This window comes from Bacillus sp. AFS023182, assembly GCF_002560575.1.
In the GTDB taxonomy this organism is placed as follows: Bacteria; Bacillota; Bacilli; order Bacillales; family Bacillaceae_G; genus Bacillus_A; species Bacillus_A arachidis.
On sequence record NZ_NTRO01000022.1, the window covers coordinates 115,344 to 230,686 of the forward strand.

At 36.8% G+C, this 115,343-nt stretch carries 111 protein-coding genes, 2 pseudogenes and 5 other annotated features (2 of these 118 cut by a window edge); of the genes and pseudogenes, 90 read left to right on the forward strand and 23 right to left on the reverse strand.

Annotation, left to right across the window (positions count from 1 at the left end; all coding sequences use genetic code 11):
• On the forward strand, window positions 1–17 hold the 3' end of the coding sequence (locus CN288_RS11660) for a hypothetical protein (RefSeq protein WP_026593653.1). The gene continues 190 nt to the left of window position 1, outside the view; the window shows 17 of its 207 coding nt (coding positions 191–207); its start codon lies beyond the left edge, outside the window; it ends in the stop codon at window positions 15–17.
• Window positions 18–29: 12 nt separating this feature from the next.
• Here CN288_RS11660 and CN288_RS11665 read toward each other — a convergent pair whose 3' ends face one another.
• Window positions 30–863 carry a DUF2785 domain-containing protein gene (locus CN288_RS11665; protein WP_026593652.1) on the reverse strand — a complete coding sequence of 278 codons (834 nt, stop codon included), beginning with the start codon at window positions 861–863 and terminating at the stop codon, window positions 30–32.
• An 18-nt stretch (window positions 864–881) separates the two neighbouring features.
• On the opposite strand from CN288_RS11665, the gene CN288_RS29550 reads away from it, so the two are divergent.
• Window positions 882–1,139 carry a DUF3221 domain-containing protein gene (locus tag CN288_RS29550; RefSeq protein ID WP_141527955.1) on the forward strand — a complete coding sequence of 86 codons (258 nt, stop codon included), beginning with the start codon at window positions 882–884 and terminating at the stop codon, window positions 1,137–1,139.
• A 153-nt stretch (window positions 1,140–1,292) separates the two neighbouring features.
• Here the strand turns inward: CN288_RS29550 and pepQ are convergent, their stop codons facing one another.
• Complete coding sequence (gene pepQ / locus CN288_RS11675) at window positions 1,293–2,390, reverse strand: Xaa-Pro dipeptidase (protein ID WP_026593651.1); 1,098 nt, start codon at window positions 2,388–2,390, stop codon at window positions 1,293–1,295.
• Window positions 2,391–2,538: 148 nt separating this feature from the next.
• Between pepQ and CN288_RS11680 the strand changes: the two genes are divergently transcribed.
• Entirely contained in the window at window positions 2,539–3,222 is a 684-nt protein-coding gene (locus CN288_RS11680) for a metal-dependent hydrolase (RefSeq protein WP_026593650.1), read from the forward strand.
• Between the two features lie 40 nt (window positions 3,223–3,262).
• Here CN288_RS11680 and CN288_RS28740 read toward each other — a convergent pair whose 3' ends face one another.
• Window positions 3,263–3,427 (reverse strand): hypothetical protein, encoded by a 165-nt coding sequence (locus CN288_RS28740; RefSeq protein ID WP_176527663.1) that lies wholly within the window; start codon window positions 3,425–3,427, stop codon window positions 3,263–3,265.
• Window positions 3,428–3,668: 241 nt separating this feature from the next.
• On the opposite strand from CN288_RS28740, the gene CN288_RS11690 reads away from it, so the two are divergent.
• Together CN288_RS11690 and CN288_RS11695 are read left to right on the forward strand one after the other, a co-directional pair.
• Entirely contained in the window at window positions 3,669–4,982 is a 1,314-nt protein-coding gene (locus tag CN288_RS11690; protein ID WP_026593649.1) for a DRTGG domain-containing protein, read from the forward strand.
• 406 nt (window positions 4,983–5,388) lie between these two features.
• Window positions 5,389–5,649 (forward strand): DUF3949 domain-containing protein, encoded by a 261-nt coding sequence (locus CN288_RS11695; RefSeq protein WP_026593648.1) that lies wholly within the window; start codon window positions 5,389–5,391, stop codon window positions 5,647–5,649.
• Window positions 5,650–5,663: 14 nt separating this feature from the next.
• Here the strand turns inward: CN288_RS11695 and CN288_RS11700 are convergent, their stop codons facing one another.
• Window positions 5,664–5,969, reverse strand: coding sequence for a YtpI family protein (locus CN288_RS11700; RefSeq protein ID WP_026593647.1), 306 nt, complete (start codon window positions 5,967–5,969; stop codon window positions 5,664–5,666).
• 445 nt (window positions 5,970–6,414) lie between these two features.
• Between CN288_RS11700 and CN288_RS11705 the strand changes: the two genes are divergently transcribed.
• On the forward strand, window positions 6,415–7,347 hold the full coding sequence (locus CN288_RS11705) for a DHH family phosphoesterase (protein WP_026593646.1): 933 nt from the start codon (window positions 6,415–6,417) through the stop codon (window positions 7,345–7,347).
• Window positions 7,348–7,391: 44 nt separating this feature from the next.
• Here the strand turns inward: CN288_RS11705 and ytrI are convergent, their stop codons facing one another.
• Both ytrI and CN288_RS11715 read right to left on the reverse strand, forming a co-directional pair.
• On the reverse strand, window positions 7,392–7,895 hold the full coding sequence (gene ytrI / locus CN288_RS11710) for a sporulation membrane protein YtrI (protein ID WP_026593645.1): 504 nt from the start codon (window positions 7,893–7,895) through the stop codon (window positions 7,392–7,394).
• Window positions 7,892–8,230 (reverse strand): YtrH family sporulation protein, encoded by a 339-nt coding sequence (locus CN288_RS11715; protein ID WP_026593644.1) that lies wholly within the window; start codon window positions 8,228–8,230, stop codon window positions 7,892–7,894. The genes ytrI and CN288_RS11715 overlap by 4 nt, the downstream gene beginning before the upstream one ends.
• Before the next feature lie 117 nt (window positions 8,231–8,347).
• On the opposite strand from CN288_RS11715, the gene dnaE reads away from it, so the two are divergent.
• The 8 genes from dnaE to CN288_RS11755 all read left to right on the forward strand — a co-directional run bounded on the left by dnaE (window position 8,348) and on the right by CN288_RS11755 (window position 19,352).
• Window positions 8,348–11,677, forward strand: coding sequence for a DNA polymerase III subunit alpha (gene dnaE, locus CN288_RS11720; protein WP_098302307.1), 3,330 nt, complete (start codon window positions 8,348–8,350; stop codon window positions 11,675–11,677).
• Between the two features lie 133 nt (window positions 11,678–11,810).
• Window positions 11,811–13,019: an NAD(P)-dependent malic enzyme gene (locus tag CN288_RS11725; RefSeq protein WP_176527668.1), complete on the forward strand. Its 1,209-nt coding sequence runs from the start codon at window positions 11,811–11,813 to the stop codon at window positions 13,017–13,019.
• Between the two features lie 14 nt (window positions 13,020–13,033).
• Window positions 13,034–13,678 carry a FadR/GntR family transcriptional regulator gene (locus CN288_RS11730; RefSeq protein WP_026593641.1) on the forward strand — a complete coding sequence of 215 codons (645 nt, stop codon included), beginning with the start codon at window positions 13,034–13,036 and terminating at the stop codon, window positions 13,676–13,678.
• A gap of 239 nt (window positions 13,679–13,917) precedes the next feature.
• A complete protein-coding gene (gene accD / locus CN288_RS11735; RefSeq protein WP_026593640.1) occupies window positions 13,918–14,787 on the forward strand; it encodes an acetyl-CoA carboxylase, carboxyltransferase subunit beta in 870 nt (289 codons plus the stop codon).
• Entirely contained in the window at window positions 14,775–15,749 is a 975-nt protein-coding gene (gene accA / locus CN288_RS11740; RefSeq protein WP_026593639.1) for an acetyl-CoA carboxylase carboxyl transferase subunit alpha, read from the forward strand. The genes accD and accA overlap by 13 nt, the downstream gene beginning before the upstream one ends.
• A 128-nt stretch (window positions 15,750–15,877) precedes the next feature.
• Window positions 15,878–16,837 (forward strand): 6-phosphofructokinase, encoded by a 960-nt coding sequence (gene pfkA, locus CN288_RS11745; RefSeq protein ID WP_026593638.1) that lies wholly within the window; start codon window positions 15,878–15,880, stop codon window positions 16,835–16,837.
• 53 nt (window positions 16,838–16,890) lie between these two features.
• Entirely contained in the window at window positions 16,891–18,648 is a 1,758-nt protein-coding gene (gene pyk, locus CN288_RS11750) for a pyruvate kinase (RefSeq protein ID WP_026593637.1), read from the forward strand.
• A 314-nt stretch (window positions 18,649–18,962) separates the two neighbouring features.
• Window positions 18,963–19,352, forward strand: coding sequence for an FxsA family protein (locus CN288_RS11755; RefSeq protein WP_026593636.1), 390 nt, complete (start codon window positions 18,963–18,965; stop codon window positions 19,350–19,352).
• A 293-nt stretch (window positions 19,353–19,645) separates the two neighbouring features.
• Here CN288_RS11755 and ytvI read toward each other — a convergent pair whose 3' ends face one another.
• Window positions 19,646–20,764, reverse strand: coding sequence for a sporulation integral membrane protein YtvI (gene ytvI, locus CN288_RS11760; protein WP_026593635.1), 1,119 nt, complete (start codon window positions 20,762–20,764; stop codon window positions 19,646–19,648).
• Between the two features lie 378 nt (window positions 20,765–21,142).
• On the opposite strand from ytvI, the gene CN288_RS11765 reads away from it, so the two are divergent.
• The 5 genes from CN288_RS11765 to CN288_RS11785 all read left to right on the forward strand — a co-directional run bounded on the left by CN288_RS11765 (window position 21,143) and on the right by CN288_RS11785 (window position 26,242).
• Entirely contained in the window at window positions 21,143–21,604 is a 462-nt protein-coding gene (locus CN288_RS11765; protein WP_026593634.1) for a DUF441 domain-containing protein, read from the forward strand.
• A 387-nt stretch (window positions 21,605–21,991) separates the two neighbouring features.
• The gene (gene citZ, locus CN288_RS11770; RefSeq protein ID WP_026593633.1) at window positions 21,992–23,140 is read left to right on the forward strand and encodes a citrate synthase; all 1,149 of its coding nucleotides are present in this window, start codon (window positions 21,992–21,994) and stop codon (window positions 23,138–23,140) included.
• A 161-nt stretch (window positions 23,141–23,301) separates the two neighbouring features.
• Window positions 23,302–24,594, forward strand: coding sequence for an NADP-dependent isocitrate dehydrogenase (gene icd, locus CN288_RS11775; protein WP_026593632.1), 1,293 nt, complete (start codon window positions 23,302–23,304; stop codon window positions 24,592–24,594).
• Between the two features lie 20 nt (window positions 24,595–24,614).
• Window positions 24,615–25,553: a malate dehydrogenase gene (mdh, locus tag CN288_RS11780; protein WP_026593631.1), complete on the forward strand. Its 939-nt coding sequence runs from the start codon at window positions 24,615–24,617 to the stop codon at window positions 25,551–25,553.
• A 215-nt stretch (window positions 25,554–25,768) separates the two neighbouring features.
• Window positions 25,769–26,242 (forward strand): MaoC/PaaZ C-terminal domain-containing protein, encoded by a 474-nt coding sequence (locus tag CN288_RS11785; protein ID WP_098302308.1) that lies wholly within the window; start codon window positions 25,769–25,771, stop codon window positions 26,240–26,242.
• Window positions 26,243–26,314: 72 nt separating this feature from the next.
• Here CN288_RS11785 and CN288_RS28745 read toward each other — a convergent pair whose 3' ends face one another.
• A complete protein-coding gene (locus CN288_RS28745; RefSeq protein WP_176527664.1) occupies window positions 26,315–26,455 on the reverse strand; it encodes a hypothetical protein in 141 nt (46 codons plus the stop codon).
• A 97-nt stretch (window positions 26,456–26,552) separates the two neighbouring features.
• Window positions 26,553–26,876 (reverse strand): YnfA family protein, encoded by a 324-nt coding sequence (locus tag CN288_RS11790; protein WP_090687844.1) that lies wholly within the window; start codon window positions 26,874–26,876, stop codon window positions 26,553–26,555.
• Between the two features lie 171 nt (window positions 26,877–27,047).
• Between CN288_RS11790 and CN288_RS11795 the strand changes: the two genes are divergently transcribed.
• From CN288_RS11795 to CN288_RS11885, 18 genes are all read left to right on the forward strand, one after another.
• The gene (locus tag CN288_RS11795; RefSeq protein ID WP_026593628.1) at window positions 27,048–27,764 is read left to right on the forward strand and encodes a response regulator transcription factor; all 717 of its coding nucleotides are present in this window, start codon (window positions 27,048–27,050) and stop codon (window positions 27,762–27,764) included.
• Window positions 27,757–29,520, forward strand: coding sequence for a two-component system histidine kinase PnpS (gene pnpS / locus CN288_RS11800; protein WP_026593627.1), 1,764 nt, complete (start codon window positions 27,757–27,759; stop codon window positions 29,518–29,520). The genes CN288_RS11795 and pnpS overlap by 8 nt, the downstream gene beginning before the upstream one ends.
• Before the next feature lie 381 nt (window positions 29,521–29,901).
• Window positions 29,902–32,535, forward strand: a complete 2,634-nt coding sequence (polA, locus tag CN288_RS11805; RefSeq protein WP_098302309.1) for a DNA polymerase I — start codon at window positions 29,902–29,904, stop codon at window positions 32,533–32,535.
• 12 nt (window positions 32,536–32,547) lie between these two features.
• Window positions 32,548–33,378 carry a DNA-formamidopyrimidine glycosylase gene (mutM, locus tag CN288_RS11810; protein WP_026593625.1) on the forward strand — a complete coding sequence of 277 codons (831 nt, stop codon included), beginning with the start codon at window positions 32,548–32,550 and terminating at the stop codon, window positions 33,376–33,378.
• Window positions 33,379–33,461: 83 nt separating this feature from the next.
• Window positions 33,462–34,094, forward strand: a complete 633-nt coding sequence (ytaF, locus tag CN288_RS11815) for a sporulation membrane protein YtaF (RefSeq protein WP_090687837.1) — start codon at window positions 33,462–33,464, stop codon at window positions 34,092–34,094.
• Window positions 34,095–34,145: 51 nt separating this feature from the next.
• The gene (gene coaE / locus CN288_RS11820; protein WP_090687834.1) at window positions 34,146–34,748 is read left to right on the forward strand and encodes a dephospho-CoA kinase; all 603 of its coding nucleotides are present in this window, start codon (window positions 34,146–34,148) and stop codon (window positions 34,746–34,748) included.
• A gap of 109 nt (window positions 34,749–34,857) precedes the next feature.
• Window positions 34,858–35,886, forward strand: coding sequence for a glyceraldehyde-3-phosphate dehydrogenase (locus CN288_RS11825; protein ID WP_026593622.1), 1,029 nt, complete (start codon window positions 34,858–34,860; stop codon window positions 35,884–35,886).
• Window positions 35,887–36,273: 387 nt separating this feature from the next.
• The gene (gene speD, locus CN288_RS11835) at window positions 36,274–36,657 is read left to right on the forward strand and encodes an adenosylmethionine decarboxylase (RefSeq protein ID WP_006096185.1); all 384 of its coding nucleotides are present in this window, start codon (window positions 36,274–36,276) and stop codon (window positions 36,655–36,657) included.
• 306 nt (window positions 36,658–36,963) lie between these two features.
• Window positions 36,964–37,425 (forward strand): transcriptional regulator NrdR, encoded by a 462-nt coding sequence (gene nrdR / locus CN288_RS11840; protein ID WP_012095725.1) that lies wholly within the window; start codon window positions 36,964–36,966, stop codon window positions 37,423–37,425.
• A gap of 114 nt (window positions 37,426–37,539) precedes the next feature.
• Entirely contained in the window at window positions 37,540–38,946 is a 1,407-nt protein-coding gene (locus tag CN288_RS11845; RefSeq protein ID WP_026593621.1) for a replication initiation and membrane attachment family protein, read from the forward strand.
• A gap of 33 nt (window positions 38,947–38,979) precedes the next feature.
• Complete coding sequence (gene dnaI / locus CN288_RS11850) at window positions 38,980–39,915, forward strand: primosomal protein DnaI (protein WP_026593620.1); 936 nt, start codon at window positions 38,980–38,982, stop codon at window positions 39,913–39,915.
• A gap of 234 nt (window positions 39,916–40,149) precedes the next feature.
• Window positions 40,150–41,031 carry a putative sporulation protein YtxC gene (ytxC, locus tag CN288_RS11855; RefSeq protein WP_026593619.1) on the forward strand — a complete coding sequence of 294 codons (882 nt, stop codon included), beginning with the start codon at window positions 40,150–40,152 and terminating at the stop codon, window positions 41,029–41,031.
• 31 nt (window positions 41,032–41,062) lie between these two features.
• Window positions 41,063–41,290, forward strand: a binding site (T-box leader).
• Between the two features lie 47 nt (window positions 41,291–41,337).
• Window positions 41,338–43,269 (forward strand): threonine--tRNA ligase, encoded by a 1,932-nt coding sequence (gene thrS / locus CN288_RS11860; protein ID WP_026593618.1) that lies wholly within the window; start codon window positions 41,338–41,340, stop codon window positions 43,267–43,269.
• Between the two features lie 205 nt (window positions 43,270–43,474).
• Window positions 43,475–43,596, forward strand: a sequence feature (ribosomal protein L20 leader region).
• 61 nt (window positions 43,597–43,657) lie between these two features.
• On the forward strand, window positions 43,658–44,161 hold the full coding sequence (infC, locus tag CN288_RS11865; protein ID WP_000973214.1) for a translation initiation factor IF-3: 504 nt from the start codon (window positions 43,658–43,660) through the stop codon (window positions 44,159–44,161).
• Between the two features lie 21 nt (window positions 44,162–44,182).
• The gene (gene rpmI / locus CN288_RS11870; RefSeq protein ID WP_012095718.1) at window positions 44,183–44,383 is read left to right on the forward strand and encodes a 50S ribosomal protein L35; all 201 of its coding nucleotides are present in this window, start codon (window positions 44,183–44,185) and stop codon (window positions 44,381–44,383) included.
• A 38-nt stretch (window positions 44,384–44,421) separates the two neighbouring features.
• Window positions 44,422–44,778 (forward strand): 50S ribosomal protein L20, encoded by a 357-nt coding sequence (gene rplT, locus CN288_RS11875; RefSeq protein ID WP_017153952.1) that lies wholly within the window; start codon window positions 44,422–44,424, stop codon window positions 44,776–44,778.
• A gap of 502 nt (window positions 44,779–45,280) precedes the next feature.
• Window positions 45,281–45,772, forward strand: a complete 492-nt coding sequence (locus CN288_RS11880) for a dUTP diphosphatase (protein WP_026593616.1) — start codon at window positions 45,281–45,283, stop codon at window positions 45,770–45,772.
• A 70-nt stretch (window positions 45,773–45,842) separates the two neighbouring features.
• Window positions 45,843–46,928, forward strand: a complete 1,086-nt coding sequence (locus CN288_RS11885; protein ID WP_026593615.1) for a M42 family metallopeptidase — start codon at window positions 45,843–45,845, stop codon at window positions 46,926–46,928.
• Between the two features lie 30 nt (window positions 46,929–46,958).
• On the opposite strand, the gene CN288_RS11890 is transcribed toward CN288_RS11885, so the two are convergent.
• Window positions 46,959–47,582 carry a TetR/AcrR family transcriptional regulator gene (locus CN288_RS11890; RefSeq protein ID WP_026593614.1) on the reverse strand — a complete coding sequence of 208 codons (624 nt, stop codon included), beginning with the start codon at window positions 47,580–47,582 and terminating at the stop codon, window positions 46,959–46,961.
• Window positions 47,583–47,878: 296 nt separating this feature from the next.
• Between CN288_RS11890 and CN288_RS11895 the strand changes: the two genes are divergently transcribed.
• From CN288_RS11895 to CN288_RS11905, 3 genes are all read left to right on the forward strand, one after another.
• Entirely contained in the window at window positions 47,879–48,532 is a 654-nt protein-coding gene (locus CN288_RS11895; protein WP_026593613.1) for an HlyD family secretion protein, read from the forward strand.
• Window positions 48,533–48,546: 14 nt separating this feature from the next.
• Window positions 48,547–50,301: a DHA2 family efflux MFS transporter permease subunit gene (locus CN288_RS11900; RefSeq protein WP_026593612.1), complete on the forward strand. Its 1,755-nt coding sequence runs from the start codon at window positions 48,547–48,549 to the stop codon at window positions 50,299–50,301.
• 278 nt (window positions 50,302–50,579) lie between these two features.
• The gene (locus tag CN288_RS11905; protein ID WP_026593611.1) at window positions 50,580–51,431 is read left to right on the forward strand and encodes an AraC family transcriptional regulator; all 852 of its coding nucleotides are present in this window, start codon (window positions 50,580–50,582) and stop codon (window positions 51,429–51,431) included.
• 281 nt (window positions 51,432–51,712) lie between these two features.
• Here CN288_RS11905 and CN288_RS11910 read toward each other — a convergent pair whose 3' ends face one another.
• From CN288_RS11910 to sspI, 3 genes are all read right to left on the reverse strand, one after another.
• Window positions 51,713–52,426: a CPBP family intramembrane glutamic endopeptidase gene (locus CN288_RS11910; RefSeq protein ID WP_098302310.1), complete on the reverse strand. Its 714-nt coding sequence runs from the start codon at window positions 52,424–52,426 to the stop codon at window positions 51,713–51,715.
• Between the two features lie 245 nt (window positions 52,427–52,671).
• The gene (locus tag CN288_RS11915; RefSeq protein WP_026593609.1) at window positions 52,672–53,244 is read right to left on the reverse strand and encodes an HD domain-containing protein; all 573 of its coding nucleotides are present in this window, start codon (window positions 53,242–53,244) and stop codon (window positions 52,672–52,674) included.
• A 175-nt stretch (window positions 53,245–53,419) separates the two neighbouring features.
• Window positions 53,420–53,629 carry a small acid-soluble spore protein SspI gene (gene sspI, locus CN288_RS11920; RefSeq protein WP_017153966.1) on the reverse strand — a complete coding sequence of 70 codons (210 nt, stop codon included), beginning with the start codon at window positions 53,627–53,629 and terminating at the stop codon, window positions 53,420–53,422.
• A gap of 114 nt (window positions 53,630–53,743) precedes the next feature.
• Between sspI and CN288_RS11925 the strand changes: the two genes are divergently transcribed.
• The 9 genes and pseudogenes from CN288_RS11925 to CN288_RS11965 all read left to right on the forward strand — a co-directional run bounded on the left by CN288_RS11925 (window position 53,744) and on the right by CN288_RS11965 (window position 63,223).
• Window positions 53,744–54,508 carry a TrmH family RNA methyltransferase gene (locus CN288_RS11925; protein ID WP_026593608.1) on the forward strand — a complete coding sequence of 255 codons (765 nt, stop codon included), beginning with the start codon at window positions 53,744–53,746 and terminating at the stop codon, window positions 54,506–54,508.
• Window positions 54,509–54,570: 62 nt separating this feature from the next.
• Window positions 54,571–54,799: a binding site (T-box leader), on the forward strand.
• Window positions 54,800–54,842: 43 nt separating this feature from the next.
• Window positions 54,843–55,877 carry a phenylalanine--tRNA ligase subunit alpha gene (gene pheS / locus CN288_RS11930; protein WP_090687813.1) on the forward strand — a complete coding sequence of 345 codons (1,035 nt, stop codon included), beginning with the start codon at window positions 54,843–54,845 and terminating at the stop codon, window positions 55,875–55,877.
• Window positions 55,878–55,895: 18 nt separating this feature from the next.
• Entirely contained in the window at window positions 55,896–58,316 is a 2,421-nt protein-coding gene (gene pheT, locus CN288_RS11935; protein ID WP_098302311.1) for a phenylalanine--tRNA ligase subunit beta, read from the forward strand.
• A 97-nt stretch (window positions 58,317–58,413) separates the two neighbouring features.
• A pseudogene (locus CN288_RS11940) lies at window positions 58,414–58,686 on the forward strand (IS4 family transposase); the annotation flags it as partial.
• Between the two features lie 171 nt (window positions 58,687–58,857).
• The gene (locus tag CN288_RS11945; protein WP_026593605.1) at window positions 58,858–59,874 is read left to right on the forward strand and encodes a hypothetical protein; all 1,017 of its coding nucleotides are present in this window, start codon (window positions 58,858–58,860) and stop codon (window positions 59,872–59,874) included.
• 71 nt (window positions 59,875–59,945) lie between these two features.
• Window positions 59,946–60,161, forward strand: coding sequence for a hypothetical protein (locus CN288_RS11950; protein WP_098302312.1), 216 nt, complete (start codon window positions 59,946–59,948; stop codon window positions 60,159–60,161).
• A gap of 5 nt (window positions 60,162–60,166) precedes the next feature.
• Window positions 60,167–60,419, forward strand: a binding site (T-box leader).
• Window positions 60,420–60,471: 52 nt separating this feature from the next.
• Window positions 60,472–61,863 carry an asparagine--tRNA ligase gene (gene asnS / locus CN288_RS11955; RefSeq protein WP_090687810.1) on the forward strand — a complete coding sequence of 464 codons (1,392 nt, stop codon included), beginning with the start codon at window positions 60,472–60,474 and terminating at the stop codon, window positions 61,861–61,863.
• Between the two features lie 184 nt (window positions 61,864–62,047).
• Window positions 62,048–62,959 (forward strand): SDR family oxidoreductase, encoded by a 912-nt coding sequence (locus CN288_RS11960; protein WP_098302313.1) that lies wholly within the window; start codon window positions 62,048–62,050, stop codon window positions 62,957–62,959.
• Between the two features lie 129 nt (window positions 62,960–63,088).
• On the forward strand, window positions 63,089–63,223 hold the full coding sequence (locus CN288_RS11965; RefSeq protein ID WP_081811107.1) for a YuzL family protein: 135 nt from the start codon (window positions 63,089–63,091) through the stop codon (window positions 63,221–63,223).
• Window positions 63,224–63,317: 94 nt separating this feature from the next.
• Here CN288_RS11965 and rnhC read toward each other — a convergent pair whose 3' ends face one another.
• Entirely contained in the window at window positions 63,318–64,256 is a 939-nt protein-coding gene (rnhC, locus tag CN288_RS11970; RefSeq protein ID WP_098302314.1) for a ribonuclease HIII, read from the reverse strand.
• Between the two features lie 124 nt (window positions 64,257–64,380).
• On the opposite strand from rnhC, the gene zapA reads away from it, so the two are divergent.
• From zapA to CN288_RS12015, 8 genes are all read left to right on the forward strand, one after another.
• A complete protein-coding gene (gene zapA / locus CN288_RS11975; RefSeq protein ID WP_000082703.1) occupies window positions 64,381–64,650 on the forward strand; it encodes a cell division protein ZapA in 270 nt (89 codons plus the stop codon).
• A gap of 1 nt (window position 64,651) precedes the next feature.
• Window positions 64,652–65,191 (forward strand): CvpA family protein, encoded by a 540-nt coding sequence (locus CN288_RS11980; RefSeq protein ID WP_026593601.1) that lies wholly within the window; start codon window positions 64,652–64,654, stop codon window positions 65,189–65,191.
• A 56-nt stretch (window positions 65,192–65,247) separates the two neighbouring features.
• Window positions 65,248–66,966, forward strand: a complete 1,719-nt coding sequence (gene polX / locus CN288_RS11985; protein ID WP_026593600.1) for a DNA polymerase/3'-5' exonuclease PolX — start codon at window positions 65,248–65,250, stop codon at window positions 66,964–66,966.
• A 21-nt stretch (window positions 66,967–66,987) separates the two neighbouring features.
• A complete protein-coding gene (locus tag CN288_RS11990; protein ID WP_026593599.1) occupies window positions 66,988–69,348 on the forward strand; it encodes an endonuclease MutS2 in 2,361 nt (786 codons plus the stop codon).
• Window positions 69,349–69,556: 208 nt separating this feature from the next.
• The gene (locus tag CN288_RS12000; RefSeq protein ID WP_026593598.1) at window positions 69,557–70,246 is read left to right on the forward strand and encodes a 23S rRNA pseudouridine(2604) synthase RluF; all 690 of its coding nucleotides are present in this window, start codon (window positions 69,557–69,559) and stop codon (window positions 70,244–70,246) included.
• Between the two features lie 99 nt (window positions 70,247–70,345).
• Window positions 70,346–70,597, forward strand: a binding site (T-box leader).
• 118 nt (window positions 70,598–70,715) lie between these two features.
• On the forward strand, window positions 70,716–72,041 hold the full coding sequence (brnQ6, locus tag CN288_RS12005; protein ID WP_026593597.1) for a branched-chain amino acid transport system II carrier protein BrnQ6: 1,326 nt from the start codon (window positions 70,716–70,718) through the stop codon (window positions 72,039–72,041).
• A gap of 205 nt (window positions 72,042–72,246) precedes the next feature.
• Window positions 72,247–72,834 carry a prolyl hydroxylase family protein gene (locus tag CN288_RS12010; RefSeq protein ID WP_026593596.1) on the forward strand — a complete coding sequence of 196 codons (588 nt, stop codon included), beginning with the start codon at window positions 72,247–72,249 and terminating at the stop codon, window positions 72,832–72,834.
• Window positions 72,835–73,108: 274 nt separating this feature from the next.
• The gene (locus tag CN288_RS12015) at window positions 73,109–74,308 is read left to right on the forward strand and encodes a class I SAM-dependent rRNA methyltransferase (protein ID WP_026593595.1); all 1,200 of its coding nucleotides are present in this window, start codon (window positions 73,109–73,111) and stop codon (window positions 74,306–74,308) included.
• Between the two features lie 45 nt (window positions 74,309–74,353).
• Here the strand turns inward: CN288_RS12015 and CN288_RS12020 are convergent, their stop codons facing one another.
• On the reverse strand, window positions 74,354–74,545 hold the full coding sequence (locus CN288_RS12020; RefSeq protein WP_026593594.1) for a YwbE family protein: 192 nt from the start codon (window positions 74,543–74,545) through the stop codon (window positions 74,354–74,356).
• Window positions 74,546–74,719: a hypothetical protein gene (locus CN288_RS28750; RefSeq protein WP_090687793.1), complete on the reverse strand. Its 174-nt coding sequence runs from the start codon at window positions 74,717–74,719 to the stop codon at window positions 74,546–74,548.
• Between the two features lie 168 nt (window positions 74,720–74,887).
• Between CN288_RS28750 and CN288_RS12030 the strand changes: the two genes are divergently transcribed.
• The 7 genes and pseudogenes from CN288_RS12030 to CN288_RS12060 all read left to right on the forward strand — a co-directional run bounded on the left by CN288_RS12030 (window position 74,888) and on the right by CN288_RS12060 (window position 79,633).
• Window positions 74,888–75,580: a response regulator transcription factor gene (locus CN288_RS12030; RefSeq protein WP_026593593.1), complete on the forward strand. Its 693-nt coding sequence runs from the start codon at window positions 74,888–74,890 to the stop codon at window positions 75,578–75,580.
• 1 nt (window position 75,581) lies between these two features.
• Window positions 75,582–76,517 (forward strand): sensor histidine kinase, encoded by a 936-nt coding sequence (locus CN288_RS12035; RefSeq protein WP_090687786.1) that lies wholly within the window; start codon window positions 75,582–75,584, stop codon window positions 76,515–76,517.
• 124 nt (window positions 76,518–76,641) lie between these two features.
• Window positions 76,642–77,565, forward strand: coding sequence for an ABC transporter ATP-binding protein (locus tag CN288_RS12040; protein ID WP_026593591.1), 924 nt, complete (start codon window positions 76,642–76,644; stop codon window positions 77,563–77,565).
• Window positions 77,558–78,262: an ABC-2 transporter permease gene (locus CN288_RS12045; protein WP_098302315.1), complete on the forward strand. Its 705-nt coding sequence runs from the start codon at window positions 77,558–77,560 to the stop codon at window positions 78,260–78,262. The genes CN288_RS12040 and CN288_RS12045 overlap by 8 nt, the downstream gene beginning before the upstream one ends.
• 16 nt (window positions 78,263–78,278) lie before the next feature.
• Window positions 78,279–78,509 (forward strand): annotated as a pseudogene (locus CN288_RS12050) (DUF4097 family beta strand repeat-containing protein); the annotation flags it as partial.
• Window positions 78,510–78,532: 23 nt separating this feature from the next.
• Window positions 78,533–78,889: a hypothetical protein gene (locus CN288_RS12055; RefSeq protein ID WP_098302316.1), complete on the forward strand. Its 357-nt coding sequence runs from the start codon at window positions 78,533–78,535 to the stop codon at window positions 78,887–78,889.
• Between the two features lie 51 nt (window positions 78,890–78,940).
• On the forward strand, window positions 78,941–79,633 hold the full coding sequence (locus CN288_RS12060) for an ABC transporter permease (protein WP_026593587.1): 693 nt from the start codon (window positions 78,941–78,943) through the stop codon (window positions 79,631–79,633).
• 64 nt (window positions 79,634–79,697) lie between these two features.
• Here the strand turns inward: CN288_RS12060 and CN288_RS12065 are convergent, their stop codons facing one another.
• From CN288_RS12065 to CN288_RS12075, 3 genes are all read right to left on the reverse strand, one after another.
• The gene (locus CN288_RS12065) at window positions 79,698–80,201 is read right to left on the reverse strand and encodes a DinB family protein (RefSeq protein WP_026593586.1); all 504 of its coding nucleotides are present in this window, start codon (window positions 80,199–80,201) and stop codon (window positions 79,698–79,700) included.
• A 313-nt stretch (window positions 80,202–80,514) separates the two neighbouring features.
• The gene (gene fhuB / locus CN288_RS12070; protein ID WP_098302317.1) at window positions 80,515–82,551 is read right to left on the reverse strand and encodes a Fe(3+)-hydroxamate ABC transporter permease FhuB; all 2,037 of its coding nucleotides are present in this window, start codon (window positions 82,549–82,551) and stop codon (window positions 80,515–80,517) included.
• A gap of 7 nt (window positions 82,552–82,558) precedes the next feature.
• Window positions 82,559–83,533 (reverse strand): ABC transporter substrate-binding protein, encoded by a 975-nt coding sequence (locus CN288_RS12075; protein ID WP_026593584.1) that lies wholly within the window; start codon window positions 83,531–83,533, stop codon window positions 82,559–82,561.
• Between the two features lie 370 nt (window positions 83,534–83,903).
• Here CN288_RS12075 and CN288_RS12080 point away from each other — a divergent pair, with 370 nt between their 5' ends.
• The 15 genes from CN288_RS12080 (at window position 83,904) to uvrC (ending at window position 99,943) form a co-directional block, all read left to right on the forward strand.
• Window positions 83,904–85,589 (forward strand): long-chain-fatty-acid--CoA ligase, encoded by a 1,686-nt coding sequence (locus tag CN288_RS12080; protein ID WP_141527956.1) that lies wholly within the window; start codon window positions 83,904–83,906, stop codon window positions 85,587–85,589.
• A gap of 110 nt (window positions 85,590–85,699) precedes the next feature.
• A complete protein-coding gene (locus tag CN288_RS12085; protein ID WP_026593582.1) occupies window positions 85,700–86,287 on the forward strand; it encodes a TetR/AcrR family transcriptional regulator in 588 nt (195 codons plus the stop codon).
• Window positions 86,288–86,298: 11 nt separating this feature from the next.
• On the forward strand, window positions 86,299–87,075 hold the full coding sequence (locus CN288_RS12090) for an enoyl-CoA hydratase (protein WP_098302319.1): 777 nt from the start codon (window positions 86,299–86,301) through the stop codon (window positions 87,073–87,075).
• A gap of 78 nt (window positions 87,076–87,153) precedes the next feature.
• Window positions 87,154–87,927, forward strand: coding sequence for an electron transfer flavoprotein subunit beta (gene etfB, locus CN288_RS12095; protein WP_026593580.1), 774 nt, complete (start codon window positions 87,154–87,156; stop codon window positions 87,925–87,927).
• A gap of 36 nt (window positions 87,928–87,963) precedes the next feature.
• Window positions 87,964–88,941, forward strand: a complete 978-nt coding sequence (gene etfA / locus CN288_RS12100; RefSeq protein WP_026593579.1) for an electron transfer flavoprotein subunit alpha — start codon at window positions 87,964–87,966, stop codon at window positions 88,939–88,941.
• Window positions 88,942–89,150: 209 nt separating this feature from the next.
• A complete protein-coding gene (gene trxA, locus CN288_RS12105) occupies window positions 89,151–89,465 on the forward strand; it encodes a thioredoxin (protein ID WP_026593578.1) in 315 nt (104 codons plus the stop codon).
• Between the two features lie 169 nt (window positions 89,466–89,634).
• A complete protein-coding gene (locus CN288_RS12110; protein WP_026593577.1) occupies window positions 89,635–90,807 on the forward strand; it encodes a hypothetical protein in 1,173 nt (390 codons plus the stop codon).
• Window positions 90,808–90,893: 86 nt separating this feature from the next.
• Window positions 90,894–91,841: an SDR family NAD(P)-dependent oxidoreductase gene (locus tag CN288_RS12115; RefSeq protein ID WP_098302320.1), complete on the forward strand. Its 948-nt coding sequence runs from the start codon at window positions 90,894–90,896 to the stop codon at window positions 91,839–91,841.
• Between the two features lie 16 nt (window positions 91,842–91,857).
• Window positions 91,858–92,736: a lysylphosphatidylglycerol synthase transmembrane domain-containing protein gene (locus CN288_RS12120; RefSeq protein ID WP_081811106.1), complete on the forward strand. Its 879-nt coding sequence runs from the start codon at window positions 91,858–91,860 to the stop codon at window positions 92,734–92,736.
• Complete coding sequence (locus tag CN288_RS12125) at window positions 92,724–94,199, forward strand: alkaline phosphatase family protein (RefSeq protein WP_176527665.1); 1,476 nt, start codon at window positions 92,724–92,726, stop codon at window positions 94,197–94,199. The genes CN288_RS12120 and CN288_RS12125 overlap by 13 nt, the downstream gene beginning before the upstream one ends.
• Window positions 94,196–94,942, forward strand: coding sequence for a glycosyltransferase family 2 protein (locus CN288_RS12130; RefSeq protein WP_090687750.1), 747 nt, complete (start codon window positions 94,196–94,198; stop codon window positions 94,940–94,942). The genes CN288_RS12125 and CN288_RS12130 overlap by 4 nt, the downstream gene beginning before the upstream one ends.
• Window positions 94,943–95,005: 63 nt before the next feature.
• Window positions 95,006–95,761, forward strand: coding sequence for a hypothetical protein (locus CN288_RS12135; RefSeq protein ID WP_098302321.1), 756 nt, complete (start codon window positions 95,006–95,008; stop codon window positions 95,759–95,761).
• An 18-nt stretch (window positions 95,762–95,779) separates the two neighbouring features.
• Window positions 95,780–96,685: an FTR1 family iron permease gene (locus CN288_RS12140; RefSeq protein WP_026593571.1), complete on the forward strand. Its 906-nt coding sequence runs from the start codon at window positions 95,780–95,782 to the stop codon at window positions 96,683–96,685.
• Between the two features lie 48 nt (window positions 96,686–96,733).
• Window positions 96,734–98,143, forward strand: coding sequence for a hypothetical protein (locus CN288_RS12145; RefSeq protein ID WP_098302366.1), 1,410 nt, complete (start codon window positions 96,734–96,736; stop codon window positions 98,141–98,143).
• Between the two features lie 15 nt (window positions 98,144–98,158).
• Window positions 98,159–99,943, forward strand: a complete 1,785-nt coding sequence (uvrC, locus tag CN288_RS12150) for an excinuclease ABC subunit C (RefSeq protein WP_098302322.1) — start codon at window positions 98,159–98,161, stop codon at window positions 99,941–99,943.
• A gap of 123 nt (window positions 99,944–100,066) precedes the next feature.
• Here uvrC and CN288_RS12155 read toward each other — a convergent pair whose 3' ends face one another.
• On the reverse strand, window positions 100,067–100,516 hold the full coding sequence (locus CN288_RS12155) for a YslB family protein (protein WP_026593568.1): 450 nt from the start codon (window positions 100,514–100,516) through the stop codon (window positions 100,067–100,069).
• 311 nt (window positions 100,517–100,827) lie between these two features.
• On the opposite strand from CN288_RS12155, the gene sdhC reads away from it, so the two are divergent.
• The 4 genes from sdhC (at window position 100,828) to CN288_RS12175 (ending at window position 104,737) form a co-directional block, all read left to right on the forward strand.
• Window positions 100,828–101,454 carry a succinate dehydrogenase cytochrome B558 gene (gene sdhC / locus CN288_RS12160; protein ID WP_026593567.1) on the forward strand — a complete coding sequence of 209 codons (627 nt, stop codon included), beginning with the start codon at window positions 100,828–100,830 and terminating at the stop codon, window positions 101,452–101,454.
• A 13-nt stretch (window positions 101,455–101,467) separates the two neighbouring features.
• Window positions 101,468–103,261: a succinate dehydrogenase flavoprotein subunit gene (sdhA, locus tag CN288_RS12165; RefSeq protein WP_026593566.1), complete on the forward strand. Its 1,794-nt coding sequence runs from the start codon at window positions 101,468–101,470 to the stop codon at window positions 103,259–103,261.
• On the forward strand, window positions 103,254–104,015 hold the full coding sequence (gene sdhB, locus CN288_RS12170; RefSeq protein ID WP_090687734.1) for a succinate dehydrogenase iron-sulfur subunit: 762 nt from the start codon (window positions 103,254–103,256) through the stop codon (window positions 104,013–104,015). The genes sdhA and sdhB overlap by 8 nt, the downstream gene beginning before the upstream one ends.
• Before the next feature lie 275 nt (window positions 104,016–104,290).
• Window positions 104,291–104,737 carry an acyl-CoA thioesterase gene (locus CN288_RS12175; protein WP_090687732.1) on the forward strand — a complete coding sequence of 149 codons (447 nt, stop codon included), beginning with the start codon at window positions 104,291–104,293 and terminating at the stop codon, window positions 104,735–104,737.
• A 144-nt stretch (window positions 104,738–104,881) separates the two neighbouring features.
• Here CN288_RS12175 and CN288_RS12180 read toward each other — a convergent pair whose 3' ends face one another.
• Window positions 104,882–105,661 carry a M15 family metallopeptidase gene (locus CN288_RS12180; RefSeq protein ID WP_026593563.1) on the reverse strand — a complete coding sequence of 260 codons (780 nt, stop codon included), beginning with the start codon at window positions 105,659–105,661 and terminating at the stop codon, window positions 104,882–104,884.
• 373 nt (window positions 105,662–106,034) lie between these two features.
• The gene (locus CN288_RS12185) at window positions 106,035–106,862 is read right to left on the reverse strand and encodes a 5'-nucleotidase, lipoprotein e(P4) family (RefSeq protein WP_090687729.1); all 828 of its coding nucleotides are present in this window, start codon (window positions 106,860–106,862) and stop codon (window positions 106,035–106,037) included.
• Window positions 106,863–107,164: 302 nt separating this feature from the next.
• On the opposite strand from CN288_RS12185, the gene CN288_RS12190 reads away from it, so the two are divergent.
• The 3 genes from CN288_RS12190 (at window position 107,165) to CN288_RS12200 (ending at window position 109,821) form a co-directional block, all read left to right on the forward strand.
• A complete protein-coding gene (locus tag CN288_RS12190) occupies window positions 107,165–108,049 on the forward strand; it encodes an ABC transporter ATP-binding protein (RefSeq protein WP_026593561.1) in 885 nt (294 codons plus the stop codon).
• Window positions 108,050–108,051: 2 nt separating this feature from the next.
• Complete coding sequence (locus tag CN288_RS12195) at window positions 108,052–109,272, forward strand: ABC transporter permease (protein ID WP_090687724.1); 1,221 nt, start codon at window positions 108,052–108,054, stop codon at window positions 109,270–109,272.
• A 117-nt stretch (window positions 109,273–109,389) separates the two neighbouring features.
• Window positions 109,390–109,821, forward strand: coding sequence for an Rrf2 family transcriptional regulator (locus tag CN288_RS12200; protein WP_026593559.1), 432 nt, complete (start codon window positions 109,390–109,392; stop codon window positions 109,819–109,821).
• Window positions 109,822–109,878: 57 nt separating this feature from the next.
• Here the strand turns inward: CN288_RS12200 and CN288_RS12205 are convergent, their stop codons facing one another.
• Window positions 109,879–110,544, reverse strand: a complete 666-nt coding sequence (locus CN288_RS12205) for an aquaporin (protein ID WP_026593558.1) — start codon at window positions 110,542–110,544, stop codon at window positions 109,879–109,881.
• Window positions 110,545–110,934: 390 nt separating this feature from the next.
• On the opposite strand from CN288_RS12205, the gene CN288_RS12210 reads away from it, so the two are divergent.
• From CN288_RS12210 to CN288_RS12225, 4 genes are all read left to right on the forward strand, one after another.
• Window positions 110,935–112,629 (forward strand): sensor histidine kinase, encoded by a 1,695-nt coding sequence (locus CN288_RS12210; RefSeq protein WP_026593557.1) that lies wholly within the window; start codon window positions 110,935–110,937, stop codon window positions 112,627–112,629.
• A complete protein-coding gene (locus CN288_RS12215; RefSeq protein ID WP_098302323.1) occupies window positions 112,626–113,792 on the forward strand; it encodes a response regulator transcription factor in 1,167 nt (388 codons plus the stop codon). The genes CN288_RS12210 and CN288_RS12215 overlap by 4 nt, the downstream gene beginning before the upstream one ends.
• Before the next feature lie 186 nt (window positions 113,793–113,978).
• On the forward strand, window positions 113,979–115,229 hold the full coding sequence (locus tag CN288_RS12220; protein ID WP_098302367.1) for an ABC transporter substrate-binding protein: 1,251 nt from the start codon (window positions 113,979–113,981) through the stop codon (window positions 115,227–115,229).
• 22 nt (window positions 115,230–115,251) lie between these two features.
• On the forward strand, window positions 115,252–115,343 hold the beginning of the coding sequence (locus CN288_RS12225) for a carbohydrate ABC transporter permease (RefSeq protein ID WP_098302324.1). Its footprint extends 853 nt past the window's final position; 92 of the gene's 945 nt are visible here — the first part of the coding sequence; its start codon is at window positions 115,252–115,254; its stop codon lies beyond the right edge, outside the window.

The following is a 115,343-nucleotide window of genomic DNA, read 5'->3' on the forward strand; positions in this document are numbered from 1 at the left end:
AAGAAGGCACCTTTTGAGAGGCCTTCTTTTTAATTGTATTGACGAAATCTTTTTAATAAGTTTTCAATCTCGATTTCTGTTTCTTTACATATGGAATTTGTTCGTAATCGGAAGAATAAGCTTCGCAAAAATGATTTTATATTTCTGTATAACGCTTCATAAGGTGCGGTAGATAATTTTGTTTTTTGAACTTCCATTTGATTTATTAAGGAATGTAAGGATGAGATGAGTTCTTTTTTATTTAAACCGTTTTTAAGCATGGCGATGATAGGAGTGACAATTCTTTCATCTTCTTCATAGTTGTAATGAGTTGTATGTACACTTACTTTTTTTAATAGAGTTTGCATTATTTCTGGGTAATATGTGGTTTCAAGCTTTGGATTGTTGACAAGTTCATCGAATGTATCTGAAACATGAGCGATGCTATGAGCCCAACCTTGTTCACTAACATATCCGCGAAAATCATGTTCTTGGTTCATATATATAATTAATTTGTCTTTCACATCTAATATGTCAGACGGTGATAAGAAGTTATGTTTTGTATCGGCGTATATGATTAAAGCAATTAATAGTGTTGTAAATGATCGAGTGAATACTGCATCCTTATCATCTGTAGTGATTTTATAAAATAAATATTGTTCGTTTATACTTTGTGACAATAATTGCGATAATTGTGTGTGTGTAATATGATCATTTGTAATAAGATGGAAAAACGTTGTGTAGATTAATGTATCTCGTAAATAACTATCTGGGGTGCCGATATGCTGAAGCATTTTTGAAATTAGTTTATCGATATCTATCGTGGAATCTATGGTGTAATGATTAGCCTTTATTTCTTCTAATTGTTTTTGAAGTTGTTGCATGCAATCTCTCCTTTTTTTATGTGTTTAGAAAATTCTGTATTTAAATATTATAATAGAAATAGAGAATATACAAGAAATACATACTACAGTAAAAAGAAAGTTATTGGACTTTTCACGATAGTAATAGCATGTATACGTAATGAGAAAGTTGAGAATGAGCATGTGAATGTGCAACAACAAACAGAAAAAGGTGCTATGGAAGGATACGTTATGATGAGAAATGAGACTGTATATTTCATCATGAATAAAAAATCCGAAATGATAGAAGTTATATAAATCAACACCTACATATGGGAATCCAAACAGACGTGATTTTAAATTTTGACGATGAAGGTGTATATAAAGTTGAAATCAGGATAACTGTTAATAGGTTTGAGATAGTAGAGACATAGGATATAAAAAAAGGTAGCGCAGTCGCTACCTTTTTTCTTATTTAACAAACTGTAATTCTTTTGGGAATTTCGTTAAAATTTCTGATCCGTCTTTCGTGATGTAGAGATCATCTTCAATACGAACACCGCCTACGTTTGGTATGTAAATACCTGGTTCAATTGTGAAGACCATTCCTTCTTTTAATGGAGATGGATTTCCTTCTTTTACATCTGGATACTCGTGTACGCTAATTCCAAGTCCGTGGCCAAGGCGGTGCGGGAAGAAATCTCCATAACCTGCATCTGCGATAACAGAGCGAGCAGCACGGTCAATTTCGCCAAGTGTAACACCTGGTTTACAAGCTTCAACCGCTTGTAATTGGCCAGCTAGTACAGTGTTATAAATGCGTGTTTGTTCTTCTGAAATATCGCCAAATGCTACTGTACGTGTAATGTCAGAGCAGTAACCGTCAATGATGACACCTAGGTCAAATAGTACGAAGTCACCGCGCTTCATTTTGTTTGCTCCTGGAATGCCGTGTGGCAATGCGGAGTTTGCTCCTGTTAGTACCATTGTGTCAAAGGACATTTTATGAATGCCTTTTTTCTTCATTTCATGTTCGATGATTGCTAACACTTCTAATTCGCTACGATTTTCTTGAATCGCATTTACACCGATTTCAACAGCGTAGTCAGCCATGGAAGCTGCTTGGCGTAAAATAGAAAGTTCTTTTTCGTCTTTAATTAAACGAAGTTCGCGTACTTTTTCTTCGGCAGATTGGAAAGATGCTTTCGGGAATAATTTTCTTACTTCTTCATAGCGTTCTACATTTAAATGTTCTTTTTCAATTGCCACTTTATTTACATCGATGCCACGGTCTTGAATTGCTTTTGTAATCATATCCCACGGTTTGTCTGTATCAGTGAATCCGATAATTTCATGCGCCCAACCAGCGTTTCTAGCCTGACCTTCTTCCATTTTAGGGCAGATTAAAATTGGTTCTTTTTCTTGGAATACAAATAGACCGAGTAGTCTTTCGTGTGGTTCGCAATGGAAGTTTGTCATATAGAAGATGTTTGGTGTAGAAGTTAAAAATGCAGCTTCTACGTTCTGTTCTTGTAGCCATTGCATTAAGTTTTCTAATCTAGTATTCATAAATTCGCACCCCCGAGATTTTAATTACATATATAACTTTACATCGGATGGAAGCGTTATGACAAGCAAATCGATGTTTGAAAAGACAGGGAATTGTGAAATCATGTAGAATACAAGGTGTGAATGTAAACAAGGGAGGAATATAATCATGAAAGTATCTTATCATGGCCATTCAGTTGTAAAGATTGAAACGAATGGGAAGGTTATCTTAATTGATCCATTTTTAACAGGTAATCCCAAAACAGATTTAAAGGCCGAAGATGTTAAGGTAGACGCAATTATTTTATCGCATGGTCATGGTGATCATGTCGGCGATACAGTAGCGCTTGCGAAGAAAAATAATGCGGTTGTTGTGGCACCATTTGAACTCGCAACATTTTTAGGATGGCAAGGTGTGAATACGCACCCAATGCATATCGGTGGCTCGCATGTATTTGATTTTGGGAAAGTGAAATTTACACAAGCATTCCATGGTTCTAGTTATATTGATGAAGAAAATAAGACGATTACATATACGGGAATGCCGGCTGGAATTTTATTTACGGCAGAAGAGAAAACGATTTATCATGCAGGGGATACTGCATTATTTTCTGATATGAAGTTAATTGGGTCTCTGAACAAAATTGATATCGCATTTTTACCAATTGGTGATAATTTTACAATGGGACCAGAGGATGCAGTATTAGCTGCGGAATGGATTGGAGCAAAAACGGTTGTACCAATGCATTATAATACGTTCCCAGTTATTGAACAGGATCCGCATCTTTTTGTGCAAAAATTAACAAGTAGTACAGGTAAGGTATTAGAAGCTGGGGAAAGTATTACAATATAAAAAGAAGACCCTTCATTTGAAAAGACAAGTGAAGGTTTTTTTATGTGTGCAAAATAGGTTTGAAAGCCGATGCTTGTTTTGGTGTTTCTTTTACTTCTGGTGATGTTTGTTCTGGTGCTTCATTTAATTCCATTGCAACTTTTTTGCCATCAACGAAAGCTAAAAATATAGCACCTACAACTTCTAAAAATTTTTTCATTTTCATTCGCTCCTTCGTTTGACTTCTTGTCTTTATTGTATCTTGGAACGAGAAGACAAACTATCGAATGAGGTGACAGTAGCATTACACTGTTGTAAGAATGTGACTGATAGAATATAAGGGTCATTTTTGTTATAAAAAAAATAGTACAGATACATAAAAGTACAGTGTAACAGTTTCGGAAATATAGTATACTAAAAATACAACACATGAAGAATTTAGGGAAAAGAAAGTATGGTGAAACCATTTGGCTACCAAGCATAATCAAATTTTAGAACATATTAATAGCCTGCCGGTAGGGCATAAAATTTCTGTACGTCAAATTGCAAAAGATTTGAGTGTAAGTGAAGGAACAGCCTATCGTGCGATTAAAGATGCAGAGAATAAAGGATATGTCAGTACAATTGAACGTGTCGGAACGATCCGAATTGAACAAAAGAAAAAGGAAAATATTGAAAAACTAACATATGCCGAAGTGGTCAATATTGTCGATGGCCAAGTACTTGGTGGAAGAGAAGGATTACATAAAACATTAAATAAATTCGTGATTGGGGCCATGAAATTAGAGGCGATGATGCGCTATACAGAAGCTGGGAACTTGCTGATTATCGGTAACCGTACGAATGCCCATCAACTAGCGTTAGAAGCAGGCGCTGCAGTCTTAATTACAGGTGGATTTGATACAGAAGACCGTGTGAAAAAATTAGCGGATGAATTAAAGCTACCGATTATTTCAAGTAGCTATGATACGTTCACTGTGGCAACGTTAATTAACCGCGCCATTTATGATCAGCTTATCAAAAAGGAAATTGTACTTGTTGAAGATATTTTAACACCAATTGAAGAGACGCTATATTTAAAACCTAGTGATAGAGTAGAACAATGGCATGCGTATAATGAAGAAACGATGCATGGGCGTTATCCAATTGTGGATGAAAATAAAAAGGTATTAGGGATTGTTACTTCAAAAGATATGATTGGTATCGCGAAAGAAACACCAATTGAAAAAGTAATGACAAAGCAGCCGATTACAGTAAATGGGAAAATGTCTGTTGCAGCGGCAGCCCGCATGATGGTATGGGAAGGAATTGAACTTCTTCCTGTTGTTGATGAAAACAATCGCTTGCAAGGAATTATTAGTCGTCAAGACGTACTACAAGCGCTGCAAATGATTCAACGTCAACCGCAAGTTGGGGAGACGATTGAAGATATCGTTACAAATCAATTTGTGACACCGAAAGAAGCAAAGCACGAACACAGTTATCAATTTTCTGTGACGCCACAAATGACGAGTTCATTTGGAACATTATCATATGGAGTATTTACAACTGTTGTCACAGAAGCAACGAATCGTGCCATTCGTGCGCAGAAAAAAAGCGATTCGATTGTTGAGAATTTAACAATCTACTTTGTAAAGCCTGTTCAAATCGACAATGTTGTTTCTGTACATCCGCAGGTGTTAGAAATTGGGCGTAAATTTGGAAAGGTAGATGTAGAAGTGCGGCACGGAGGAGAAGTTGTTGGAAAAGCACTATTAATGGTGCAGCTCATTGATCGATAAACATGAAAAAGAGCTGAATGGAGAATCCCTTTTATGACAGGGATATTCATTCAGCTCTTTTTTGTAAAAGGGTATGAATACAGCTAATAGTAACGAAATAGTGGGAAGATTATATTCCATGAAGTAAAGGTGATAGGAGAATCGGGATAGTAATGTTTCGTATACCCAATTTCGTATAGAGCGTTTAGAATGAGTGTGATGATAGGAACTAAGAACATTTTCTTCATGATTACGGAAACACATAAACCTAAATCAATGACGATAAAAAGAACAATGAACAATTACATAAGAACCGGGTCAATTTGGTCAATCAATGAGATTGCGGCTCCTTTTGTTTGGCAGTTTATGGTATAATTGAATTATCAGATAATTGATATATATAAAGAAAAAAAGGATGGTGCTTGATATGTCATCAGAGTTACTCTTTTTTGGTGGTGTTGCATTGTTTTATTTTCTTATGATGATACCGATTCAGTATCTTTACATTAAAGGATTAAACGAGCAAAGACAACTAACAAAACTTTCACAACAAGAACTGTATAAAAATATGTCTTTTGAAGAAGAACAATTACATTTTCATGTGCAAGGCAATCCTTTTAATATTCCACCTGCTTTTGTTGCCTATCTAATTTTGAAAATAAAGAATCACAAAAAAGCATCAGCATGAATAGCTGATGCTTTTTACATTTTTTTATATGCTTCTGCTTCTTCGATTGCAAGAGGCGAGAAGTGTTTATACTGGCGGAATCCATTAAAAACGCTTGCACTGCCAAATAAGATAAATAAGACACCGACGATGATACGTGCAGTCGAGATGTCTAAGAAAAATTGATTTGCACCGAATAATGCAACGAATACACCAAGTGCCATCGCAGATTTTCCAGCAAGCCACCCTTTTTCCATCTGACGATTTGTACGAAAATATTTTGTTTTATAGAAGAGATACAACATAAATGAAATGATAATACAAAAGACTAATACTGGCATAATGTAATCCTCCATTATTTTGTATGTAGATAAATTAAAAACATGAAATATCAAGTCCCTCTTTTTTAGGTGGAAGAGAGGATCGAAGCGGTCAGTGCCTATTTTAGCCCCGTGCCGAGAGAAAACACAGGTAGGAAATGAGTAGAGAATCCTTTTTGTTTACAAAGTCGTGATTGATAGGGTGATAAAACCCTGGATAAATCTAAATAAAAAACCTGAAATAAAATCCTTTCTTTTAGGTGGAAGAGAGGATCCGCTCAAGCATAGAAGCGATTAGTGCCCATTTCATATTCATGCCAAAAGAAAACAAAAGACATTATCTAAACTTTCTAACTATTATTATAAAGCAATTGTCCACATGAATAAATTATTTTCAGTTATAATGAAGGATAAAGTAAGAAAATTGATGACAGAGGTAGAAATTAATAAAAAGGAGATTATACATATGCATGAACAAATTTTAGCGATGATTAAAGAGTTTGATACGATTATCATTCACCGTCATGTCCGTCCAGACCCAGATGCATTAGGTTCTCAGTGTGGTCTTGGGACAATTCTTCAAGAATCGTTTCCAGAGAAAAAGGTTTATATGGTCGGATACAATGAACCAACCTTATCTTATTTACGAGTAATGGATGAAATTGATGATGAGACTTATGCGAATGCACTTGTTATCGTTTGTGATACAGCGAATCAAGAACGCGTTTGTGATCAGCGTTATACAAAAGGAAAGATGCTCATTAAAATCGATCATCATCCAAATGAAGATCCATACGGAGACATTACGTGGGTGGACACGACATCAAGTTCTACAAGCGAGCTTATTTATGAATTGTATTCTTATGGAAAAGATAAAGGTCTAAAACTATCGAAAGAATCTGCACGTCTTATTCTAGCTGGTATTGTTGGAGATACAGGGCGTTTCTTATTCCCAAATACATCGGCAAGAACACTTCGCTATGCAGGTGAGCTTGTTGAAATGGGTGTAGATTTTCCAGAGTTATATAACGAAATGTATAAAACGAAAGAGAAAATCGCTCGTTTAAATGGATTCATTTTACAAAACTTTACGATGACAGAAGAGGGAGCGGCTTATATTAAGCTGACAAAAGAAGTGCTAGAAGAGTTCGATGTCCTTCCTTCTGAAGCATCTGGCGTTGTTGGAGCACTTGGTAATGTTGACGGACTAAAAGCTTGGGTTTTATTTTTAGAGGAAGAAGATGTAATTCGCGTTCGCCTTCGTTCAAAAGGACCGGTTATTAATAAGCTAGCGATGAAGTATAATGGCGGAGGTCATCCGATGGCTTCGGGTGCAAAAGCGTCTTCTTGGGAAGAAGCAGATCGTCTTTTTGCAGACTTGCGTGAGATTTGTAAATAAGAATACTCTTATATAAAACAAGAAAAAGTAGGGACGCTGCGTTCCTACTTTTCTTGTTTTATATTGATGTCAATTTCGAGCACGGTATCAAAAGAGAGTGAGGAAACTTTGAAGCGATAGGTTCGATCATAGTGTTTATATACTTTATTTTCAATTACTTTTTTTAGGAGTTCTTTATTTTTCGCAATGCTTTGTATATTTTTCGTTAAGAGATGCTGTAGGTCATTGTGAATGGATGTTGTCATGTTTTCGAGAGTAAGGTTGTCTAAGTCGTATTTATCATGGTTTGAAATTTTAATTTTAATTTCTTGAATAGTTAAGAGCTGCTTGTTTTCTTCATTTAGTTTATCGTGATCTTCAAGAAGAACATGAAGCTTTTCTTCTTGTTTCTTAATGATTTGTTTTTGTTTTTCGATTGTACTGGCTTGTTCTTGTTGAAAAACACCATATATGTACAAAAAAATAAACCAGCTAAAAATACCACCAACCGCAGCGCCACCCAAAAATAAATACCATCGTTTAGCGGTAGAATCGCTTGGTACTCTCATACATGATCCTGCGTAATCCATTTAATAATAATAAGACCGGTTTGCATGCCGCCTGTTGCGAAAAAGATAAGTAAAATTTGTTTCACAATGTCTCTCATATCTCCTTCGAAAAAACTTCTTTCAAAGCTATAAAATGTGTCAAAAGTCCCGCCGATTGCTGCGACGAGTGCCCAAATTCGTAAATTTTGTGCGAATTGATTAATGGAAGTAAGGGCAGGCTGTCCAATCAGAAATGCCCCAACTCCTCCAATTAAAGAACCACCAAGTATAACCCCAAAGGCAATAAAATAACTAATAATAAGAAGAGAGAAAAAAGTATATTGTCTTACATCCATCGTCATTCTCCTTTCTCTTTCATATATATGGACAAAGTATAAGAAGTATGTTTTGATTTCCGCTTTCCGCATCACCTATAATGAGAGTAGTCAAATAGGTAAAGAGAGGGTACAACAGTGAAGTTTGCGCATTTACAATGTCAAACCGTTTATAGTTTGTTAAAAAGTGCTTGTAAAATTGATGAACTCATCGTTCGGGCGAAAGAGCTTGGCTTTTCATCGCTTGCGATTACAGATGAAAATGTGATGTATGGAGTCATTCCGTTTTATAAAGCATGTAAGAAGAATGGTATACAGCCGATTATCGGATTAACAGCTTCTGTGTTTAGTGAGGAGGAGGAGCGAGCTTATCCACTTGTATTACTTGCAGAAAATGAAATAGGTTATCAAAACTTATTAAAAATTTCTAGTACGATCATGACTAAGTCTAAAGATGGGATCCCAAAAAAGTGGCTTTCTCATTATGCAAAAGGGTTGATTGCAATTTCACCAGGAAAAGACGGGGAAATTGAACAGCTATTGTTAGAAGGAAGAGACGAGATCGCTGAAGAAGTAGCTCGTTCGTATCAAAATATGTTTGGAAGCTTTTACATGAGTTTGCAGCATCATGCGATTCAAGATGAACTGTTTTTACAAGAGAAAATACCACAATTTATAAACGAGATGAATATTCCAGTCGTCGCGACAAATGATGTCCGTTATGTGAATCAAAGCGATGCACTTGTGCAGGAGTGCTTGCTATCAGTTCAGAGCGGAACAAAGATGACTGATCCAGATAGACCAAGACTCAAAACAGATCAGTATTATTTAAAATCAGCAGTTGAAATGCAGGCTTTATTTTCTCATGAAGAAGAAGCCGTTCAGAATACAGTTCATATAGCTGAGCGTTGCCGCGTAGAAATTCCTTTCCACGTTAATCAATTGCCGAAGTTTTCTGTTCCATCTAATGAAACATCAGATGCTTATTTGCGCCGTATTTGTAATGAGGGTCTAAAACAGCGATATAGAACGGTTCAAGATGTACATAGGAAACGTTTAGAACATGAACTTGAAGTTATCTCTCGCATGGGATTTAGTGATTATTTCCTCATTGTTTGGGATTTTATGAAATACGCACATGAACATGACATTTTAACAGGGCCGGGTCGTGGTTCAGCAGCAGGTTCACTTGTTTCTTATGTGTTAGAAATCACAGACATCGATCCAATTGAGTACGACTTGCTGTTTGAACGATTTCTAAATCCTGAACGTGTTACGCTGCCAGATATTGATATTGATTTTCCGGATATTAGACGTGATGAGATGATTCGTTATGTGAAAGATAAATATGGTCAGCTTCGTGTTGCTCAAATAGTTACGTTCGGAACGCTTGCTGCAAAAGCAGCGATTCGAGATATCGCCCGCGTAATGGGGCTTCCACCAAGGGATATCGATATATTTTCAAAACTTATTCCGTCAAAGCTTGGAATCACATTAAAAGAAGCGTATGAAGAATCTAGGTCTCTTCGTGAATTTGTACAAGGAAATCTCTTGCATGAGCGTGTTTTTGAAATTGCGAAGCGCGTCGAAGGTTTACCACGTCATACGTCTATTCATGCGGCGGGAGTCATAATGAGTCAGGAGCCGTTAACGGGGAGTGTTGCGATTCAAGAAGGGCATAACGATGTATATGTAACGCAATATCCCGCAGAAGTGTTAGAAGAACTGGGCCTGTTAAAAATGGACTTTTTAGGTTTACGTAATTTAACGTTACTCGAAAACATTCTTAATTTTATTGTGACTAAAACTGGTAAACAAATTGATATACGGAATTTACCACTTGAGGATGAAAAGACATTCCAGTTACTTGGAAAAGGAGATACAACAGGCGTGTTCCAGCTTGAATCCGGAGGAATGCGGAATGTATTACGTAGCTTAAAACCAAATGAGTTTGAAGATATTGTTGCTGTTAACGCATTATATCGCCCAGGACCAATGGAGCAAATTCCAACCTTTATTGAATCAAAGCACGGAAAGCGTCAAATTCATTATTTACATGCGGATTTAAAGCCGATTTTAAAAAGCACATATGGTGTCATTGTATACCAAGAACAAATTATGCAAATCGCCTCGCAGTTAGCAGGGTTTTCACTCGGGGAAGCTGATTTGCTTCGCCGTGCAGTGAGTAAGAAAAAACGTGAGATTTTAGATCAAGAAAGAATGCATTTTGTACAAGGGTGTTTACGAAATGGATACGATAAGACATCAGCAGAACAAATTTATGATTTAATTGTGAGATTTGCGAATTACGGTTTTAACCGAAGTCATGCTGTAGCCTACAGTATGATTGGATATCAGCTTGCTTATTTAAAAGCGAACTATCCTTTAGAGTTTATGACTGCGCTGTTATCTAGTGCGATAGGTAATGAAGATAAGATTGTGCAATATATACGCGAAACGAAGCGCAAAGGTTTTCGTGTTTTATCGCCGTCTCTTCATAGAAGTAGTTACAATTTCCAAATAGAAGGGAACGCAATCCGTTATAGCTTGCTGTCAATTCGAAATATAGGGATGGCTACAGTGAATGCGGTGATAGAGGAAAGAGAAAGAAATCCATTCCAAGATTTATTTGAATTTTGTCTTCGTATGCCAGCAAAGTTTGTTACGGAGCGTAATTTAGAGGCTTTTGTTTGGGCAGGCTGTTTCGATGATTTTCAAGTTTCGCGAACAACGTTGTTTAACAGTATTAAGGGGGCTCTAGAGTACGCAAGCCTTGCTCGTGAATTAGGGGAAGAAAGTGTCCCAAAATCAGTATATGTACAAGGAGAAGAGCTATCTTTTATTGAACAATTAAATAATGAAAAAGAAGCGCTTGGCTTTTATTTATCCAGTTATCCAACGGCGCAGTACGCAAAGCTTGTAAAAGAACTAGAAATTCCATCGCTTGCGCAAGCGATGAGGCAAAAGCGAAAAGTACAACGTGCAATTGTTTATGTAACAGGTGTAAAAGTCATTCGGACGAAAAAATTGCAAAAAATGGCGTTCGTCACTTTTTGTGATCAAAATGATGAAATGGAGGCAGTTGTTTTTCCTGAGACGTATATTCATTTTGCGGAGAGGTTACAAGAAGGTGCAATTGTTTTAGTGGAGGGGACGATTGAACAGCGAAATCATAAATTGCAATGGATTGTGAACGGTCTTTATCCATTGGAACAAATGGATGTTTACAATGAAATGAAAGAAGCATCGATTTATGTAAAACTACCCTCGCAGTATGAAAAGAGGCTGTTAAATCAAGTTACAAAAATATTGTTTCACTATTCAGGTTTTGTGAAAGTACTAATTTATTATGAAAAGGAACATAAAATGGTACAATTATCTCGTAGTTTATCAATTCATCCAAGTGAAGAATGTTTAGGAGCACTTCGTGAAATAGTCGGTGAGGAAAATGTCGTAGTGAAAATATAATGGACAATTTCCCTATAGTTCGATTATTATAGTAATTGTGTTCGTGGTCAGACCACTTGGAGAGAATAATATCAGCAAGAATAATTTGAGGAGAGTGGATAGTTTGTCAACACTTCGTGAAGAAGCACTTCACATGCATAAAGTGCATCAAGGAAAATTAGAAACTGTATCAAAAGTAAAAGTAGAAAATGCTAAAGATTTAAGTCTTGCGTATTCTCCAGGGGTTGCAGAACCTTGTAAAGAAATTTATGACGATAAAAGTAAGGTATATGAATATACGATGAAGGGAAACATGGTAGCAGTTGTGACGGATGGAACAGCTGTACTTGGCCTTGGTAATATCGGACCAGAAGCATCTCTTCCAGTAATGGAAGGTAAAGCAGTATTATTCAAGAGTTTTGCTGGCGTAGATGCATTCCCAATTGCTTTAAATACAAACGATGTAGATAAGATTATTGAAACTGTAAAATTAATGGAGCCAACATTTGGCGGTGTAAACTTAGAGGATATTGCAGCACCAAACTGCTTTATCATTGAAGAACGTCTGAAAAAAGAAACAAATATTCCTGTATTCCATGATGATCAACACGGTACAGCTATCGTAACAGTAGCGGGTCTTGTAAATGCACTTAAGCTAGTTGGAAAGAAAATGTCTGACATTAAAGTTGTAGCAAATGGTGCAGGTGCAGCAGGGATTGCAATCATTAAACTTTTATATCGCTATGGTGTACGCGACATTATTATGTGTGACCGAAAAGGCGCAATTTATGAAGGTCGCTCTGTTGGGATGAACCCAGTGAAAGATGAAGTTGCAAAATATACAAATAAAAATCGTGTAGAAGGTTCATTAGCAGATGTCCTGCAAGGTGCGGATGTATTTATCGGTGTATCTGTAGCGGGTGCGTTAACTGAGGAAATGGTTCGTACAATGAATGACGATGCAATTATTTTTGCAATGGCAAATCCGGTTCCAGAAATTATGCCGGAAATTGCAAAAGCAGCAGGCGCAGCTGTTGTTGGGACTGGTCGCTCTGACTTCCCGAACCAAGTAAATAATGTACTAGCATTCCCTGGTATTTTCCGTGGTGCACTTGATGTACATGCTACGCAAATTAATGAAGAAATGAAAATGGCAGCTGTACAAGCCATTGCAGAGCTTGTAACGGCAGATGAGTTAAATGCGGATTATATCATTCCGGCACCGTTTGACGCGCGTGTAGCGCCTCAGGTAGCGGCTTACGTTGCGAAAGCGGCGATGGAGACAGGAGTAGCTCGCCGTCAAGTAGATCCAAATGAAGTTGCTGAGAAAACAAAAAAATTAGCGCTGATTGGTAAAGAGTAAGCGAGGAATTTCCATTGACATCATCAAATACAAAAGTATATCTCGAAATTGTAAAGAAAATCCGTTCCATTATGGAAGAGGATGGTTTAGTAGCAGGTGATCGATTACCATCTGAGCGTGAGTTAAGTGCACGTTTAAATGCCGGGCGTTCATCTGTACGGGAAGCATTGCGAGCTTTAGAACTCGTAGGATTAATTGAAACAAGACGCGGAGAAGGGACGTTTATTCGAAACTTTTATGATAACGGTCTTGTTCAACTAATCGCACCATTTTTATTACAAGATGAGAAAACAATTCGTGATTTGTTACAGATGAAACGATTACTTGAAAAAGATATTCTTCGAATCGTATGTGATTTACCGAAAGAAACGTTTTCTAATGTATTAGGTATGTTGCGACAAGTTCTTAAAAAGGACGAAAGTTCAATCCAGGAGTTCCATCAAACGTTTTTTAAAACACTTATTGAACAAGTGGACAATTATTTACTGTATCGTGTTTGGAGAATTGTAAATGATTACGTTGCGACTCTTTCTTATGAAATTTCATTAGAATCTATAGAAACTTATAGAAAGCTTTATGAAGCGCTATACGAGAAAAAAGAAGAAGAGGCGCTAAAAATATATGATGAATTAATGGGAAACATGCAGTTTCACTCGTAATGTATAAAATTTGTCGAAATGACCATGACACGTTATGACAAACAATCTATCGCATAGCGGTTAAAGTTAAACGTAAAGAGAGAGGTTATGAGTGCGTGTTCAAAAAGGAGCGATCTTTACCGGACTTTTTGAACATCCTCTATTAGACAGATTGAGAAGACAAGGCTAACATCGAATTTTGGTGTTAGCCCAGTTTTCTTCTTACCCTAACCTTAGCTCTCAACAAAGGGGGTCAAATTGTGCTAAGAGATTTATTCGTAAAAAAGAAAAAGTATGCTGCAATTCCTTCAGAACAAGTACGAAGAGATGTGCCGGACGGTGTTATGACAAAATGTCCGAAATGTAAGAAAATCATGTATACAAAAGAGCTTCTGAAAAATTTAAAAGTATGTGTGAACTGTGGTTATCATCATCCGATGAATGCGTGGGAGCGCCTTGACAGTGTATTGGACGAAGGTTCATTTCGTGAGTACGACAAAGAGATGGTTTCGGTAAATCCACTTGGGTTCCCAAATTATGAAGAGAAGCTAGAGAGTGATCGCAAGAAAACAGAATTAAACGAAGCGGTTGTGACAGGTGAAGGAACAATTGATGAAATGCTTGTTGTGATTGCAGTAATGGATTCTCGTTTTCGAATGGGCAGCATGGGCTCTGTTGTAGGCGAAAAAATTGCACGTGCAGTTGAAAAAGCATACGAGTTACAAGTTCCATTTATTATCTTTACTGCATCGGGCGGCGCGCGCATGCAAGAAGGTATTTTAAGTTTAATGCAAATGGCAAAAACGAGCGTAGCTTTGAAAAAACATAGCAATGCTGGAGGATTATTTATTTCTGTTATGACTCATCCGACAACAGGCGGTGTTTCGGCAAGTTTTGCTTCACTTGGTGATTATAATCTTGCAGAGCCAGGTGCACTTATCGGCTTTGCTGGTAGACGTGTAATTGAACAAACGGTGCGTGAGAAACTGCCAGAAGACTTTCAAACGGCAGAATTTTTATTAGAGCACGGTCAATTGGATGCGGTTGTGCATCGCAATGATATGAGAGAATCGCTCCGTAAGATTTTAGAAGTTCATCAAGGAGGGGAAACGGCTGTATGGCAGAGTTAGAATTTGAAAAACCAGTTGTTGAGCTAAGAAATAAGATTCGTGAACTAAAAGACTATACGAACAACAGCCAGATGGACTTCAGTGAGGAGATTCGTATTTTGGAAGGGAAGCTAGAAAATCTAGAGGAAGAAATATACGGCAATATGAAAGTATGGGATCGCGTTCAAATTGCTCGTCATGCAGAACGACCGACAACGCTCGATTATATTGAGCACTTATTTACTGATTTTTTTGAATGTCATGGAGATCGTCTATATGGCGATGATGCAGCGATTGTCGGCGGCATTGCGAAATATGATGGGATGCCTGTAACGGTAATTGGGCACCAGCGCGGGAAAGATACGAAAGAAAATATTCGTCGTAATTTTGGAATGCCTCATCCAGAAGGATATCGAAAGGCGCTACGTTTAATGAAGCAAGCTGAGAAATTTAATCGCCCGATTATTTGCTTTATTGATACGAAAGGTGCGTATCCTGGTAAAGCTGCTGAAGAACGTGGTCAAAGTGAAGCGATTGCCCGTAATTTATTTGAAATGGCAGGGCTTACTGTACCAGTTATTTGTATCGTTATTGGTGAAGGTGGCAGCGGTGGTGCACTAGGTCTTGGAGTAGGGGATTACATTCATATGCTAGAAAATTCCACTTATTCTGTTATTACACCAGAGGGAGCGGCAGCGATTCTTTGGAAAGATGCAGGAAAAGCGAGGGAAGCTGCTGAAGCGATGAGAATTACGGCAGCGGATTTGAAAGAATTAGGTGTAATTGACGAAATTATTCCAGAAGCGCGTGGCGGTGCGCATCGTAACATTTTAAAACAATCAGAAAACATCGACCTAATGCTCAGAAAAACATTCCAGCAATTAAACGGTATCTCGAAAGAGGAATTAGTCGAAAAACGTTATGAAAAATATATGAAAATTGGGCAAGTTTCGTTTTCAAACGCTTCCATTTGGATAAAATAAGAAAAGCGTGCGTTCCACTTCGCGAATGCACGTTTTTATTGTGAAAAGACACATCTTCTCCATTGTATTTTTATATTTCTTCATGTTATTTTATTATAAGGCAAATAATCTTTATGAGGTGAGTACAAATGAAACGTATTGGTGTATTAACAAGTGGTGGAGATTCACCTGGTATGAATGCTGCCATTCGTGCAGTTGTTCGTAAAGCGATTTTCCATGATATAGAAGTATATGGTATTTACCATGGATACGCTGGATTAATTTCTGGTCATATTGAAAAATTAGAACTTGGTTCTGTAGGCGATATTATCCACCGCGGTGGTACAAAATTATATACAGCGAGATGTCCTGAGTTTAAAGACCCAGAAGTACGACTAAAAGGAATCGAGCAATTAAAGAAGTTTGGTATTGAAGGACTTGTTGTTATTGGTGGAGACGGTTCTTACCAAGGTGCTAAAAAATTAACAGAGCAAGGATTCCCATGTGTCGGCGTACCAGGTACAATCGATAATGATATTCCTGGAACAGATTTCACAATCGGTTTCGATACAGCGTTAAACACTGTTATTGATGCGATCGATAAAATTCGTGATACAGCTACATCTCATGAACGTACATATGTTATTGAAGTAATGGGGCGTCATGCTGGAGATATCGCATTATGGGCTGGTTTAGCTGATGGTGCAGAAACAATCTTAATTCCAGAAGAAGAGTATGACATGCAGGATGTAATTGCTCGTTTAAAACGTGGTAGTGAACGTGGAAAGAAACATAGTATTATCGTGGTAGCTGAAGGTGTTGGAAGTGCAATTGACATCGGTAAGCAAATCGAAGAAGAAACAAACTTTGATACTCGTGTAACTGTATTAGGTCACGTACAACGTGGTGGATCACCAAGTGCACAAGACCGTGTTTTAGCAAGCCGTCTTGGCGCGAGAGCAGTTGAACTGTTGATTGAAAACAAAGGTGGACGTTGCGTAGGTATTCAAAATAACCAACTTGTTGATCATGACATTATCGAAGCGTTAGCTCAAAAACATACGATTGATAAAGATATGTATCAGTTATCAAAAGAATTATCTATCTAATCGGCGTAATGTCAAATACTTGGGAACGGTTTCATAATTTTCGGAGGTGCAATATGCGTAAAACAAAAATTGTATGTACTATAGGTCCTGCTAGTGAAAGTATTGAAAAATTAGAGCAATTAATCGGAGCGGGTATGAACGTTGCTCGTTTAAACTTCTCTCATGGTAGCCATGAAGAGCATGGAGCGCGTATTAAAAACATTCGCGAAGCTTCAAAGAAAACTGGTAAAACAGTTGCAATCTTACTTGATACAAAAGGTCCAGAAATCCGTACACATGATTTCGTAGACGGACAAGCTGAACTAGTAACAGGTGCAGAAGTAGTTATCTCTACAGAGCAAGTATTAGGAACTGCAGAGAAGTTCTCTGTATCTTATGCTGGTCTTTATGATGATGTAGACCCAGGTTCTCGCATTCTAATTGATGACGGTCTTATCGAACTAGAAGTGATCGAGAAAGCTGCCGGAAACATCCGTACAAAAGTATTAAACAGCGGAACTGTAAAAAATAAAAAAGGTGTTAACGTACCAAACGTAAGCATTAAGCTTCCTGGTATCACTGAAAAAGACGTACAAGATATCATATTTGGTATCGAGCAAAAAGTTGATTTCATTGCAGCATCTTTCGTACGTAAAGCAGCTGACGTATTAGAAATCCGTGAATTATTAGAAGCACATAATGCAGGGTTCATCCAAATCGTACCAAAAATTGAGAACCAAGAAGGTATCGATAACATCGATTCAATCTTAGAAGTTTCTGACGGTTTAATGGTAGCTCGTGGTGATATGGGTGTGGAAATTCCGCCAGAAGAAGTACCATTAGTACAAAAGCGTCTAATCAAAAAATGTAACGTATTAGGTAAACCGGTTATTACAGCAACACAAATGTTAGATTCTATGCAACGTAACCCACGTCCAACTCGTGCGGAAGCGAGTGACGTAGCGAACGCAATCTTCGACGGTACAGATGCAATCATGCTTTCTGGTGAAACTGCAGCGGGTCAATATCCAGTAGAAGCAGTAACAATGATGGCGAACATCGCAGTACGTGTTGAAAAATCATTGCAATATGAAGATATGTTCAAAAAACGTATTAAAGAGTTCACTCCAACAATTACAGATGCGATTAGTCAATCTGTTGCACATACAGCGCTTGCTCTTGATGTAGCTGCAATTGTAGCTCCAACAGAAAGTGGATACACTGCAAAAATGATCTCTAAATATCGTCCGAAATCTCCAATCGTAGCTGTAACATCTGACGAGCAAGTGGGTCGTCGTCTTGCACTTGTTTGGGGTGTGCAAGCATTTATGGCTGGAAAACGTGCAGCATCTACTGATGAAATGTTAGATACTGCGATTCAAACGGTTATGGATGCAGGTCTAATCGAACTTGGAGATACTGTTGTAATTACTGCTGGTGTTCCAGTTGCTGAAACTGGTACAACAAACTTAATGAAAATCCATGTTGTTGGCGAAGAGATCGCTAAGGGACAAGGGATTGGTCGTAAAGCAGCAAAAGGTAAAGTAGTTGTAGCGAAAACAGCTGCAGAAGCTGTAGCGAACGTAACAGAAGGTGACATCCTTGTTACAACAAGTACGGATAAAGATATGATTCCTGCAATTGAAAAAGCGGCAGCTCTAGTTGTAGAAGAAGGCGGCTTAACAAGCCATGCAGCTGTTGTAGGTGTATCAATCGGCATTCCAGTTATCGTTGGTGTAAATGGTGTAACAGCAACTCTAAAAAATGGCCAAGAAGTAACAGTTGATGCAGCGCGCGGAATTGTTTATAATGGACATGCGGAAGTGCTATAAGAAGTAATATGGAGAGAAGGATAGGAGTCCTTCTCTTTTTTTTTACAATTTAAAGATAAAAATCATTCTGAAAAAGTGGGGCTTTCATTAGTCGAAAAGGATTACCCCTTAGATAGGTGTTGTTTGAAGTCTTAAAACCTTGTAAGAAGGAATTGTTTTGTGATTAGTAAGGGAAAGTCTAATGTACTTCTTGGAGGGAATTAAGGGCTATCTCGACGTTGTGAGCGCATTTTATTAGCTCAGTGCCTTGTTTTTATTTGAATGAAATGAGGGGTATTGTGCTTTAAATATAACGAAGGAAAAGGTGTGAGAGTATGAAGTGGCTTCTGTTTCTTTTTATTTTAATTCCTACAGTTGAAGTGACAGTGCTCATTGGTTCTAGTCATTTAATTGGCATGTGGCCAACTTTCGCTATGATTGTGTTTACGGCTGCCCTTGGTGCTTATTTAGCAAAACAACAAGGGTTTATGGTGCTAAGAGAAATTCAGTCAAGATTGAATAGAGGGGAAATGCCAGGTGATGCCGTATTAGATGGGATCTTTGTCTTTATAGGTGGAGTCCTTCTGTTAGTACCTGGATATGTAACGGATATAATAGGGTTTGTTTTTATATTTCCACTAACAAGAAAGCTATTTAAGCCTGTTGTAATGAAATGGTTAGAGTGGAAATTAAGAAGGAACACAACCGTTATCGTGCAAAAATAACACTTAGAACGCGATTTGTTCTAAGTGTTATTTTTTGTCGAATTACAAAATGTATAATTATTCATTTGTAGAAAAAGGAAGAAATACCAATAATAATTATGTGTAAAACAGAATAAAAATGTAAAACGGTGTTTAAAAGGGTGTTTTTATGCAAAAACAAGGGAATTACCCATAACATATGGATAATTCCCTTGTTCTATTTGTGAGTAGTAAGACCCCGTCTCAAGGTTCAGAGGGAAACGAGGAAGAGAAGGTGGGCTGATGAAGAAAACCCCACGGATTAAAGTTTTACTTTATTTTAATGGTGACCCTTTAATAAATTTCCATAAATCATGAAATACATGGGCCTTGTGCAATGTGTTTAATAGTACTAATGTAACTGGACCGATGATTAATCCTAAAAAACCATATAGTTTAAATCCGACGAACAATGCAATAAGCGTCGATAATGGATCGAGTCCGATGTTGGATGATAACACTTTTGGTTCCATGATTTGTCTTTGAACAATGACAACAATATATAAAATAAGTAGGCCGATTGCGAAGGCTGTATCTCCTGTGAAAAATACATAGATAACCCAAGGAACAAAGACTGCTCCTGTTCCTAAATAAGGAAGTAAGTCTACAATTCCTGTAATGATTGCAATTGTGATAGCATACGGTACACGTAAAATTAATAATCCGATTAGTACGATGACGGTTGTCATAGACACAAGTGTGAGTTGTGCCTTTACAAACCCAAATAGTGCTTTTCGTAAATCGACAAAAATAGTTTTTCCGTATCCGTGTAGGCGATTTGGCAGCAAGCGTTTTCCTTTATGAGCAAGTGCATGCCAATCAAAACTAATAAAGAAAGTTGCTAATAAGATAAAGACAAGAACTGTTAAAGTTGTTGGGAGTGCACTAATGAAGTTTGTTAATCCGCTTATAATAGCAGTCAACAAGTCCTTCATCTGCTTTGTTGCGTCCGTTCCTAGATTTTGAATGTTTTGTGTAATGGTATATTGTTGTGATTCACCAAGATGATTAAATTTAGAAATTAAATCATCATATAAAGGCATAATATTATTGAGTGCAAATTGCTGTGCATACTGTACAATTGCTGGAAACTTCTCTGTGACGATTTGTAGTAAGTAAGTTGTGGCGGAAATCGCTTCTGTTACAAGATACGTAACGAGTCCGACTAAGGCGCCAAACACGAGAACTAAGCTGACGAGTACCGCTAAGGCACGGGGAAATTGTAATTTTTGATTGAGAAAATTTACGACTGGATTAATCAAGTAAGCAAAAGCTAATGCGATGATAAAAGGGTATATAAGACCTGAAACATACAAAAGCGCATAAAACCCAATTATTGTTGCTAGAATGACAAATATAAGTCGCAATATCATATACAGTGAGTTTCGATTCAAAGGTGTTTACCTCCCATTCCAAATCGTATTTATGTTATAGTGGAATGATGGATTTATCCCGCTATTTACGGGCGGTGTAAAGCAATTTGCTCGTAAAAGCCTGACGGCGAGGGCTAATTGACAGTAAAAAATCCCCTATACTGATTGACAAGAGCCTCATTTAATCTACTTTTTATTTTACCTGTTTCTTATAAGAAAAGAAAGGAGAGTGCTTGTCTTTCTTGGTAAATGTAAACATCGTATTTAAGGGGTTGAAGGTCTGTATATATCATCTATATTGATTAATAAATATTTATCATTTATAGCATGTATAACGATGTGTTTAACAGAATTTTTTTTTGTAAACAGGTTCATTATTTTCAGAAAGGAAGTGTAATCATGATTAGTCAATCCACGTTATTTTTATTCATACTTCTTATTATTGGACTTATTGCTAAAAATCAATCACTCACTGTAGCAGTTGGTGTTTTATTTTTATTAAAGTGGACGTTTTTAGGAGATAAGATTCTACCATATCTACAAACAAAAGGAATTAATCTTGGTGTAACGGTAATTACGATTGCGGTTCTTGTTCCAATAGCTACGGGTGAAATCGGATTTAAGCAGTTGAGTGAAGCGGCTAAATCTTATTACGCATGGATTGCTTTAGCGTCAGGAATAGCGGTCGCTCTCTTGGCAAAAGGAGGAGTACAGTTATTAACGAGTGATCCTCATATTACAACTGCGCTCGTATTTGGAACAATTATAGCAGTTGCGTTGTTTAATGGAGTCGCTGTAGGACCATTAATTGGAGCGGGAATTGCGTATGCGGTGATGAACATTATACAAATGTTTAAGTGAAAAATTTTATTGTAATATAAATTTTTTGAATTCTTTCCATTCACAAAAGTCAGATAATTGTTTATAATGTAATTAGAAAACTTTTCAAAGGTTACATAGCAGCGAAGACTTACACCAGATAAAATAAAAACAACATAAAACAATTTTTACTGATGTTGTTTTATGTTGTTTTTATCATAAACTCTTCGAAACTAGTTTTCCTCACCATCTGTTGTTCTAAGCGTGAGGATTCGAGGAGAAACTCACGCTCATGCTTTACAACAAGCAATGGAACTACAAGATGGGAACATCACAGCAAATTTGCATGATCGTGCATTTTGCTTGCCTAAAGAGTGAACGGGCGTTCATAATTTATATGGGGAAGCAAACAAATATAAGGGAGCAAGGTTGGGAGAATTTTCAGAAAAAGGAGAGAGTGTAATGACTGTTATTCGAGGTTTAGAAGGGGTAGTAGCAACAACATCATCCGTGAGTTCTATTATTGACGATACATTAACGTATGTTGGGTATAATATTGATGATTTAGCGGAAAACGCTACGTTTGAAGAAGTGGTATACTTACTGTGGCATCGTAAACTTCCTAATGAAGAGGAATTAAATGAGTTAAAAGAATCTTTATCGGAATATTCTAAAGTTCCAAGTGAGATTTTATCATATTTAAAACAAGTAGATTTAAAGATTGCACATCCGATGTCAGTTTTACGAACAGCGATTTCCATGTTATCATTATACGATGAGAGTGCTGAATTAATGGATGAGAAGTCCAATTATTTGAAAGCGGTTAAATTACAGGCTCAAGTAGGTACTCTTGTTGCAGCATATGCAAGAATTCGTAAAGGTTTAGAAGTTGTTGAGCCACGAAAAGATCTATCATTAGCTGCAAACTTTATCTATATGTTAAATGACCGCGAACCAAATGAAGTAGAAATCGAAGCTTTTGATAAGGCGCTTGTGCTTCATGCGGATCATGAATTAAATGCTTCTACATTTACAGCACGTGTTTGTGTTGCGACGCTTTCAGATGTATATTCTGGAATTACAGCAGCAATTGGTGCTTTAAAAGGACCTCTTCATGGCGGTGCGAACGAAAATGTAATGAAGATGTTAAAAGAGATTGGTGAAGAAGAAAATGTAGAGTCCTATATTCATAACGCACTTCAAAATAAAGTTAAGATTATGGGATTTGGCCATCGCGTATATGAAAATGGTGACCCACGTGCGAAACATTTACGTGAAATGTCTAAGAGATTATGCGTGCTTTTAGGAGAAGAGAAATGGTATAATATGTCTATCAAAATCGAAGACATTGTCACAAAAGAAAAAGGTCTTCCACCAAATGTCGATTTCTATTCTGCTTCTGTTTACCATTGTTTAGGAATTGATCATGATTTATTTACACCAATCTTTGCGATTAGTCGTATGTCAGGTTGGTTAGCTCATATTTTAGAGCAATATGAAAACAACCGTTTAATCCGTCCGCGTGCTGATTATAATGGACCAACGCATCAACGTTATATCCCATTAGCGCAACGATAATTTAAAAACACTATTTTGATAGTGTAAATACACTTTCAAAAGTCTGATTTTTTTGCAAAGATGTAATGATTGGAATATTTTAATTTGACTAACGGTTTGAACTGAGGGTTTTATTCCCTCAGTTTCATACATATGAAATTTCAAACATGGGGGTTATCACAGTGACGACAGGAGAAAAAATTACTGTAACGAATGGTGTTATGAATGTACCGAACAATCCAATTATTCCTTTTATTGAAGGAGATGGAATTGGACCAGATATTTGGGCAGCAGCATCTCGTGTATTAGAAGCGGCTGTTGAAAAAGCTTATGATGGTGAGAAGAAAATCGTTTGGAAAGAAGTGCTTGCAGGGGAAAAAGCATTCAACCAAACAGGTGAATGGTTACCAGAAGAGACGTTAAATGAGATCCGTGAATACTTGATTGCAATTAAAGGCCCACTTACAACTCCTGTTGGTGGTGGTATCCGTTCTCTAAACGTAGCACTTCGTCAAGAATTAGATTTATACGTATGTTTACGTCCAGTTCGTTATTTTGAAGGTGTTCCTTCACCTGTAAAACGTCCGGAAGATACTGATATGGTAATTTTCCGTGAAAATACAGAAGACATTTATGCTGGTATTGAATATGCACAAGGATCTCCAGAAGCGCAAAAAGTGCTTGAGTTCTTAAAAGAAACAATGGGTGTAAATAAAATTCGCTTCCCAGAAACATCAGGAATTGGTATTAAACCAATTTCAGAAGAAGGGACAAAGCGTCTTGTTCGTGCTGCGATTCAATATGCAATTAACGAAAAACGCTCTTCTGTTACATTAGTTCATAAAGGAAACATTATGAAATTTACAGAAGGTGCTTTCAAAAACTGGGGTTATGAAGTAGCGGAACAAGAATTCAGTGATAAAGTATTTACTTGGGCTGAATATGACCGCATTGTTGAAAAAGATGGTAAAGATGCAGCGAATAAAGCGATGGCAGCAGCTGAAGAAGCTGGCAAAATCATCGTTAAAGATTCTATTGCAGATATCTTCTTACAACAAATTTTAACACGTCCACGTGAGTTCGATGTTGTTGCAACAATGAACTTAAATGGCGATTATATTTCTGATGCACTTGCAGCACAAGTAGGTGGCATTGGTATTGCACCTGGTGCAAACATTAACTATGTTACTGGGCATGCTATTTTTGAAGCTACACATGGTACAGCTCCAAAATATGCAGGTTTAGATAAAGTAAATCCATCTTCTGTCCTTCTTTCAGGAGTATTATTATTAGAGCATTTAGGATGGAATGAAGCTGCGAAATTAGTAACTGCTTCAGTAGAAAAAACAATTGCTTCAAAAGTGGTAACATATGACTTCGCACGTCTTATGGATGGTGCAACTGAAGTGAAATGTTCTGAATTTGCTGATGCCCTTATTAATAATATGGACTTAGCGGTAATCAAAAACGCATAATTTAAAGTGAGGGAGAAATTATGACAATCAAACGCAAAAAAGTATCAGTCATCGGTGCAGGATTTACAGGAGCAACAACAGCATTCTTATTAGGACAAAAAGAGCTTGCAGATGTTGTATTGGTGGACATTCCACAACTGGAAAATCCAACAAAAGGGAAAGCGTTAGATATGTTAGAAGCAAGCCCTATACAAGGTTTTGACGCTAACATTATCGGCACGTCTGATTACGCAGATACTGCTGATTCTGACGTTGTTGTTATTACAGCGGGTATTGCACGTAAACCAGGTATGAGCCGTGATGATTTAGTAGCGACAAACTCTAAAATTATGAAAAGTATTACACAAGATATCGTAAAACATTCACCAAACGCAATTATTGTTGTGTTAACAAATCCAGTTGACGCAATGACATATTCTGTATTTAAAGAAGCTGGATTCCCGAAAGAGCGCGTTATCGGTCAATCTGGTGTATTAGATACAGCTCGTTTTCGTACATTCATCGCACAAGAATTAAATCTTTCTGTTAAAGACATTACAGGATTCGTTCTTGGTGGTCACGGTGATGATATGGTACCTCTTGTACGTTATTCTTATGCAGGCGGTATTCCGTTAGAAACATTAATTCCAAAAGAGCGCTTAGATGCAATCGTAGAACGTACGCGTAAAGGCGGCGGTGAAATTGTAAGTTTACTAGGAAACGGTAGTGCATACTACGCACCAGCTGCTTCTTTAGTTGAAATGACTGAAGCGATCTTAAAAGATCAACGCCGCGTATTACCGGCTATCGCATACCTTGAAGGTGAATATGGATATAGTGACCTTTACCTAGGTGTACCAGTAATTCTAGGTGGTAACGGAATTGAAAAAATTATCGAATTAGAACTTCGTGAAGAAGAAAAAGAAGCGTTAGATCGTTCAGTAGAATCTGTACGTAACGTTATGAAAGTTCTTGTTTAATACAAAATATATGGTAGAAAAAGATTCGGACTCCGAATCTTTTTCTACTATTTAGAGTATTATTTTTTTAAAATAACATGAAAACGCTATCATTAATTGTATCCTACAATGGAAACATAGACTTATAATATACAGTGCCCTCATTATAGTAGCGCTTCGGATAATATATTGCTTTTGGTAGGATAATAAAATAAAACTTGGAGGGGGATTGTAACATGTTAAAGAAAAAAATTCAAATTGGTCGTCGAATGGATGAGATTACAGTAGGAGAAAAGTTATCTATCACTGAAAAAATTGAGGATAAAGATCTATTATTGTATTTAGGATTAACAAATGATTCCAATCCGTTATATATCCAGCATGATTATGCATCCCAAACTCCGTATGAAAAGCCAATTGTACCAAGCATTATGTTAACGGGTATAATTACAACGGCAGTTACAAAATATTTACCAGGTCCAGGTAGTCATGTTGTTAGGAAAGATCTAACTTTTGTGAAACCAGTTCATCATTATGAAACATTGCAAATTCATTTTGAAGTTGTAGCGGTTTCGGAGGAAGAACATACAATTGATATGCGTGTATTCGCTTATGATGAAAATGAAGAAGTAGTTGTAAAGGGTGTATTAACGGTAGCACCGCCTTACAAATCGGCTTCTATTTTAGAAAAAGCATTAGATAATTTTTAATAATGAGTTCGTGTGTAATAAAAAATCGTACTAATCTATCATATGATAGATTAGTACGATTTTAAGTATAACTTAACTGAAAAAACCTTCTACAAACCCTTCTGAGAAATCAACGATGCTAGTTTGTAATGTTCCCCAGTTTGAAAAGCAGACAGTAAAACCAACTACAAATAATAAAGTGAAGCCAAGTAGTACCCATTTTTTGCGATTCATTTTGAATTCCCCTCTTAATTTATGAATCTTTATGTCCGAATTTAATAATGTTAATTGTTACATTTTAAGGAGAGAGAAGTCAAGTGGGTATCTGTCTTTAACCACGTGGCCAAAGAATAATAAACACACCAATAAGGCAAACCGCTGCACCAGCCCAATCGAACAAATCAGGTGTTTTCTTATCAATCATCCATCCCCATAGTAAACTCATTACAATAAACACGCCGCCGTAAGCTGCGTATATACGGCCGAAACTAGAAAATACTTGGAATGTTGCAATTACGCCGTATAAGCATAAAATGATCCCGCCAATTAGGCCAAACCAAATGGAACCGCCTTCTCTTATCCATTTCCAGATGAGGTATCCACCACCAATTTCAGCTAGTCCGGCAAGAATGAAAATAACAGCTGCTTTAAACATGAATATGTACCATCGCTTTCTATTAGATATATTTTCCTGTATAACTATAGTACAATCAAACTTAGTGAATAGACAATTCTATTGAGAGGGGAATTGTTTTCTAGTATGATGAGAATAACGGGGAAATACTAGGATGAAGAAGGTTTCAAGTCTATAACTTGGAGGAAGAGAATGAGTAATAGAATTTTAGTTGTTGATGATGAGGAGTTTATTTTAACTTTAATTGAATTTAATTTGCAGCAAGCAGGATTTGAAGTCATAACAGCAATGGATGGCGAAGTGGCACTGCATAAAGCGACAACTGAACGTCCAGACCTGATCATATTAGATTTAATGCTTCCGAAAATGGATGGTATGGAAGTGTGTAAAGAATTACGTTTACAGCGTATTATGACACCTATTTTAATGTTAACAGCGAAAGATGATGAATTTGATAAGGTGTTAGGTCTTGAGCTTGGGGCAGATGATTATATGACAAAGCCGTTTAGTCCGAGGGAAGTTGTTGCTCGTGTGAAGGCAATTTTACGTCGTACGAAATTGCAAGAAGAACAAGTTCCAGAAGTGCAGGATGAAAATAGCATTATGATTACTGATTTAAAAATTTTACCTGAGTTTTACGAGGCGTATTTCCAGGGGGAAAAGCTAGAGCTAACGCCGAAAGAATTTGAGCTACTTGTATATTTAGCAAAAAATAAGGGCCGTGTGTTAACACGTGATCAGTTACTAAGTGCTGTATGGAACTATGATTTTGCTGGAGATACAAGAATCGTCGATGTTCATATTAGTCATTTACGAGATAAAATTGAAAAGAATACGAAAAAGCCAGCATACATTAAAACAATTCGTGGATTAGGTTATAAATTAGAGGAGCCAAAGGGGGATGAATAAATTCCGCTCGAGGCTTCTCTTTACATTTGTTTCTCTGATTATTCTTATTTTAGTTGGACTAGGGGTACTGCTCGAAACGGTGTTTGAGAACTACTATATTGATCACGCGAAAGAAAGAACAGTAAAAGAGACAAGATATGTTGCTTCATTGGTAGAGGTAGAAGGCATTGATCGCGTTTTAAAAAAGCCAAACATATTTGAGCAATTTGAAGAGCAAGTTCCTGTTTCAATTATATTTGTTGATGAAGAGAAGAAGGTCAAATATAGTAACAGCAAAGAATCTGTATTTAGTCAAGCAACAATTGAGGAACTTTCCTCTGAAACAGCAAAACAAAAAAATAGAGTGATTACGAAGGAAACAAGTGATAACAATGTATTTTATCATGCAGTGTTTGTTCAAGATACAGAGGGGAAACAAGGGTATATCATTATAAAGAGTACAATAGCTCCTTTGCAAGATGTTCACCAAAAAACGTGGGGATTATTAATTATAGGATTTGTGATTGCTTGTCTTGTTGTTGTTTTTCTTGGTGTGAAAATTACAGGTCAATATATTCGTCCGATAGAGTCTGTTACGAAAGTAGCGATTGAATTAGCGAAGGGGAATTATAAGGCACGTGCTTATGAAAGTCATTCAGATGAAACTGGGATGTTAAGTAAGGCAATTAATATTTTAGCGCGTAATTTACAAGAAATGACGTTAGAGCAAGAAATGCAACAAGATCGTTTACATACACTGATTGAAAATATGGGAAGCGGTATGATTTTAATTGATAGCCGCGGCTATATAAGTCTTGTGAACCGCTCGTATAAAGAGATTTTTCATGTAACGGATGAAGAATATTTAGATCGCTTATACTATGAAGCGTTTCTTCATGCAGAAATCATTGAACTTGTGGAAGAAATTTTTATGACAGAAGTAAAAGTGCGGAAGCAAATGCTGCTGCCACTTAGTATTGAAAGAAAACATTTTGAAGTATATGGCGCGCCGATTATCGGGACGAATCATGAGTGGAAAGGGATTGTTCTTGTATTCCACGATATAACAGAACTAAAGAAACTAGAGCAAATGCGAAAAGACTTTTTAGCGAATGTTTCCCATGAACTAAAAACGCCAATTACTTCTATTAAAGGATTTTCTGAAACACTACTTGATGGAGCGATGGAAAATCAACAGTTTTGTGAGCATTTTTTACACATTATTTTAAAGGAAAGCGAACGTATGCAAGGCTTAATCGAAGACTTGTTGGATCTATCAAAGATTGAACAACAAGGCTTTAAGCTAAATATGGGTACCGTTGATATAAAAGGATTACTGGAAGAAATTCAAATGGTACTAGATAAAAAGTCACAAGATAAAGATATTATTTTACAAGTGGACATTAACAAGTCAGTTTTTGTTATTGGGGATTCTAGTCGGTTGAAGCAAATCTTTATCAATTTAATTAACAATGCAATTCTGTATACACCTTCTGGAGGTACTGTATCTGTTAAGTTGTTTGAAGATGATCATAGTGTATATATCAAAGTGTCTGATACAGGAATTGGGATTAGTAAAGAGGAAATTCCACGTATTTTTGAACGTTTTTATCGGGTAGATAAAGCAAGAAGTCGAAACACAGGCGGGACAGGGCTTGGATTATCGATTGTAAAACATTTAGTAGAAGCGCATCATGGGACAGTTACTGTAGAGAGTGAAGTAGGAGAAGGAACAACATTTACAGTAACCTTGCAAAAAGTCGCTTTAGGGAAATGAGTTTCACATTCCCTTAGATGATGGACATTTACATTATATTAACAATAGCTTCATTAAACATTAATAAAGTCCTGTTAATATAATAGATGAAAACCCCTTCATCCAAGGAGTAATTTTGGACGAGAATAGGTGCTCTATTCTCGTCACTTCCCTTTTTGTGAAATTGCTTTATGTAACTTTTGTCAAAGTGTTATACGAATAGGATACGGAGATTTCATTCATGAGATATTGTGAAAACATCTCCATTGTATATTAAATATATGTAGTAGGAAGAACCGTTGTTTTTCTTCTCTCTGTTAGTCGTGTTAATATAGAGAGAAGGAAAAGACGGTTTTTTCTATATAAAAACTCGTTGAAAATTTGTATGAGGAGGTTTTCGATTTGGAAAAAAAGGTTGTATTAGTCGATGGAAATAATATCGCGTATCGTGCTTTCTTTGCACTGCCGCTTTTAAATAATGACAAAGGTATACATACGAACGCAATTTATGGTTTTACGATGATGTTAATGAGAATATTAGAAGAGGAAAAACCAACGCATATGCTTGTTGCGTTTGATGCGGGGAAAACAACATTTCGCCACAAAACATTTAGTGAATATAAAGGAGGGCGTCAAAAAACGCCGCCTGAATTGTCAGAGCAATTCCCATTTATTCGTGAGCTACTAGACGCGTTTCATGTGCCACGTTATGAGTTAGAGAACTATGAAGCAGATGACATTATGGGTACACTGGCAAAAGAAGCGAGTGAACAAGGTGCCCACGTAAAAGTTATTTCTGGAGATAAAGATTTACTGCAGCTTGTTTCTGATAACACGCTTGTATGTATTCCGCGTAAAGGAATTACAGAAGTAGATGAATATACGAAAGAAGCTTTATTTGAAAAATATAGTTTATCACCACAGCAAATTATCGATATGAAGGGTCTCATGGGAGATCAATCTGATAATATTCCAGGTGTGCCAGGTGTTGGTGAGAAGACGGCAATTAAATTGTTAACGCAATTTGAAACAGTAGAAGCCGTATATGAGAACATAGACAAAGTAAGCGGAAAGAAACTAAAAGAAAAATTAGAAGCAAATAAAGAGCAAGCGCTCATGAGTAAAGAACTTGCGACGATTATTACGGATGCTCCGATTACAGTACATGTGGATGATATCGAATATAAAGGATATGAAGCGAGTGACGTCATTCCGATGTTCGAGAATTTAGGCTTTACTTCCTTATTAAATAAGCTTGGTGCGTCTTCTGAAGAAACGGCGCCAGCTGAATTAGATGATATTTTGTTTGATATTGTAGAAGAAGTAACAGAAGAGATGCTACAGCAAGATAGTGCGATTATTGTGGAAGTACAAGAAGATAATTACCATAGAGCCGACATTCAAGGGTTTGGTATTCAAAATGAAAATGGTTGCTATTTCATTCCGAGTGATATTGCGCTCAAATCTGAAGCTTTTATGAAGTGGCTTGCAGATGATGAAATGAAAAAGTATACGTTTGATGCGAAACGTGCCATTGTTGCACTTAAGTGGAAAGGTGTAGAAATTAGAGGGGTCGATTTTGACTTGCTAATTGCCGCTTATTTACTTGATCCAGCTGATACAGATAAAGATTTCCGTGCCGTAGCGAAAATGAAAGAAACACATGCTGTTCAATCTGATGAAGAGGTATATGGAAAAGGTGCAAAACGTACGGTTCCTGAGCAAGAGGTAGTGGCAGAACACGTAGCTCGAAAAGTACATGTACTATACGATGTGCACAAAACATTTGTAGAAGAACTACAGAACAATGAACAATATGAACTGTTTACGGAGCTAGAAATGCCGCTTGCCCGTGTGTTAGCTGAAATGGAAGTAAAAGGCGTCAAGGTTGATACAGAGCGCTTACGTAATATGGGAGTTGAGCTTGCTGGAAGGCTTAAGGAAATGGAACGAGAAATTTATGAGCTTGCTGGAACAGAGTTTAACATTAACTCACCGAAGCAGCTCGGCGTAGTTTTATTTGAAAACTTAAATTTACCGGTTATTAAAAAGACAAAAACAGGATATTCTACATCGGCTGATGTATTGGACAAATTAATGGGGCATCATGAAATTATCCCTAATATCTTACATTATCGTCAATTAGGGAAATTGAATTCTACCTACATTGAAGGATTATTAAAGGTAGTTCATGAAGATTCTTCTAAAATTCATACCCGTTTTAACCAAGTACTGACGCAAACGGGCCGACTAAGCTCTACAGAACCAAATTTACAAAATATCCCGATTCGCTTAGAGGAAGGAAGAAAGATTCGCCAAGCATTCATTCCTTCAAAAGAAGGATGGGTTATGTATGCAGCCGATTATTCACAAATTGAACTGCGTGTCTTGGCGCATATTGCAAACGACAAAGGGTTAGTGGAAGCGTTCCAGCATGATATGGATATTCATACGAAAACAGCAATGGACGTATTTGGCGTTGGAAAAGATGAAGTAACATCGAATATGAGACGTCAGGCAAAAGCTGTTAACTTTGGAATTGTATATGGTATTAGCGATTATGGACTTTCGCAAAACTTAGGAATTACACGAAAAGCGGCAGGGGAATTTATTGAAAAGTATTTTGCGAGTTTCCCTGGAGTAAAAGAATATATGGATGAGATTGTACAAGAAGCAAAGCAAAAAGGGTATGTTTCTACATTATTAAATCGCCGTCGTTATATTCCAGAAATTACGAGTCGCAATTTTAATTTACGCGGCTTTGCTGAGCGTACTGCGATGAATACTCCAATTCAAGGTAGTGCAGCTGATATTATAAAAAAAGCGATGATTATTATGGCAGACCGCCTAGAAGAAGAAGGTTTACAAGCGCGTCTTCTTCTTCAAGTACACGATGAATTAATTTTTGAAGTGCCAAAAGAAGAAGTAGAAAAGTTAGAGAAGCTTGTACCTGAAGTAATGGAGCATGCAATTGAACTTGCAGTTCCGCTAAAAGTTGATTACTCTTACGGTCCAACTTGGTATGACGCAAAATAAGGAAGTGATTGAATGCCTGAATTACCAGAGGTTGAAAATGTTAGAAGGACACTTGAAAACCTTGTAACGGGAAAAATAATTAAAGATGTGATTGTAACATATCCAAAATTAGTAAAGCGACCAGATGACGCTGAGCTCTTTAAAGAAATGTTACGCGGTGAAACGATTGAACGGATTGAACGAAGAGGTAAGTTTTTACTTCTTTATGTAACAAAGTACGTTATTGTTTCACACTTGCGTATGGAGGGGAAATATTTACTTCATAAAGAGGACGAACCAATTGATAAACATACGCACGTGCGTTTTCAGTTTACAGATGGTACAGAGTTACACTATAAAGATGTGAGAAAGTTTGGTACGATGCACCTCTTTAAAAAAGGTGAAGAATTCGACAAAATGCCACTTGCTGATTTAGGGCCTGAGCCATTTGACGCTGAACTGACACCAGGATATTTGCAGGAGAGATTGAAAAAGACAAACCGCAAAATAAAAGTTGTACTATTAGATCAACGTCTTTTAGTTGGGCTTGGGAATATATATGTAGATGAAGTTTTATTCCGTTCCGGGATTCACCCAGAACGAGAAGCTTCATCTTTAACGAAAGCCGAAATAGAAAAAATTCATGAGGCAACTGTCGCAACATTAGCGGAGGCTGTTGAGCGCGGAGGAAGTACAATCAGAACGTATATCAATTCGCAAGGACAAATCGGCTCGTTCCAAGAGCTTCTAAATGTGTATGGAAGAAAAGGTGAACCATGCGTAACGTGTGGGAGTGTGATTGAAAAGACAGTGGTTGGTGGACGAGGAACGCATTATTGCCCTATGTGCCAGCCAAAAAGCTAAGAAAGATATTGTTTTCTAATAACATCGGATAGGTATTTGTCATATACATACAGCAAAGCTATGTATAGGGAAGGAGCTTACCGATGTATCATTATTTCTCTCTTGTTTTATTAGCTTTTACATTAAGTTTAGACAGCTGTAGTGTAGGGCTTACGTATGGTTTGCGGAGCGTGAGGATTCCGTTAAAATCGATACTTATCATTGGAATGTGTTCAGCGGCTGTCATGCTTGTTTCGATGGGAATTGGACATATGATTGCTAAGGTGTTTTCTCCAGTGATTGCAACGCGCATTGGCGGAATCGTTTTAGTGGCTATTGGTGCATGGGTGTTGTATCAGTTTTTTCGGAGTGAGAAAAAAGACGAACCGCAGCAAGAAGAGAAAGTTTGGAAGTTAGAAATTGCTTCGCTTGGATTAGTCATTCAAATTTTACGGAAGCCGACTGTTGCCGATTTTGATAAATCAGGCACAATTTCTGGTGGAGAAGCCTTGCTTTTGGGGATCGCTCTTTCAGTAGACTCGTTTGGAGCAGGAATTGGTGCATCCTTACTGGGATATACGCCTGCTATGATGGCGGTGTTAGTTGCCGTTATGAGCTCTCTGTTTTTATTTATTGGAATGAGGCTAGGAACGGTTTTATCGAATATGCGATGGTTACAAAAATTTACGTTTCTACCTGGGATTTTACTTATTATTATTGGAATTTGGAAAATGTAAGTGGGAGCGTGGAACATAAGTTTCACGCTTCTATTTGTAAGGAGGAGAATGATGACAATTGTAATTGGATTAACAGGAGGCATTGCAAGTGGGAAAAGCACTGTTTCGCAAATGTTTCGTGAGTTAAACATTCCTGTTATAGATGCGGATATTATTGCTAGGGAAGTTGTAGAACAAGGTAAAGAAGCATATAAAGAAATTGTAGAGGTATTTGGTGAAGAAATACTGCAAGCAAATGGGGAGCTAGATCGTCAAAAGCTTGGAAGTATTGTATTTCATAATGAAGAAAAACGATTGCATTTAAACAAAATCGTTCATCCTGCTGTTCGGAAAGAAATGAATGCTCAGAAGGATATGTACATAAAGGAAGGCGTGCAAGCGGTTGTACTAGATATTCCACTTTTATTTGAAAGTAAGCTAACGAGTCTTGTTGATCAAATTTTAGTTGTAGCTGTATCACCTAGTACGCAGTTAGAGCGTTTAATGAAGCGGAATGGTTTTATAGAAGAGGAAGCGAAAGCACGCATTCATTCACAAATGTCTTTAGCAGAGAAAGTAACATTAGCTAATAAAGTTATTTATAATGATGGCACAATTGCCGAGACAAAAGCACAATTACAGCTCATTTTAAAAGAGTGGAACATCATTAATTAAAAAAATGTAAAATTAGTGAAAATGCTTAGTGACATATCTCCTTTTTGTGTTATACTATTATTGGGATTAGAGATAAATAGTATAACGCATTCAAGGGGGATAACATATTATGATTCGTGTGGCAATTAATGGATTTGGACGTATTGGGAGAATGGTATTTCGTCAAGCAATAAAAGAAAGCGCATTCGAAATTGTAGCAATCAACGCAAGCTATCCATCAGAAACATTAGCGCATTTAATCAAGTATGATACAGTTCATGGCAAGTTTGACGGAACAGTAGAAGCATTTGAAGATCATTTATTAGTGGATGGGAAAATGATTCGCCTTCTAAACAACCGCGATCCAAAAGAATTGCCTTGGAAAGACTTAGGTGTTGAAGTTGTAATCGAAGCAACGGGTAAATTTAATGCAAAAGAAAAAGCGATTCTTCACGTAGAAGCTGGGGCGAAGAAGGTTATTTTAACGGCACCTGGTAAAAATGAAGATATAACAGTTGTAGTTGGTGTAAACGAAGAACAATTAGATATTACAAAACATACTGTTATTTCAAATGCATCTTGTACAACAAACTGTTTAGCGCCTGTTGTTAAGGTGTTAGATGAACAGTTCGGAATTGAAAACGGTTTAATGACAACTGTTCACGCTTATACAAATGACCAAAAAAATATTGATAACCCACATAAAGATTTACGAAGAGCACGTGCTTGTGGACAGTCTATTATTCCTACAACAACAGGTGCTGCGAAAGCATTAGCGAAAGTTCTTCCGCACTTAAATGGAAAACTTCACGGAATGGCACTTCGCGTTCCAACACCAAACGTGTCTCTTGTTGATTTAGTAGTAGATGTAAAACGTGATGTAACAGTTGAAGAAATTAATGAAGCGTTTAAAACTGTTGCAAACGGTGCGCTGAAAGGAATTGTAGAGTTCAGCGAAGAACCTCTTGTTTCTATTGATTTTAATACAAATACACATTCTGCTATCATTGATGGCCTATCTACAATGGTAATGGGAGAGCGTAAAGTTAAAGTGCTTGCTTGGTATGATAACGAGTGGGGTTACTCTCGCCGTGTTGTAGATCTTGTGAAGTTAGTTGTCACTGAACTAGCAAAACAAGAAAATGTACAACACATTTAATGATAGAAAAGGAGGCAAGCGATTGCTTGTCTTCTTTTTTTGTACTTTTTTTGAAAAGGAAAAATATTATTCAAGTATATCTTTGTGAATGGTACATATGAAAAAACATTGTGATTGCTGTATTTGTGAATTAAATATTCTTTTTGGGAAAAAGTAAAGAAGAGAATATGACAAAAAAACGAAAAAACTGTTGTTGCAAAATGAAAATAAACAAAGTATACTAACACTCGTAAACTTAAGAGCTGAGGTACGTAGTCACTACTTAAAGGGTTAGGACCTCTCTGGACTAACTTTCCCCCGTGGTAGTGGAGCAAGCCAAATTGCAAATTAGTTTTCAATTCGAACAGTTAGATTAAATTTACAAGGGGGAACTGTAGAATGGATACTATGGACACGATGGGCCGTCACGTAATCGCTGAACTTTGGGATTGCGATTTTGACAAGCTTAATGATATGCCGTTTATTGAACAATTATTTGTGGATGCAGCACTAAGAGCAGGTGCTGAAGTACGTGAGGTTGCTTTTCATAAGTTTGCACCGCAGGGTGTAAGTGGAGTGGTAATCATTTCGGAATCACACTTAACAATTCATAGCTTTCCAGAGCACGGTTATGCAAGTATTGATGTTTATACTTGTGGGGATCGTATTGATCCAAATGTTGCTGCAGAGTATATTGCAGAAGGTTTAAATGCGAAAACGCGAGAGAGCATCGAGCTTCCTCGAGGCACAGGTAGCTTCGAAATTAAGCATAGAGAAACAAAAGCTCTTTAAAAAAAAACATAATTGATTTAAAATGTAAAGAGGTGTATAATGCACCTCTTTTTTTAGTTTATATAAGGTGGAATTTCTGTTAGTAAGAGAACCATACCAATTAAATTTTTATGAGGAAACGAATCTCCTGTCTAATTATGTTGTTTTTAATGGATTTTGAGTTGGGAGTATTACTACCCATGAAAGTAGGGTAAGTGTGAAGTTGAAGTGGTAAGCATAGATAAATAGGTTATATAATGTTGTATATATTTTCACGTGTAAGTAAAGTAAGAAAAATAAAGATTAAATTGCAAGGGAGTGAATGAGTTGCGTTGTCCATCCTGTTTTCATAATGGTACAAGAGTATTGGATTCACGTCCGGTAGATGAGGGGCGCTCCATTCGAAGAAGAAGAGAGTGTGAAAGTTGTTTAAATCGATTTACGACATTTGAACGAGTAGAAGAACCACCTCTTATTGTTGTAAAAAAAGAGGGAACAAGAGAAGAGTTTAATAAAGAAAAGATTTTGCGTGGATTAATTAAAGCGTGTGAAAAAAGACCTGTATCATTAAAACAATTAGAAGAAGTAACGCAAAATGTAGAGCGTGAACTTCGAAATTTAGGAATATCAGAAGTGAAAAGCGATATGATCGGCGAAATCGTCATGGAAGCACTTCGAGATATTGATGATGTTGCTTATGTACGATTTGCTTCTGTATATCGTCAATTTAAAGATTTAAATGTATTTATTGAAGAATTAAAAGATATACTGCAAAAAGAACGAGAATAAAGTGGAACTTGGAGCCTACAAATAGTGGGGGAAAGAGCTAGAAGCGTAAGCTATTAGCTCTTTTTCACTAAGGAGTTATATACGTAGAATGGGCGAAAGAAAGGAATTGCAAGGATGGAAAAACAGTCATGGATGGAGCTATTGCCAATTGATCGTTATAAAGTAAGTGCAAAAGGGTTGCTGCATAGTTACGATCGCAAGGTATTAACGATGTTATATCAACCATTAGTAGGTAGCAAGGCTTTTAGCCTATACATGACGATGTGGGGAGAGTTAGAGCAGGATCGTGTATTTGGAAAAGAGAATACACATCACTCTCTTATGGTAACGATGCAAATGCAGCTTCCAGAAGTGTATGAAGAACGGGTGAAATTAGAAGCGATTGGGCTTTTAAACGTATATATAAAAAAAGAAAAAGATATTCGAATGTTTATATACGAGCTTCAGTCGCCGTTATCACCAAAACAATTTTTTGATGATATTGTCCTGAGCATCTTCTTGTATAATCGATTGAGTCGTGCAAAATATAATCAAGTTAAGCAATATTTCTTAGAAGAAGAGTTTGATTTTACTTCTTATGAAAATGTTACGCATTCCTTTAATGATGTATTTGGGTCTTTTAATCCAGGTCAATTTGAACATGCACAAGAGGAACTTCGAATTCCGAGTAACGCAGTTATGCCTGGCAATGCGAAAGGAACGGCTCCTAATCTTTGGAACGATTTCTTTGATTTTTCTTTATTTGTGGAAGGGTTATCGACTCTTGTGCCGCGAAAAGCGATTACGGATCAAGTGCGGGAATGTGTGGTTACACTTTCCTATGTGTATGGTGTGGATGTGCTATCGATGCAAAACATTGTGCTTGGAGCAATGACAGAACTGCAAACGATTGATATGGAAAGGCTTCGCAAAGGAGCGCGTGATTGGTATCAATTCGAAAATGGTCAAGCGCTTCCAGTGTTAAGTGAACGAGTGCAGCCTCATTCTTCACGTACGATGAAAGAGAAAGAGCCGTCTACCCAAGAAGAGATGCTCATTAAACAGCTGGAAGAGATTCCACCAAAACAATTGTTAAAAGAAATCTCAGGCGGTGCAGAAGCGACAAAAGCAGATTTGCAAATTGTAGAAGAAGTAATGATGAATCAAAAATTAACGCCAGGTGTTGTCAATGTACTGATTTATTATGTAATGCTGCGTTCAGATATGAAGCTTTCCAAAACATATGTTGAGAAAATCGCAGGGCATTGGGCACGAAAAAAGGTCGGTACCGTATCAGAAGCAATGGCATTGGCGAAAGAAGAGAATCGCCAATATCAAGAGTGGGCTGAGACGAAGAAGAAGGGCCGTACATCGAAAAAAACAGTACGGAAAGAAATGGTGCCAGATTGGCTGAAAGAACAAGCGAAGGAACAACCAAAAGAACAGTCTAAAGATCTTGCAAATGTGCCGGAAAAACCGAGCAAGTTAGAAGAAGAAAGAAAGAGATTGGAAGAAGAGTTAAAAAAATATAAGCGTGATTAATAGAGGAGAATGAACGCTCTTTGAGGTGAAAGAATGGAGCATATTCAAAATTCATTTGCAAAGTTAATGCAAAATGAAAATTTTAAAAATAGATATGAAGTGTTAAAAGCAGAAGTTATGGCTCATCCGCGTATAAAAGAGTTTGTAGAAGAACATAAAGGTGAAGTCACGACTTCCATGATAGAGCGAAGTCTTGTGAAGCTATATGAATACATTGGACAAAGCGTTGGATGCGCAGATTGCCCAAACTTAGAATCCTGTAAAAATATGATTCAAGGGTATGAACCGAAATTGATTATTCAAGGTAAGATGATTGATATTCAATATGATCGCTGCGTAAGAAAAGTGGCTTATGATGAGAGGAAGAAACAAGAGAAGCTCATTCAAAGTGTATATATGCCGAAGGATATATTGCAGGCGTCTATGTCTTCTCTCGATTTATCTGATGGAAATCGCTTTGAAGCAATTCGTGCTGCGAATGAATTTTTAAGTGAGTATGAGCCAGGGAAGAAAGTACAGGCATTGTACTTCTATGGACCGTTTGGTGTTGGGAAAACATTTGTTTTGGGAGCAATTGCTAATGAGTTGGCTCAGAGGAAGGTCAGTTCAATGATTGTATATTTGCCTGAATTTTTACGTGAAATAAAAAGTTCGCTGCAAAATAATACGATTAGCGAAAAAATTGACGCAGTAAAATATGTGCCGGTATTAATGTTAGATGATATTGGAGCAGAAGCGATGTCAAGCTTTGTCCGTGATGATGTACTAGGTGCCATTTTACAATTCCGTATGCTTGAAAACTTACCAACGTTCTTTACGTCTAATTTTGATTTTAAACAGTTAGAACATCATTTAACGTATACACAGCGCGGAGAAGCAGAAGAAATGAAGGCGGCTCGGATTATGGAGCGCATTAAATATTTAGCGAAGCCGGTTCCGATTGGCGGGAAAAACCGTCGTCATACGTAAAGAGCGAGCATAATGCTTGCTCTTTTTATTTATCTATACGTTTGAAAATTCATACGAGCTTGTATCATTTTTTTTCTACTCCCTTAATATATATAAAATTAGCAAGGATTATAGGATGAAGCTTTCATCAGTATGGAGAAGTTATTTCTACATAGAGCCCAGCTTACACGAACTGAACTCTTATGGGGCTTGAGAGAAAGCAACTCTGTAAGCGGGATAAAAGGGGGGGCAAGAGTGATTGAAATTTGTTTCGAAGAAAAAAATGATGCTGCGCACGTATATCAACAACTGATAAAGAGAACGGAAAAGCTATATAAAGAAACGAGTGTTTATTTATATGAACAAAAGGTAACAATTCATATTCCAATATGCGAATCGAATTATATTGAGAAAGTTTTAATACCAGTACTCCTTTATTTTATTGTTAATATAAAACAAAATGAATGGATTCGTGCCATTTTAAAAGAAAAGTTTTTTTACGAAGAACAAGAAGAATGCCATCAAATTTTACATATGGCACATGCTATTTTAAATGGAAAACGAAAAGGGCTTGCTTCGGATTTAACACGTAATCAAATTGAAGATCGTATTATGTCTTCTTTAAAAGGGTGGATCTGTGACCCGCTTTCGTTTTCTTTTTCATCTTATATTCGTTTTCGTCTCCGCGCATATAGGGAGATGATTCATCGACTTGCGGAAGTAGCGATTGATGAATATAAAATGGAACAAGAATATCAAATGTTTGTAGAAATGCTACGGCAACAGGTGAGTAGCCGTAAATCACGGTTATCTTGCATACATCTTGTATTTGATGAAAGCTTTATTTTTTATGATGAAAAAGGAATACGTTTAAAGCAGGAGAAATTGGTTCAATATATAGATGAGGAGTTACTAACTAAGCAGAGTGTATATATTGACACGAAGGTAATTGCACCGCTTCTTTCTATTGCACCGAAAACGATTTATTTGTATACGAAAGAGCAAGATCACAATATGATCGTTACCCTTCAAAATGTATTTCAAGAACGAGTTCAATTATGTGCACTACATGAATTTGAGCGCAACGTGAAAAATTTAAAAAATAAGGGGAACGCCCTTGATTTTCTAAGTTTTTGAGCATATAATTACCTACATAAATGAAATATATTGAAATGTCACGATGAGGACAAGAGTAATTTGCTACGATTCTCAGAGAGGGAAGCCTTAGGGTGTGAGCTTCCTAGTACGAGTTTATTACTTACCACCTCTAAACTTTAGCAGTGAACGTTTTTCTAGTAATTGCTAACGGTCAACACCGTTATGTTGTACTTGAGCAATTAACAATTTGGTTAATTGAAACAAGGGTGGAACCACGAATTCAACACTCGTCCCTTTTTACGGGATGAGTGTTTTTTATTTTGAGAAAAAGAGGAGTGACCAGTGATGGCAGATGTAGTTAAAATTACTTTCCCTGATGGAGCTGTGAAGGAGTTTCCAAAAGGAACAACAACTGAAGAAATCGCAGCTTCTATTAGCCCAGGCTTAAAGAAAAAGGCTGTGGCTGGAAAATTAAATGATGAGATGATTGATCTTCGTACACCAATCGAAGAAGATGGTGCAGTTTCAATCATTACATTAGACTCTGAAGATGGCTTGTACATTTTACGTCATTCAACAGCTCATCTTTTAGCGCAAGCGTTAAAACGTTTATATAAAGATGTGAAACTTGGTATTGGTCCAGTAATTGAAAATGGCTTCTACTACGATATCGATATGGAAGAGGCAATTACAGTTGAGGACTTCCCAAAAATCGAAAAAGAAATGCAAAAAATTGTGAACGAGAACTTAGAAATCGTTCGTCATGAAGTACCACGTGCTGAAGCACTTCGCCGTTATGAGGAAATTGGAGATGAGCTAAAATTAGAATTAATTAACGATCTTCCTGAAGATGCTGTTATTTCAATCTATGAACAAGGTGAATTTTTCGACCTTTGCCGCGGTGTTCATCTTCCATCTACAGGGAAAATTAAAGTATTTAAATTGTTAAGCGTTGCGGGTGCTTACTGGCGCGGCGATAGCAATAATAAAATGCTACAACGTATTTACGGTACTGGATTCGTGAAAAAAGCAGAATTAGATGAGCATTTACGTATGCTTGAAGAAGCGAAAGAGCGTGACCACCGTAAATTAGGTAAAGAGTTAAAATTATTTACAAATAGCCAAAAAGTAGGACAAGGTTTACCACTTTGGTTACCAAAAGGTGCAACAATCCGTCGTATCATTGAGCGTTACATCGTTGATAAAGAAGCAAGCTTAGGATATGACCACGTATACACTCCAGTTCTAGGAAGCAGAGAGCTTTATGAAACTTCTGGTCACTGGAATCACTACCGTGATGGTATGTTCCCATCAATGGAAATGGACAATGAAGAATTAGTGCTTCGTCCAATGAACTGCCCTCACCATATGATGGTGTATAAAAATGATATTCACAGCTATCGTGAATTACCAATCCGTATTGCGGAGCTTGGAACAATGCATCGTTATGAAATGTCTGGAGCATTATCTGGATTGCAACGTGTACGTGGAATGACTTTAAATGATGCGCACATTTTCGTTCGCCCAGATCAAATTAAAGAAGAGTTAAAACGTGTTGTAAACCTAACTTTAGAGGTATACAAAGACTTCGGTTTAGAAAACTATTCATTCCGCTTATCTTATCGTGACCCAGAAGATACTAAAAAGTACTATGCTGACGATGAAATGTGGGAAAAAGCACAAGGTATGTTGAAAGAAGCGATGGATGAAATGGGTCTTGAGTACTATGAAGCTGAAGGTGAAGCGGCATTCTATGGTCCAAAGCTCGATGTTCAAGTTCGTACTGCACTTGGAAAAGACGAAACACTTTCAACTGTACAATTAGACTTCTTACTTCCAGAACGCTTTGAATTAACTTACGTTGGAGAAGATGGTAAACCTCATCGTCCAGTTGTTATTCACCGAGGTGTTGTATCAACTATGGAACGTTTCGTTGCCTTCTTAATTGAAGAGTACAAAGGTGCATTCCCAACATGGTTAGCGCCAGTTCAAGTACAAGTAATCCCAGTTTCTCCGCAAGTACATTTAGACTACGCGAAGAAAGTACAGGAAGACTTACAACGCGCTGGTATCCGTGTTGAAGTAGATACTCGTGAAGAGAAAATTGGTTACAAAATTCGTGAAGCACAAATGCAAAAAATTCCGTATATGCTTGTAGTAGGTGACAATGAAGTGGCTGAAAACGGCGTAAACGTACGTAAATACGGTGAACAAAAATCAGAAACAATTGCATTAGATGCATTTGTTGATATGATTAAAGTTGAAGGAAAACGCTAAGAAAGAGCCGCGGTATGCCGCGGCTTTCTTTTATGTTGCTAAGGATAAAAACTAGAAATAATAACCAAACAACACTTATCATAAAAAAGTATTGCATGTATTCGTGTTGTTTGTTACAATATTTCTTGTTGTTAGTAAAACGCGTCTTCTTGACAGACGTTATATCCTATGATAAACTCATCAAGGATAATAGAATATTGTTTTGTAGAACAAGTAGAAGCACCCGCTTCTCACCTGATTGACGCATATGCAGTTAGCAGGTAAATGTCTTTCTTACTTAAGATCGTACAAGTGTGGGTGTTCGTATGCCCACACTTTTTTGTTTGGGTTCTACGACTACAAACGTATTCTAAGAAAACCTTGGAGGTGGCTTACTATTAGCAAGGATATGATGATTAACGAGCAAATTCGTGCACGTGAAGTACGTTTAGTTGGTGCGAATGGTGATCAACTTGGCATCAAGTCTCGTAATGACGCTTTAGACTTAGCTGCAAATCTTAATCTTGATTTAGTATTGGTTGCTCCAAATGCGAAACCGCCAGTATGCCGCATTATGGACTACGGTAAATTCCGCTTTGAGCAACAAAAGAAAGAAAAAGAACAGCGCAAAAATCAAAAAGTAATTAGCATGAAAGAAGTTCGTTTAAGTCCAACAATTGATGAACACGACTTTAACACAAAACTTCGTAATGCTATCAAGTTTTTAGAGAAAGGCGACAAGGTTAAAGCGTCAATTCGCTTTAAAGGACGTGCCATTACTCATAAAGAAATCGGTCAACGTGTCTTAGATCGCTTCTCAGAAGCTTGTGCTGAAGTTAGTACAATTGAATCTAAGCCTAAAATGGAAGGACGTAGTATGTTCTTAGTTTTAGCACCGAAAAACGATAAGTAATAGATAGAGGAGGAAATACCTATGCCTAAACAAAAAACTCATCGCGGCGCTGCAAAGCGTTTCAAAAAAACTGGATCTGGTAAACTTAAGCGTGACCACGCTTATACTAGCCATTTATTCGCTAACAAATCTACAAAAGCTAAACGTAAACTACGTAAAGCTGGTCTAGTAAGCGCTGGTGACTACAAACGTATTCGTCAAATGCTTGACAACTTAAAATAAGTTCGGTTGATATATAGAACACACTAGGAGGTAATATTATGCCAAGAGTAAAAGGTGGTACAGTTACTCGTAAACGTCGTAAAAAAATGATTAAACTAGCGAAAGGTTACTACGGTTCTAAAAATACTTTATTCAAAGTTGCTAACCAACAAGTAATGAAGTCTTTATTATATGCGTTCCGTGACCGTCGTCAAAAGAAACGTGACTTCCGTAAATTATGGATCACTCGTATTAACGCAGCTGCTCGCATGAATGGTCTTTCTTATAGCCGTTTAATGCACGGTTTAAAACTTGCTGGTATCGAAGTTAACCGCAAGATGCTTGCTGACTTAGCTGTTCATGACGAAAAAGCTTTCGCTGAATTAGCAACAGTTGCAAAAAGCAACTTAAAATAATTGTTTAAAAACCTTAGAAGATTTTCTTCTAAGGTTTTTTTATTTTTAATCATTCCATAATTAGAATCGTTTTCTTTTCTTCTATTGTATTAATATGAATTTGTAAGAACTTTTTGTACCTATAACGAGAGGCGTTTACATGAAGGAAAGGAAAATTAACGGACGTGTTATGCTTAATATGAGAAAATCAGTATGAAAGTTGTAACAACATAGAAGAATATAGTAGAACATACAGTAAAAAAGTCAGAGGAGATTCCTCTGGCTTTTTTACTGTAGTTTTTATTATAAAGAAAGGAATCTTTCCTAGTGGAAATGACACTGTTATAATGGAAAGATGATATGGAAGTTTCATCATATGTAGATAATGTTTAGATGATTTAGGGACAAGCTATTTCATAAAGGGATAGGAAGCTAATTAGATAGTAAGGGGTAGGATTTTTTAGCTTACAATAAATATGAGATGAAACAACATTGTTTTATGCGATGTTGGAGGAGGAATAGAATGGACTTACTACAACTATTTAAATTACAAAAAGAATTAGATGATCGTATTGTAAAAGGGCATGACTTACAACCGAAGAAGCTATTAAAGGAAAAGATGTTAGCACTTCTTGTTGAAATTGGAGAACTTGCAAATGAAACACGTTGTTTTAAATATTGGAGCACCAAGCCAGCAGCTGAGCGTGAAGTTATACTTGAAGAATATGTAGATGGTTTGCACTTTATTTTATCGATTGGAATTGACTTAGGAATTGATAAAAACTTCTTGTTTTATAAATGTGCACAAACGAACAAAACACAAGTTGAAATTTTCTTAGACACATATGCAAAAGTGATTCGTTTTACGGACCAACCATCTATTACAAATTATATTGAACTATTTACAAGCTATCTTCGCCTTGGACAAGCTCTTGATTTTGGACAAGAAGAAATTGAAAAAGCATATTTAGATAAGAACGAAGTAAATCATCAGCGCCAAACACAAGGATATTGATTTGATTTTTGAATATTTCGATTTAATTATTGTATAATTAATTTATTGAAGAAAAAGGAGGGTATTGGTAATGACAAAATTAGACGCGACATTGACAATGTTAAAAGAATTAACAGATGCACGTGGGATCGCAGGGAATGAACGCGAACCACGTGAAGTAATGAAAAAGTATATCGAACCGTTTGCAGATGAACTTTCTACAGATAATTTAGGAAGTTTAGTTGCGAAAAAAGTTGGGGAAGAAAACGGTCCGAAAATTATGGTAGCTGGTCACTTAGATGAAGTTGGTTTCATGATTACGCAAATTGATGACAAAGGTTTCCTTCGTTTTCAAACAGTTGGTGGCTGGTGGTCACAAGTTATGCTTGCGCAGCGTGTAACAATCGTAACGCGTAAAGGTGATGTGACAGGTGTGATTGGTTCAAAACCACCGCACATTTTACCAGCGGAAGCTCGTAAAAAACCAGTTGAAATTAAAGATATGTTCATTGATATTGGTGCTTCTAGCAAAGAAGAAGCAATGGAATGGGGCGTACGACCAGGAGATCAAGTTGTACCATACTTTGAATTCCAAGTGATGAAAAATGAAAAGATGCTGCTTGCAAAAGCATGGGATAACCGCATTGGTTGTGCAATTGCAATTGATGTGTTAAAACAATTAAAAGATGAAAAGCATCCAAACGTTGTATACGGTGTTGGAACTGTTCAAGAAGAAGTAGGTCTTCGCGGTGCGAAAACATCTGCACATTATATTAAACCAGATATCGCATTTGCGGTAGATGTTGGTATTGCTGGTGATACACCAGGAGTAACAGAGAAAGAAGCGCAAAGTAAAATGGGTGACGGACCACAAATCATTTTATATGATGCATCAGTCATTGGACATACTGGGCTTCGCAATTTCGTAGTTGATGTGGCGGATGAATTAGACATTCCTTATCAATATGATTCTGTAGCTGGTGGCGGGACTGACGCAGGTGCAATTCATGTTTCAGTCAATGGTATTCCATCTATGGCAATTACGATTGCAACTCGTTATATTCATTCTCACGCAGCAATGTTACATCGTGATGATTATGAGAATGCAGTGAAGTTAATTGTAGAAGTTATCAAACGTCTTGATAAAGAGACTGTACATAATATTACATTTAACTAATAAAAAAAGCGAAGACATCTCTTCGCTTTTTTATATTTCAAAAGGTTTTTCTAATCCAGCGGCAGCGTGGGCTCCTAAAATAATTAACCTTGTTAGTTGCATTGCCATAAAGTGCGGCGAGTAAATCATACCTTTTTTTAGCCATGATATAATCATTCCAAGATGAGCTCCTGTTACATAACTAATCAGAATATCGCGTGGGATCATGAGTTCTTCATCATTTGGCTGTGAAATGGATAAGCTTAACGTTAAATGTGTTTGAATTGTTTTCATCATTTTATAAAAAAAGTTTCCTGCTGCTTTTTCACCAAGCATGACGTTATAAAAGGTAGCATTTTCAGCGATGTGCTCAAATAGGGCTAGAAAAGTTGGATGAGGGGAGTTAAATATAAGCTGAAAATCTTCCTTATTATGCCTTTTGGGCCTAATTATTTCGGTAAGCTTTACTAACATTTCCTCGATACTTTTATCTAATAAGTCATATTTGTCATGATAATGGCTATAAAAGGTAGCGCGATTGACAGGAGCACGTTCAGCAATATGCTGAACTGTTACATTTTCAAATCCTTTTTCGCCTACTAAAGCGACAAAAGCATCCTGTATTAATTGTCTCGTTCGTTTCACACGTGGATCGTTTGTATTTTTAATAGACATTTTATTTCTCCTTGCTGAATTTTAACCACTTAAACAACAAATAGATAGTGAAATGTTGGATAACCAACATATATGCTCAAATTGTCGGTTGTAGATTCAAAATAATTATTTATAATTATAAACGATATTCCTTTAGAAAACAGCACCGCAAGCATGCAAACAAAGGATTGTTTTGCATAGCGAAAGGTGTGCTTTTTTTGTTTAATTGTTAATATAATTAACAATTAAACAGTATAAACAAAAGGAGTAAAAATAGTTTAGGAAAAAATTATATTCGATATAAGGAGAGGAATGCAATGAATCAGTTTCGAAGAATGGTGATTATCAACATCATCACATTAATTGTATTAGTTGGCGGCGGTATTGGCGCTTATTACTATTACAACCAAGCGGAAAACTATTTAAAAACAGATAATGCAAAGATCGATGGCAAAGTAATCCCGATTGCATCGCCAGTAGCAGGTAAGTTAACAGAATGGAAAGCTGAAGTAGGTAAGAATTACAATGAAAACGATAAATTAGGTGCTGTTTCTGTAGCGGGTCCAAATGGTGAGCAAACGGTAGATGTAACAATTCCAAAAAATGCAACAGTTGTTCAATCAAATGCAACGACAAATGCGTTTGTTGGGGCAGGTAGTCCAATTGCCTATGCATACGATATGAATGATTTATGGGTAACAGCAAATATTGAGGAAACAGATATTGATGATGTGCAAAAAGGTCAAGAAGTGGATGTGTATGTAGACGCATATCCTGATACAACATTAACAGGAAAAGTAGAGCAAGTTGGATTAACAACAGCAAATACATTCTCTATGCTTCCATCAAGTAACGCAACAGCGAACTATACAAAAGTAACACAAGTTGTACCAGTTAAAGTTTCATTAGATCATAGCAAATCAGTTAATATTGTTCCTGGAATGAATGTGACAGTTCGTATTCATAAGTAAGGGGGGAAGATAAAATGTCCTCAGGTTTAATTGTAGGATATGCAGTATTTTGTATCATCGTCTTCTTCCTTGTAAATCGTCTTTTAAGAAAGAAAAAACCGAACGTGGGAGAAGAACAAGTCCCAGCCGTAAATAAGATAGAAACAAAGCAATTAGAGCAAGAACCTTCTAATGTAGTCGAATTAGAAGCATCGAAACAAGAAGCACCAAAGCAAGAAAGAGCGAAACAGCAAATGCCGATAGCAGATGTTAATGTAAAAGCAGTGGTAGCGGTATTAATTCTTGGTATGTTCGTGTCTATTTTAAATCAAACGATCATTAATGTTGCATTGCCTCCATTAATGAATGAGTTCAATGTATCAACTTCAACAGCTCAGTGGTTAATCACAGGATTTATGCTTGTGAACGGGATTTTAGTGCCAATTAGTGCATTTTTAGTTTCTCGGTTCACGTATCGCAAGCTATTTGTAGCAGCGATGTTGTTCTTTACGGTAGGATCTATCATTTGCGCTACATCTGGAAACTTCACAATGATGATGACCGGACGCGTAATCCAAGCAGTGGGTGCAGGGATTTTAATGCCAGTTGGTATGAACATTTTCATGACGCTATTCCCGCCTCATAAACGTGGAGCCGCGATGGGATTACTTGGAGTGGCAATGATTTTAGCACCAGCTATCGGACCAACTGTAACAGGTTGGGTGATTGAAAATTATAGCTGGAACTTAATGTTCTATGCGATGTTTGCCATTGGTTTAATCATTACATTCCTATCTTTAAAATTCTTTACATTAGCTCAGCCAGTTTCTAAAACGAAGCTAGATGTATTTGGTGTTATTAGTTCAAGTATCGGGCTGGGTAGCTTACTGTATGGATTCAGTGAAGCTGGAAATAACAGCTGGAGCAGTGCAGAAGTTGTTATTTCACTTATTATCGGTGTCATTGGTATAGTGGTATTTATTTGGAGAGAGATGACAACGGATAATAAGATGCTTGATTTACAAGTGTTTAAATATCCAACATTCACTTTCACATTATTAATTAATGCAATCGTAACGATGGCACTATTCGGAGGTATGTTATTACTTCCAGTCTACTTGCAAAACATTCGTGGCTTTACGCCAATCGAATCGGGTTTATTACTTCTTCCAGGATCATTAATTATGGGGATTATGGGACCAGTTGCAGGGAAGTTATTTGATAAATACGGCATTCGTCCCCTGGCGATTGTTGGATTAGCGATTACGACATTCGCGACATATGAATTTACAAAGTTATCGATGGATACACCATATAGCGTTATTATGATGGATTATATTATACGTTCAATTGGTATGTCATTCATTATGATGCCGATTATGACAGCGGGTATGAACGCACTGCCGATGAAATTAATTTCTCACGGTACAGCAACGCAAAATACATCAAGACAAGTAGCGGGTTCAATTGGTACAGCAATCTTAATTACAATTATGACGCAACAAACAACGAATCACGTTGCAGATTACGGAAATATGATAACAAAAACAAATCCAATTTTAGTTGATAAAGTACATGGAATGGGACAGAGCTTAGCATCCGTGGCTGGATCAGCACAAGCAGGAGATGCGATGAGCTCGCAACTATTATTTGGACAAATTTCGAAGTTGTCTGCGATTAACGGCATTAATGACGCTTTCTTAATCGCAACAATATTAGCGGGTATTGCCTGGGTGTTATCACTATTCTTACCATCAGGAAATAAACCAAATCGAAAAGCAGAGAATTAATTTTCTCTGCTTTTTTTCGTTGCATGGGCATGGACATATGCCCATCAATGTAAGAAAAATTAAATCCCCTATACGTATTAGCTGAAGAAATTACGTGTTCCCTAAAACGAAAAAATAAACTGAAAAATGGCTGTAAATCTATTGAAGTCAAATGATAAACTAAAAATATATTTTTACATACAAATTTTTAATAGAATGATCCGACTTAATTTAACTCTAAAAAATCGGGAAATATATTTCTGCTTCATCCACAATGTATTTGAAGGGAATGATGAAATTTGGATTGGTTAGACAGAATCAATAGGGCAATGAATTATATCGAACAAAATTTATCAAGTGAAATAAATGCTAAAGAAGTAGCAAAGTTGGCTTGCTGCTCTGAGTATCATTTTCCAAGGATGTTTTCATCTATAACAGGTTTAACTTTATCAGAATATATCAGGCGGAGACGTCTATCGCAGGCGGCATTTGAACTGCAAAATAACACAGTTGTTCGCATCATTGATCTTGCACTTAAGTATGGGTATGATTCTCCAGATGCTTTTAGTCGCGCTTTTAAGAGTCTTCATGGGGTCACTCCGACAGAGGCGCGTAGTAACGGGATCGAATTAAAGGCCTTTCCGAGAATTTCCTTTCAAATTACGATTAAAGGGGATGTAGAAATGGATTATAGAATTGAAGTGCTAGATTTTGAGATTGAGATCGTAGGAGTGAAACAAAAAGTCGTTACAAAGAATGCTTCCAATATAATTCCTACATTATGGGAAGAAGCGAATAAGAATGGATTACTGCAACGACTCGTAGACATGTCATGGGAAAATCCACAATGCAAATTAGAAGGGATTTTAGGTGTATGTGGAAAACAAGCCGCCATTACAGATGAAGAATTTGATTATTTTATGGGATGTCGTTATAAGGGGGAATTCACTGGCGATATGGAGAAAATAGTGATGCCGAAAAGTACATGGGTTGTTTTTCCAAATGTTGCTGCTGCTTGGGAGCGTCTATACACGGAATGGTTACCTACTTCAGGATACGAATTGGCAGACTTTCCTTGCATTGAAAATTATTTAGCACCTGATAGAGAGCCAAATAGTGAGCTTTGGGTTCCTATACTTAAGAATGAATAAATTTTAGGGATATGATGATTGAATTGCTTAATACCAGTTGTCTATTTTCTATTATTTTATAATTGATGCGTATATCATATATAGAGTAACGAAACCGTCCAATTTCTCAGCGTTTAAATTGAGAGATTGGGCTTTTTATCATGGCATTTCTTAACTCATGTAAATGCAGTGTAATACAAGAACAGGCAGAAAATAGATTGTCGAAAAGTGTTAAAAGATGAGGTGTTTGAACTTGTTGTAAAATAACAAAAGAGGTATCGCTGAGCAGCGATACCGTTTCTTTATAAAAGTGCCAGTGTATTGTTCATCATATGAAACAAAATAGCTGGAATGATTGAATTCGTCTTCTTACATAAAACAGCCATGAATAGTCCCATAATGAATGTAGTAACCATAACACCTAATGAATATGTATGGCCTATTCCAAAGAGGAAACTAGAGCCGATTGCAGCTACCCAAAATGGGAAACGCTGCTGAAAGAAATGAAGGATAATGCCGCGGCAGATGAGCTCTTCGAAAATGGGGATAAATACAGCACTTCCTAGCAGTAATAAGAGTTTATACTGTTTTAACACCTCCAAATTTAAAGCGGAGGATTGTTCCTTTGTTGCATCAGGAAATAGGTGCATAAGTATAAATGAATTAATAACAATACTTAGTCCAAAGAAAAGAAATAAGTATATATATGTACTAACCTTTTTGAGTGCTTTGAAGTTAATCGCTGGAACAATCAAGTTTCTTAGCGGTTCGTATTTGTAAATAAATAACAATAAAATTCCTAATAGTAATAATGAGTTTCCGGTATCTTGAATGGATGTGATTAAGGTGATTTGTTTTTGATCAGTAACCCCTTCGGAATAAATAAGAACTGGAAGGCCTATGAAAAGTTCGGATATGAGCCTTGTCCCATAGAAAGCAAACAAAAAAGACCCAATAAATTGTCCCCATGACATGGAGTATTGCTGATTGTACGTAAGCTGTGTTGTTGATTGCATATATCGAATCCTCTCTTTTATTTATATATATGATTATACACACATAATATAAAACTGTCATTTCTGAATATTACATATATATAAGTGTTGAGTTAAATATTAGTAAGAAATATATAAATTTTGATAGAAATAGATAATGAGAAAACGAATGAATAAGTGTAGGGTGTATGAGAAAGGAGATATAAAATAATAAAAAGAGGTATCGCCACGTAGTGATACCTCTTTTGTGAGTTCATTCACTTTGATTAACAAATGTGTTCACCTCTTTTATTTACAGTAATATGAGCAGAGGATGTCGATTGTTGAGTTTGTAATTCGCGATCTACCATTTTGTCTAATTGCTGAATTGCTTTCAATGCTTTTTCATAAGAAATTGTCCGGTAGTGATGCGCTCCGCCTGGCTCTTCATCTGCTTCGTCCGCCCACTTAATAATATTTTGTAGAGGTGTTCTTTCAATTGTTTGTTCTACTAGAAAAGAATCGGTATGCAGGAGAATAGCAACAGAAATTTCCTTTGCTTGCTTCGGGTGTTCCCCTAATCGGATTAATAATTTATGAGCTCTTTCTGCTCCTTTAATCGCATGTATATCATTCTTTTTATACAATTCATAGTCCCATTCTCCGCCTGTGTACCATGTATGATGTCCTATGTCATGAAGAAAACCAGCCTTTGTTGCCGCATCGACTGAGGCGTGGTGCTTTTTGGCTAAGTGAAACGCATGGTAAGCGACGGCAATCGCATGGACCATTCCAGAACGGTTTACGTATTTTTGTGTAATATGATGTTTGAAAATTTGTTCAAGCGTAATACGGTGCATAAAACATTCACTCCTTTTATCTATTGATGTATATAAAGAAAATCGATAGGTTTAAATGTATTTTGAACATTGTACTCCATCACGTTATGTTAGTAAAGTAGAAATGTTTAGGAGAGGAGAATTTATTGTGAACATAAAAGTCACCTTAGATGATGCTAAGGTGACTTCCTACTGCTTATTTTTTTAATCCTTGCTCAAGTGTTTCTAACATCTCATGTTTTCCATTTTCGTCAGCATTTTGCCAAATGACTTCAAATAAAACCCCAAGACCTGGAAGCATTTTTTCTTCACCACTTTGAATTGCTTCTACAATTGTCTCTTGTAACTCGCCTTGCGTATTTCCTGCAACGTTTGCTAATACGGCACCGCGTAGATTAAAGTTCATTCTTTTCACCTCTTCTTCTGAATTGAAACTGACGTTAGTTTTTGTTCTTTTTTATGTAAATATGTATGAAAAATAGGCTATAATGAGAAGACAAGAAGAGAGGGAATACATAGAATGAAAAACATTGATTCAGTACAAAATCCGCGTGTAAAGCAGTGGAAAAAGCTGCAGACGAAAAAAGAGCGCGATAAAAAAGGGTTATTCTTTGTAGAAGGATTCCACTTAGTGGAGGAAGCTTTAAAGGCAGGAATTATTACAGAACTTATTGTTTCAGATCAAACAGACCTTCCGAAAGATTGGACGGTTACTGACGTTGAAATGTATATTGTACCTGAAGCGATTGTAAAGGTACTTCGCGAGACAGAAACGACACAAGGTGTATTTGCGGTTTGTGAGAAGCATGAGAAAGAAGTAGATCTTACAGATGGGAAATTTCTATTATTAGATAGCTTGCAAGACCCAGGTAATTTAGGAACGATTATTCGTACAGCAGATGCAGCTGGTATTCATGCCGTTGTACTTGGAGAAGGCTGTGTGGATGCCTATAATAGTAAAGTGCTTCGTTCTACACAAGGTTCTATTTTCCATTTACCGATTGTAAAAGGAAACTTAGAAGAATGGATAGATAAGCTAAAAGAGAAGAATGTTCCTGTATACGGAACAGCTCTGGAAAATGGAGTTCCTTATGGAGAAGTGACACCGACAGGAAGTTTTGCATTAATTGTAGGAAACGAAGGAAATGGTGTACGCCAAGAAATTCTTACAAAATGTGATCAAAACTTGTATATTCCAATTTACGGCGGGGCAGAATCATTAAATGTTGCGGTTGCTGCGGGGATTTTAACGTATTATTTACAAAGCCCGGTTGCGAATCGATAAAAAACTTCTTATAATAAATTGAAGTACATGTTCATGATGAACATATAATAAAAGTAAAATAATGAAAAACGTTGATAGAGAAGAGTAGCTTGCAAAATCGCCATATAGGGAGAGAGTGCCGTAGACTGAAAGCATTCTTATGGTAGACGGAAGTGAATTCACCTCTGGAGTTGACGCCAGGACCATTGATATGTAAAGGCGTTCCGGTCAAAGCTGACCGTTATAACAATTAAGTGGGCAGACTTGTTCTGTCAATTTAGGGTGGTACCGCGAATTTACCTCGTCCCTTTTTGGGAGCGAGGTTTTTTTATTTTTAACATTAGGAGGGTTCCAAATGGAAGCACGTTTAAAAGAGCTAAAGCAAAAAGCGTTAGAGCTGATTGAAGAAGCGAAAGAGCTAAAGGGCTTAAATGATGTACGCGTAGCGTATTTAGGAAAAAAAGGTCCAATTACAGAAGTATTACGCGGCATGGGGAAATTATCTCCAGAAGAGCGTCCACGTATGGGAGCATTAGTAAATGAAGTGCGTGAAGCAATTCAAACACGTTTAGAAGACAAAATTAACCACTTAGAAAAAGCAGTAATTGAAGCAAAATTAGCATCTGAAACAATTGATGTTACATTACCAGGTCGTCCTGTAGAAACAGGTTGTCATCATCCATTAACAGCTGTTGTTGAACAAATTGAAGATGTATTTATCGGTATGGGTTATGAAGTAGCAGAAGGAACAGAAGTAGAGAAAGATTACTACAATTTCGAAGCATTAAACTTACCGAAAGATCACCCAGCTCGTGATATGCAAGATACATTCTACATTACAGAAGAAACGTTACTACGTACACATACATCTTCTGTGCAAGCAAGAACGATGGAAAACAATACAGAAAAAGGTCCAATTAAAATTATTTGCCCTGGTAAAGTGTATCGCCGCGATGATGATGATGCGACGCATTCTCATCAGTTCATGCAAATTGAAGGTCTTGTAATTGATAAAAATATTCGTATGAGTGATTTAAAAGGTACACTGCAAGTATTTGTGAAAAAGATGTTCGGTGAAGATCGTGAAATTCGTCTTCGTCCAAGTTTCTTCCCGTTCACAGAACCATCTGTTGAGATGGATATTTCTTGTATGATGTGTCATGGTAAAGGTTGCGGCACTTGTAAGGGAACTGGCTGGATTGAAATTTTAGGTGCAGGTATGGTTCATCCAAACGTGCTTGAAATGGCTGGCTATGATTCAAAAGAATATCAAGGATTCGCATTCGGTATGGGTGCAGAGCGTATCGCAATGTTAAAATACGGCGTTGATGACATTCGTCATTTCTATACAAACGATGTACGTTTCTTACAACAATTCAAACGAGCGTAAGGGAAGGAGAGGATAAATATGTTCGTATCATATCGTTGGTTACAAGAGTATGTAGATATTAAAGATGTAACAGCACAAGAACTAGCAGACAAAATCACGAAAAGTGGTATTGAAGTAGAAGGCGTTGAAGTATTAAATAAAGGTGTAAAAGGTGTTGTAGTTGGTCACGTATTAGAATGTGAAAAGCACCCAGAAGCTGATAAGTTAAGCAAATGTCTTATTGACATCGGTGAAGAAGAGCCAGTACAAATCATTTGCGGTGCTCCTAACATTGCAAAAGGTTTAAAAGTACCAGTTGCAAAAGTTGGCGCTGTTCTTCCTGGTAACTTCAAAATTAAAAAGGCAAAACTACGCGGTGAAGCTTCTCACGGTATGGTTTGTGCATTGCAAGAACTTGGCATTGACGGGAAACTAGTTGCGAAAGAATATGCAGACGGTATCTTCATCTTCCCAAGTGACGCTGAAGTTGGCGCAGATGCACTTGAAATCTTAAACTTACATGATGAAGTATTAGAACTTGGTTTAACGCCAAACCGTGCTGATTGCTTAAATATGTTAGGTGTTGCATATGAAGTGGCTGCTATTTATGGCCGTGAAGTGAAACTTCCAGCTATCAACTTACAAGAATCAACTGAAAAAACAGCTGATTACATTTCTGTAAGTGTAGAAGCGAAAGAAGAAAATCCATTATACATTGCGAAAATGGTTAAGAACGTAAAGATTGGTCCATCACCAATGTGGATGCAAACTCGCCTTATGGCAGCTGGCATTCGTCCAATTAGTAATGTAGTTGATATTACAAACTACATTTTAATGGAATACGGTCAACCATTACACGCGTTTGACTATGATAAATTAGGTTCAAAAGAAATCGTTGTTCGTCTTGCGAAAGAAAGCGAAAAGATTCAAACATTAGATGATCAAGAGCGTATATTACAGAACCACCACCTTGTTATTACAAATGGTGAAAAAGCTTTAGCTGTTGCTGGTGTAATGGGTGGAGCTGATTCTGAGGTTACAAATGATACAGTAAACGTTCTAATTGAGTCTGCATACTTTGCAGGTCAAACAGTGCGCCGTACATCAAAAGATTTAGGTCTACGTAGTGAATCAAGTGCACGTTTCGAAAAAGGAATCGATCCAACACGTACATTTGAAGCAATTCAACATGCAGCAGCTTTAATGGCGAAATATGCTAGTGGCGAAGCGCTTGAAGGTGTAGTAGAAGTTGATAACTTACAAGTGCAAGAACGTACGGTATCAGTTACAACTGAAAAAGTAAACCGTGTATTAGGAACAGAAATCACTGCTAGTGAAATGGGTACAATCTTTACAAACTTGAAGTTCCCATTTACAGAAGTAGAAGGAACATTCCATGTGAACGTACCAGTACGTCGCCCTGATATTACAATTGCAGAAGACTTAGTAGAAGAAGTAGGTCGTCTGTACGGTTATGATCATATTCCAGTTACATTACCAACTGGTACAATGACACGTGGTAAATTAACAGTAGCACAAACAAAACGTCGTAAAGCACGTCGTTACTTAGAAGGTGCTGGTTTATATGAAGCAATTACGTATTCATTAACAAGTGCCGATAAAGCGAAACAATATATGGTTGAGCCAAACGAACAATCTCCTGTAAATCTTGCACTTCCAATGAGTGAAGAGCGCAGTCAACTTCGTTTAAGCTTAGTACCACAATTGTTAGAAGCAGTTTCATATAATAACGCTCGTAAAAATGACAGTGTTGCATTATATGAAGTAGGTTCTATTTTCTTACCAACAGCAGAAGGCGAGCTTCCGAAAGAAGAACAACATCTTGCTGGTGTTATGACAGGTCTTGCTCTTCATCATGCATGGCAAGGTGAGAAGAAAGTTGTAGACTTCTTCGTTGCAAAAGGTGTGTTAGAAGGATTATTCGACGTACTTGGCGTTGCAAGCAGCATCACATATGCTCCTGCAAAACGTGAAGGCATGCACCCAGGACGTACAGCTGATATCTTACTAGATGGAGAAGTGATTGGTTTCATCGGTCAATTACACCCAGAAACGCAAAAACAATTAGATGTGAAAGATACATTCGTATTTGAATTATCTCTTGTAAAAGTATTCGGTGCAGACGTAGAAGAAACTTACTACTCAGCAATTCCACGTTTCCCATCTATGACACGTGATATGGCGGTTGTAGTGGCTAAGGAAGTAAAAGCTGGCGAAATGAAGCAAGTAATTGCGGAAGTAGGCGGAGAACTTCTAAAAGAAGTAACACTATTCGACTTATACGAAGGTGAAAAAATGGAAGAAGGCAAGAAATCACTTGCATTCTCTATGAACTACTTTGATCCAGAACGTACATTAACAGACGAAGAAGTAACAGAAGCACATAACCATGTATTAACAGCGGTAGAAGAGAAATTTGGTGCGGAGTTACGTAAGTAAAAAAGCAGCCTTGTGGCTCATAGCCATCAAGTTAAAGTTATGTATAATTTTTACCAAAAACAGCTACCCTTTCATNNATGAAAGGGTAGCTGTTTTTATGGAAGAATTACAATTATTAATTCAGGAATTAAAGAATACATTCTCACTTTCATTTTTAGAATCATTTGCACATAGGGCAGGAATGATTCGACATAAAAGAAAATGTAAAGCGCAGGATATCGTTTCTTTATGTGTCTTTTTAAGTAAAACAGTTGAAACAGAATCTTTCGCGAGGTTATTTCATCAAAATATTTGTTCAACTCCATCGATAGGAGAGGATTTCAAACGAATTCGAATCCTAGACTCTACTATGTTTCAACTTCCCCATCACTAATAATTTAAGTGTTAACAGGAAAAAAGAAGGTAAACCTAAAAGGTACAGAAAATACGAAACTCTCAAATCAAGAGGATAGCTAAATAGTTACATTTTTTCATTTGAATATCCCAACTTTTTATTTTCCATGTTATGATAGATATGTTAATGAATTGAAGGGGTGGTTTTATGAAGTTTGGGAAAATGGGATTAGTTGTTGCGGCAAGTTTAAGTCTTTTCGCTTTATCTGCGTGTGGAAAATCTGCAAAAGAAACAGTTGTTTCTTCAACAGAAAGCATTTTAAACGCAAAGCAAATGGAATCAAGCAGTTCAATTTCTTTTAAATTCGATTCTAATGCGAAAGATATGAAAAGAGAAGATAAAGTGGCAATGGATATGTTAAAAAACATATCAGTTACAGTTGATTCAAAAACAGATAAAGATGCAAAAAAAGACGAAGTAACAATTGGTGCAAAGGTTAAAACAGATGCAATGAAAATGGATATATCGATTCCAATGTTTATGGATGAAGGGAAAGAGGCTTTATATGTAAAAGCGAATAATGTAAAATCACTATTACAATTAGCTGGCGTTCCTGGTGATAGTTTTTCTACTCTAGAAGGAAAAGTTATCAAAATGGATATGAAAGATTTAGGAGAAGTAGATACAAAAGAATCTGCGAAAATCCAAGAGAAAGTACAAAAATCGTTATTAGATGCAATCAAAGCGCTTCCTGAAGACAAATTTACAAACGAAAAAGATGTATACACTGTGAAATTAACAGGTAAAGATTTAAAAACAGTGATTGAAAAGCTATTTGATGAAATTTCTACAATGAAAAACTTCACTGGAACAAAACAAGAAATTGCAGACTTTAAGAAAGAATTGAAAGATGCAAATCTTGATAAATCTTCTATTTCTTTAATTTATACAATGGATGGAAAAACAATTAAAAAACAGGATGCAGCAATTCATGTCGAAGCAAAAAATCCTGAGAACGAAAAAGAAACAATTAAATTTGATATGAATATTAAATCTGATATCAAATCGATCGATAAACCAATCAAATTCACATTCGATACTTCTGAAAAGAACATTGTTCCAATGGATGAGTTACAAAAAATGATTGGTGAATTTATGAATCAATCCATGAGTGGCGGGAAAGTAACTCCTGTTCAACCAGCTCCAACGGAACCTGCAGCATAAAAAATCCTTAAGGGGCATAGCTATCAAGTTAACAAAAATAAACCAGATGCTGAAAAGCATCTGGTTTATTTTTGCCTGAGTGTGTAGAAAAAGTCGTAGTTAGTTTAAATGAGTTAAATGAACAATACGATTTTTTCATTGAGACATTAGAAAGAGAAGAATTATATGAATTTATTGTAGAAGTAGAAGAAGACATAACCGAAGAATGGAGAGAGTGGCAAGGTTCACTTTATCAACAGGATGCCTTGCATCTTTCCCTCGAATGTAGTACATTAATTTTAGTTTAACAAAACGAAAAACGATGATAAGGAAAAGTAGTATATACTATAATCCAAAGCGAGTCAGGGACGGTGAGAGCCTGATGAGGCGGTATATGTGAAGAACACCTTGGAGTTGCTAACCGAAATTGAAACTTGTATTCAAGAGTAGACTTAGACGGGAATCCGGCCTGTTACAAACCGGGAAGTATGTAAATACATACGAGTTAAAGTTGGTCTTTATGACAAATTGGGTGGTACCGCGAAGTTTAACCTTTCGTCCCTTTATGGATGAAAGGTTTTTTTGTATTCAAATATATCAGAAAAGGAGAATTTCACTATGGAAAACACATTAGTAAAAAGTCTGTATAGAGATACAGATAAATACGCAGGTCAAACAGTACAAGTATCAGGGTGGATTCGTAACTTACGTGATTCAAAAGCATTTGGTTTCATCGAATTAAACGACGGTAGCTTCTTCAAAAGCGTTCAAATCGTTTTCGATACAGAATTAGATAACTTCAAAGAAATTGCGAAACTTCCACTTAGCTCTTCAGTTAAAGTAGAGGGTAAAGTAATTGCAACACCTGGAGCAAAGCAACCATTTGAAATTAAAGCAGAAAAAATTGATATCGAGGGCTTATCAGATTCTGATTACCCACTTCAAAAGAAGCGTCACACGTTTGAATACTTACGTACAATCGCTCACTTACGTCCAAGAACAAATGCATTCTCTGCAACGTTCCGCGTGCGTTCTATCGCAGCGTTTGCGATTCACCAATTCTTCCAAGAGCGTGGATTCGTACACGTTCATACACCAATTATCACGGGTAGTGATACAGAAGGTGCAGGCGAAATGTTCCGCGTAACAACGCAAGATTTAAACAATGTACCTAAAGGTGAAGACGGACAAGTTGACGAATCAAAAGACTTCTTCGGTAAAGAAACAAACTTAACGGTAAGTGGACAGCTGAATGCTGAAGCTTATGCATTAGCGTTCCGTGATGTATACACATTCGGACCTACATTCCGTGCTGAAAACTCAAACACAACTCGTCATGCAGCTGAGTTCTGGATGGTTGAGCCTGAGATTGCATTCGCTGAATTAGGTGATGTAATGAACCTTACAGAAGATATGCTGAAATATGCAATGAAATACGTATTAGAGCATGCACCAGAAGAAATGGAATTCTTCAACAGCTTTGTTGATAAAACAGTTCTTGAGCGCATGAACAACGTAATCAACTCTGACTTTGGCCGCATCACATACACAGAAGCAATTAAAGTACTTCAAGAATCAGGTGCTGACTTCAAATACCCAGTAGAATGGGGCATTGACTTACAAACAGAGCACGAAAGATACTTATCAGAAGAAATCTTTAAACGCCCTGTATTCGTAACTGATTATCCGAAAGACATTAAAGCATTCTACATGCGCTTGAACGAAGATGGAAAAACAGTAGCTGCTACCGACCTTCTCGTTCCTGGCATCGGCGAATTAATCGGTGGAAGTCAACGTGAAGAAAGAATGGATGTTTTAACAGACAGAATTAAAGAATTAGGCATGAACGAAGAAGACTACTGGTGGTACTTAGAACTTAGAAAATACGGCGGTACAAAACACGCTGGATTCGGCCTTGGTTTCGAGCGCTTCCTAATGTACATCACTGGCATGGCTAACATTCGTGACGTCATTCCATTCCCAAGAACTCCAGGTTCTTCGGAGTTTTAATATAACAAAAAAGTGAGAGCAATTGCTCTCGCTTTTTTTATTTAGAAGAGGATGGAAGTAGATTCGAAATCTTATCAAGTATTTTGAGCTAGGATAAAAAATGTTGTTCATAGTTCTCTTTCCATTTCATATATAGTAAAACGAATGAATCATTTATGGAAATTGGGAGAGGGGTTTTGGGAAAATGGGGGTAATTAATAGGTGTGCAGAGTGGACAGTGCGTGACAAGTATGTAGTCATCACGGGAGCGACAAGTGGGATTGGGCTAGCGGCGGCTAAGGTACTTGCGGAACGCGGTGCAAAGCTAGGGATTATTGCACGAAACGAAGCGAAAGCAAATGATATTGTGACTCAAATTAAGGGTTCAACGAATGGTAATGCAGTGGTAGATATATTTCTAGCTGATATGGCTTCTCAGAAGTCAATACATCAAGTAGCTACTGACATTCTAGAGAAGTGCCCTAGAATAGATATATTAGTTAATAATGCTGGTGCTTTATTTCAAACAAGGCAAATTACGGAGGACGGCTTGGAGATGACCTGGGCGGTTAATCATTTAGCTCCATTCCTACTTACTAATTTGCTACTTGGCCGTTTAAAGGAAAGTGCCCCCGCTCGCGTTATCACTACCGCATCTCATGGTCACAAAATGGCTAAAAAAGGAATCGATTTTAATGATTTAGATGCAGAAAAACTTTATCGTGGTGTTAAGAAATTAATGGGGGGTCCTACGATGCGTTATGGGCAAACCAAATTAGCTAACATCTTATTTACCTCTGAGTTGGCACGGCGACTAGAGGGGACAGGTGTCATAGCTTCCTGCTTCGATCCAGGACTTGTAGCCACGAATTTCAACCAGGATAATGGTCTCGCGGCTCGCTTAACTATGGCAGTAATGAAACCTTTCTCTCGCACACCTGAGGAAGGGGCTGAAACTTTAGTATGGCTAGCAGAAACAACTGACATTATCGATCATAGTGGTTATTATTATGCTAATGGGCAAGTGGAAAGGCCATCTGAGGTTGCATTGGATATGGATGCCGCAAAGCGTCTATGGGATATTAGTGAAGAGCAAACTCATCTCTTAGGAAAGTAAAATTAGCGTTAATAGAAGTGAAAGTGTAAGAGTGACTTTATACGGATTGGATCGGCAGTATATATTTTGATTGTTATGCTGTATAGTTTCTTGCCTCTAAGTAAAAAGTAACGCGAAGGGGTGAATAAAATGGGCAGAAAAGTAAAAAAAGATCCTTCTAGAGCAAGTCTTGGTTCCTCGCAAGTCGAAGGTCAAGGAACTACAACAAACGAAACGGGTTCTTTTAAAGTATCTTCATCAAATAAGAGACAAAAACGAAGCTAAACATATATAAATAAGAGTAGTCATGTCGACTACTCTTATTTATATGTTTTTATTTTGTTTAGTTCATTTATATATTGTCGATACTGAAAAATAGCTATTTTTTCAATAAACGAAATGCTTTTTCTGTATTTGCAAAGTGAAGTTTCACAAACTCAGGAAGCCGTTCTTTTCCTAGCTTTTGAATTAATTTAACTGCAGCGATATCAACTTGCTTACCCGCTCCTTTTGGAAGTGGCATACCGGCTTTTTTGCTGAGCTCATCAAACTGCTTTACGAATGAGTAGCGAGCTAAAATAGAGGCTGCTGCAACTGCTAAATGAACACTTTCACCTTTAGTTGCGAAATACACGTTTTCACGCTGTACTTCTTTTTGTTTTGCTAAGTATTTGTAATATGTATCAGGCTGCGTGAATTGGTCAATTAAGATGCCTTCTGGTTTTGTAGGTGCAATCTTTGCTAGTAAATTTGTAAGAGCCTTATTGTGTAAGAGCGCTTTTAGTTTCCCCTGATTGTTTCCTTTTTCGAATAGTTCGTTATATTTTTCATTATGCAAAACGAGAGAACTATAAGGAACAACGTTAAGTAACTGTTTTGCAATTTCGGCAATTTGCGCATCATTTAAGTTTTTAGAGTCTTTTACACCAAGTTCTTTCAATAATGGAATTTGCTTTGCGTCTACATATACAGCAACAACTGTCATCGGTCCGAAGTAATCTCCAGTACCCACTTCATCAGATCCAGCTATAGACATTGTTCCAATGGAAGCGGGCGGGGCATAGCGGTGCGAATTTGTAGTTTTTTTACCAGAAGATTTCGGCACTTGAGAAACATTTTGCCAACGTGCAGCTTCTTCCTCTGCACGAGTACCTTGAAACATTACTTTGCCTGATTTATAGGCCGTAATTGTACAAGATGGAACTTTCGCCATAAAGATACCACCTTGCGGAACTTTTGGGGCAATTGCTTGTTTATATTGTTGTTTCATATCCTCAATTATTGCAGGATTTGTTTGGATTACGATAGAATTTGACAAAGTAGTCGCTCCTTTTTCAATATTGTTATTTTTATCATATCGGATTGTTCTTTCTGTTTCCATATTATGATGGTTCATGGTATGATAAACTTTAGGATTCTGTACGTGATTGGAGGCCGGTGAGTTGTCACAACAAAAGGGAAATAAAAGTCGAATTAATGTAGAAATCTATGGTCAGCAATATTCAGTTGTTGGCGATGAAAGTACAAGTCATATCCGCATGGTAGCAGCGATTGTGGATGATAAAATGCGCGAACTCAATGCCAAGAATCCTTCGCTTGATACGAGTAGACTAGCGGTATTGACGGCGGTAAACGTCATACACGATTATATAAAATTAAAAGAAGAACATGAGAAACTAAAAGAAAGTATGACAAAAAAAGGAATGGAATAACATGATTGATATTATTATCATATTACTGCTTGTTATGGGATTTTTCCTCGGCTTAAGAAGAGGGTTTGTCCTACAACTTGTAAAGTTAACAAGCTTTATTATCGCATACCTTGTTGCATACTGGTACTGCAAAGATTTAGCGCCAGTACTTGAGAAATTTATTCCGTATCCATTCGATCAGAACGTATCTGTGCCAGAATGGATTGATGCAAATAATATCGAAGCAGTATTCTATCAAGCAATTGCGTTCATTGTATTATTTATTATTACAAAAATCGCGCTTTCATTGCTTGGGAATTTGCTGAATATGTTTACAGAAATCCCAGTTATAAAACAGGTAAATGCGTTTGCTGGAGCACTTCTTGGTTTCTTAGAAGTGTATATTATTCTGTTTGTCTTAATTATTATTGGAACTATTCTTCCGATTGAACAGGTACAAACGCCACTGCAAAAATCATCAATTAGCAAAATAATTGTAGACGATACACCGATTCTTTCTGAAAAGGTGAAGGAACTATGGCAGCCAGGTAGCAGAGTATAACTTCTCTTTTTTCGGAAAGAGAAGTTTTTTTTCTATGAAAGAAAGGCGGGGAAAGAATGAAAGTAAATAAAAAACAAGTGATTAAATTATTGGAGACAATCGGCCTTTTTATGGAGCTTAAGGGCGAAAATCCATTTAAAATATCTGCATTTCGTAAAGCCGCAGCAGCATTAGAAAGCGATGATCGTAGTCTTTCTGAAATTGAAGATTTCACAAAGATTCCGGGTATTGGAAAAGGAACAGCAGCGGTCATTCAAGAATATATTGAAGCTGGAACTTCAGAAGTATTAGAGGAGCTTGAAAAGGAAGTGCCAAGCAGTCTATTACCGTTATTAAAATTACCAGGGCTTGGTGGTAAAAAAGTAGCGAAGTTGTACAAAGAGCTTGGCGTTATTGATATGGAAACTTTGCAAAAGGCTTGTGAAGAAAATAAAGTACAGGCACTTGCGGGATTCGGTAAGAAAACAGAAGAGAAAATATTAGAAGCAATCGCTCAAGTAGGCTCTCGTCCAGAGCGATTACCGATTGCGATGGTCTTACCTATTGCCGGGGAAATAGAGAAGAAATTGTCGAATGTCCAGGAAATTGTTCGATTCTCTCGCGCTGGTAGCCTGCGCCGCGTTCGCGAAACGGTAAAAGATTTAGATTTTATTATCGCAACGGAAAATCCAGTAGCAGTACGTGAACATTTACTGCAATTTGATAATATGATTGAAGTCATTGCGAGCGGTGATACAAAAGTATCCGTTCGTCTTCAATATGAATATGATATTTCAATTGATTTCCGTCTTGTAAAACCTGAAGAATTTATTACAACGCTTCATCATTTCACAGGTTCAAAAGATCATAACGTAAGAATGCGCCAAATTGCAAAAGATAAAGGTGAAAAGATTAGTGAGTACGGTGTGGAAAATTTAGAGACAGGTGAAGTGAAGACGTTTGAAACAGAAGAAGCATTCTTTGCTCATTTTGGTCTACCATTTATTCCACCAGAAGTACGTGAAGATGGAAAAGAGCTTGAGTTGATTAAAGAATATCCAAATTTAATTCAGTTCTCTGATATACAAGGTGATTTACATATGCATACAACATGGAGTGACGGTGCTTTTTCAATTGAAGAAATGGTACAAGCATGCCGCGGGCGTGGGTATAAATTTATGGCAATTACGGATCATTCCCAATACTTGAAAGTAGCGAACGGTTTAACGAAAGAGCGTCTTCGTGAACAAGGAAAAGAGATTGAACGTATTAACGAAAAATACTCAGATATTACAATTTTACGCGGAATCGAAATGGATATTTTACCAGATGCAACGCTCGATTTTGATGATGAAGTATTAGCGGAGCTTGATTATGTCATTGGTGCAATCCATTCTAGCTTCTCACAAGACCGTGAAACAATTATGAAACGCTTGCGTACAGCAATTGAAAATAAACATGTTACGATGATTGCCCACCCAACAGGTCGTCTTCTTGGACGCCGCGAAGGGTACGATGTAGATACAGATTTACTGATTGAACTCGCAAAAGAAACAGATACAATTTTAGAATTAAACGCGAATCCGAACCGCTTAGATTTAAGTGCGAAACTATTAAAGCAAGCACAAGATGCGGGCGTAAAAGTAGCGATCAATACTGATGCGCATACACTTGAAATGTTAGAAGATATGGAAACCGGTGTAGCGGCAGCTCGTAAAGGGTGGATTCAGAAAGATACCGTGATTAACACATGGGATATTGAACGTTTATTAGATTATATTAAACGGAATAAGTAACACAAGGGGGACGTGCAACTTATGTTAGAACGAACGTTGCGTGTATTAGAATATAACAAAGTAAAAGAACAATTACTTGAGCATGTTGCTTCTTCACTTGGTCGTGATAAAGTGAAGAGCCTCGTGCCAAGTACAGATTTTGAAGAAATTGTAGAAATGCAAGAAACAACAGATGAGGCAGCAAAAGTCATTCGCTTAAAAGGGCATGTACCGCTTGGCGGAATTTTTGATATTCGTCCGAATGTAAAACGTGCGAAAATTGGAAGTATGCTAAGCCCACATGAACTGCTCGATATCGCAAGCACGATGTATGGTAGCCGCCAAATGAAGCGGTTTATTGAAGATATGATCGATAATGGTGTAGAGCTTCCAATTTTAGAAACACATGTTGCGCAAATTGTGTCTGTATATGATTTAGAAAAGAAGATCACAAACTGCATTGGGGATGGAGGAGAAGTAGTCGATAGCGCGAGTGATAAACTGCGCGGCATTCGTAACCAAATCCGCACTGCAGAAAGCCGTATTCGTGAGAAACTTGAAAATATGACGCGCTCTTCAAATGCCCAAAAGATGTTATCAGATGCAATCGTTACAATTCGTAATGATCGCTATGTAATTCCTGTGAAGCAAGAATACCGCGGTGTATATGGTGGTATTGTTCATGATCAATCTGCATCAGGACAAACGTTATTTATTGAGCCGCAAGTCATTGTGGAACTAAATAACGCATTGCAAGAAGCAAAAGTGAAAGAAAAACAAGAAGTAGAACGCATCTTAATGATGTTAACAGAAGAAGTAGCAGTCGAAGCTGATATTGTGTTAGCAAATGTAGAGGTTATTGCAAATCTTGATTTCATTTTTGCAAAAGCTTTTTATGCAAAGCGTATTAAAGCAACAAAACCAATTGTAAATAATGAGCGTTATATGGATTTACGACAAGCCCGTCATCCACTTATCGATCCAAAAATCATTGTGCCGAATGATATCATGCTTGGTAAAGACTTCACAACAATCGTTATTACAGGTCCGAATACAGGTGGTAAGACAGTTACATTAAAAACAGTCGGCATTTGTGTATTAATGGCGCAATCTGGTCTTCATATTCCAGTATTAGACGAATCAGAGATTTGTGTGTTTAAAAATATCTTTGCTGATATTGGTGATGAACAATCGATTGAACAAAGTTTAAGTACGTTCTCCTCTCATATGGTGAACATTGTAGATATATTAGAAAAAGCTGATTTTGAAAGCTTAGTATTATTTGATGAATTAGGTGCTGGAACAGACCCACAAGAAGGAGCAGCACTTGCGATTTCTATTTTAGATGAGGTATATAACCGCGGAGCACGCGTTGTCGCAACGACGCATTATCCGGAGCTAAAAGCATATGGTTACAACCGTGAACAAGTTATTAATGCGAGTGTGGAGTTTGATGTAAACACACTAAGCCCAACTTATAAGTTATTAATTGGTGTACCAGGACGCAGTAACGCTTTTGAAATTTCAAAACGTCTTGGTTTATCTGATCGAGTAATTGATCGTGCTCGTAATCATATTAGCACCGATACAAATAAAATCGAAAATATGATTGCGAAGCTAGAAGAAAGTCAAAAAAATGCAGAGCGCGAATGGACCGAAGCAGAAGAGCATCGTAAACAATCTGAAAAACTTCATCGTGAATTGCAACGTCAAATTATTGAATTTAACGATGAGCGTGATGAAAGATTATTAAAGGCACAAAAAGAGGGCGAAGAAAAAGTAGAAGCTGCGAAAAAAGAAGCAGAAGGCATCATTCGTGAACTTCGTCAACTGCGTAAAGCACAGCTTGCAAACGTGAAAGATCATGAGCTTATCGAAGCGAAAAGTCGCCTAGAAGGTGCAGCGCCAGAGCTTGTGAAAAAACAAAAAGTAAAAGTGAAAAACACTGCGCCAAAACAACAATTACGAGCAGGCGATGAAGTAAAAGTATTAACGTTCGGGCAAAAAGGACAATTGCTGAAAAAAGTAAGTGATACGGAGTGGAACGTTCAAATTGGTATTCTGAAGATGAAAGTGAAAGAATCTAATATGGAGTATATTAATACGCCACAACCTGTTGAGAAAAAGGCAGTCGCGACTGTTAAGGGAAGAGACTATCAAGTTTCCTTAGAACTTGATCTTCGCGGTGAACGTTTTGAAAATGCAATGATACGTGTAGAAAAATATTTAGACGATGCACAGCTTGCAAACTATCCACGCGTATCCATCATTCACGGAAAAGGAACAGGAGCACTTCGTCAAGGTGTACAAGATTACTTGAAAAAACATCGTGGTGTGAAAAACTTCCGCTATGGTGATATGGGCGAGGGAGGCCTCGGCGTAACAGTTGTCGAATTAAAATAAGCACAAAACCAGGCAAAAGGGGTAAACCATTATGTTTATGGACAAACTTGCAAAAGTATTGTTAGCTTGTTGCGGCATGTTTTTGGTGATTGGAGTTATTTATTTAGTGTTTTTTGCGAAGTAAGGAAGCGTCAATCTCGGCATAAGTTAACGCCTGAGATTGACGTTTTTTCTTTTCGGATAATCTATAAGAAAAAAGGAATACGACATGAAAATTAACCAATTTATAAGCGAAGTATTATCCTGCTCAAGGCGAGAAACAGACCGCCTCATTAAAGCGGACCGCGTGGCAATTAACGGTGAGGTTTGTACGCACGGTGCGATTGTTACGGTGAACGATATTGTAACGATTGATGGTAAAACAATCGAGAAAGAAGATAAAGAAAAAATCTATATTGCCTTTCATAAACCAGTAGGGATCACTTGTACTGCTGCGGAACATATTGAAGGAAATATCATTGAGTACATCAATCATCCAGAGAGAATTTTTCCAGTTGGTCGCTTAGATAAAGCGTCGGAAGGATTGATTTTGCTAACAAACGATGGAGCGATTGCCAATCAAATTTTACACGGAGATCATGAGCATGAAAAAGAATATATTGTAACGGTTGATAAGCCATTTACAGATTGGTTTATTGATGGAATGAGCCGTGGTGTGAAAATTAAAGATGGAATGACAAAACCATGTAAAGTAACCAGGGTAGATCACTCGACATTTCGAATTGTTTTAACGCAAGGAATGAATAGACAAATTCGCCGAATGAGCCGTGTGTTTGGATATACAGTAACGAAGCTACAACGGGTACGAATTATGAATATTAAGCTTGCTGGATTAGAAGCTGGAAAGTGGCGAAATGTCACAGAGCAAGAGTTACAACAATTATTGAAGCAGCTATAGCTGTTTCTCAGTTTTATTTTTTGTTAGAAAAAATAAAACTATTGTTTTTTTTGAAAATAGCCCATATAATAAAAAACAACAAGATTCGACAATATATTTTGAAAAGTAATGATGAGGACATGAGTTATTTTTTACGATTCTCAGAGAGGGAAGCCTTAGGCTGTGAGCTTCCTAATACGAAAAGATACACTTACCACCTCTAAACTTCAAGAGTGAACTGCATCATGCATTGTAATTCTTGGCGGATAAAACCGTTATTAATTTACACGAGCTATAAAATGAGTTTATTTTGTTATACATTCATTTTATTAGAATAAGGGTGGAACCACGATTTCAACACTCGTCCCTTTGTTAGGGACGGGTGTTTTTTGCGTTCTTTTATAAAGGAATTTGGATTGAAAGCGGAAATATAGCGGTTTTTTATTTCTGAATATTTAGTCTTTTATTATTTTTTAGGAGGTAGAGAAAAATGAAATCATCTTTAAAGTTATCTGAGATGTTTGCAATAAGTTTAATGTTATTTGCACTATTCTTCGGTGCGGGGAATATGATTTTTCCACCAGCGTTAGGACAAGGTGCTGGAACAGATGTATGGGTGGCTTTATTTGGTTTTGTTATTACAGGTGTAGGGCTTCCTTTACTAGGAGTCATTGTCATTGCTTTAAAAGGAGATATTAATAAACTCGCAGGTCGTGTGCATCCGTTGTTTGCACTTGTTTTCACAGTTGCGATTTATTTATGTTTAGGTGTGTTTGTAAGTGTACCGCGTACAGGAACTGTTGCTTATGAAATGGCGGTTACTCCATTTTTATCAAGTTCCGTAGTCAGTCAGGCATATCCACTTGTTATCTTTACATTTATTTTCTTTGCAGTTACTTTCTATTTAGCGTTAAATCCTTCGAAATTAGTAGGACGTATTGGGAAAGTATTAACACCAATTTTATTAGCGGTTATTGCAATTATTGTCATCAAAGCATTGATTACACCGATGGGTGAGTTTGGAGCACCGACAGAAGCATATAAGGATCCGCTTTTCAAAGGATTTATTGATGGATACTTAACATTAGACGGATTAGCAGCACTTGTCTTCGGAAATGTAGTTGTTAATGCTTTAAAAGGAAAAGGAATTACCAATAAGAAAAGTATTGCGAAAGTGACAATTTTTGCGGGGATGATTGCAGCATTTGGTTTACTTATTGTTTACCTAGCGCTTGCTTATCTTGGGGCTTCTAGTGTATCGCTTGGAATGGGAGAAAACGGTGGTGTTATTTTAACAAATGTTGTGCATCATTTATTTGGTAGTTATGGCACTCTTCTACTGGGTGTAGCGATTGCAGCGGCATGTTTAACAACTTCGGTTGGAATCGTTGCAGCTTGCGGAGAGTTTTTCTCAGCATTACTACCAAAGCTGTCGTATCAAAAAGTTGTTTTCATCTTCTGCATGTTAGCATTTATGGTAGCAAACCTTGGTTTAACACAGCTAAATGCATTAGCGTTACCAATCTTAATCGCAATCTATCCAATTGGTATCGTATTAATCGTATTATCACTAATTGAAAATTACATGCGTATCCCGCTAGCAATGTATGTGGGTGGAATTGTAGGGGCATTTGTTGTTAGTTTCTTCGATGGTTTAAATAATGCTCAGATTCAAATTGCAGCATTATCGCCTATGTTAGAAAAGATTCCATTTTACAATGTAGGAATCGGTTGGCTCTTACCAGGAATCATCGGTATGTTTGTTGGATATATTATTTCTATTTTTCAGAAGCGGGAAGTTGTCGTAGAAAAATGAGGAAAAGAGACTTTCTTTGAAAGAAAGTCTTTTTTGTAGAAATTAATATATTGGGAAATTTATCTAAATCTATTGTTTATTGATGAAGGGATTTTTAATCTAAAAAAGACTTCCATTTTATTACCCCTTGTTCGTAACACCTATCCAGTTTCACCCACATAATATACTACTGTCGTTCAATAAAGTTTGAGGAGGATTATACCTTATGAATAAAACGCCAATTGTTCTCCATGATGAGCCTTTTGTAGCCCAGTATGAACAAATAATTACACCAGCAGAATGCCAAGAGTTAATCGAGCTATCTAAAAAGCACATCCAACCCGCACAAGCCTATGGACATACAGGGGAAAGGAAATCAGATTTTACTTGGCTTCCACACTATTCACATGGGCTTGTTAGTAAAGTATCTGAACTTATTGCTACTGCTATGCCCTTGCCGCTTAATCACGCTGAGCCATTACAGGCAGCGAGATATGAAGTTGGAGGGAAATTTGATGCCCATATTGATTGTTATGGTACCTGGCACGAAGGTGGGAGGAACCAAGTTAAACAAGGGGGACAACGACTTTATACAGCTATTCTTTATTTGAATACAGTTGATGCAGGTGGAGAAACTTTTTTTCCCTCTCTGAATCTTACAGTTACTCCAAGTGAAGGGAAATTATTAGTTTTTGAAAATTGTAAAAGAGGGACAGATGAACCGCATCCACTTTCATTGCATGAAGGTTGCGCAGTACATGAAGGAGAAAAATGGATTGCTACATTATGGTTTCGTGAAAAACCACAATATTAAAAATTCATTATTGGGTTTTTGAGAGGAATGAAAATTCTTATTTATTCTTGTTTATGTACAGTTTTTTTCTGTTGGACATTGCTCTAAGACTGATCTCTAGATAAGAGTCTTATCTTTTACATCTTATAAATATATAACGGTTGTCTTTGGTAACGAGTTGGTTGTACTCGCAAAGCAATAATATGGTATAGTGAAACGAGGCTGTTTTTTCCGTCTCGTTTTTTAAATGCTTCCTAATAGGTAGAAAGCATTCAAATGGAAAGGAAGACATTACATGCGATCAGAAGTAATTGTAAAGATAAAACCGAAATTTATAAAAGAAATTAAAAGTGGCTACCCGCTTATTTTAAAAGATGCAATTCAAAACTTAAATGATATACGAGAAGAGGGAACTATCATCAAAATTGTTGATGAGCAGAACCAATTTCTTGGTAAAGGATATTATGGAAAGCAAAATAAAGGATATGGCTGGATTTTAACAAGAAAAGAGCAAGAGCACATTGACCAAGCTTTCTTTGAAAGAAAAATCAAATCAGCGTTACATAAGAGAAAAGGTTTTTACAAATCGAATGATACAACAGCATTTCGTGTTGTAAACGGTGAAGGTGATGGTCTTGGCGGTTTAATCATTGATTATTACGATGGTTATTATGTAATCAGCTGGTATAGCGAAGGGGTTTATTCCTTTAAAAACGAAATCGTTGGAGCTCTTCAGAAAGTAGCAAACTTCAAAGGAATCTATCAGAAGAAGCGCTTTGATACAAAAGGAAAATATATTGAAGACGATGATTTTGTTGCTGGAGAACGAGGTGAGTTCCCAATCATCGTAAAAGAGAACGGTGTAAACTTTGCGGTGTATTTAAATGACGGAGCAATGGTAGGTGTATTTTTAGATCAGCGCAACGTTCGAAAACAAATTCGTGACACATATGCAAAAGGAAAAACAGTATTAAATATGTTCTCTTATACAGGAGCGTTTTCTGTATTCGCAGCACTTGGCGGAGCGACAAAAACAACAAGCGTTGACCTTGCGAATCGTAGCTTAAGTAAAACAATTGAGCAATTTAGCGTAAATGGCATTGACTATGAAGCGCAAGATATTATCGTAGAGGATGTATTCCATTACTTTAAATACGCAGCGAAGAAACAAATGAAGTTTGACATGGTTGTGCTAGATCCACCAAGCTTTGCACGCTCTAAAAAGTATACATTTAGTGCAGCGAAAGATTACAAAAACCTATTAAAAGAAACAATCACCATTACAGAAAATAACGGTATTATCGTTGCTTCCACAAATTGTAGTACGTTCGATATGAAAAAGTTTAAAGGCTTTATCGACACAGCCTTTAAAGAAATGAATGGTAAATATAAAATATTAGAAGAACATTCCTTGCCAGAAGATTTCCGTACGATTGATCAATTTAAAGAAGGTAATTACTTAAAAGTAGTTTTTATCGAAAAAATTAAAGGTTAGTGCAAAGAAAAATGAGCTCAATTTTACATGAGCTCATTTTTTTTATTAAATAATATTTTGCACTCTGCCAACCTGTCCATCTTGCAATCGTACTTTAATGCCGTGTGGATGAGATGGTGAATTCGTTAAAATATCTTTGACAATTCCTCTTGTTAGCTTCCCAGTTCGTTGATCTTGCTTTAACACAATATCAACTTCAAGGCCTGGTGAAATATTAGATCGTTTTTGTCCGTTCATTTACACACCTGTACGTCTACGTTGGTTATTTGGCTTTTTTGTTTGCTGGTTTTGTAATTTTTTTGTTGCTTGATTTTGGTTTTTCGCATTTGCGCCATTTCCATTCCCTTGCTTTTTCTTTGCAAGTTGTTCGCGCATTAAATCAGCTAAGCTTACTTTTTTATTTTCTGACATGGTAAGTCTCCTTTATATTAAGTTAATTATAAACAATAGTAGTGAATTTCATCATAACATTGTTGTGAAAAGAAATGAAGTCAGATTGAATTTTCATATAATTCTTTTCACCTTTATTGACTTCAGTTACAATTGAATTGTTAATGTTTGTAAAAAGGGGATAGAAGCATGTCAAATCATATTTTATTAGTAGAAGATGACATTTCCATTCAAGAGATGGTTGAAACATATTTATTAAAAGAGGGCTTTCAAATAACAATCGCATCCGATGGAGAAGAAGGAGTTCTCGCGTTTCTAAAAGGCTCATTTGATTTAATCATTCTCGATATCATGATGCCAAAGTTAGACGGTTTAGAGGTTGTGAGAATCATTCGAGAAAAAAGTGCTGTTCCCATTCTAATGATGTCTGCGAAGGATACGGATGTAGACAAGGCGATCGGTTTAGGTCTTGGAGCAGATGACTACATTTGTAAGCCGTTCTCTATGATTGAATTGGCAGCCCGGGTAAAGGCAGGCATTAGAAGATCGACAAAGTATTCAGCCACGGAGCAGAAGGAAGAAATGATTGAGATTGGTGATTTGAAAATTGATCCGATCAACTTCACTGTGCAAAAAAAAGAAAAACAACTAAAACTTACTTTGAAAGAGTTTGAGATTTTAAAACTATTTGTAAAGAATCAAAAGCGTGTATTTACAAAAGCACAAATTTATAATCTGATTTGGAATGAAGAATATTATGGTGATGATAATGTGATTAATGTTCATATGCGACGTTTACGTGAAAAGATTGAAGATGATCCATCTAATCCGGAATATATTAAAACACTATGGGGCATTGGCTATAAGCTGGAAGTGATGTAGTATGACAGCTCTTTTAATGATTGTTATCTGTGTATTATTGGGCGTTATTTATTTTCAATATAGAATTGGGAAAAGTAAGAGTGCAAATGTACACTATACATATGAAAAGTTACAGGATATTGTAAAGCAACAAACAGGTGAAAAGTTATTGGTTATGACGGATGATCAAGAATTACAAAAATTATTAGTAGCAATTAATTATTTGTTAGATGCGAAACAGAAAACGAATGCAGATCATGCGAAGGTTGAAATTTCAATGAGAAAGATGTTATCTAACATTTCACATGATTTAAAAACGCCGCTTACTGTTATTCTTGGATATACAGAAATGTTAAATGTAGATAAAAAGATGAACGAAGAAGAACGACAAGTTTTGCTAGAAAAAGTGCATTTGAAAACGCTAGAAGTAATGGAACTTATTCATAAGTTTTTTGATTTAGCAAAGTTGGAATCTGGTGATAAAGCAATCGAAATGACAAAGGTGAATATGAATGAAGTGTGCCGAGAGAAAATTTTATCCTTTTATGATTTAGTAACGACGAAAGGGTTTGAGGTACGGATTGATATACCAGAGAAGAATGTGTATGCACTTGGAAATGCTGAAGTATTAGGCCGAGTGTTAAATAATTTAATATCTAATGCGATTGCGTATGGATATGACGGAAAAACGCTTGGTATTACATTAAGAGAAGATGATAGGTGCGTGTATGTTGAAGTATGGGACCGCGGGAAAGGAATTGATGAATCTCATATTGATAAAGTATTTGAACGTATGTATACGCTAGAAGATTCAAGGAATCGATTATATCAAGGGAGCGGTCTTGGACTCACCATCACAAAGCGACTTGTAGAATCGTTAGGCGGCGAAATTCATCTTTCCAGTAAGCCATATGAGAAAACAGTATTTACAATTGTGCTGAAAAAGATCGAATTTTAGCTTGTAGAAAAGAGAATTCTACAAGCTTTTTTGACTTAAGGAATTTGTAAGGAATGGGTAAGAAAAAAGAGACTTTCATTGACTATGATATACATATAAAGATGTGGCGAAAGGGGAAAATGATATGTCATATATATTAAAAACAAATAGGCTAACAAAAGTATTTCAAGGAAAAGAAGTAATTTCAGGGGTTAATATGCATGTGAAAAAAGGAGAAATCTACGGTTTTTTAGGACCGAATGGTGCTGGTAAAACAACGATTATGAAAATGATTACTAATTTAATAAAACCGACGAGCGGAGATATTGAAATTTTTGGTGAGAAATTAACAGATACTTCTTATGAAGTGTTAAAACGAATGGGGACGATTATTGAATATCCTATTTTCTATGAAAAATTAACAGCTCAGGAAAATTTATATCTTCATTGCGAATATATGGGTTACTACGATAAGAAGGGAATTGAGCACGCATTAAACCTTGTTAATTTACACAACGTGGAGAATAAAAAAGTAAAAGATTTTTCACTGGGGATGAAACAAAGATTAGGAATTGCCAGAGCGATTCTGACAAAGCCAGAGCTATTAATTTTAGATGAGCCAATTAACGGCCTAGATCCAATCGGTATTAGAGAATTGCGCGACTTATTTAAAATGCTTTGCAAAGAATATGGAATTACCTTGTTAATCTCTAGCCATATTTTAGGAGAAATGGAGCAAATGGCGGATACGATTGGCGTAATTCAAAATGGAAAATTGATAAAAGAAGTTTCAATGAAAAGTATTAATGGTAAACAAACGGAGTATATTGAAATTCACGTTCAAGATGTGAAACGAGCGGCTTATGTTTTAGAAAATAAACTCAGCATAACAAACTACAAGATTATGAGTGAGAGTATTATTCGCGTGTATGAAATGACAGAAATGCAGCAGGCAATTTCGAAAACATTGATCGTGAATGATGTGGAAATTGAAAGCATAAACAAAAAGCATAGTTCATTAGAAGAGTATTTCTTAAATCTTGTGAATGGAGAGGGAATCCATGCTTAAACTTATGAAACTAGAATGGAAAAAACATCTCTTATCTCGTTATCTTAAAGGAATCGCAATTTGTATTGTATCAATTTTCGTTGCTACTGCTCTTATGGCATGGGGTTCTAAAGCTGAGGGTGAGCAAATGTTTTCAGATTATGCGGGATTTATGTCTTTAACAAATATTTTTATTAGAACAACATTTATGATTTTTTCAGCTGTCATTTTATCGCGTTTAGTAATTGATGAATACAAAAGTAAAACGATGCAATTATTGTTTAGCTATCCATTAGAGCGAAAAAAAATAATGCAAGCTAAGTTAGCGATTACCTTTGGATTTTGTTTTTTTACCATAATTCTTTCTACGTGTATCATCAATATATTAATTTTCTTTTTAAACCCAATTATAGTTTTTTTTGAAACACCTGTTACTATGGCACAAATTATTGCTACCATTCCAGCTACTTTTCTTACTGCATTTATGATGGCTGGAATTAGTTTAGTTCCTTTATATTTTGGCATGAGGAAAAAGTCAACTCCTACAACGATCACCTCGTCTATAGTAATTGGATTATTGATTAACTCAACTGTTACTAATGGGGAAGGACAGATTAGTTTGTTTGACTTCATTGTAGTACCGATTGCACTTTGTCTACTAGGTCTTACAATTGGTTATCTGTCTTATCATAAAGTGAATAAAATGGATGTGGCTTAAATACAGATACAATCTTGAAGGAAAGTCATTACTTGTAGAAACAAAATCAGGAGATATTGGTGTGTCTTATAAAGAAGCTCCAACTTCATTCCAGCTTGCTGCTAACAGAAACTCATCCGATATAGTAGTGAGTTTAAATGGATTTAAGAAAAGAACGAATACGGAAAAAACAAAAGAAGGTGTAATCGGTGATGCATCAAATAAGGCGGAGCTTTTAAGCGAAAAAGGCACTATATATATCAAATAATAATCAGAAGAGGTGAATATATCATGCGAAAAAAATCAACTCGTTCCATCAGTGACATATTTTCTATGCTGTTTTTTTACTGTACGACGGGACTATTAAGCGTTATTGTTGTTCCAGTTTTGGCAACGATTGCGTACGGTTTCGGTTTTTGTACTGTACTTATATTGATTGCAGGTATTATTCGTTCTTTTGGAGCTACATGGGTACAAATGGATATTGGACCTGGTTTATCAATCCCTCAGGAGTGGAGTATGGTTTGGGCTCTGATTATAGGTGGAATCGTGGGAAGTATCGCCTATTTTAGTTGGAAGTATCTCCGTATTTATTTGAACTTTCTATCTAGAAGTTATCGTAAAGTATTACCAGTTAATGAACAATAAAATCGAACAGGAGGATTTATTCACTATAACATATGAACTAGGGGGGATAACATGCTGCAACTTATAAAGCTAGAAATGAAGAAATGTAAGCTTGGGTGGTATATGAAAGGTGCAATTATTGCAAATGTAGTGATGGTTGCGATGTTGTTTTTTGTAAGCTATGTGTCACAAATTGAAGGGGATGTAGAATTAGGAAATCCTCAAGGTATTCTTTTAATGGCGAGTGTAATGGTGAGAGGAACATTTATTGTCTTTGCAGGAGTACTAATTGCAAAATTAGTAATTGAAGAATATAAAAATAAAACAATATTGCTCATGTTTTCGTATCCGATTAGTCGAAAAAAAATCATTGCAAGTAAGTTATTAATTACCGCAATATTAACATTCATAACAGTCTTACTATCTAACATTTTTATAGTAAGTGTCTTCTTTACATTAAATAGTTTTATGCTAGTTATTCCGAATACAATAACGATAGGTGAGTTAATTCAAGAAAGTATAAAAGCAATTCCTTTTGCTGTTGCAGCTGCAGGAGCAGGTTTAATTCCATTATATTTCGGTATGCGCAAATATTCTGTTCCAACAACGATTGTGTCGTCCTTAATTGTTGTGATGATTGCATGTCAAAATCAGCCGGAGTTCTCATTAGCAACCTTTCTCCCGCTTCAATTCGCGCTTGCGGCTATTGGCATTGTGATTGCTTATTATGGAATTAGAAATATTGAGAACGAAGATGCACTATAAAGTTTCACATGAAACAAGTGACATAAAAAGACAAGGTGCTCAGCCACCTTGTCTTTTTATGTCATTACATTTTGGGAGTTTCCATTCCTGCAGCGGCCCATTCCTCTTTAGCTGGCCCATAAATACCTGGGACTTTTAATCCAGCTTGGCGCATTAAAACAGTCATTTGACCGCGGTGGTGATTTTGATGATTAATGAGAGTCATCAAAAAAATAGAGTTTGGCATTGGACGCCCAAAGAAATCATTAATTGTTGTTAAATCTTTATCAGTCCACTCTGTTTGGATTGCCTCTACAAAAGCCGTGTTTACTTTACGGTAACCTTCCGAAATTGCCTTCGCGGAAGTCGGTATAGGATAATCATTTGCTTCTCCCTCAAATTGTAAGCCTGTTCCTGATAGCATGACTGGAATCGCAGTGACGATATGCCAAGCAACTCTACCTAAAGTCCAATGCCCAGGTGCAATCTCTTGTGCTAAAGATTCATCAGTTAATGCATCCAATACCTTTTGTGTAGAATCAGCCTCATATTTCCATGTTTTTAAAAAGCCTTCAATTGTTTGGTACATGTTATCCCCCCTATGGTTACATTCATAGGGTAAATTCGTGAAAGGATTCGTTTTTCCTTCTCTTATTTAATTTTCGATCCATACTACAATATGTTTGGGAATATGTAAATTAGGGGGAATCTTCATTGTACTTCGTATATTAAGTGGGTAGAGAATGAGGCAAAGAGTGGTGATGAAGTAAAAGAAGTATCTTTTATATAATATACTATGATCGTATTATATTTGTTTTATAAGGCGTATGTTAATTTATGCCGCACTGAAATTTGCCATGACATAAAAAACGCAAGCTTCTAAATAAAAGAAGCTTGCATTTTTAACTAACATTCTTCCCGCTTTTTCTCATTAACCACAAGAAATAAGGAGCACCAAGGACAGCGACTACTAGCCCAGAAGGAATCTCTTTCGGATAGACAATGGTTCGTCCAAGTAAGTCAGCGATGCAAAGAAGGATAGCTCCAAATAGCGCTGAACAAACAAATAATTTTTGATGATTCATCCCGACAACGATGCGCGCTAAGTGCGGTGCAACGAGTCCTAAGAAAGCGATTGTACCAACGGCAGCAATGTTCACTGAGGCGAGCAACGTTGCTAGGATAATAAGTGCGAAACGTGTTTTGTCTACACGTTGTCCAAGTCCTGTTGCTAAGTCATCTCCAAGTATGAGAACATCAAGCTGTTTCATTAAGAAGAATATCGTTGGTACGAGAATAAGAGAGGGATATAAAATTATATTTTCTAAGTGATTCCACCCTCTGGCATAGGTACTGCCTGATAACCAAGTTAATGCAGCAGCTACGTTCAAGTTTGCCCTCACGATAAAGATTTGAATAATGGCGGAACCGAGTGCTGATACGCCGATTCCAATTAATGCAAGGGCTGTTGGGTTAAATCCTGACTTCCATGAAAAGAAGAGGACAACTCCAACTGCAAATAGTCCACCAATGAATGCACCGATTGGTAAGAAAACTCCTGGAAGTGCAGGGAAGACATACATAATTGTTAAAGCACCGACACCTGCTCCAGATGAAATACCAATGATAGATGGATCCGCAAGCGGATTTCGTAGTATTCCTTGAAAGACTAGTCCGCTTATGGCAAGGCATCCTCCGGCAACAGCAGCGACGAGCATCCTTGGTAAACGAAGGTTCATCATCATATTTTTATCAAATTGGGTCAGCTGCCCTGTTATTACATTGATTATGTTTTCGATATAAGCATTACTGCCAAGTGTAACGCCAAGTGCAACGGTTACAATACAAAGAACGATCGAAATGCAGATGACTTTTTTATAAGAGAAATATTTTGAGCTAGCACCGGCTGCGTTTGCTCCATTATCGCTCATATATTGTTTTGATTTCATCATGCGATAAACTAAGTAAATAAGCCACGGTGAACCAATTATTGCAGTAACAGCACCTACAGGAAGTTCAGCACCAGTTGGGTCTATTAATCTACCAACGACATCTGCTCCAAGTAATAAAATAGCTCCCCATAAGAAAGAGGAGAGAAGCAACGGGAGATGTTGTCGATAGCCAATCAGACGCATTAGATGCGGTGCAACTAAGCCAACAAAACCAATTGGTCCAACAACTGTTACAACGACTGCTGTTAAAAAAATAGCTGCAATAAAAGCGATAAAACGCGTTACTTCTGTTTTTTCTCCAAGTGAAACAGCAACATCATCACCTAAAAGAAGCACATTTAGTTTACGTGACATAAACAGTACAACCAAAAAGGCACAAACAACAAATGGAGCCGCAAATTGAACACCATCCCAGTTATTTTGTACAAGTGATCCTGCCCCCCATAGGAATAGACCAGCTGTTTCGTTTTCATAAAAAAGCTGCATTGTTCCGGTAAAGGCAGAAAGCATTAGTGTCACAACCATACCAGCTAATGCCATGCGTAGGGGAGTTCCTTTTTTACCACCAGAAATACGATATACGCACAAAGCCGTTACCGCTCCTCCGATAAATGTAAAAAGGAGAGAGTGTACTTGTAAGTATTTCGGTAAAAAAATAGTGGCGGCGACTAGAAAGAAATACGCCCCTGAATGGATCCCCATTGTACTTGCTTCAGCCAGTGGATTTTTCGTTAAAGTTTGTAAAATAACCCCTGATACAGCTAGAGCACCACCAGCTAAAATAGCAATGGCAGCCCGTGGCAACCGCAGCATCATTAATGTTTGATGCTCAAGAGATTGATTTGGAGAAAAGAGAGCATCCATAATCATACTGTAAGAAATATTTGCTTGTCCCTGTCCGATATGAATAAAGAAAAGGAGGAGCAAGAGAGCTGCTCCTCCTCCGAATACAAGACTTGCTCGAAGTGTATGCTGTAAGTTATTCATTATGCAATCACTTCTTCGCTGTCATTACATCTGCAACTTGTTTTGCTAATGATTTTGCAGATTCAGGGCCACCGAAGATCCAAGTGTCACCTTTTAATTTATACATTTTATTTTCTTTTTTGAATTTCAATTCTTCCCATGCTGGGTTCCCTTTTAGCTGTTTATCGAAAATGTTATCGTCATCAGCTACGATGTATAAGAAGTTTGCATCTTGTACACCTTGTAGTGCTTCTACAGTTGTTTGTTTGAAGCCGTCTGGTTCAGATTTACCAGGTTCAAATGCATTTGTTAAACCTAACTTTTTCGTAATTTGTACCGCTGTAGAATTGTCTGTTAACAGACGGAATGTTGGAACATTTTTTGCTGTAAAGGATTGTGTCATTACGATGTTTTTATCTTTTAAGTTTGCTTTATCAATTTTTGCTTTTGCGTCAGCAAATGTTTTGTCCATATCTGCTAATACTTTTTTACCTTGCTCTTCTTTTCCAACTGCTTTTGCGATTTGCTTAAATGTTTCTGTCATTTCTGCAAAATGATCGTTATTGCTTGTTGATGGGTCAAACATAATTGTTGGTGCAATTTGTTCTAACTCATTTTTAATCGCTTTACTACGGAATGAAGCTGTAATAATTAAATCCGGTTTTAAGCGGTTAATTTCTTCTAAGTTTGGTTGTTGACGTGTACCTACATCTACCACATCTTTATTTGGTTTTGTTTCTGTGTTTACCAATTTATTATAGTTCTTAATATCAGCCATCCCGACAGGTTGAACGCCAAGTGCTAATAAATCTTCCGCATATACCCACTCAAGCACAACAACTTTTTTTGCTGGTTTATCTAACTTTGTTTCACCTTCAGCGTGTTTAATTGTAATCGCTTGTTTTTTGTCATCTGTTTTTGTTTCCTTTTTCTCTTCTTTTTGCTGTCCGCATCCGACAACGAATAGAAGAATAACCATAAGAATGCTAACGACTTTTTTCATTTTTTTCCCCCAAAGAAAGTATTGTACGATGCGATAACCTGTGTAATTGAAAAAGATTATCACTATCAACACGGAAATCATACTATGAGGGGTTTAGAAGTGTCAATCTTTTTCTTTCTATTCTGACAAAAAATACTCTTTAGAACATTAGGGTATATTTTTTTTGCTATAAAGCTTTTAAAATATGAATTTCTAAGAAAAACAGGAGAAGTATAAGGAATGGGACGACATTATTCTGTGTGTTGTGGAATAGTTGATCAAAAGTCAGAATATTATGATTGTAACGCAATTATGACTGTAATATAATGAAAACAATCATCATGAATGGACATTCATTTTATTCGTGTAAGAACAGGAAGGAGGAATGAGGATGGAAAAACCTTGGTTACAAATTTATCCTGAGGAAATTCCACACACAATTTCTTACGATATTAGGCCGCTCCATGTATATTTACAAGAGATGTCTTCTCGGTATCCAGAAAAGAAAGCGCTTCATTTTTTAGGGAAGGATATTACATTTTCAGAGCTGAGTCGTAAGGTGAATCAATTTGCAAATTATCTTCGTAAGCTTGGTGTGAAAAAAGGTGACCGAGTTGCGATTATGTTACCCAATTGCCCGCAAGCTGTGATCGGATATTATGGTACGTTACTTGTAGGTGGTATAGTGGTACAAACAAATCCCCTGTATACGGAGAGGGAGTTAGAATATCAACTCCATGATTCTGGAGCGAAGGTTATTCTTTGTGTTGACCTAGTCTTTCCGAAAGTCACCAATGTTCAGCCTGCTACAAAGGTGGAGCACGTTATTGTAACCCGCATTGCAGATTTTTTACCGTTTCCCAAAAACTTACTTTATCCCTTCGTACAAAAGAAGCAAACGAATCTTGTTGTGAAAGTAACGGAAAGTGATACGATTCATGTTTGGAAATCGATAGAAAAAGAAAGTGATGAAATGGTAGAAGTGCCGTGTGACCCTGAAAGTGATTTAGCACTCTTACAATATACGGGAGGTACGACAGGTTTTCCGAAAGGAGTTATGTTAACGCATAAAAATCTTGTATCAAATACACTGATGGGTGTCCATTGGTTATATAACTGTATAGAAGGAGAAGAAGTTATTCTTGGTGTCCTTCCGTTTTTCCATGTGTATGGGATGACAGCTGTAATGAATTTAGCCATTATGCAAGGGTATAAAATGGTGCTAGTTCCGAAGTTTGATATGAAAATGGTGTTTGAAGCAATTAAAAAACATAAAGTTACACTATTTCCAGGGGCTCCGACAATTTATATTGCCCTTTTAAATAGCCCACTTCTTAAGGAATATGATATTTCTTCCATTCGTGCTTGTATTAGTGGTTCTGCACCGCTTCCAGTAGAGGTGCAAGAGAAATTTGAGAGGGTTACAGGAGGGAAGTTAGTAGAAGGGTATGGGCTCACAGAATCATCTCCAGTCACACATGGCAATTTCTTATGGGAGAAGCGTGTACCGGGAAGTATTGGTGTTCCGTGGCCAGATACGGAAGCACGCATTATGTCGCTTGAAACAGGAGAATATTTACCAGCAGGTGAGATTGGTGAAATTGTAGTGAAGGGCCCGCAAGTTATGAAAGGGTACTGGAATAAGCCTGAGGAAACAGCGGCGGTATTACAGGATGGGTGGTTACACACAGGTGACGTTGGCTATATGGACGAAGATGGATTTTTCTATGTGAAGGATCGCAAAAAAGACATGATTGTTGCCAGCGGTTTCAATGTTTATCCGCGCGAAGTGGAAGAAGTATTATATGAGCATGAAAAGGTGCAAGAAGTGATTACGATTGGTGTCCCAGATCCATATCGAGGGGAGACTGTGAAAGCTTTTGTTGTGCTAAAAGAAGGGGAAGTTTGTTCTGAAGAAGAGTTAGATCAGTTTGCTCGTAAATATTTGGCTGCTTATAAAGTTCCAAAAGTATATGAGTTTCGAAGTGAGTTACCAAAAACAACAGTAGGAAAGATTTTACGCCGTGTCCTTATAGATGAAGAACAAAAGAAGAAAGAGGACGAGAAGACGGGCTAAGGCCCTTTCTTTTTTGAAATATAGGATTGACAATTTTTTAAATAGTCAGTATTATTGAGATGTGAATGATTATTCATTCAGTCATTCATCTTCTTGAAGGAGACAGTAAAGTGAAAAAAAATCGACCAAAATATAACCAAATTATAGATGCTGCGGTTATTGTGATTGCAGAAAATGGATACCATCAAGCGCAAGTTTCTAAAATTGCGAAGCAAGCTGGTGTAGCTGATGGAACCATTTATTTATATTTTAAAAATAAAGAAGATATATTAATATCCTTATTCCAAGAGAAGATGGGAGAATTTATAGAAACAATTCGTCAAAAAACAGCAGGAATTGAAAGCGCTGTAGAGAAGTTATTTATGTTGGTAGAAACGCACTTCTTGCTGTTGTCGCAAAATGATCCTCTTGCTATTGTCACGCAACTAGAACTTCGTCAATCCAACCAAGAGTTACGCCTCAAAATAAATGAAGTATTAAAAGGATACTTACAAGTCATCGATGAAATTTTGGAAACAGGTATAAGACAAGGAGAATTTAGGGCGGATTTAAATGTTCGCATAGCAAGGCAAATGATCTTTGGAACAGTAGATGAAGTTGTGACCAATTGGGTAATGAGCGATCATAAATATAATTTGGTCGCACTTTCAAAAACGGTACATGGACTGCTTATTTCAGCTTGTGGTTACCGTCAATAATGGGAGGGATCATGTTGAAATTTCTATCTGTAACAGTAGAAGACCATATCGCGGTGGCGACATTGAATCATCCGCCAGCTAACGCTATGTCTTCACAAGTGATGCATGACGTTACTGAGTTAATTGATCAAGTCGAAAAGGATGAAAATGTCCGCGTTGTTGTTCTTCATGGGGAAGGGCGCTTCTTCTCAGCAGGAGCAGATATTAAAGAGTTTACTTCTGTTGAGGAAGCAAAACAAGCAACGGAGCTAGCACAGCTTGGACAAGTTACGTTTGAGCGTGTCGAAAAGTGCTCAAAACCAGTCATTGCGGCAATTCATGGAGCGGCACTTGGCGGTGGCCTTGAATTCGCTATGTCTTGCCACATGCGCTTTGTAACTGAGAGTGCAAAGCTTGGGTTACCAGAGCTAACGCTTGGACTTATTCCTGGCTTTGCAGGTACACAGCGTCTGCCACGTTATGTTGGCAAAGCAAAGGCTTGTGAAATGATGCTAACAAGTACACCAATTACAGGTGCACAAGCATTAGAATTTGGACTTGTTAACGGCGTGTTTTCAGAAGAAACACTTTTAGAAGAGACTCTCAAAATTGCGAAGCAAATTGCTGGAAAAAGCCCAGCGACAACTCGTGCTGTGTTAGAGTTGTTACAAACAACAAAATCATCTCATTATTATGAAGGTGTGCAGCGTGAGGCACAAATATTTGGTGAAGTGTTTACGAGTGAAGATGGAAGAGAAGGGGTGGCGGCATTCTTAGAAAAACGCAAACCTTCATTTAGTGGTAGGTAGTTCAAATTATTTTTTAACATAAATTAACAGAATATTAAAATTGATGGAATCTTTCTGAAAAACAAGGGGGTAAATGGAATGAACATCTACGTACTCATGAAACGAACATTTGATACAGAAGAGAAAATTGTAATTAAAAACGGTGCAATTTATGATGGCGAAGCGGAATTCATCATCAACCCTTACGATGAATATGCGATTGAAGAAGCGATTCAAGTGAGAGACGCACAAGGTGGGGAAATTACGGTTGTAACAGTTGGCGGCGAAGACAGTGAAAAAGAACTTCGTACTGCGCTAGCGATGGGCTGTGATAAAGCGGTATTAATCAATATTGAAGATGATGTTGAGAATGGTGACCAATTTACAACAGCAAAAGTGCTTGCTGAATATTTAAAAGATAAAGAAGTAGATTTAATTTTAGGTGGAAATGTAGCGATTGATGGTGCATCTGGACAAGTTGGACCACGCGTAGCGGATGCACTAAATATTCCATATGTAACTACAATTACAAAGCTTGAAATTAACGGCACAAGCGTGAAAATTGAGCGCGATGTTGAAGGGGATACGGAAGTGATTGAAACATCGCTACCACTTTTAGTAACAGCGCAACAAGGTTTAAATGAACCGCGTTATCCATCGCTTCCAGGTATTATGAAAGCGAAGAAAAAGCCGCTTGAAGAACTAGAATTAGATGATTTAGATTTAGAGGAAGATGATGTAGAAGCAAAAACAAAAACAATCGAAATCTATTTGCCTCCTAAGAAAGATGCTGGAAAAGTGTTACAAGGCGAGCTGCAAGATCAAGTAAAAGAACTTGTATCGTTGCTCCATACAGAAGCGAAAGTAATCTAATAAAATACGAAATTATATATGCAGGAGGGAAAATCTATGGCTCGTAAAGTATTAGTAATGGGTGAAGTTCGTGACGGATCACTACGTAACGTTTCGTTTGAAGCGGTAGCAGCAGCGAAAACAATTGCAGAAGGCGGTGAAGTGGTTGGCCTTCTAATTGGAGAAAGCGTTGCATCATTTGCAAATGAATTGATTCATTACGGTGCAGATCGCGTTGTGACAGTTGAAAACGAAAAGTTAAAATCATATACATCTGATGGCTATGCACAAGCATTTTTAGCTGTGTATGACGAAGAGAAGCCAGAAGGTATTGTCTTTGGACATACAGCACTTGGCAAAGATTTATCACCAAAGTTAGCTGCTAAACTTGAAGCTGGCCTTGTTTCTGATGTAACTGCATTAGAAGTTACAGGTGGAAATGTTGTCTTCACACGCCCAATTTATTCTGGTAAAGCGTTTGAGAAAAAGATTGTAACAGATGGCATTCTATTTGCGACAGTTCGTCCAAATAACATTACGCCACTTGAAAAAGATGAAGCGCGTACAGGTGATGTGTCTTCTATTACAGTTGATGTGAAAGATTTACGTACAATCATTCAAGATGTTGTGCGTAAAACAGCAGAAGGTGTAGACCTTTCAGAAGCGAAAGTTATTATTGCTGGCGGACGCGGAGTGAAAAGTGAAGACGGTTTTAAACCGTTAAAAGAATTAGCAGACGTACTAGGTGGCGCTGTTGGGGCATCACGTGGTGCTTGTGATGCAGAGTATTGCGATTACTCATTACAAATTGGACAAACAGGTAAAGTGGTTACGCCAGACTTATATATTGCATGCGGTATTTCTGGTGCGATTCAGCATTTAGCAGGTATGTCTAATTCAAAAGTAATTGTTGCAATTAATAAAGATCCAGAAGCAAGTATTTTCAAAGTAGCTGATTATGGTATTGTTGGCGACTTATTCGAAGTGGTTCCTTTATTAACAGAAGAGTTTAAAAAGTTAAAAGTACATTCTTAATTTGAGTAACCCTTGAGTTCCAAGTGAAATACCCCTATATATAGAAAAGCGAGAGGTCCCCTGCCTCTCGTTTTTTAGCATATACCTTATATTTTTGTATAGTATAAAGGTACATTTTTTTGTTACAATACATAACGATACATAATATTCGCCACGTATATAAGTTAGTGATATACTTTTGGTAGAATACACTTGAAGGAGGAAATAAAATGGCAATTGTAAACGCAACTGACCAAAACTTCGCAGCTGAAACAAGCGAAGGTATTGTATTATTAGATTTCTGGGCACCATGGTGTGGCCCTTGTAAAATGATCGCTCCTGTACTAGAGGAAATCGATGCAGAATTAAGCGATAAAGTAAAAGTCGTAAAAGTAGACGTTGATGAAAACCAAGAAACTGCTCGTCAATTTGAAGTAATGAGCATTCCATCTCTTTTCGTATTAAAAGATGGTAAAGTGGTTGACCAAGCGTTAGGATACAAACCAAAAGAAGCGTTAGTAGAATTAGTTTCTAAACACTTCTAATTTGTAAAGTCCAGCATAAATGCTGGGCTTTTTTTATTGGTTCAAATTACCACCTGAAAATATGACAACGGATACAATATTTATGTTGACACTTATCGTAAGCGCTCTTATAATCAATCTGACGACAATGAAAATCACTATCACTTAAGGGCGTAGGGGGAAGTAATCCATGACATTAAAGTTAAAAATATTATCTGCAGCAGCAGTAGCATCTCTTCTTTTTGCAGGCTGTGCGAAAGAGGAAACAAAAAAGTCTGAAGCACAAGATAAAAAAACAGAACAATCTGTTAAAAAAGAAGAGACAAAACAACAAGAAGTAGATTTTGTACAAGCTTACAAAGATGGAGTAGCTGAACTTGAAAAAGCGAAAGATGGCAAAGAGGTTGACTTCGATAAAGTAACAAAGTTATATAAAGATAAATTACAATCTCTTGTTCAAAAGTGTGATGGTGAATTTAATGAACAAATCGATCAAACAATTACAGCTGCATTAGAAGCTGGGAAAAAGAAAGAAATGGAACCTATGGTTGTAAAACAACTATTTGATAAATTAATGCAAAAAGAGTTTTTCCAATCGATGCGCCACGAATTTAAAGAAATTGATACAAACTGGGGCAAAAAAGATGTTGTGAAAAAAGAAATGGATGAAGCTCTAGCTTTTTATAAAGGTGTAGAAGGTACAGTTGGGAAACGTGATACGGCATACGGTACACAAATGGCTTCTCAAATTAAAGGCGGCTTTGATGAAATGACAGCTGCAATTGAAAAGGATGACAAACTTGCATTTGCGCTTGGAAAACAAGTTGTAGATAAAACGTTAATGAAAACGTTCTATTTTGCAACAGGTGCAGTGCCGAATGGTTATGCTACAAAAATGGTAGAAGAAGTAAAGAAAGATGAGAAAAAAGCTAAAATTGAACAAGCAGAAGGATGGGCATTTTATCAAGCAATTTATCCGTATATGAAAAAAGCAGCTCCTGAAGATGCAGACTTTATCTTAAGGCAGTTTGATTTAAAAACTGATGTGAAAACAGTTGATGCAAAAGCGGTAAATCAAGCGTTTGTACGTGGATTTGCAAAAGTTGCATTAGGTGAGTATAAAGAAAGCCAAGAGAATTTTGGAAAAGATAAAGGTCCTATTACAGCATTAGAAGGTGCGTTATTCATTAATATCATTGAAAATGATTTGAAAACAGTACTTGGCGAACAGCAAACAGTAGAATTAACAAAAACAGCTCAATCTTATTTAGAAGCAGTAAAAGCGAAGAAGAAAGAAGATGCTGATAAATTGTTACCACAACTTGAGGCTGCGTTAAATAAAGCTGTTGAAGCAGCGAAATAATTTGCTCATACGTATGTCTTTTTGAAGAAACCTTGTCTTGACAGGGTTTCTTCTTTTACATAGTGTGGTAGAGGGTGGTGAAATGAATGAAAGTATTAATTACTGGAGGAGCAGGGTTTATCGGAAGCCATCTTGCTTTGAAATTGTTAGGACAAGGAAAGCAAGTTGTACTACTTGATAATTTCCACTCCTATTATGCAAAATCAAGAAAACAGTTTCAGCTTGAACAAGTGCAGCGATATGGAACTGTCCCATTTTACGAGTGCGATATTTTGCATAAAGAAGATGTGAAAGCTGTTATGCAGCAAGAAAAGGTTGATGCAGTAATTCATCTAGCTGGATTTCCAGGGGTGAGACCGTCGTTGAAGATGCCAGGTGCTTATGTTGATATTAATATAAAAGGGACGAGTAATGTATTAACATGTGCAGGAGAAGAAAATATAAAACATGTCATCGTGGCATCCTCTTCTTCTGTGTACGGAGAGAAAATGGGAATGCCTTTGCAGGAGGAAATGGCCAATGGTCGAGTTTTATCTCCTTATGCAGCATCAAAATACGGAGCGGAATCGCTTTGTCATGCTTATCAATATATGTATGGGTTTCAACTAAATATTTTACGTTTCTTTACTGTATATGGTCCATGGGGGCGTCCTGATATGGCAATAGCGAGCTTTATTCGAAAATTGCTAAATGGAGAAGAAATTGTTGTATACGGAAAGGGAACAGGCCGAGATTACACGTACATTGATGATATTACGGAAGGAATTGCTCTTACGTTAGAGTCGAATAGAAGTGATGTGTACAATCTAGGGTCGAATGAACCGATTTTAATGACAGAATTACTTGCGCAGTTAGAGAAGCATTTCCCATTGATGCGTGTAAGGAGAGAGGCGCATCGTAAAGGGGATGTGACATCGACATGGGCTGATATTTCAAAGGCGAAAGAACAGCTAGGATATGAGCCGCGTGTATCTTTTGCAGAAGGGTTGGAGCGAACGATTGCTTGGGCGAAACAATATCCGGATACTGTTTAATCTTTGTGGTATTTTTTTGTTATGTGTTTTCTTTGTCATATCGTGGAAATCGTTTGAAGCGTCTTCTTTGTGGAAACAACTATATGGATTATGGAAACATCCTGATGCGGTAGTGCTTCTTATCATGATATATGGTGTTGCATTTTTCTTTCGTGCTTATGCATGGAAGTTATATCTTCACCATCATATTACAATGAAAGAGTCTTTATATGGATTGTTTTATAGTTTGTTTATTAATCATGTTTCTCCTTTGAAAGTAGGGGACGCTATTCGCATTGCGATTATTACAAAAGAAAAGAAAGTGACATTAGGAGAAGCGACACAATCAGTTGTTGTGCTCCGTATATTAGATTTGCTTATCCTTGGTATATTTGGAGCCGTAGGGATGTTTATACTGTGGGGGGATATTTTGTTAAATGCTCCCGTTATCCTTGCTTGTATATGTATTGGAATTGGTATGTTGTTTCTTGTGCATAAGAAAGCACCGCAATTTGTAGAGAATCAGTGGAAGCAATTAAAGGCAGGTTTGTTTACAATACAAGGGATCATCATTATCTTGCTGATTGTAATAAGCTGGATTTGCGAAGCTTTTGTTATATATGAAATTGCGAGTTCTCTTACATTTATACAAGCGATTTGGGTCAATAGCGTGACCATCGCGGGGCAAGTATTTCAATTAACGCCAGGCGGTATTGGGACATATGAAACGGTGATGACGTTTGCGTTAAGAGCGCTTGGGATAGAATCGGTCGAGGCGTATGAATGGTCATTAATGAGTCATGGATTTAAGTTTATATTTTCTTATGGTGTGGGCGCACTTTTACTCGTTTTATACCCAATGGAATTGCGCTCACTTGTTAGTCAGAAGGGGGAAAACATCCGGTGGAAGAAGTGAAAAAGGCATCAAAATTTGAAAAGGTAGCGGCCCGCTGCTGGAACTTGCTGAATGAAGGGAAACCATTTACACCGATTTTTGTATTCGGCACATTTTTATTGTTTTCCATCTCGCAGTTTGGACAACCTGGTTTTATTCCAGCATTTTTTAGCAGTTTTATCCTCATTGTACCTTTACTTGTTTTATATTATTTGTTTGATTTTCCATTGTTTTTACGAAATTATTTATGGTTTCCGTTTATCGCCTATTTAATTGTATTTAAGGTGGTTCATTTACCATTATTCTTTTTGGCATTGGGATTATATTTCTTCTTTACAATTTTATTTTGGGGAACATTATATTATCATCTGCGGATTGGGACATCATGGTTGAACTTTACACGATTTTGGAAACTTGTGTTAAAAAATAGTGATTCTACAAGTGGGAATGCACAAGAACAAATGCCAAAGTTTTTACTATTACTTTCGCTTTGGTATTACTACTACGAGTTCTTCCGAGAAGACGGTACATTTAGTGGTGTAGATTGGAAAACGCTTCTTATATTTTACGGTGCTCTTCTCGTATATACACTTATATTACATCGTAATTTATTTGATTGGCAGCCGAAAGCAATTCCTACTTATACGCAAAATATGCCTGAGAATGAAAAGGCATTAAATGAAAAAGTAGTCGTGATTGTAATTGACGGTATGCGAAAAGATCGTTTTGAGGCGGCGCATACACCGTATTTAGATTCACTTCGAAAACAAGGGACCGAGTTTTTAAATATGGAAACGGTATATCCAGCTCGTACGGTTGTATGTTTCTCCTCTATGTTTACAGGAACGTATCCATTTGAGCATGGTATTAAATCGAATATGGTTTGGAAGCATGGAGTGAATGTAGAGAGTATTTTTGATTCTCTTCGTAAAGTAGATAAAACAGGGAAAATGTTGGCGGTTGCGCATCTAGTCGATGCATTTGGCGATGATGTGGAAACATTTACGGCTGTAATGAAAAATGATGTTGTTGACTCGAAAATTATGGAGAAAGCAAGAAAGGTTATGGATGAACAAGATCCTGATTTATTTATCGTCCAGCTAATTTCTACAGATCAAACAGGTCATAGCCGCGGCGTGTTATATGATGAATATTTACAAAAGATTCATGAAGCAGATCAGCATGTGAAGCGGTTTATTGAGCATTTAGAGAAAACAGGAAAAGCAGAAAATACGACGTTCATTATTTGCGCAGACCATGGGCAAGCGGATGGAATTGGTGGTCATGGTCATTTAGACGAGGGCGAGCGGTTTGTACCATTCTTTATGTACGGTCCTCATATTGCTCAAGGTATAAAAGTAGAAGAGAAGAAAAGTCTTGTTTCTATAGCACCTACAATTGCATACTTGTTAGGAGCGCCGTATCCATCCCATAGTCGTGGACCTGTATTAGTAGAAGCGTTAAAGGAGCAGGAACAGAAATGAAAGTAATTGTTTTTATACCAGCCTTAAATGAAGAGGATTCTATTGCGCATGTCATTCAAAAGGTGCCGCGTCATTTTCACCCAAATGTAACGGTAGAAGTACTTGTCATCGATGATGGATCAACGGATCGGACCGTAGCTGTTGCAAAAGAAGCGGGGGCGGAACATATCGTTTCTTTTGCAAAAAACGGCGGACTTGGTGCAGCTGTCCGAGCAGGTTTGCAGGAGAGTTATCGACTTGGTGCTGATATTAGTGTAATGATTGATGCTGATGATGAATACCCAGCTGATGAAATTCCGAATGTACTGGAGCCTATTTTTGCAGGAGAAGCAGATTATACGATGGGTTCTCGTTTTCGCGGAACAATTCGAGGAATGAGATTACATCGACGTCTTGGGAATTACTGCTTTACGATGTTGCAATGTTTGTTACTAAGGAAGTGGATTCGAGATGGGCAATCCGGTATGCGAGCCTTTTCTAGACAAGCAATGGAGCATGGAGAAATTATTCACGATTATAACTATGCTCAAGTTATTACTTTGAATTTAGTACGAAAAGGGTTTCGAGTACAGGAAGTTCCGATTACGTATAAAGTGCGAGAAACAGGAGAGTCGTTCATCTCTTTTCGGAAGTATATGACGCGTGTATTTCCAGCGATTTGGAAAGAAATGGCGCGTCCGGTAGAGAAAGTTACGATTGACTATGCTGCACATGTATTAATTGAAGATAAGAAATGCTCATAACGGGCCTTTCTTATCTTGACAATAAAAATGATAATAATTATCATTAACTCGGGAGGAACTTTCGTGAAAAAAATCATTACATCATTATTTGTTAGTATTTTCTTAATATTCTCAATTCAAACAAGTGCGTTTGCTTATTCGTATGGAAATCCGAACGAAGAAAAAGTTGCTGAAGCATATAAACAAATGGTTACAAAGCTAGATGAAAATCCGGCAAACTTTAATGAAGCGAAAAAAGCATATGAAAATGTACAAGAAGAAATTGATCAGCACATGGGAAAAGAACCTTCTAAAGCAATGATGAAGGACTTTGATAAACAAAATAAAGAAGATATTATTGCTGATATGCAAAAAATTCTTGCGCTTAATATTAATCGTCGTTTAACAAATGTTGATGAGAAATTTAAAGACTATGATACAAACAAGCGTTTATTAGCAAAAGCATTCGCTACATATGAAGCGTTATCGCCAGTTGTTGGTGAACGAAATAAAGAGTTAGATACAAAGGTAAAGGATGAATTTAATAAAGCATTAGATTCATTAGGAAACCCAGGATTATTTGGAGTAGGTCAAAAGGAAGCAAATCATGATGCTTTCAAGAAAAGTAAAGATGTGATTTTAACAAGTTTACAAAAAGAGTTTAAAATTAAAGATTTTAAAGTGGGGCACTTTGATGCGAGCGGAAAAGAAGAAGCTTCAGAGAACACAGGTAAAACAGAATGGACAGATTTAAGTAACTTGAAAAACTGGGCTCCAATTGTAGTCATTGTACTTATACTTGTTGGGGTCATTGTATATGCTGTGAGAAAACGTAAGTAAGGATGAGGAGGAAGAGCGATGCAGCTTCAGGCATTTCTCATTACATTTCGTGAAGTATTAGAAGCGTTGCTTATTGTTGGGATTATTACAACATATTTAAAGCGTACAGATAGTAAGCAGTTTGTGAAATATGTTTGGTTAGGAGCAGGGCTTGCGGTTGTAGCGAGTTATATTGTCGCTCTTGTCTTCCAAGTTGTGTTTACTGGTTTTGCTGCTATGGGTAGCGAAATGTATTTGAAGATATCTATTATTTTTATTTCGGCCATTTTACTTACACAAATGGTATTTTGGATGGCGGAACATAGTAAAAATATGCAAGCAAATATGGAAAATAAAATGAGTAAGTATATTACAACTGGAAACATAATTGGAATGGTCGTGCATTCGTTTCTTGTTGTACTTCGAGAAGGTGTTGAAACAGTATTTTTCTTCGCGGCTATTACAGGTGGAAATATTGGAGCGGCGATGCAAGGCTGGGGAGCTATTACAGGCTTGCTCGTTGCAGCTGGTGTTAGTTACCTATTCTTTAAAGGGACGATGCGTATTTCACTTAAAGTATTCTTTAAAGTAACAGGCGCATTTATCGTTTTAATTGCAGCTGGTCTTCTTGTACAGGGTGTTGCCATGCTTCAGGATTTAAAAATACTCGGCAGCGTTATGCCACATGTATACGATATTACATGGTTATTACCAGAACATCCAATTGATTATGCTCACTATTTGCGTGACCATGGTACTGCACCACTTCTTTCCGGTGATATTGGTATTTTCTTGAAAGCCTTTTTAGGATATTCATCGATGCCATCTCTTGAAGAGGTGCTCGTGTATATTGGATATTTTGTTGTGTTATATATGTTAATCATCTTTAAAAAACCTGTTAAAAAAAAGCAAGCAGTGATCGAAGAAAATAAATCAGTAAGCTAAAAAGTACAAGGAGTTTTCCTTGTACTTTTTTTGCAGAAAGGAAATATGATGAAACAAATATTACGTATATGGGCAGTTATCCTGTTTACTAGTGCGATTTGTATTCGATTTTTCTATGTGAGCCCGTTTGCGGCGACATGGGACGAAGTCGATTTTACGCTTGCATTAAAGCAATACGACATATTAGCGATGCAGCCCCATTTTCCAGGTTATCCTTTTTTTATTTTAGGGGGAATGATAACGCATGTTTTTATAGAAAACCCTGTGCAATCGTTAGGGGTTTTTAATGCCATCATGGCACTCGGCGCAGCTTTTCCGATGTATTGGCTTGCGCGCCATTATGTAAGTAAAACGGGCGCTCTTATTGTTGTAGCTGTTTTACAAACGAGCGGTTATTTCTCTCTTTTAGTAACGCAGCCTATGTCAGAGGGCGCAGCATTAGCAATCGTATGGTGGTATATATGGAGTATAGAACGGGCTTTTCGTACAAAGAATTTTCAAGCTCAATTTTGGCCAGTCATCTTTTTTGCGCTATTAATGGGTATACGCTTATCATATGCACCATTTGGGATAGCACTTGTTTTGTTATTATGGCAGCAATGGCATGAAGAAAAATGGCGGTTTATAATCTTATTTTGTACAACTTTTCTGTCACAGCTAGTTTGGGTTTGTGCTCTTATTTGGAACATTGGTGGAATAACGGGATTGTGGAAAATTTCTTTCGGATTTGTAGAAGGCCATTTTACTGAGTGGGGCGGAGCGGTTACAGAAACGGGTGAACCACTTATTTCACGTCTCTTCCGTTTATTTTCCGAAAACATTGTTTTTGCAGGAATAGGTATACACTCCTACTATCTGACAGGTTTCTTTCTTTTCTTTTTGTTTCTATTTGTTTTACAATGGAAGAACATACGTTACTATCCAAAGGCTTTAATCGCTATTGGAAGTTTTTATTTTCTTTGGAATTTACTTGGACAAAATATTGATAAACCGCGTCATTCTTATCCGATTGTAGCGATGTTCCTTTGCGTACTTGCTATTTCGTGGTTGAAAAAACATCGTGGTATTGTATTGCTGTTATTTGCAACAAGCCAATTTATAGTGAGTATACCGCTTATGAAAGAACAACAAGTGGAGGTACCGGCCACGTATCAGCTTGCATCCTATTTAGAGGGCAAAGAGCAGCCATTTATTGTATACACGTGGGAAGAGACGAGGGTTATGGAATACTTGCAGATGCCATATGAACATAAACGTTTCTACACATATGACTATTTTTTACAGGACAAAAAATATCATAAAAATGATACGATATATGTTACAAATCATCTTATTGAAGGATTCCAAAAGCAAGGGATCGATATAAAAGGACGGATGGAACAAGTAGCTGTCTTTCGTTCTAATCCATTATTTGATCCTATTTATCATAAAATAGTGTTATATAAGTGGAAAAAATGAGAGAGGAGAAAGCGAGTGCACGAGCATTTAAAAGAAAAATTAGCGATTTTACCAGATCAACCAGGTTGTTACTTAATGAAAGATAGGCAAGGAACAGTTATATATGTCGGGAAGGCAAAGGTGCTCAAAAATCGTGTGCGCTCGTATTTTACTGGATCACATGATGGAAAGACACTCCGTCTTGTTGGAGAAATTGTTGATTTTGAATATATTGTTACCTCCTCGAATTTGGAGGCGCTCATTTTAGAATTAAATTTAATTAAAAAATATGATCCAAAATATAATATTCAATTAAAGGACGATAAAACATATCCATTTATTAAAATTACAGCTGAAAAACAGCCACGTTTGCTTATTACGAGAAATGTAAAAAAGGATAAAGGGAAGTATTTTGGTCCGTATCCAAATGCGCAGTCAGCTCATGAAACGAAAAAGCTGTTAGACCGCATGTATCCGCTCCGTAAGTGCGCAAACATGCCGGATAAAGTTTGTTTATATTATCATATGGGACAATGTTTAGCACCTTGTGTAAAAGAGGTAACCGATGAACAAAATCAAGAAATTGTTGATGAAATTGTTAAGTTTTTAAACGGTGGACATAAAGAAGTTCGTTCAGAATTGGAAAAGAAAATGTATGAAGCATCGGAAAAATTAGAGTTTGAACGTGCAAAAGAATTAAGAGATCAAATTGCCCATATGGATGCGATTATGGAAAAACAGAAGATGATTATGAGCGACTTAGTTGACCGTGATGTGTTTGGTTATGCGGTTGATAAAGGTTGGATGTGCGTGCAAGTTTTCTTTGTTCGAAAAGGTAAGTTAATAGAGCGCGATGTCTCTATGTTTCCAATTTATGATGAGCCTGAAGAAGGATTTTTAACATTTATCGGTCAATTTTATGAACAAAACAATCATTTTAAACCAAAAGAAATTGTAGTACCAGGAAGTATTGATCCTGAATTAGTAGAGCGTTTTTTAGAGGTGGATGTAACGCAGCCGAAACGCGGAAAGAAAAAAGAACTCGTTGAATTAGCAAATAAGAATGCGAAAATTGCTTTAGGAGAGAAGTTTTATTTAATTGAGCGTGATGAAGAGCGGACGATTAAAGCGGTTGAAAATTTAGGTAAGAAACTTGATATTGAAACGCCGTATCGTATTGAAGCATTTGATAACTCAAATATCCAAGGGACGAATCCAGTTTCAGCAATGATTGTCTTTATTGATGGAAAACCAACGAAAAAAGAGTATCGAAAATATAAGATAAAGACAGTTCAAGGGCCAGATGATTATGAATCGATGCGAGAGGTTGTACGCCGCCGATATACTCGTGCATTGAAAGAGAATTTACCACTACCGGATTTAATTGTGATTGATGGTGGGAAAGGACATCTTGCAGCTGCTAGTGATGTGCTTGAAAATGAACTTGGATTATATATCCCAATGGCTGGACTTGTTAAGGATGATAAGCACCGTACATCGCACTTAATAATTGGTGACCCTCCTGAACCTGTTATCCTTGAAAGGAATAACCAAGAATTTTATTTATTACAGCGTATTCAAGATGAAGTACACCGATTTGCGATTACGTTCCATCGTCAGCTTCACGGGAAATCTGTTATCCAATCTGCCTTAGATGGGATTCCTGGAGTAGGAGAAAAACGGAAAAAGGTATTGTTAAAACATTTTGGTTCGTTAAAAAAAATGAAAGAAGCTACTGTGACAGAATTTGTCGAAGCCGGAATGCCGCAAAATGTTGCAGAAACCATTTATTCCTATTTAACAAATAAGAAGACGTTGTAGTTTACAATGTCTTCTATTGTTTGATATAATTTCAGAAGATTAAAAATGATTAAAAGTGAATGAATATACAAAAATAAAAAAGTCAACTAAACTTATATGTCTAGTTGACTGTTAATGTGGATTCTACACTTCAACAGGATCTTTTACGTCCCATTTTACAAGGAATGTGATTGAATCCGAACGTTTTTTTTGCTCTTCATATGACTCTGCAACAACATTTCGTTGCTTTTGAATTTGTTCTGCAACAAATCCAGTTTCTAATTGGTAGGAAGAATGTCTACTTTGCTTTTGACGCTCTGCAATGAGCGGGCTTGTTAGTTGAAAATGCATTTCGCGACGTTTATGCTCGATAATGTTCAAACGGCCCCAGCCAGCTTTTTCAAAAAAGTGAATGACTTCTTCAATTGTCTCTAGCGGATATTTTCGTGCTAGGTTTCTACCAGCCCAGTATAAAATGTCATCTAATTCTTTTCCAATTAAGTCAGGTAGTACTTCTTCACGCAGCAGTTCATAAGCGAAGGCGTTCAATGAAACATCTTCTAAAGATGCTATATCAATTGTATTTTTGCTCACAATATTCCCCTCTTTCTATAGAAATTATTATATAACATTTCCCATTTATAAAAACAGAACTTTCTTTGAGAAAATCTGAATATATAGGAAGAAAAAAAGAATCGGCAAATTATATGCAAATTATGTACAAATTATGTATACGTTTTCTTGACGCTTCGACAAAAATAGGAGTAAAATGAATTTGGTATCAAATTATGCTGAAATATTTCGAATAATTTTTTCAGTTTTTCTTATAGCAATAGTGAAAAAACATTATTGTTATAAACTAATCTGAAAGCAGCAGTTAAACATTCAAGGGGGGTAATGGGGACATGAAAGGCCGCGAGTATACGTTTCGCAAGTGGCACTCATTAATGGGAGTCATCCCGGTTGGTGTCTTTTTGACGCAACATTTAGTAGTAAACAATTTTGCAACAAGAGGAGCAGAGGCTTTTAACAAAGCTGCTCATTTTATGGAGCTCCTTCCATTCCGGTATGCGCTAGAAATTTTTGTCATCTTTTTACCGATACTGTACCATGCTATATATGGATTATATATTGCATTTACAGCTAAGAACAATGCGACATCTTATAGTTATTTCCGTAACTGGATGTTCGTTTTCCAACGAATTTCAGGTATCATCACGCTGATTTTCATAGCTTGGCACGTTTGGCAAACTCGTATTCAAGCAGCATTAGGAGAACAGGTAAATTATGATATGATGGCAGATATTTTAGGCAATCCAGCTATGTTTGGCTTCTATTTAGTTGGTGTTGTATCAACAATTTTCCACTTTGCAAATGGACTATGGACATTCTGCATTAGCTGGGGAATTACAGTATCGCCACGTTCACAACGTATCTCTACTTATGTAACATTAGCTATTTTCTTAGGTTTATCTTATGTAGGTGTGAGTGCATTATTAGCGTTCATCGATCCACAGCTAGCAAATCAGTAAGGAGTGGGAGAGCATGAAAGGGAAACTTATAGTAGTCGGTGGTGGATTAGCCGGCTTAATGGCAACGATTAAGGCAGCAGAAGCAGGAGTAAACGTGGAACTGTTCTCTTTAGTACCAGTAAAACGTTCGCATTCTGTATGTGCACAAGGTGGTATTAACGGTGCCGTAAATACAAAAGGTGAAGGGGATTCCCCGTGGATCCACTTTGACGATACAATTTATGGTGGTGACTTCCTAGCGAACCAACCACCAGTTAAAGCAATGTGTGAAGCAGCACCTGGTATTATTCATTTAATGGACCGTATGGGTGTTATGTTTAACCGCACAGAAGAAGGACTTCTTGATTTCCGCCGCTTTGGAGGAACACAACATCACCGTACAGCATTCGCCGGTGCAACAACTGGTCAACAATTATTGTACGCATTAGATGAGCAAGTACGTCGTCATGAAGTAGCAGGACTTGTAACAAAATATGAGGGTTGGGATTTCTTACGAGCTGTTATCGATGATGAAGGTGTATGCCGCGGAATCGTTGCACAAGACTTACAAACTATGGAAATTAAAAGTTTCCGAGCTGATGCTGTGATTATGGCAACAGGGGGCCCTGGTATCATCTTTGGAAAATCAACAAACTCTATTATCAACACAGGTACAGCAGCATCTGCTGTATATCAACAAGGTGCATATTATGCGAATGGTGAGTTCATTCAAATTCACCCAACAGCAATTCCTGGGGACGATAAGTTACGTCTAATGAGCGAATCTGCACGCGGTGAAGGTGGACGCGTTTGGACGTATAAAGACGGTAAGCCTTGGTACTTCTTAGAAGAGAAATACCCTGCATACGGAAATCTTGTGCCTCGTGATATCGCAACGCGTGAAATTTTTGACGTGTGTGTTGAGCAAAAACTAGGTATTAATGGTGAAAACATGGTATATCTAGATCTTTCTCATAAAGATCCGAAAGAACTAGATATTAAACTTGGTGGAATTATTGAAATCTATGAAAAGTTCACAGGTGATGATCCTCGTAAACTACCGATGAAAATCTTCCCAGCTGTTCATTATTCAATGGGCGGACTATGGGTTGATTATAAGCAAATGACAAGTATTCCAGGTTTATTTGCAGCAGGTGAGTGTGATTACTCTATGCACGGTGGTAACCGATTAGGTGCGAACTCATTATTATCAGCGATTTATGGCGGTATGGTAGCAGGACCAAACGCGATTGAATATATGAAAGGTCTTTCAAAGTCATCTGATGCTGTTTCATCAGCTACTTATGAGCAAAATGAGCTAATCGAAACAGAGAAATTTAACAATATTTTAGCGTTAGATGGTAATGAAAATGCATATGTTCTGCATAAAGAGCTTGGAGAATGGATGACAGATAACGTAACAGTAGTTCGTGAAAATAAAAAGCTATTAGAAACAGATGCGAAAATCGTAGAGTTAATGGAGCGTTATAAGCGCATTAACATTAATGATACAGCAAAATGGAGTAACCAAGGTGCTTCGTTTACACGCCAACTGGCAAACATGTTTGAATTAGCTCGTGTTATTACAATTGGTGCATATAACCGTAATGAAAGCCGCGGTGCACATTATAAACCAGAATTCCCAAATCGTGATGATGCGAACTTCTTAAAAACGACAATGGCGAAGTTTGAAGGAGAAGGAAATGCACCAGCATTCCATTACGAAGACGTTGATGTTTCATTAATCAAACCACGTAAGCGTGACTATTCTTCCAAACATGATGTAGCTGCTAAGGGTGAAGAGAAGGGGGATAAACAACATGTCTGAGAAAACAATCCGCCTCATCATTACACGGCAAGATGGACCAGATGCGCAACCGTTTGATCAGGAGTTTGAAATTCCATATCGTCCAAATATGAATATTATTTCGGCTCTTATGGAAATTCGCCGTAATCCTGTCGATTCAAAAGGAAACCATACAACTCCTGTTGCGTGGGATATGAACTGTTTAGAAGAAGTATGTGGTGCTTGTTCTATGGTAATTAACGGTAAACCGCGTCAATCATGTACAGCGCTTATCGATAAATTAGAACAACCAGTTCGTATCAAACCGATGAAGACATTCCCGGTAGTGCGTGATTTACAAGTTGATCGTAGCCGTATGTTTGATGCTTTAAAACGTGTGAAAGCTTGGGTTCCAATTGATGGTACGTATGACTTAGGACCAGGACCAAGAATGCCAGAGAAAAAGCGTCAATGGGCATATGAACTTTCAAAATGTATGACATGTGGTGTTTGCTTAGAATCATGTCCGAACGTAAACAGTAAATCTGACTTTATCGGACCAGCACCGCTTTCACAAGCTCGCTTGTTCAATTCACATCCAACTGGTGAAATGCATAAAGCAGAACGCTTACGTGCAATTATGGGTGATGGCGGCCTTGCGAACTGTGGTAACTCACAAAACTGTGTGCAATCATGTCCGAAAGGTATTCCATTAACAACTTCAATTGCAGCATTAAACCGTGATACAACAATTCAGTCGTTTAAAGACTTCTTTGGTAGCGACAATAACTATTAATAAATATTGCCTCTTCGAATCGAAGAGGCAATATTTATATAAAGTATAAATTGAAAACAAATATTAGACCTTTCTTTTAGGAGAGAGAGGACCCAATCATGCATAGAAGCGATTTGGATTGAAAAATGGATGATGGCTTTTTTGTTATTTATAGCAGCGACTGATATGTTGGAAGATCAAAACGAATATATATGAATTTGTATCGTTTTAATTTTTTGTTTATTCTGAAATATGTTGTGTTACTTATTAGAATAAAAGAAAAAGGAGAGAAAGGCATGAAGAAGATTTCTTACATTGAAGGTTTTGAGAAATGGGAACAGGATTTTTCATTTTATATTCCTATTAAAGTTCGTTTTTGTGAAACAGATATGTTTGGACATATGAATAATGGCGTTGCTTTTACATATTTTGAAGAAGCACGTATCGAGTTTTTTAAAGAGCTTGGTTTTATGCAAGAATGGACACATGAAGCATCAGAAACAATGATTGTTGTCGCTGATTTACAATGTAATTTCTTGAAACAAATTTTCTTCGATGAACATTTAAAGGTATATATAAAAGCTGAAACAGTTGGGAATTCTTCGTTAGATTTACACTATATGGTAAAAAATGAAGCGGGAGAAGTTTGTTTGGTAGGGCGCGGGGCAATGGTGCAAGCCTCAAAGAAAACGGGAAAAGGGATGCCTTGGCCCCAAGAATGGAAACAAAAGTTACTACAATAAAGTGAGATGTGAATTGAGTAGACACATATAAAAATAATAATGCTGGCGGGGGATGTATGAAAAGAAATAAAAGTAGAAAACATATTATATTTGGTCAATATGTTTTCTACTTTATTTTTTACGTCTTGATAAGAGGAAAATCTCTTATTTTTTTGCACCCATGGCCTCTTCTAATGTTAGGTGATGTTTATGTAAGTAAGTAGCATATGGCTTCCCTACATAGCGAAGATGCCACGGTTCATATGAATATTCCGTTATATCTGTTTTATCTTCTAAATAGCGAATGACGAAGCCAAATTCATGGGCATGTGCTGCCACCCATTTTCCTTCCTCAGTTTCACCGAAAATAGGTTCTAATTGATAACTTGCAGACTTAGAACTAATGTCCATTGCAAGTCCTGTTTGATGTTCGCTTGTTCCAGGAACTGCGCTAACTGAGTCTGCCTCAGCTTTTCCTTGACGTTTTATGTACATATTATGTAATGACTGTTGGCGCTTATAAGAACGATAACCTGATACAGCAGTAAGCTCTAGTCCTTGTTGCTTTGCTGCATGGAACATTTTTTCCAGAGCTGCCGCAGCATCTTTACGAAGCAATGTTTTTTCTTTGTCTTTTGGATATGCAAATGAAACATCCGGTTTTGTGAGATCATCTGGCGTATAACCATCTGGTAATTTGCGGTGTTTATTTACTAAAACAAGTGGTGAATCTGGATTTGTAACAAGAGAAAAATCCTCATCTATTTTTTTAGCAGTATGAGTTGCTTTTGGAAATACTGGAATCTCTTCTTTTGGGTGTTCAATATGTTTTTGTGTTTCGACAGCTTTCGCATCATTTTGTAGTGGAGATTTTGAGCTGAAATAAGCGAAGGATGTGATACCGATTACAATCGTAGTGGCAGAAATAACAATTACTTTCTTCATAACGCTGTGTAATTTCAGTCCTTTCTTATAATTTGTTTCGCATGTTAATTATAAGTCTAATTTCTATAAAAAGAAATATAAGAGTCGTAAAGTAATAGAATTGCAAAGAATTTGTCAAATAATGTGTGGTTTTGTTGAATTATATTTATATACATACAAATGGAAAAGATAATCCTGTTCCTTTTTTTTGAATAAAGAGAGGCGTTCGAACATGGATAGAAGCAATCAGTGACCTTTTTAGTATCAGGTCAAGTGAAAACAAAATGAATATAAATTTAAAATAGAAGTTAAGAAAGGAATAAAATAAAAGGATGGCATAAGCCACCCTTTTATCCCGCTATTCGCGGGCAGTAGAACCTTATTGATGGAAGGTTCATTTTACTTCAAATGATTTTAAGTTATCGCGACGAATTTTATCTTTTTCTGCATCAGATTTTTTGAAGTTATAATCATATAGAGCACCTTCCCAATCACCATACATTGGATTAGGGAAAATGATAAATTTTTCGCCAAATTGTGCTTTTGTTTCTTCAACTGTTTGATTGCGATCTTTTACAGATTTTCCATCAAATCCAGTGAAGTCAGATAAATTATCACCGAAGAATAGAACGATATCGTGCGATTGTGAAACAAGTTCACGACGTTTTTCTTTCCCTTTTTCTTTCGGATCTTGTAGTAAAATATGTTCTTTTGTTGCTTGTGGAGCACCAACGCGCTCAAGGTTTTTAATTGTTGCATCTAATTGATTTGTCTTACGGTTTGAAATGTAATAAATGTCTACACCTTTAGACTCTGCATATTTTAAGAAATCAATTGCGCCGGGAAGAGCTTCTGCTTCCGCTTTATTAATCCACTCATCCCATTTATAAGGATAGCCTTTTCCTTCTTTCACAGTCATTGCTTGGTGAGGGCTGTTATCTAAAACAGTTTCATCTAAATCTAGTACAATTGCTGGCTTTTTGCTTGTGCCTTTTGCAAGAGCCGCATCAAGCTTTAATTGTCCAATGTTATAGCCTTGATAATACAATGCTTTCGTCTCACCGGCTGTTTGGAACCATAAATCAGCCATTAGCTGCTGGTCTGTTAATTTTACGTTTTCTTCTTTGGCCACAGTTTTCTCAGCTGTTCCTGAACATGCTACAAGCGATGTAGATAGAATGGCTACAGATAATAATGTGGTAATGCCTCTTTTCATCTTCATATGTATCCTCCTTGATGTAAATAAATCATTTAATATTATATATTAAAATATAATGTTATTTATAGGTTTTTTTATGCATTTTTGCATATTGCCCTTTGGGTATATGGCAGTATGCCCTATTTCGATATAATAAGTAAGAAATGTTTTTTGATTTACAATTTTAACTAAATAAAACAAATGGTGGGTAGGACAGGGAGTATCATATACGAGAAGTAAAATTATCTGTGTTACTATATTTCACTCTGAATAATCATAATGTTTAGAAGAGAGTAAGGATAATAGAGAAGGGGAGGATGTATACTTTGAGTTTACAAATACAAAACTTAACGAAAATATTTGGTGAATCAAAAGCGGTCAATCAATTACAAATTTCATTACCAAAAGGTGAAGTGTTAGGGCTACTTGGCCGGAATGGTGCAGGAAAAACAACAACAATTAAAATGCTCCTCGGTTTATTAACTCCTAATGAAGGGTCGATTACATGGGAGGGAAAAATGATTTCTGAAAGTGATGTAACGATTGGATATCTTCCAGAAGAAAGAGGACTATATACAAAAAGTAGAGTTATAGATCAACTTCGCTATTTTGGAAGATTAGAAGGAATGACGAAGAAAGAAGTGGACCGTGCGATTGATCAATGGTTAGAAAAACTAGCAATCCCGGAATATAAATATAAAACAGCAGGGGAGCTTTCAAAGGGAAATCAGCAAAAAATCCAATTAATTGCGGCGCTTATTCATGACCCAGAGCTTCTGATTTTAGATGAGCCATTTAGTGGGCTAGATCCGGTGAATGCTGGTATGTTAGCAAATATTATTGAAGAACAAGTACAAAGCGGGAAAACAATTATTTTATCAAGTCATCGAATGGAACAAGTGGAGACGTTTTGCCAGCATGTATGCATTTTGAAAAAAGGAGAAGCAGTTGTAAAAGGAAAACTAAGCGACATTAAGCAAGAATACGGTTTTCGCAATTTAACAATTGAAGATGCGGTAGAAAATGAACGAGCATTACAAGCCTTACATATTTCGTATGAAAAACAACAAGGACTACTTTATATGAAAGTTCATGATGATGCAGAAGCCTTAACGATTTTAAAAAAATTACAGGAACAAGGTATAAGCTTAAGACAATTTAAAATGTTAGAGCCAACGCTAAACGAAATATTTGTGGAAAGGGCGAAATAACAATGCGTAAATTTTCTCATGTATTTTCATTTTATTTCAGGGAATCATTTCTATCTAAAAAATCATTGATTACGAGTGCGATTTTATTTTTAGTTGTATTTGGTTTAGTAGCTTTTACTCACTTTACTTCTGATAAGGATAAAGGGAAAGATAAAATTGCAGTGGTAACAGAAAGTACCACTTATAAAGTGCAAGAAAGTGATATGAATAAATTACTTCCATCAGCTAAAGTAACTGTGGCACAGAAAGATGAATTTAATGCACTACGTAAGCAGGTGGAAGAAGGGGACTTAGATGGTCTATTCCATATTAAAGAAAAGAATGGCATTCCAGAAGTTACTTATTTGTATAGTGGCTTTCCCAGCGATTCAACAGCTACATTGATGGCAAGTTATTTAAAGGAACAATACACGGCGGTAATGATTGAAAAGAATAATATATCTCCAGAAGTAGCAAGACAATTACAGATGGCGATTCCTATGAAGCAAGAGGCAATAAAAGATCGAGCATCCTCCTTTGGTATTGGCTATGCATTTTCGTTTGCGTTGTATATGTTTATTATTTCGTTTGGAAATGCGATTGGGATAACAATTGCATCTGAAAAAGCATCACGTGTTATGGAACTTATGCTTCCAAAAGTAAAACCGCTTACGATGATGTATGCGAAAATTTTAGCGGTTGTAGCTACAGCTTTATTACAAATTGCTGTACTTGCTTGTGGGTTTATCATCCCGTATTTATTAGGATGGATTGATTTAAATAATGCTTCAATATTTGGACTGTCTTTAGATTTTTCAACTTTAGATACATTAGTTATCAGTATGTTTATTATCTACTTTATTACAGGATATTTACTATATGCGATGTTATATGCAGCGGCTGGAGCAGTTGTATCTAAGTTAGAAGATTTACAATCAGTGGCATTGCCGATTACATTTTTAGGTATGGGGGCATTCTTCATTAGTATGAAGTCACTATTTGATCCAAATAGTACACTGGTTGTAATTAGTTCCTATGTTCCATTCTTTACACCAATGGTTACATTCTCACGTGTTGTTGCTGGTGAAGCAGGCGCTGTAGAGATTAGCGTTACATTAGTAATTTTAGTGGTAACGATTTTAATCATCAATTGGATTGCAAGTCGTATTTTCGTCAATGGTGTTATGAATTACTCTGATAAAGTGAAATTCAAAGATTTAGCTAAATTTATTAAGCGTCAATAAACATAAAAGCATGATTTTCTAAGGGAATCATGCTTTTTCTTTATGCGTAAACAAGAAATAGTATATAATAGTATGTAGCGTCTTTTGACAGAATGAACGTAAAGGAGGGGCGTGCAGATGGGAATTAGTAGCCGTTTTACAGTAGGTGTTCATATGTTAACGTTACTTGCGATAGATCGAAACTCTCGCTGTACCTCTGAATGGATTGCTGGTAGTGTGAATACAAATCCAGTTGTGATTCGCCGCATTACGGGAATGTTGAAGAGAGCGGGCCTTGTTGATGTACAAGCTGGAAAAGGTGGAATGTCACTTGCTCGTGATTTAGATGAAATTACATTACTTGATGTATATAAAGCAGTGGAAGTAGTAGAAGAAGGACATCTATTTTCTTTCCATGAGAATCCCAACATAGAATGTCCAGTAGGAGCTAATATTCAATCCGTACTAGAGATTATATTAATGCAAGCGCAAGAAGCAATGGAAAATGTGCTTGCGAATGTAACAGTTCAGCAGCTTGTTACAAATTTACAATCAAAAATTCAGAAATAAAAAAGCGAGCCCAATATAAGCGGGCTCGCTTCTTTACTTTCAGAAAGAACGAAAATTCTATTTTTCAGTATTTAGTACAAATTTCCCTACAATGGCAGCAACGATACCACCAACAATTGGAGCAACAATAAATACCCATAATTGAGATACAGCTTCTCCGCCAGCAAATAAAGCTGGTGCTAGGCTACGTGCTGGGTTAACAGAAGTTCCTGTTAATGGAATACCTAATAAGTGAACCAATACTAGTGTAAAACCAATTACTAATCCAGCTAATTGTGCATTACCCTTTTTACCTGTTACTGCAATAATTACTAAAATAAAGACGAATGTTAATATAAATTCAACTAAGAAAGAACCTGACAAGCCAAGATTTCCAAAGCTATTTTGTCCTAAGTTATCTAAAGACATATTAGAAGATTTTAAAATAGTCACTAACGTTGCAGTTCCTAGTAAACCACCTAAAATTTGAGCTAATAAGTAACAAGCAAGTTCCATAGCGCTCATTCGTTTGTTTACAAACATGGCAATTGATACTGCTGGGTTTACATGACATCCAGAAATTGTTCCAATGCTATATGCCATAGCAACAATTGACAACCCGAAAGCCATTGCAATTCCTAAAGTTCCAATTCCTTCAATTCCGCCGCCTAAAACAGCTGTTCCGGTTCCGAATAATACAAGTACAAATGTACCAATAAATTCAGCAATCCCTTTTTTTAACATAATTTTCCTCCTCGCATACACATGAATCGTATTATAACATAAAATTAGGTGGATTTAAGTATAAATGGAAAATATAATATTATTCTGATAAATAAAATACGGAAGAATTATACAATTTTAATCAAATAAACAATACGATACTTAAAGAATAATCATGTGTTTTATTTATGCGATGTTTACATTTGTTATACTGTTTTTCTTTGTTTAGCCACCGGAACAGACCGATTCAAAATTCAATCTACAACCTCCATTATTTTTCGATTATAAAAAGGGGTGCTTGCAATAAAGCGCTCCTTTTTTATAGATTTTAATGTTATTTTTGATAAAATATAGTTAAGTTGGAATATTCTGAAAAGATAGATAAATAATTTAGTATAAGGGAAGAGGCTCATGACAAAATTTAGACTATGGGGATTGCTGCAACAAATTCGAACAAGCCTTCGTTTGAAGTTATTAACGTGTTTTTTAGTTGTTGCACTTATTCCGCTCATGTTGTTTAGCTGGATGTCATATGAAAAGTCATCCAATCTTGTAAATGCACAGTTTGGGGATTATGGAAAGTTTGCTATATCGCAGCTTCAAGCTCAAATTGAATTAACATTAAGCCATATGCATTTAATTGCTAGTGATATTCAAGAATATTTATCAGATCCGACGTTAATTGTTTTAAAAAAAGAAGCACCAAAATCGTATTCGGAATTTATTATTGAGAAGAATTTTGAAAGGTTTTTAGAAGCGCATAAAACAGCACAAACAAAGGGAATCTTTTTGATTACACCTAGTGGTTATTACTATGGAGATCGGTATTTAGATGTGCAGAAACTAAAACAAGAAAAATTTTGGGAAGGACAAGGGGATTTATCACAAGGGTATTGGAATGGGATTTATGTTTCGAATCATTACTCAATAGCTGATAAAAACAAAGTAATTGGATTACTTGTTCCAATCCAAACAGGTAGTTTGAAAGATAGCCGGATATTAGTGGAAACAGATGCGACGGATTTATTTAAGTTTATTGATTCATTAGAAACGGATTTGCATGCACTGATTACCATTCGTGATGAAAAAAAACAGGTGATTTACACAACGGATGAAGATTATAAAAAAAACAAGGCTGATATCATTTGGGAAAAGCCAATTCCATCAAATAAATGGAGTCTAGAAATTATTATTCCAGAAAAAGAATTTTATCAATCCTCTACAATTATTTTGTTTGTTACATTAATTGGAATTATTGTATCGCTATGCCTAGCTTTTATGTTGGCATTTTTAATTTCAGCTAAGCTAACGGAAAATGTCACGAATTTGGATTATGCAATATCTCAAGTAAGTAAAGGAGATTTTTATACAAATATACCAGTAAATTCACAAGATGAAGTAGGGAATTTAACTGTGAATTTTAATAAAATGGTTGTCAAAATTAAATCGTTAGTAGAAGAAATATATGAGAAGGAAAAGTTGAAAAAAGAAGCTGAGCTTAAGGCAATTCATTATCAAATTAATCCGCACTTGCTATTTAATACATTAAATTCGATTCAATGGAAAGCGAAGCTTCAGGGGGCAAATGATATAAGTGAAATGATTTATCATCTTGTTGCTGTGCTAGAAGGAAATTTAAACTTTGCGAACGAACTTGTCACACTCCACAATGAACTGACTATTATAGAACATTATTTAAAGGTGCAGGAAATTCGATTTGGAAATTATTTCTCTTATACGCAAGATGTCTCATCTTCTATAAAAGGGGAACAGATTCCAAGAATGTCGCTACAACCTATATTTGAAAACATATTTTTTCATGCTTTCGATGATGGACAAGGAGCTATTACATTATCGGCATTTGAAAAGGAGAATGGTGACTTATGTATACATATTACCGATGATGGTCGTGGTATTTCTGATAGGCGAAAACCGGATTTATTACAAGAGCCATCTGTAGAACAAAAAGGGGGGCTTGGATTATATAATATCGATCAAAAATTCAAATTGCATTTTGGGATAGAGTACGGATTAACGATTCAATCAGAAGAAAAGAAGGGGACTATAGTTCAGATTCTTTGGCCAAAGGGAGGGATACAGAAATGAAACGCATTAAAGTGCTTATTGCGGATGACGAGACGATTGTTCGAAGGGGCTTGAAAATGGCGATAGATTGGTCAGCATATAATATGGAAGTAGTAGCGGATGTACCAAATGGTGAGAGAGGATGGGAGGAGTTTGTACAACATGAGCCAGAAGTGGTGATTACAGATATTGTCATGCCTGTTATAAATGGAATTGAATTTGTGAAAAAGATTAAACAACATGCGCCGAAAACAAAGGTATTATTATTAAGTTGTCATCGTGATTTTGAATATGCACAGGAAGGGATTAAATTAGGGGTTTTAGGTTATTTATTGAAAACATCGTTTCATGACGAGGAGCTGGATCAATATTTACGAGAATTTCAAAAAGATTTAACAGTCCATAGGGAAGAAGAAGTGATTGAACAGCAAAAATCTCTCTTTTATGAAGATTTTTTTCAATGGTTATGTGGTTTTCAAAATCAGTTCCAAGAGATACTTGTGGATTTATTTCATAATGAATGGAAATGGATGAACGATGGGTATTATGCCTGTTTTATAAGATCAGAATCGAGATTACATTTCATATTACAAGAGCTGGATCAAAAGTTATCAAATCCACATGTGAAGATATTATGTGGAAAGGATCAATGTTTCTTATTTCTTAATGAAAAATATAAGGGAATGATGGAACAAATGTTTATGGATGTAAAGAGTAAATATGAAGAGCTATATTGGATTACGTCGGGGGAGCTGTTCAGCACTGGGCAATGGATGGATTCAGTTAAATCGATGAAGCAATTTGCAGAACTTGAGATTAAGTATAAAGTAACGATTAACAATTGGCCAAAAACAATTAAAGAGGCTATTTTGTATACAATGAATCATTTATCAGAGCCAATTGTTGTTTCAGAAGTGGCGGAGATGGTAGGGCTAAGCAGAAGTCATTTTAGTATGCTTTTTAAAAAGATAATAGGTGAAAGTTTTCATTCTTTTACAGAACGAAGAAAACTTGAACTTGCCATGCAAATGCTTCAAACAACCTCACTTACGATTCAAGAGGTAGCGGAGCATATCGGCATTTCAAATAGTAAATATTTTAGTAAATGGTTTAAAAAGTGTACAGGAACAACACCATCAGAATATCGAGACAAACAATGTGAAACTTTATATAAAACAAATTGACACCATACTTTTGTTGAACGAACAATTTGATAACAAAAATCGAACAAATCGATGTTTTTAACCGCTTTCATAAAAGGTAAAATGAAAGCGGTTAAATTATTTGTTCTGAAAAATCGGAAATTAAAACTTTTTTGGAGAAGGGGAGTGTAAGTAGTGAAAAAAATGGTACATGTATGTCTTAGTTTTATGCTCGTACTTATAGTATTTTTAGCTGGTTGTAGCTCAAATGAGACCACAAGTAAAAAATCATCAAAGGATGATGAAAAGAAACAAACATCGAGTGATGGAACAGTATTACGATTTGCAACTTGGGATGCTGGAAAAAATTTAAAGATTCAGCAGCAAATTGCAAAGAAATTTGAAGAGAAGAATCCGGGAGTCAAAGTACAGGTGGAGGCTTATGGCGATGGCTTTGATCAAAAGCTTGCAGCATCTTTCGGAGCGAAAAATCCACCAGATGTTATGTATATGTGGAATTTCCCAGCTTATTATAAATCTCTTGAACCTTTAGATGAACTTGCAAAGAAAGATCCGGATATGAAATTAGATGATTTTTATCAAGGGCTATTTAACTACTCTAGTATTGACGGGAAATTATATGGTATGCCAGCAGGATTTACAACACGGGTTATATATTACAATAAAAAGTTATTTGATAAAGCGAATATTCCATATCCGAAAGATGGTTGGACTTGGGATGAGTTTGTAGACACTGCGAAAAAGTTAACAGATGCAAGCAATAAACAATATGGATTTGCTTTAAGACCTGAGCCAGATACGTATGATTTACAAGGGTTTATTTGGAGTAACGGTAGTAGTTTTGTAAGTGAAGATGGAAAACAAATAAAAGGACATATGAACAGTACAGAAACAATTGAAGTTATGAAATCTTTCCAAAGTATGCTAAAGGATAAAACGGCTGTATTAGTAGGTGGAAAAAACCAACAGAGCGGTGACGATATTTTTAAAGCTGGGAAGTTAGCAATGTGGGAGAGCGGAATCTGGCCATTAGAAGGGTTTAAAGAGGCAAAAATTGATTTTGGTACAGTAGAACCTCCTACATTTAAAGGAAAACCTGTGAAGGGGCTTGTTGCTACATCAGCTGTTTCGATTGCAAAAGATGCAAAACATAAAGAGTTAGCTTGGGAGTTTGTTAAGTTTTATTCTTCACCAGAAGCGATTAAAATGCGAACTTCTGATTTACCGGTTCGAATTAGTGTTGTAAAAGAATTGAAGAAAGAAGAAGAGACGAATATTAAACCGTTCTACACAATGCTAGAACGTTCAACAAATACACCAGCATTTTTACTTAATCCAAAATGGGATGAAGTAAACCGGAATTTATCAGCGGCAATTAATGCAATTATGCTTGGACAAGATCCAGAGAAATTATTAAATAAAGCGGTTCAAGATTCAGAGAAGTATATGGATAAATAATTGTAAAAGCAAAGAGGTGTGGATGGTGAAATATGGAGTATCTATAGAGAGTGAAACGAATATAGCTGTTAGAAAAAAGAAAATGAAATGGGAGAAACTCGTTCCTTACGCATT

Bases quoted from the DNA above. Each gene is read 5' to 3' on its own strand.
- CN288_RS12000 (WP_026593598.1), top strand. From the start codon at position 69,557: ATGAAAATTAACCAATTTATAAGCGAAGTATTATCCTGCTCAAGGCGA.
- CN288_RS12205 (WP_026593558.1), bottom strand. From the start codon at position 110,544: ATGTTAAAAAAAGGGATTGCTGAATTTATTGGTACATTTGTACTTGTA.
- CN288_RS11895 (WP_026593613.1), top strand. From the start codon at position 47,879: ATGAATCAGTTTCGAAGAATGGTGATTATCAACATCATCACATTAATT.
- polX (WP_026593600.1), top strand. From the start codon at position 65,248: ATGAAAGTAAATAAAAAACAAGTGATTAAATTATTGGAGACAATCGGC.
- pfkA (WP_026593638.1), top strand. From the start codon at position 15,878: ATGAAACGTATTGGTGTATTAACAAGTGGTGGAGATTCACCTGGTATG.
- etfB (WP_026593580.1), top strand. From the start codon at position 87,154: ATGAACATCTACGTACTCATGAAACGAACATTTGATACAGAAGAGAAA.
- mutM (WP_026593625.1), top strand. From the start codon at position 32,548: ATGCCTGAATTACCAGAGGTTGAAAATGTTAGAAGGACACTTGAAAAC.
- CN288_RS11880 (WP_026593616.1), top strand. From the start codon at position 45,281: ATGGACTTACTACAACTATTTAAATTACAAAAAGAATTAGATGATCGT.
- pheS (WP_090687813.1), top strand. From the start codon at position 54,843: ATGGAAGCACGTTTAAAAGAGCTAAAGCAAAAAGCGTTAGAGCTGATT.
- CN288_RS12215 (WP_098302323.1), top strand. From the start codon at position 112,626: ATGAAACGCATTAAAGTGCTTATTGCGGATGACGAGACGATTGTTCGA.
- CN288_RS11790 (WP_090687844.1), bottom strand. From the start codon at position 26,876: ATGTTTAAAGCAGCTGTTATTTTCATTCTTGCCGGACTAGCTGAAATT.
- dnaI (WP_026593620.1), top strand. From the start codon at position 38,980: ATGGAGCATATTCAAAATTCATTTGCAAAGTTAATGCAAAATGAAAAT.
- pyk (WP_026593637.1), top strand. From the start codon at position 16,891: ATGCGTAAAACAAAAATTGTATGTACTATAGGTCCTGCTAGTGAAAGT.
- CN288_RS11795 (WP_026593628.1), top strand. From the start codon at position 27,048: ATGAGTAATAGAATTTTAGTTGTTGATGATGAGGAGTTTATTTTAACT.
- CN288_RS12140 (WP_026593571.1), top strand. From the start codon at position 95,780: ATGCAGCTTCAGGCATTTCTCATTACATTTCGTGAAGTATTAGAAGCG.
- CN288_RS12220 (WP_098302367.1), top strand. From the start codon at position 113,979: ATGCTCGTACTTATAGTATTTTTAGCTGGTTGTAGCTCAAATGAGACC.
- speD (WP_006096185.1), top strand. From the start codon at position 36,274: ATGGACACGATGGGCCGTCACGTAATCGCTGAACTTTGGGATTGCGAT.
- CN288_RS11990 (WP_026593599.1), top strand. From the start codon at position 66,988: ATGTTAGAACGAACGTTGCGTGTATTAGAATATAACAAAGTAAAAGAA.
- CN288_RS11665 (WP_026593652.1), bottom strand. From the start codon at position 863: ATGCAACAACTTCAAAAACAATTAGAAGAAATAAAGGCTAATCATTAC.
- CN288_RS12010 (WP_026593596.1), top strand. From the start codon at position 72,247: ATGAATAAAACGCCAATTGTTCTCCATGATGAGCCTTTTGTAGCCCAG.
- CN288_RS11715 (WP_026593644.1), bottom strand. From the start codon at position 8,230: ATGGATGTAAGACAATATACTTTTTTCTCTCTTCTTATTATTAGTTAT.
- CN288_RS28740 (WP_176527663.1), bottom strand. From the start codon at position 3,427: ATGAAAATGAAAAAATTTTTAGAAGTTGTAGGTGCTATATTTTTAGCT.
- CN288_RS12175 (WP_090687732.1), top strand. From the start codon at position 104,291: ATGAAGAAGATTTCTTACATTGAAGGTTTTGAGAAATGGGAACAGGAT.
- brnQ6 (WP_026593597.1), top strand. From the start codon at position 70,716: ATGAAATCATCTTTAAAGTTATCTGAGATGTTTGCAATAAGTTTAATG.
- CN288_RS12065 (WP_026593586.1), bottom strand. From the start codon at position 80,201: ATGTACCAAACAATTGAAGGCTTTTTAAAAACATGGAAATATGAGGCT.
- CN288_RS12055 (WP_098302316.1), top strand. From the start codon at position 78,533: ATGCGAAAAAAATCAACTCGTTCCATCAGTGACATATTTTCTATGCTG.
- CN288_RS12210 (WP_026593557.1), top strand. From the start codon at position 110,935: ATGACAAAATTTAGACTATGGGGATTGCTGCAACAAATTCGAACAAGC.
- CN288_RS12110 (WP_026593577.1), top strand. From the start codon at position 89,635: ATGACATTAAAGTTAAAAATATTATCTGCAGCAGCAGTAGCATCTCTT.
- CN288_RS11695 (WP_026593648.1), top strand. From the start codon at position 5,389: ATGTCATCAGAGTTACTCTTTTTTGGTGGTGTTGCATTGTTTTATTTT.
- sdhC (WP_026593567.1), top strand. From the start codon at position 100,828: ATGAAAGGCCGCGAGTATACGTTTCGCAAGTGGCACTCATTAATGGGA.
- CN288_RS12035 (WP_090687786.1), top strand. From the start codon at position 75,582: ATGACAGCTCTTTTAATGATTGTTATCTGTGTATTATTGGGCGTTATT.
- CN288_RS12015 (WP_026593595.1), top strand. From the start codon at position 73,109: ATGCGATCAGAAGTAATTGTAAAGATAAAACCGAAATTTATAAAAGAA.
- CN288_RS28750 (WP_090687793.1), bottom strand. From the start codon at position 74,719: ATGTCAGAAAATAAAAAAGTAAGCTTAGCTGATTTAATGCGCGAACAA.
- CN288_RS11965 (WP_081811107.1), top strand. From the start codon at position 63,089: ATGGGCAGAAAAGTAAAAAAAGATCCTTCTAGAGCAAGTCTTGGTTCC.
- CN288_RS29550 (WP_141527955.1), top strand. From the start codon at position 882: ATGTGTTTAGAAAATTCTGTATTTAAATATTATAATAGAAATAGAGAA.
- CN288_RS11680 (WP_026593650.1), top strand. From the start codon at position 2,539: ATGAAAGTATCTTATCATGGCCATTCAGTTGTAAAGATTGAAACGAAT.
- CN288_RS12185 (WP_090687729.1), bottom strand. From the start codon at position 106,862: ATGAAGATGAAAAGAGGCATTACCACATTATTATCTGTAGCCATTCTA.
- asnS (WP_090687810.1), top strand. From the start codon at position 60,472: ATGGAAAACACATTAGTAAAAAGTCTGTATAGAGATACAGATAAATAC.
- pepQ (WP_026593651.1), bottom strand. From the start codon at position 2,390: ATGAATACTAGATTAGAAAACTTAATGCAATGGCTACAAGAACAGAAC.
- CN288_RS11725 (WP_176527668.1), top strand. From the start codon at position 11,811: ATGCATAAAGTGCATCAAGGAAAATTAGAAACTGTATCAAAAGTAAAA.
- CN288_RS11915 (WP_026593609.1), bottom strand. From the start codon at position 53,244: ATGCACCGTATTACGCTTGAACAAATTTTCAAACATCATATTACACAA.
- accA (WP_026593639.1), top strand. From the start codon at position 14,775: ATGGCAGAGTTAGAATTTGAAAAACCAGTTGTTGAGCTAAGAAATAAG.
- CN288_RS11845 (WP_026593621.1), top strand. From the start codon at position 37,540: ATGGAAAAACAGTCATGGATGGAGCTATTGCCAATTGATCGTTATAAA.
- CN288_RS11925 (WP_026593608.1), top strand. From the start codon at position 53,744: ATGAAAAACATTGATTCAGTACAAAATCCGCGTGTAAAGCAGTGGAAA.
- CN288_RS11890 (WP_026593614.1), bottom strand. From the start codon at position 47,582: ATGTCTATTAAAAATACAAACGATCCACGTGTGAAACGAACGAGACAA.
- CN288_RS12040 (WP_026593591.1), top strand. From the start codon at position 76,642: ATGTCATATATATTAAAAACAAATAGGCTAACAAAAGTATTTCAAGGA.
- CN288_RS12020 (WP_026593594.1), bottom strand. From the start codon at position 74,545: ATGAACGGACAAAAACGATCTAATATTTCACCAGGCCTTGAAGTTGAT.
- CN288_RS12030 (WP_026593593.1), top strand. From the start codon at position 74,888: ATGTCAAATCATATTTTATTAGTAGAAGATGACATTTCCATTCAAGAG.
- CN288_RS12080 (WP_141527956.1), top strand. From the start codon at position 83,904: ATGGAAAAACCTTGGTTACAAATTTATCCTGAGGAAATTCCACACACA.
- CN288_RS12180 (WP_026593563.1), bottom strand. From the start codon at position 105,661: ATGAAGAAAGTAATTGTTATTTCTGCCACTACGATTGTAATCGGTATC.
- CN288_RS12115 (WP_098302320.1), top strand. From the start codon at position 90,894: ATGAAAGTATTAATTACTGGAGGAGCAGGGTTTATCGGAAGCCATCTT.
- sdhA (WP_026593566.1), top strand. From the start codon at position 101,468: ATGAAAGGGAAACTTATAGTAGTCGGTGGTGGATTAGCCGGCTTAATG.
- CN288_RS11945 (WP_026593605.1), top strand. From the start codon at position 58,858: ATGAAGTTTGGGAAAATGGGATTAGTTGTTGCGGCAAGTTTAAGTCTT.
- CN288_RS12060 (WP_026593587.1), top strand. From the start codon at position 78,941: ATGCTGCAACTTATAAAGCTAGAAATGAAGAAATGTAAGCTTGGGTGG.
- rpmI (WP_012095718.1), top strand. From the start codon at position 44,183: ATGCCTAAACAAAAAACTCATCGCGGCGCTGCAAAGCGTTTCAAAAAA.
- CN288_RS11785 (WP_098302308.1), top strand. From the start codon at position 25,769: ATGTTAAAGAAAAAAATTCAAATTGGTCGTCGAATGGATGAGATTACA.
- CN288_RS11960 (WP_098302313.1), top strand. From the start codon at position 62,048: ATGGGGGTAATTAATAGGTGTGCAGAGTGGACAGTGCGTGACAAGTAT.
- CN288_RS12045 (WP_098302315.1), top strand. From the start codon at position 77,558: ATGCTTAAACTTATGAAACTAGAATGGAAAAAACATCTCTTATCTCGT.
- CN288_RS28745 (WP_176527664.1), bottom strand. From the start codon at position 26,455: ATGAATCGCAAAAAATGGGTACTACTTGGCTTCACTTTATTATTTGTA.
- CN288_RS11755 (WP_026593636.1), top strand. From the start codon at position 18,963: ATGAAGTGGCTTCTGTTTCTTTTTATTTTAATTCCTACAGTTGAAGTG.
- CN288_RS12195 (WP_090687724.1), top strand. From the start codon at position 108,052: ATGCGTAAATTTTCTCATGTATTTTCATTTTATTTCAGGGAATCATTT.
- pnpS (WP_026593627.1), top strand. From the start codon at position 27,757: ATGAATAAATTCCGCTCGAGGCTTCTCTTTACATTTGTTTCTCTGATT.
- CN288_RS12145 (WP_098302366.1), top strand. From the start codon at position 96,734: ATGAAACAAATATTACGTATATGGGCAGTTATCCTGTTTACTAGTGCG.
- CN288_RS11900 (WP_026593612.1), top strand. From the start codon at position 48,547: ATGTCCTCAGGTTTAATTGTAGGATATGCAGTATTTTGTATCATCGTC.
- CN288_RS11910 (WP_098302310.1), bottom strand. From the start codon at position 52,426: ATGCAATCAACAACACAGCTTACGTACAATCAGCAATACTCCATGTCA.
- CN288_RS11885 (WP_026593615.1), top strand. From the start codon at position 45,843: ATGACAAAATTAGACGCGACATTGACAATGTTAAAAGAATTAACAGAT.
- rplT (WP_017153952.1), top strand. From the start codon at position 44,422: ATGCCAAGAGTAAAAGGTGGTACAGTTACTCGTAAACGTCGTAAAAAA.
- coaE (WP_090687834.1), top strand. From the start codon at position 34,146: ATGACAATTGTAATTGGATTAACAGGAGGCATTGCAAGTGGGAAAAGC.
- etfA (WP_026593579.1), top strand. From the start codon at position 87,964: ATGGCTCGTAAAGTATTAGTAATGGGTGAAGTTCGTGACGGATCACTA.
- thrS (WP_026593618.1), top strand. From the start codon at position 41,338: ATGGCAGATGTAGTTAAAATTACTTTCCCTGATGGAGCTGTGAAGGAG.
- ytaF (WP_090687837.1), top strand. From the start codon at position 33,462: ATGTATCATTATTTCTCTCTTGTTTTATTAGCTTTTACATTAAGTTTA.
- sspI (WP_017153966.1), bottom strand. From the start codon at position 53,629: ATGAACTTTAATCTACGCGGTGCCGTATTAGCAAACGTTGCAGGAAAT.
- CN288_RS11825 (WP_026593622.1), top strand. From the start codon at position 34,858: ATGATTCGTGTGGCAATTAATGGATTTGGACGTATTGGGAGAATGGTA.
- sdhB (WP_090687734.1), top strand. From the start codon at position 103,254: ATGTCTGAGAAAACAATCCGCCTCATCATTACACGGCAAGATGGACCA.
- CN288_RS12090 (WP_098302319.1), top strand. From the start codon at position 86,299: ATGTTGAAATTTCTATCTGTAACAGTAGAAGACCATATCGCGGTGGCG.
- CN288_RS11700 (WP_026593647.1), bottom strand. From the start codon at position 5,969: ATGCCAGTATTAGTCTTTTGTATTATCATTTCATTTATGTTGTATCTC.
- infC (WP_000973214.1), top strand. From the start codon at position 43,658: ATGATGATTAACGAGCAAATTCGTGCACGTGAAGTACGTTTAGTTGGT.
- CN288_RS11705 (WP_026593646.1), top strand. From the start codon at position 6,415: ATGCATGAACAAATTTTAGCGATGATTAAAGAGTTTGATACGATTATC.
- CN288_RS11980 (WP_026593601.1), top strand. From the start codon at position 64,652: ATGATTGATATTATTATCATATTACTGCTTGTTATGGGATTTTTCCTC.
- fhuB (WP_098302317.1), bottom strand. From the start codon at position 82,551: ATGAATAACTTACAGCATACACTTCGAGCAAGTCTTGTATTCGGAGGA.
- ytrI (WP_026593645.1), bottom strand. From the start codon at position 7,895: ATGAGAGTACCAAGCGATTCTACCGCTAAACGATGGTATTTATTTTTG.
- pheT (WP_098302311.1), top strand. From the start codon at position 55,896: ATGTTCGTATCATATCGTTGGTTACAAGAGTATGTAGATATTAAAGAT.
- CN288_RS12130 (WP_090687750.1), top strand. From the start codon at position 94,196: ATGAAAGTAATTGTTTTTATACCAGCCTTAAATGAAGAGGATTCTATT.
- mdh (WP_026593631.1), top strand. From the start codon at position 24,615: ATGACAATCAAACGCAAAAAAGTATCAGTCATCGGTGCAGGATTTACA.
- CN288_RS12200 (WP_026593559.1), top strand. From the start codon at position 109,390: ATGGGAATTAGTAGCCGTTTTACAGTAGGTGTTCATATGTTAACGTTA.
- trxA (WP_026593578.1), top strand. From the start codon at position 89,151: ATGGCAATTGTAAACGCAACTGACCAAAACTTCGCAGCTGAAACAAGC.
- CN288_RS11765 (WP_026593634.1), top strand. From the start codon at position 21,143: ATGATTAGTCAATCCACGTTATTTTTATTCATACTTCTTATTATTGGA.
- CN288_RS12075 (WP_026593584.1), bottom strand. From the start codon at position 83,533: ATGAAAAAAGTCGTTAGCATTCTTATGGTTATTCTTCTATTCGTTGTC.